The organism is Salinicola endophyticus (genome assembly GCF_003206575.1).
Classification (GTDB): Bacteria; Pseudomonadota; Gammaproteobacteria; order Pseudomonadales; family Halomonadaceae; genus Salinicola; species Salinicola endophyticus.
In genome coordinates, this window is record NZ_PZJO01000006.1 from 1 (window position 1) to 99,750 (window position 99,750).

The 99,750-nt window shown below is 65.2% G+C and carries 95 protein-coding genes; 61 read left to right on the forward strand and 34 right to left on the reverse strand.

Annotated elements, in window-relative coordinates; translation table 11 throughout:
* The 5 genes from DOM66_RS13530 to DOM66_RS13550 form a co-directional block, all read right to left on the reverse strand.
* Positions 1-963 (reverse strand): methyl-accepting chemotaxis protein (locus tag DOM66_RS13530; RefSeq protein ID WP_157959049.1); only part of this gene is annotated, 963 nt, incomplete at its 3' end.
* A 383-nt stretch (positions 964-1,346) separates the two neighbouring features.
* Positions 1,347-2,972 carry a methyl-accepting chemotaxis protein gene (locus DOM66_RS13535; protein WP_110690555.1) on the reverse strand — a complete coding sequence of 542 codons (1,626 nt, stop codon included), beginning with the start codon at positions 2,970-2,972 and terminating at the stop codon, positions 1,347-1,349.
* Between the two features lie 368 nt (positions 2,973-3,340).
* A complete protein-coding gene (locus DOM66_RS13540; RefSeq protein WP_110690556.1) occupies positions 3,341-4,426 on the reverse strand; it encodes a nucleoid-associated protein in 1,086 nt (361 codons plus the stop codon).
* A gap of 71 nt (positions 4,427-4,497) precedes the next feature.
* Positions 4,498-5,259, reverse strand: coding sequence for an ABC transporter permease (locus DOM66_RS13545; RefSeq protein ID WP_110674962.1), 762 nt, complete (start codon positions 5,257-5,259; stop codon positions 4,498-4,500).
* Entirely contained in the window at positions 5,256-6,257 is a 1,002-nt protein-coding gene (locus DOM66_RS13550) for an ABC transporter ATP-binding protein (protein WP_110675304.1), read from the reverse strand. The genes DOM66_RS13545 and DOM66_RS13550 overlap by 4 nt, the downstream gene beginning before the upstream one ends.
* Positions 6,258-6,495: 238 nt before the next feature.
* Between DOM66_RS13550 and DOM66_RS13555 the strand changes: the two genes are divergently transcribed.
* Complete coding sequence (locus DOM66_RS13555; protein WP_223161986.1) at positions 6,496-7,110, forward strand: BPSL1445 family SYLF domain-containing lipoprotein; 615 nt, start codon at positions 6,496-6,498, stop codon at positions 7,108-7,110.
* Between the two features lie 94 nt (positions 7,111-7,204).
* Here DOM66_RS13555 and DOM66_RS13560 read toward each other — a convergent pair whose 3' ends face one another.
* Positions 7,205-7,933, reverse strand: coding sequence for a YebC/PmpR family DNA-binding transcriptional regulator (locus DOM66_RS13560; protein ID WP_110674961.1), 729 nt, complete (start codon positions 7,931-7,933; stop codon positions 7,205-7,207).
* A gap of 230 nt (positions 7,934-8,163) precedes the next feature.
* On the opposite strand from DOM66_RS13560, the gene dbpA reads away from it, so the two are divergent.
* The 3 genes from dbpA to DOM66_RS13575 all read left to right on the forward strand — a co-directional run bounded on the left by dbpA (position 8,164) and on the right by DOM66_RS13575 (position 11,630).
* Entirely contained in the window at positions 8,164-9,579 is a 1,416-nt protein-coding gene (dbpA, locus tag DOM66_RS13565; RefSeq protein WP_245392441.1) for an ATP-dependent RNA helicase DbpA, read from the forward strand.
* 28 nt (positions 9,580-9,607) lie between these two features.
* On the forward strand, positions 9,608-10,465 hold the full coding sequence (locus DOM66_RS13570) for a PA4780 family RIO1-like protein kinase (RefSeq protein WP_110690558.1): 858 nt from the start codon (positions 9,608-9,610) through the stop codon (positions 10,463-10,465).
* Positions 10,466-10,622: 157 nt separating this feature from the next.
* Complete coding sequence (locus DOM66_RS13575; protein WP_110690559.1) at positions 10,623-11,630, forward strand: zinc-dependent alcohol dehydrogenase family protein; 1,008 nt, start codon at positions 10,623-10,625, stop codon at positions 11,628-11,630.
* 120 nt (positions 11,631-11,750) lie between these two features.
* Here the strand turns inward: DOM66_RS13575 and DOM66_RS13580 are convergent, their stop codons facing one another.
* On the reverse strand, positions 11,751-12,593 hold the full coding sequence (locus DOM66_RS13580; RefSeq protein ID WP_245392442.1) for a transporter substrate-binding domain-containing protein: 843 nt from the start codon (positions 12,591-12,593) through the stop codon (positions 11,751-11,753).
* A 509-nt stretch (positions 12,594-13,102) separates the two neighbouring features.
* Between DOM66_RS13580 and DOM66_RS13585 the strand changes: the two genes are divergently transcribed.
* The 3 genes from DOM66_RS13585 to DOM66_RS13595 all read left to right on the forward strand — a co-directional run bounded on the left by DOM66_RS13585 (position 13,103) and on the right by DOM66_RS13595 (position 15,355).
* Positions 13,103-13,720, forward strand: a complete 618-nt coding sequence (locus tag DOM66_RS13585; protein WP_342588201.1) for a DinB family protein — start codon at positions 13,103-13,105, stop codon at positions 13,718-13,720.
* Positions 13,721-13,814: 94 nt separating this feature from the next.
* Positions 13,815-14,717, forward strand: a complete 903-nt coding sequence (locus tag DOM66_RS13590) for a mechanosensitive ion channel family protein (RefSeq protein ID WP_110690560.1) — start codon at positions 13,815-13,817, stop codon at positions 14,715-14,717.
* A gap of 152 nt (positions 14,718-14,869) precedes the next feature.
* Entirely contained in the window at positions 14,870-15,355 is a 486-nt protein-coding gene (locus DOM66_RS13595; RefSeq protein WP_110690561.1) for a GNAT family N-acetyltransferase, read from the forward strand.
* Between the two features lie 363 nt (positions 15,356-15,718).
* Here the strand turns inward: DOM66_RS13595 and DOM66_RS13600 are convergent, their stop codons facing one another.
* Positions 15,719-16,162, reverse strand: a complete 444-nt coding sequence (locus tag DOM66_RS13600) for a MarR family winged helix-turn-helix transcriptional regulator (RefSeq protein ID WP_110674954.1) — start codon at positions 16,160-16,162, stop codon at positions 15,719-15,721.
* A 99-nt stretch (positions 16,163-16,261) separates the two neighbouring features.
* On the opposite strand from DOM66_RS13600, the gene DOM66_RS13605 reads away from it, so the two are divergent.
* Positions 16,262-16,717, forward strand: coding sequence for a hypothetical protein (locus DOM66_RS13605; protein ID WP_110674953.1), 456 nt, complete (start codon positions 16,262-16,264; stop codon positions 16,715-16,717).
* On the opposite strand, the gene DOM66_RS13610 is transcribed toward DOM66_RS13605, so the two are convergent.
* Positions 16,714-17,613, reverse strand: a complete 900-nt coding sequence (locus DOM66_RS13610; protein ID WP_110674952.1) for a LysR family transcriptional regulator — start codon at positions 17,611-17,613, stop codon at positions 16,714-16,716. The two genes, DOM66_RS13605 and DOM66_RS13610, sit on opposite strands and share 4 nt — an antisense overlap.
* Positions 17,614-17,714: 101 nt before the next feature.
* Here DOM66_RS13610 and DOM66_RS13615 point away from each other — a divergent pair, with 101 nt between their 5' ends.
* The 13 genes from DOM66_RS13615 (at position 17,715) to DOM66_RS13670 (ending at position 30,824) form a co-directional block, all read left to right on the forward strand.
* Entirely contained in the window at positions 17,715-19,295 is a 1,581-nt protein-coding gene (locus DOM66_RS13615; protein ID WP_110690562.1) for an NADH-quinone oxidoreductase subunit L, read from the forward strand.
* A complete protein-coding gene (locus DOM66_RS13620; RefSeq protein ID WP_110690563.1) occupies positions 19,292-21,805 on the forward strand; it encodes a YbcC family protein in 2,514 nt (837 codons plus the stop codon). The genes DOM66_RS13615 and DOM66_RS13620 overlap by 4 nt, the downstream gene beginning before the upstream one ends.
* A 663-nt stretch (positions 21,806-22,468) precedes the next feature.
* Positions 22,469-23,083 (forward strand): dual OB domain-containing protein, encoded by a 615-nt coding sequence (locus DOM66_RS13625; RefSeq protein ID WP_110690564.1) that lies wholly within the window; start codon positions 22,469-22,471, stop codon positions 23,081-23,083.
* An 11-nt stretch (positions 23,084-23,094) separates the two neighbouring features.
* The gene (locus DOM66_RS13630; protein ID WP_110690565.1) at positions 23,095-23,535 is read left to right on the forward strand and encodes a DUF488 domain-containing protein; all 441 of its coding nucleotides are present in this window, start codon (positions 23,095-23,097) and stop codon (positions 23,533-23,535) included.
* Positions 23,535-24,140 carry a DUF4326 domain-containing protein gene (locus tag DOM66_RS13635; RefSeq protein ID WP_110690566.1) on the forward strand — a complete coding sequence of 202 codons (606 nt, stop codon included), beginning with the start codon at positions 23,535-23,537 and terminating at the stop codon, positions 24,138-24,140. Before DOM66_RS13630 ends, DOM66_RS13635 begins: the two co-directional genes overlap by 1 nt.
* 425 nt (positions 24,141-24,565) lie before the next feature.
* Positions 24,566-25,036, forward strand: a complete 471-nt coding sequence (locus tag DOM66_RS19810; protein WP_223161988.1) for a toll/interleukin-1 receptor domain-containing protein — start codon at positions 24,566-24,568, stop codon at positions 25,034-25,036.
* A 658-nt stretch (positions 25,037-25,694) separates the two neighbouring features.
* Positions 25,695-26,171, forward strand: coding sequence for an HIT family protein (locus DOM66_RS13645; RefSeq protein WP_110690567.1), 477 nt, complete (start codon positions 25,695-25,697; stop codon positions 26,169-26,171).
* Positions 26,172-26,656: 485 nt separating this feature from the next.
* Positions 26,657-27,379, forward strand: coding sequence for a hypothetical protein (locus tag DOM66_RS19605; RefSeq protein ID WP_157959050.1), 723 nt, complete (start codon positions 26,657-26,659; stop codon positions 27,377-27,379).
* Between the two features lie 34 nt (positions 27,380-27,413).
* Positions 27,414-27,965, forward strand: a complete 552-nt coding sequence (locus DOM66_RS13650; protein WP_110690568.1) for a hypothetical protein — start codon at positions 27,414-27,416, stop codon at positions 27,963-27,965.
* Between the two features lie 181 nt (positions 27,966-28,146).
* On the forward strand, positions 28,147-28,623 hold the full coding sequence (locus DOM66_RS13655; protein ID WP_110690569.1) for an HIT family protein: 477 nt from the start codon (positions 28,147-28,149) through the stop codon (positions 28,621-28,623).
* Positions 28,624-28,714: 91 nt separating this feature from the next.
* Positions 28,715-29,338 carry a LemA family protein gene (locus DOM66_RS13660; RefSeq protein ID WP_110674948.1) on the forward strand — a complete coding sequence of 208 codons (624 nt, stop codon included), beginning with the start codon at positions 28,715-28,717 and terminating at the stop codon, positions 29,336-29,338.
* 52 nt (positions 29,339-29,390) lie between these two features.
* Positions 29,391-30,170: a TPM domain-containing protein gene (locus DOM66_RS13665; RefSeq protein WP_110690570.1), complete on the forward strand. Its 780-nt coding sequence runs from the start codon at positions 29,391-29,393 to the stop codon at positions 30,168-30,170.
* 18 nt (positions 30,171-30,188) lie between these two features.
* Entirely contained in the window at positions 30,189-30,824 is a 636-nt protein-coding gene (locus DOM66_RS13670) for a TPM domain-containing protein (RefSeq protein WP_110690571.1), read from the forward strand.
* A 133-nt stretch (positions 30,825-30,957) separates the two neighbouring features.
* Here the strand turns inward: DOM66_RS13670 and DOM66_RS13675 are convergent, their stop codons facing one another.
* Entirely contained in the window at positions 30,958-32,376 is a 1,419-nt protein-coding gene (locus DOM66_RS13675) for a DEAD/DEAH box helicase (protein ID WP_110674945.1), read from the reverse strand.
* 300 nt (positions 32,377-32,676) lie between these two features.
* Here DOM66_RS13675 and DOM66_RS13680 point away from each other — a divergent pair, with 300 nt between their 5' ends.
* The 3 genes from DOM66_RS13680 to DOM66_RS13690 all read left to right on the forward strand — a co-directional run bounded on the left by DOM66_RS13680 (position 32,677) and on the right by DOM66_RS13690 (position 34,850).
* Complete coding sequence (locus tag DOM66_RS13680) at positions 32,677-33,831, forward strand: glycerophosphodiester phosphodiesterase (RefSeq protein WP_110690572.1); 1,155 nt, start codon at positions 32,677-32,679, stop codon at positions 33,829-33,831.
* A 107-nt stretch (positions 33,832-33,938) separates the two neighbouring features.
* Positions 33,939-34,229 (forward strand): cupin domain-containing protein, encoded by a 291-nt coding sequence (locus DOM66_RS13685; RefSeq protein WP_110674943.1) that lies wholly within the window; start codon positions 33,939-33,941, stop codon positions 34,227-34,229.
* 135 nt (positions 34,230-34,364) lie between these two features.
* The gene (locus tag DOM66_RS13690) at positions 34,365-34,850 is read left to right on the forward strand and encodes an HXXEE domain-containing protein (protein ID WP_157959051.1); all 486 of its coding nucleotides are present in this window, start codon (positions 34,365-34,367) and stop codon (positions 34,848-34,850) included.
* A gap of 19 nt (positions 34,851-34,869) precedes the next feature.
* Here the strand turns inward: DOM66_RS13690 and DOM66_RS13695 are convergent, their stop codons facing one another.
* Positions 34,870-35,787 carry a LysR family transcriptional regulator gene (locus tag DOM66_RS13695; RefSeq protein WP_110674941.1) on the reverse strand — a complete coding sequence of 306 codons (918 nt, stop codon included), beginning with the start codon at positions 35,785-35,787 and terminating at the stop codon, positions 34,870-34,872.
* Positions 35,788-36,051: 264 nt separating this feature from the next.
* Between DOM66_RS13695 and DOM66_RS13700 the strand changes: the two genes are divergently transcribed.
* The 7 genes from DOM66_RS13700 to DOM66_RS13730 all read left to right on the forward strand — a co-directional run bounded on the left by DOM66_RS13700 (position 36,052) and on the right by DOM66_RS13730 (position 44,302).
* Positions 36,052-37,572: an ABC transporter substrate-binding protein gene (locus DOM66_RS13700; protein WP_110674940.1), complete on the forward strand. Its 1,521-nt coding sequence runs from the start codon at positions 36,052-36,054 to the stop codon at positions 37,570-37,572.
* Between the two features lie 141 nt (positions 37,573-37,713).
* Complete coding sequence (locus tag DOM66_RS13705) at positions 37,714-38,631, forward strand: ABC transporter permease (RefSeq protein WP_106419615.1); 918 nt, start codon at positions 37,714-37,716, stop codon at positions 38,629-38,631.
* 10 nt (positions 38,632-38,641) lie between these two features.
* The gene (locus tag DOM66_RS13710; protein ID WP_110674939.1) at positions 38,642-39,589 is read left to right on the forward strand and encodes an ABC transporter permease; all 948 of its coding nucleotides are present in this window, start codon (positions 38,642-38,644) and stop codon (positions 39,587-39,589) included.
* Positions 39,589-40,611: an ABC transporter ATP-binding protein gene (locus DOM66_RS13715; RefSeq protein WP_245392443.1), complete on the forward strand. Its 1,023-nt coding sequence runs from the start codon at positions 39,589-39,591 to the stop codon at positions 40,609-40,611. The genes DOM66_RS13710 and DOM66_RS13715 overlap by 1 nt, the downstream gene beginning before the upstream one ends.
* Positions 40,608-41,642 (forward strand): ABC transporter ATP-binding protein, encoded by a 1,035-nt coding sequence (locus tag DOM66_RS13720; RefSeq protein WP_110690575.1) that lies wholly within the window; start codon positions 40,608-40,610, stop codon positions 41,640-41,642. Before DOM66_RS13715 ends, DOM66_RS13720 begins: the two co-directional genes overlap by 4 nt.
* Before the next feature lie 54 nt (positions 41,643-41,696).
* Positions 41,697-43,121, forward strand: coding sequence for a M20 family metallopeptidase (locus DOM66_RS13725; protein ID WP_110690576.1), 1,425 nt, complete (start codon positions 41,697-41,699; stop codon positions 43,119-43,121).
* Positions 43,118-44,302, forward strand: coding sequence for a M20 family metallopeptidase (locus DOM66_RS13730; RefSeq protein ID WP_245392444.1), 1,185 nt, complete (start codon positions 43,118-43,120; stop codon positions 44,300-44,302). Before DOM66_RS13725 ends, DOM66_RS13730 begins: the two co-directional genes overlap by 4 nt.
* 33 nt (positions 44,303-44,335) lie before the next feature.
* Here the strand turns inward: DOM66_RS13730 and pip are convergent, their stop codons facing one another.
* Positions 44,336-45,292: a prolyl aminopeptidase gene (gene pip, locus DOM66_RS13735; RefSeq protein ID WP_110690577.1), complete on the reverse strand. Its 957-nt coding sequence runs from the start codon at positions 45,290-45,292 to the stop codon at positions 44,336-44,338.
* Between the two features lie 268 nt (positions 45,293-45,560).
* Here pip and DOM66_RS13740 point away from each other — a divergent pair, with 268 nt between their 5' ends.
* Positions 45,561-45,938, forward strand: coding sequence for a diacylglycerol kinase (locus DOM66_RS13740; protein WP_110674935.1), 378 nt, complete (start codon positions 45,561-45,563; stop codon positions 45,936-45,938).
* 26 nt (positions 45,939-45,964) lie between these two features.
* On the opposite strand, the gene DOM66_RS13745 is transcribed toward DOM66_RS13740, so the two are convergent.
* Both DOM66_RS13745 and DOM66_RS13750 read right to left on the reverse strand, forming a co-directional pair.
* Complete coding sequence (locus DOM66_RS13745; protein ID WP_110690578.1) at positions 45,965-46,549, reverse strand: nucleotidyltransferase family protein; 585 nt, start codon at positions 46,547-46,549, stop codon at positions 45,965-45,967.
* Complete coding sequence (locus DOM66_RS13750) at positions 46,539-47,510, reverse strand: XdhC family protein (protein ID WP_110690579.1); 972 nt, start codon at positions 47,508-47,510, stop codon at positions 46,539-46,541. Before DOM66_RS13750 ends, DOM66_RS13745 begins: the two co-directional genes overlap by 11 nt.
* A 443-nt stretch (positions 47,511-47,953) precedes the next feature.
* Here DOM66_RS13750 and DOM66_RS13755 point away from each other — a divergent pair, with 443 nt between their 5' ends.
* On the forward strand, positions 47,954-48,430 hold the full coding sequence (locus DOM66_RS13755; protein ID WP_110674932.1) for a MarR family winged helix-turn-helix transcriptional regulator: 477 nt from the start codon (positions 47,954-47,956) through the stop codon (positions 48,428-48,430).
* Between the two features lie 34 nt (positions 48,431-48,464).
* Here DOM66_RS13755 and DOM66_RS13760 read toward each other — a convergent pair whose 3' ends face one another.
* Together DOM66_RS13760 and nadC are read right to left on the reverse strand one after the other, a co-directional pair.
* Positions 48,465-49,640: an SIR2 family protein gene (locus DOM66_RS13760; RefSeq protein WP_110674931.1), complete on the reverse strand. Its 1,176-nt coding sequence runs from the start codon at positions 49,638-49,640 to the stop codon at positions 48,465-48,467.
* 153 nt (positions 49,641-49,793) lie between these two features.
* Positions 49,794-50,678, reverse strand: a complete 885-nt coding sequence (gene nadC, locus DOM66_RS13765; RefSeq protein ID WP_110674930.1) for a carboxylating nicotinate-nucleotide diphosphorylase — start codon at positions 50,676-50,678, stop codon at positions 49,794-49,796.
* Between the two features lie 129 nt (positions 50,679-50,807).
* On the opposite strand from nadC, the gene DOM66_RS13770 reads away from it, so the two are divergent.
* Both DOM66_RS13770 and DOM66_RS13775 read left to right on the forward strand, forming a co-directional pair.
* Complete coding sequence (locus DOM66_RS13770) at positions 50,808-50,996, forward strand: hypothetical protein (protein ID WP_110674929.1); 189 nt, start codon at positions 50,808-50,810, stop codon at positions 50,994-50,996.
* Positions 50,997-50,998: 2 nt separating this feature from the next.
* Positions 50,999-52,471 carry a sodium:solute symporter family protein gene (locus DOM66_RS13775; protein ID WP_110674928.1) on the forward strand — a complete coding sequence of 491 codons (1,473 nt, stop codon included), beginning with the start codon at positions 50,999-51,001 and terminating at the stop codon, positions 52,469-52,471.
* Here the strand turns inward: DOM66_RS13775 and DOM66_RS13780 are convergent.
* Entirely contained in the window at positions 52,466-53,683 is a 1,218-nt protein-coding gene (locus tag DOM66_RS13780; RefSeq protein ID WP_245392445.1) for an MFS transporter, read from the reverse strand. The two genes, DOM66_RS13775 and DOM66_RS13780, sit on opposite strands and share 6 nt — an antisense overlap.
* A 327-nt stretch (positions 53,684-54,010) precedes the next feature.
* On the opposite strand from DOM66_RS13780, the gene DOM66_RS13785 reads away from it, so the two are divergent.
* The gene (locus DOM66_RS13785) at positions 54,011-55,384 is read left to right on the forward strand and encodes a carbohydrate porin (RefSeq protein ID WP_198651744.1); all 1,374 of its coding nucleotides are present in this window, start codon (positions 54,011-54,013) and stop codon (positions 55,382-55,384) included.
* A 193-nt stretch (positions 55,385-55,577) separates the two neighbouring features.
* Here the strand turns inward: DOM66_RS13785 and DOM66_RS13790 are convergent, their stop codons facing one another.
* Positions 55,578-56,546, reverse strand: a complete 969-nt coding sequence (locus DOM66_RS13790; RefSeq protein WP_110674927.1) for a GlxA family transcriptional regulator — start codon at positions 56,544-56,546, stop codon at positions 55,578-55,580.
* A gap of 294 nt (positions 56,547-56,840) precedes the next feature.
* Positions 56,841-59,027 (reverse strand): catalase/peroxidase HPI, encoded by a 2,187-nt coding sequence (katG, locus tag DOM66_RS13795; RefSeq protein WP_110674926.1) that lies wholly within the window; start codon positions 59,025-59,027, stop codon positions 56,841-56,843.
* A 242-nt stretch (positions 59,028-59,269) separates the two neighbouring features.
* On the opposite strand from katG, the gene glnE reads away from it, so the two are divergent.
* From glnE to DOM66_RS13810, 3 genes are all read left to right on the forward strand, one after another.
* Positions 59,270-62,257, forward strand: coding sequence for a bifunctional [glutamate--ammonia ligase]-adenylyl-L-tyrosine phosphorylase/[glutamate--ammonia-ligase] adenylyltransferase (gene glnE / locus DOM66_RS13800; protein WP_110690580.1), 2,988 nt, complete (start codon positions 59,270-59,272; stop codon positions 62,255-62,257).
* 104 nt (positions 62,258-62,361) lie between these two features.
* Entirely contained in the window at positions 62,362-62,979 is a 618-nt protein-coding gene (locus DOM66_RS13805; RefSeq protein WP_157958806.1) for a YrbL family protein, read from the forward strand.
* A gap of 21 nt (positions 62,980-63,000) precedes the next feature.
* Entirely contained in the window at positions 63,001-63,447 is a 447-nt protein-coding gene (locus DOM66_RS13810) for an acetyltransferase (RefSeq protein ID WP_110690581.1), read from the forward strand.
* 117 nt (positions 63,448-63,564) lie between these two features.
* Here the strand turns inward: DOM66_RS13810 and trhO are convergent, their stop codons facing one another.
* The 6 genes from trhO to DOM66_RS13840 all read right to left on the reverse strand — a co-directional run bounded on the left by trhO (position 63,565) and on the right by DOM66_RS13840 (position 67,394).
* Positions 63,565-64,506 (reverse strand): oxygen-dependent tRNA uridine(34) hydroxylase TrhO, encoded by a 942-nt coding sequence (trhO, locus tag DOM66_RS13815; RefSeq protein WP_110690582.1) that lies wholly within the window; start codon positions 64,504-64,506, stop codon positions 63,565-63,567.
* Positions 64,507-64,642: 136 nt separating this feature from the next.
* The gene (locus DOM66_RS13820; protein ID WP_110690583.1) at positions 64,643-64,981 is read right to left on the reverse strand and encodes a cupin domain-containing protein; all 339 of its coding nucleotides are present in this window, start codon (positions 64,979-64,981) and stop codon (positions 64,643-64,645) included.
* Positions 64,968-65,618: an FMN-binding negative transcriptional regulator gene (locus DOM66_RS13825; RefSeq protein ID WP_110690584.1), complete on the reverse strand. Its 651-nt coding sequence runs from the start codon at positions 65,616-65,618 to the stop codon at positions 64,968-64,970. The genes DOM66_RS13820 and DOM66_RS13825 overlap by 14 nt, the downstream gene beginning before the upstream one ends.
* A gap of 2 nt (positions 65,619-65,620) precedes the next feature.
* Positions 65,621-66,379, reverse strand: coding sequence for a GNAT family N-acetyltransferase (locus DOM66_RS13830; RefSeq protein WP_110690585.1), 759 nt, complete (start codon positions 66,377-66,379; stop codon positions 65,621-65,623).
* Positions 66,380-66,393: 14 nt separating this feature from the next.
* Positions 66,394-66,861: a rhodanese-like domain-containing protein gene (locus DOM66_RS13835; RefSeq protein ID WP_110690586.1), complete on the reverse strand. Its 468-nt coding sequence runs from the start codon at positions 66,859-66,861 to the stop codon at positions 66,394-66,396.
* A 62-nt stretch (positions 66,862-66,923) separates the two neighbouring features.
* A complete protein-coding gene (locus tag DOM66_RS13840) occupies positions 66,924-67,394 on the reverse strand; it encodes a GNAT family N-acetyltransferase (RefSeq protein ID WP_110690587.1) in 471 nt (156 codons plus the stop codon).
* Positions 67,395-67,482: 88 nt separating this feature from the next.
* Between DOM66_RS13840 and pdxR the strand changes: the two genes are divergently transcribed.
* Positions 67,483-69,015 carry a MocR-like pyridoxine biosynthesis transcription factor PdxR gene (pdxR, locus tag DOM66_RS13845; protein ID WP_110690588.1) on the forward strand — a complete coding sequence of 511 codons (1,533 nt, stop codon included), beginning with the start codon at positions 67,483-67,485 and terminating at the stop codon, positions 69,013-69,015.
* Positions 69,016-69,047: 32 nt separating this feature from the next.
* On the opposite strand, the gene DOM66_RS13850 is transcribed toward pdxR, so the two are convergent.
* Entirely contained in the window at positions 69,048-70,481 is a 1,434-nt protein-coding gene (locus tag DOM66_RS13850; RefSeq protein ID WP_110690589.1) for a mechanosensitive ion channel family protein, read from the reverse strand.
* A 170-nt stretch (positions 70,482-70,651) separates the two neighbouring features.
* A complete protein-coding gene (locus DOM66_RS13855; RefSeq protein ID WP_110690719.1) occupies positions 70,652-71,158 on the reverse strand; it encodes a YchJ family protein in 507 nt (168 codons plus the stop codon).
* Positions 71,159-71,453: 295 nt separating this feature from the next.
* Between DOM66_RS13855 and DOM66_RS13860 the strand changes: the two genes are divergently transcribed.
* The gene (locus tag DOM66_RS13860; RefSeq protein ID WP_035474140.1) at positions 71,454-72,167 is read left to right on the forward strand and encodes a DUF3581 family protein; all 714 of its coding nucleotides are present in this window, start codon (positions 71,454-71,456) and stop codon (positions 72,165-72,167) included.
* Between the two features lie 143 nt (positions 72,168-72,310).
* Positions 72,311-73,207 (forward strand): ion transporter, encoded by an 897-nt coding sequence (locus DOM66_RS13865; RefSeq protein ID WP_110690590.1) that lies wholly within the window; start codon positions 72,311-72,313, stop codon positions 73,205-73,207.
* A gap of 228 nt (positions 73,208-73,435) precedes the next feature.
* Here the strand turns inward: DOM66_RS13865 and DOM66_RS13870 are convergent, their stop codons facing one another.
* Entirely contained in the window at positions 73,436-74,467 is a 1,032-nt protein-coding gene (locus tag DOM66_RS13870; protein WP_110690591.1) for a histone deacetylase family protein, read from the reverse strand.
* A gap of 280 nt (positions 74,468-74,747) precedes the next feature.
* On the opposite strand from DOM66_RS13870, the gene DOM66_RS13875 reads away from it, so the two are divergent.
* Together DOM66_RS13875 and DOM66_RS13880 are read left to right on the forward strand one after the other, a co-directional pair.
* The gene (locus tag DOM66_RS13875; protein ID WP_110674912.1) at positions 74,748-75,089 is read left to right on the forward strand and encodes a zinc ribbon domain-containing protein YjdM; all 342 of its coding nucleotides are present in this window, start codon (positions 74,748-74,750) and stop codon (positions 75,087-75,089) included.
* A gap of 124 nt (positions 75,090-75,213) precedes the next feature.
* Positions 75,214-75,705 (forward strand): GNAT family N-acetyltransferase, encoded by a 492-nt coding sequence (locus DOM66_RS13880; RefSeq protein WP_110690592.1) that lies wholly within the window; start codon positions 75,214-75,216, stop codon positions 75,703-75,705.
* A gap of 106 nt (positions 75,706-75,811) precedes the next feature.
* On the opposite strand, the gene DOM66_RS13885 is transcribed toward DOM66_RS13880, so the two are convergent.
* The 3 genes from DOM66_RS13885 to DOM66_RS13895 form a co-directional block, all read right to left on the reverse strand.
* Complete coding sequence (locus tag DOM66_RS13885) at positions 75,812-76,900, reverse strand: sugar ABC transporter substrate-binding protein (RefSeq protein ID WP_245392446.1); 1,089 nt, start codon at positions 76,898-76,900, stop codon at positions 75,812-75,814.
* Positions 76,901-77,223: 323 nt separating this feature from the next.
* Positions 77,224-77,577 (reverse strand): hypothetical protein, encoded by a 354-nt coding sequence (locus DOM66_RS13890; RefSeq protein WP_110690594.1) that lies wholly within the window; start codon positions 77,575-77,577, stop codon positions 77,224-77,226.
* Positions 77,574-78,047, reverse strand: coding sequence for a hypothetical protein (locus tag DOM66_RS13895; protein ID WP_110690595.1), 474 nt, complete (start codon positions 78,045-78,047; stop codon positions 77,574-77,576). The genes DOM66_RS13890 and DOM66_RS13895 overlap by 4 nt, the downstream gene beginning before the upstream one ends.
* A 183-nt stretch (positions 78,048-78,230) precedes the next feature.
* On the opposite strand from DOM66_RS13895, the gene DOM66_RS13900 reads away from it, so the two are divergent.
* From DOM66_RS13900 to tal, 17 genes are all read left to right on the forward strand, one after another.
* The gene (locus tag DOM66_RS13900) at positions 78,231-78,599 is read left to right on the forward strand and encodes a PepSY domain-containing protein (RefSeq protein ID WP_110674908.1); all 369 of its coding nucleotides are present in this window, start codon (positions 78,231-78,233) and stop codon (positions 78,597-78,599) included.
* Positions 78,600-78,634: 35 nt separating this feature from the next.
* Complete coding sequence (locus DOM66_RS13905; RefSeq protein WP_110674907.1) at positions 78,635-79,306, forward strand: winged helix-turn-helix domain-containing protein; 672 nt, start codon at positions 78,635-78,637, stop codon at positions 79,304-79,306.
* The gene (locus DOM66_RS13910; protein ID WP_245392447.1) at positions 79,303-80,706 is read left to right on the forward strand and encodes a sensor histidine kinase; all 1,404 of its coding nucleotides are present in this window, start codon (positions 79,303-79,305) and stop codon (positions 80,704-80,706) included. The genes DOM66_RS13905 and DOM66_RS13910 overlap by 4 nt, the downstream gene beginning before the upstream one ends.
* 93 nt (positions 80,707-80,799) lie before the next feature.
* The gene (locus DOM66_RS13915) at positions 80,800-81,747 is read left to right on the forward strand and encodes a sugar-binding transcriptional regulator (RefSeq protein WP_110690596.1); all 948 of its coding nucleotides are present in this window, start codon (positions 80,800-80,802) and stop codon (positions 81,745-81,747) included.
* A 258-nt stretch (positions 81,748-82,005) separates the two neighbouring features.
* Complete coding sequence (locus DOM66_RS13920; protein ID WP_110674905.1) at positions 82,006-83,319, forward strand: ABC transporter substrate-binding protein; 1,314 nt, start codon at positions 82,006-82,008, stop codon at positions 83,317-83,319.
* A 195-nt stretch (positions 83,320-83,514) separates the two neighbouring features.
* Positions 83,515-84,366 carry a carbohydrate ABC transporter permease gene (locus DOM66_RS13925; protein ID WP_188115188.1) on the forward strand — a complete coding sequence of 284 codons (852 nt, stop codon included), beginning with the start codon at positions 83,515-83,517 and terminating at the stop codon, positions 84,364-84,366.
* Positions 84,367-84,379: 13 nt separating this feature from the next.
* Positions 84,380-85,201: a carbohydrate ABC transporter permease gene (locus DOM66_RS13930; RefSeq protein ID WP_110674903.1), complete on the forward strand. Its 822-nt coding sequence runs from the start codon at positions 84,380-84,382 to the stop codon at positions 85,199-85,201.
* Positions 85,202-85,211: 10 nt separating this feature from the next.
* Positions 85,212-86,357: an ABC transporter ATP-binding protein gene (locus tag DOM66_RS13935; RefSeq protein WP_110690598.1), complete on the forward strand. Its 1,146-nt coding sequence runs from the start codon at positions 85,212-85,214 to the stop codon at positions 86,355-86,357.
* Between the two features lie 10 nt (positions 86,358-86,367).
* Positions 86,368-87,042 (forward strand): HAD family hydrolase, encoded by a 675-nt coding sequence (locus DOM66_RS13940; RefSeq protein WP_110690599.1) that lies wholly within the window; start codon positions 86,368-86,370, stop codon positions 87,040-87,042.
* A gap of 131 nt (positions 87,043-87,173) precedes the next feature.
* Entirely contained in the window at positions 87,174-87,956 is a 783-nt protein-coding gene (locus tag DOM66_RS13945; RefSeq protein ID WP_110674900.1) for an L-iditol 2-dehydrogenase, read from the forward strand.
* A 1-nt stretch (position 87,957) separates the two neighbouring features.
* Positions 87,958-88,926, forward strand: coding sequence for a sugar kinase (locus tag DOM66_RS13950; RefSeq protein WP_110674899.1), 969 nt, complete (start codon positions 87,958-87,960; stop codon positions 88,924-88,926).
* Positions 88,923-90,230, forward strand: a complete 1,308-nt coding sequence (locus DOM66_RS13955; RefSeq protein WP_110690600.1) for a D-tagatose-bisphosphate aldolase, class II, non-catalytic subunit — start codon at positions 88,923-88,925, stop codon at positions 90,228-90,230. The genes DOM66_RS13950 and DOM66_RS13955 overlap by 4 nt, the downstream gene beginning before the upstream one ends.
* A gap of 10 nt (positions 90,231-90,240) precedes the next feature.
* Positions 90,241-90,990 (forward strand): GolD/DthD family dehydrogenase, encoded by a 750-nt coding sequence (locus DOM66_RS13960; protein ID WP_106419656.1) that lies wholly within the window; start codon positions 90,241-90,243, stop codon positions 90,988-90,990.
* Positions 90,991-91,107: 117 nt separating this feature from the next.
* The gene (locus DOM66_RS13965) at positions 91,108-91,881 is read left to right on the forward strand and encodes a nucleoside triphosphate hydrolase (protein WP_342588202.1); all 774 of its coding nucleotides are present in this window, start codon (positions 91,108-91,110) and stop codon (positions 91,879-91,881) included.
* A 120-nt stretch (positions 91,882-92,001) separates the two neighbouring features.
* On the forward strand, positions 92,002-93,477 hold the full coding sequence (locus DOM66_RS13970) for a mannitol dehydrogenase family protein (protein ID WP_110690601.1): 1,476 nt from the start codon (positions 92,002-92,004) through the stop codon (positions 93,475-93,477).
* Between the two features lie 64 nt (positions 93,478-93,541).
* Positions 93,542-95,032, forward strand: a complete 1,491-nt coding sequence (gene xylB, locus DOM66_RS13975; RefSeq protein ID WP_110674895.1) for a xylulokinase — start codon at positions 93,542-93,544, stop codon at positions 95,030-95,032.
* A 301-nt stretch (positions 95,033-95,333) separates the two neighbouring features.
* Positions 95,334-96,290, forward strand: coding sequence for a transaldolase (gene tal, locus DOM66_RS13980; RefSeq protein ID WP_110674894.1), 957 nt, complete (start codon positions 95,334-95,336; stop codon positions 96,288-96,290).
* An 86-nt stretch (positions 96,291-96,376) separates the two neighbouring features.
* On the opposite strand, the gene DOM66_RS13985 is transcribed toward tal, so the two are convergent.
* The 3 genes from DOM66_RS13985 to DOM66_RS13995 are packed head-to-tail and all read right to left on the reverse strand — an operon-like array spanning position 96,377 to position 99,470.
* A complete protein-coding gene (locus DOM66_RS13985; protein ID WP_245392448.1) occupies positions 96,377-97,459 on the reverse strand; it encodes a hydroxyacid dehydrogenase in 1,083 nt (360 codons plus the stop codon).
* Positions 97,456-98,745: an alpha-hydroxy acid oxidase gene (locus DOM66_RS13990; protein ID WP_110690603.1), complete on the reverse strand. Its 1,290-nt coding sequence runs from the start codon at positions 98,743-98,745 to the stop codon at positions 97,456-97,458. Before DOM66_RS13990 ends, DOM66_RS13985 begins: the two co-directional genes overlap by 4 nt.
* Before the next feature lie 35 nt (positions 98,746-98,780).
* Positions 98,781-99,470 (reverse strand): 4-carboxy-4-hydroxy-2-oxoadipate aldolase/oxaloacetate decarboxylase, encoded by a 690-nt coding sequence (locus tag DOM66_RS13995; protein WP_110690604.1) that lies wholly within the window; start codon positions 99,468-99,470, stop codon positions 98,781-98,783.
* Positions 99,471-99,750: the final 280 nt, after the last annotated feature.

The window sequence follows — 99,750 nt, forward strand, 5'->3', positions numbered from 1 at the left end:
GCCCTGCTTGGCCTGCGTGCTCACCTCACTGGCGAGGGTGTCGGCTTGGCCGGCGTTGTCGGCGTTCTGGCTGACGGTATTGGTGATCTGCTCCAGCGCCGAGGCGGTCTCCTGCAGGCTGGCGGCCTGCTCCTGGGTGCGCTGACTCAGGTTCTCGTTGCTCGCCACCAGCTCCCCGGAGATCGACTCCACGGTGCGGGCGTTTTGCGTCACCTCGCGAATCACCCCGGAGAGCTTGTCGCGCATGGCGGCCATGGCATCCAGCATACGTCCGAACTCGTCGCGATAGCGGTTGCTCAGGCGTACGCCCAGGTTGCCCTCGGCGAGCGCCGTGGAGAAATCGGTGGCCTCCTGGAGCGGGCGCAGGATGCCCCGGGCCAACCACCAACCGATGGCAATCGCGACCAGCAGTGCGGCCAGCATGACGCCGATGACGATCATTAGACCGCGCTGATAGTCCACCATGCTCTGCTGATAGTTGGCCAGCATGACCGATCGCGTGGAGCGGTAGAGGGCGGTGATGGTGTCGTAGAGATCGGCGAAGTCTTGCCGCATCTCGCTCTCATCGACCTGGCCGCTATCCAGCAAATTGCGCAGGGTGTGCAACTGCTCGATGAAGGTTTCCGCCTGCTGACGCTGGTCATCGCCGGTGATCAAGTCGGGATAGTAGCTCTCCCAAGCGCTATTGGCCCGCTGGCGGTTGTACTCTACCTCGCTACGCTGCGCTTCGGTGAGTTCCCCGTTACCAGCCAGCGCAAAGATCGTGCGGTTGTCGCTGACGGTGGCTCTGAGCGTGGTGAGCCGGATCATCGCCTGAACGTTCACCTCGACGATGGAGCGCATCGCCTCCTGGGTCTGACGATTACTCAAGACGCTCTGCACGCCGATGGCGACCAGCAACAAGATGATCAATCCCAGCCCCAGACACAGGCGGGCCTTGACGCTATATAGCGCGCTTTTCATATTCGTTTCCCCATCTGGGTAGCTCGGTAGGCAGGCAGGTCGCGGCAGGGAGTTGCCGCGCAGAAGAGTTATCGACCATGTTGAATTTTTATTTATCTAAAATTTCATTGGGGCGATTGGTATTGTTAAAACAATTTATTTTTTAGCTACACATGATTGAGTGGTGTCTAAATAATGTTTTTAATTAAAGTGCTGGTTATCAATAGGATGGCATTCAGAATATGCTGACTGTGGAGACACCGCTTGCTGATGGCGCCAAGGAGGTGAGTGAAGAAAAGCAAGAACAGGCAGTGATGAGGGGAAGGGAATGGGGTGAGGAGGAGAGAGCAGAGGCCCGAGTATCGCCCGGTTGTCGGGCGATACTCGGCTGGAGCCGGCTGGCGTTAGAAGCTGCTCCACTCCTCCACGTCCTGGGAAGTGTGACGCGGTTGCGGTTGATGCTGGGATTGACGTGGCTTGACCGTCGGCGAGAGGAGGGGGGCCCGGCTATGGCGCGGTGACGCTTCACCGTTGGCATAGCCGCGGAAGAAGCTGATCTCCTGGGCCAGCATCTCGGCCTGGTTCTGCAGGTTGCCGGTGACAGTGGTCGACTCCTCGACCAGGGTCGCGTTCTGCTGGGTGACGCTATCCATCTCGCCCACCGCCAGGTTGATCTGCTGGATGCCGGTGGACTGTTCGCGGCTGGCGACGGCGATCTCGGAAACCAGGTCGGTGACCTTCTCGACGTTGGTGACGATCTGCGCCAGGGTCTCGCCGGAGCGATTGACCAGTTCGGAGCCACGCGCCACGCGCTGGGCACTTTCGGAGACCAACTGCTTGATCTCGCCGGCGGCATCGGCACTGCGGCTGGCCAGCTGGCGCACTTCCTGAGCGACCACGGCGAAGCCGCGGCCCTGTTCACCGGCACGTGCGGCCTCCACCGAGGCGTTGAGCGCGAGCAGGTTGGTCTGGAAGGCGATCTCGTCGATCATGCCGATGATGCTGGAGATCTGCTGGCTGGAGGCGTCGATCTCGCGCATCGCGCCGATCGCCTCGTCGACCACTTCGCCGCCCTGCTTGGCCTGGCTGCTCACCTCGCTGGCGAGGGTGTCGGCCTGGCCGGCGTTGTCGGCGTTCTGGCTGACGGTATTGGTGATCTGCTCCAGCGCCGAGGCGGTCTCCTGCAGGCTGGCGGCCTGCTCCTGGGTGCGCTGGCTCAAGTTCTCGTTACTCGCGGCCAGTTCGGCGGAGATCGACTCCACGGTGCGTGCGTTGTTCGCAACTTCGCTGATGACGCCGGTGAGCTTGTCGCGCATGGCGGCCATGGCGTCCAGCATGCGTCCGAACTCGTCACGGTAGCGGGCGTCGAGACGCACGCCCAGATCGCCCTCGGCCAGGGCGGTGGAGAAGTCGGTGGCCTCCTTGAGCGGGCGCAGGATGCCGCGGGCCAGCCACACGCCTAGGGCGATGGCCAGCAGCAGACTCACGCCGATGGCCCCGAAGACCACGTAAAGGCTGGTGCGGTAATCCGCCACGCTTTTCTCATACTCCGCCAGCGTGGTCTCACGCGCCAGCCGGTAGAGCTCGGTCACGGTCTTGTAGATCTGGGTGTAGGTGGCGTCGATTTCGGCTTCTTCGGCGCCGCTGTCGACCAGTTGGCGCAGCTTGGTCAAGGTATCGAGATAGGTGCGCGATAGCTGCTGCTCGACCTCAGTGGTGGCGAGCTCGGGGTAGTAGTGGCCCCACGCTTCGTCGGCGCGCTGACGATTCTCGGCGATCATCTGGCTCTGTGTCGGGGTCGGCGTGGCGCCGCCGACCTTGGCGAAGATAGTGCGATTGTCGGCGATCGCGGCCCTGACCGAAGCGAGCGTGATCATCGTCTGGGTGTTGTCTTCGACGATGCTCTGCATGGCTTGATGGGTCTGGCGATTGCTGAGAACGCCTTGCACGCCGATCGCGATCAGCAGCAGGATAATCAACCCCAAGCCCAGGCATAGCCGGGCCTTGACGCTATGTAGCGCACTTCTCATATTCGTTCCCCCGAATGGATACGCCTCTGGTTATGCCCTTGAATAGGCGGCACGCGGCATGGACCTGCTGCGTCGAGGTTTATATCGGCGGAATTTAATTCTAATTTAAGACAAGTTTAATTAAGTAGTTTGCGAACTATTGCGCGCCTCGATGCGCAAGGACGCGCGAAGAGAGGCGATGACGATCGAGAGATCAGGCACCGTGACAGGCGGTTTGCAGGCGCGGTTGTCAGATAAGGGCATGGCGCAGAGGGGCGGTGTGCGGTGCAGGCGCGTATCAGGCGGTGGGGATGCCCGCAGCCCCCCACGAAGGCGGGCTGCGGGGCAGGCTTGGGTGGCCTGGTCTGATCTCGAAGGGCGAATGGATACTACTGACCGCGCTGCTTGATCTGATCCTTCAACTGCCCCGGGATCTGCTTGATGATAAGGCGCTCGCGCTCTTCGTCATACTCGATGCTGTTGCCCAGCAGGTGCGAGTCGAAACTGATCGAGACGCCGGTGGCACGGCCGGTGAAGCGCTTGAACTGCTGCAGGGTACGCTTGTCCGGCGGAATCTCGGCGGCCAGCCCGTAATCCTGGTTGCGGATGTAGTCGTAGAACGCCTTGGGCTGGTTTTCGTCGACCAGCTCGGAGAGTTCGTCCAGGGTGATCGGTTCGCCGCGCTTGGCCTGGGCGTTGGCGTAGTCGATCAGGGTGGAGGTCTTCTCGCGGCTGGCCTCTTCGTTGAGATCTTCGTGCTCGACGTAGTCGCTGAAGGCCTTGAGCAGGGTGCGGGTCTCGGCGCTGGCATCGACCCCTTCGCGGCAGCCGAGCCACTCACGAAAGGCTTCGCCGGTCTTCTTGCTGCCGCGATCCTGCACGTGGGCGATGTACTGGCGCGACTCGCCGCGCTGCCATTGGGTCAGGTCGATCCGTGCCGCCAGCATCAGCTGGCCGAGGTTGAGCTGGTCGACCTCGACGACCTGGCCGGCGGCATCGAAGCCATAACCGCGGCGCTGGTGCAGCAGCGCCAGGGTCAGAAACTCGGTCTCGCCCTGGCGATTGTGCACGCACCATAGCTGGCCGCCGACGGAGAGCTGGGCGTCGACCAGCACCAATAGGTCCTGCGCGGCCTGGGTGGTGAAGTCGGTGAAGTTCAGCTCGCCACGACGATAGCGTGTCAGCGAGGCGGCGAAACGCGAGGGCGCTGGCGCGGCGACCTGGGTGTCGGCGGCGAAGGGTACGACCTCGCTCTCATCGTCGGCGTCCGTTGCGGCCTGCGTGTCCGCTTCCTCTCCTGGCTGTTCCACAAAGTGCCCCCACGCCTTGGGCTTGGCGTGAAAGCTCTGGTTGAACGCGGCCAGCAGCGACTCCGCGGCCTCGCTGGCGGCCAGCGCCTCGCCGGCGGTGAGCGTCGCGGGGCTGTCGTCGCCGTGCTTGTCGATGCGATGGGCACAGGCTTGAAGTATCGGCATGGGGACCTCGGCGCGGTGCGTGACTCTTGGGGGCCGCCGTGGCAGCCCCGTGACTCGGGTGGCTCAGGCGATCACGGACGCAGGCGGTAGCCGGTGCGGAAGATCCAGTTGACCACCGCCAGGCTGACGCCGAGGAACACGAATACCATGACCAGGCTCGCGACCACGCTGACGTCGCTGATGCCGTAGAAGCTCCAGCGGAAGCCGCTGACCAGGTAGACCACCGGGTTGGCCAGGGTGACCGCCTGCCACACGCTGGGCAGCATGTCGATCGAGTAGAAGCTGCCGCCGAGGAAGGTCAGCGGGGTGATGATCAGCAGCGGCACCAGCTGCAGCTTCTCGAAGCTGTCCGCCCAGATGCCGATGATGAAGCCGAGCAGGCTGAAGGTGATCGCGGTGAGCACCAGAAACAGCAGCATCATGAACGGGTGCAGGATGTGCAGATCGACGAAGAAGTTCGCCGTGCCCAGGATCACCAGCCCCAGCACCGCCGACTTCGAGGCGGCAGCGCCGACATAGCCGAGCACGATCTCGAAGTACGAGATCGGCGCCGACATCACCTCGTAGATGGTGCCGGTGAACTTGGGGAAGAAGATCCCGAAGGACGCGTTGGAGACGCTCTGGGTCAACAGCATCAACATGATCAGCCCGGGCACGATGAAGGCCCCGTAGCTGACCCCTTCGACCTCCTGGATGCGCGACCCGATCGCGGCGCCGAAGACGACGAAGTAGAGCGAGGTGGAGATGACCGGCGATACCAGGCTCTGCAGCAGGGTACGACCGGCCCGGGCCATCTCGAAACAGTAGATGGCGCGTACGGCTTGAAGGTTCATTGGCGCTCTCTGACCAGTTTGACGAAGATCTCTTCCAGTGAGCTCTGCTTGGTATGCAGATCCTTGAAGCGAATGCCGGCGGCTTCGATGTCGTTGAGCAGGGTGCTGATCGGCACCTGCCCCTGGGCGTTCGGGTCACTGGCATCGTAGGTGTAGACCAGCACGCTGCCCCCTTCATCCAGCGCCAGCGGGTAGTGCGAAAGCGCCGGCGGCACGCTCGCCAGCGGCTGCTGTAACTGCAGGGTGAGCTGCTTGCTGCCGAGCTGACGCATCAGCGCCTGTTTTTCCCGCACCAGCACGATCTCGCCACCATTGATGACACCGATACGATCCGCCATCTCCTCGGCTTCTTCGATGTAGTGGGTGGTGAGAATGATGGTGACGCCGCTGGCGCGTAGCTCCCGTACCACCTCCCACATGTCGCGGCGCAGCGCCACGTCGACCCCGGCGGTGGGCTCATCGAGGAACAGGATCTCGGGTTCGTGGGCCAGCGCCTTGGCGATCAGCACACGGCGCTTCATGCCGCCGGAGAGCGTGATCAGCTTGTTCTTGCGCTTGTCCCAGAGTGACAGCGACTTCAGCACCCGTTCGATATGGGCGTCATCGGGCTTGCGCCCGAACAGGCCGCGGCTGAAGCGCACCGTGTTCCACACGGTCTCGAAGGCGTCGCTGGTCAGCTCCTGCGGAACCAGGCCGATCTTGGCGCGGGCGGCGCGGTAGGCGCTGACGTTGTCGTGGCCATCCACCAGCACCTGGCCGGCGCTGGCGTTGACCAGGCCGCAGATGATGCTGATCAGGGTGGTCTTGCCGGCGCCGTTGGGGCCGAGCAGGGCGAAGATCTCGCCACGTCGGATCTCGAGATCGACCTGCTTGAGCGCTTCGAAACCGGAGTCGTAGCGCTTGGAGAGACCGATGATCTCGATCACCGGCGCGGGCTCGGCGGCAGGCGCGCTGCTGGCCGTCGCCGGGGATGACACTGTGGCTGTGGGGTGACTCATGAGTGGCAACATCGTGGCGTGAAAGGTGACCATTGTAGGCGAAAACACGTCTCGACTGGACCCGCATCCGCCAGTCGCTAGGCAGGCACAGACAGGCGCAATGTGCCGCGGTCGTCTATAACGACACTGTCATACACGGAAATTTCATAGACCGCTGACGCGCCGGCGCCCTTACCGGTGCGGCCCGCTCGTTACCCACGCGCGGGCCGCTGGCGTCATCAAGCCAGGAGGCTCATCCATGCCACGCTCCATGCCACGTTTCATGTCCCTCTCGACGATCACCAGCCGCACCAGCGTGCTGCTGCTCGCCGCCATGCTGGGCACCACGCTGCTCTCGGCGTGTACCACCACCTCGCCGCAGGATCGCGAGAGTCAGCGCGCCGAGCGCCGTCAGCTCGATCAGGACGTAGCCAATACCCTCGACCGGCTCTATCGCGTGGCGCCGCAGTCGCGGTCGCTGGTGGATCAGGCCAAGGGCGTGCTGGTGTTCCCCGGGGTGCTCGGTGCCAGCTTCATCGTCGGCGCCAGCCATGGCGAGGGCGAACTGCTCGTGGACGGCACCAAGGCCGGTTATTACACCACCACCAGCGGCTCGATCGGCTTCCAGGCCGGGGCTCAGTCACAGGCGGTGGTCTATCTGCTGATGACCGACAAGGCGCTCAACCGCGTGCGCAGCAACAACGACTGGTCAGTGGGTGCCAGCGCCGGCGTCGCGGTGGCGGATATCGGCGCCAACGGCCAGATCACCAACAACACTGCCAATCAGGAGGTGATCGCGTTCGTCATGAACAATCAGGGCCTCCAGGGCGGCGTCTCGCTCAACGGCGCAAAGATCTCCAAAGAACGCCCGTGATGCGCTGAGCCGGCGCCATGTCCCACGCCCTTCGGTTCGCCGGAGGGGGTTGGGCATGGCGCCGGCTCAGTCAGGCCTGGGCGAAACGCTCGGGTCAGGCTTGCTCGGGCAGCTCGGCGTTGTGGTAGACGTTCTGGACGTCGTCGAGATCGTTGAGCATGTCGATGAATTTCTCGAACTGGGCGACGTCGTCGCCTTCCAGCGGCGTGGTCGTCTGCGGCAGGAACTGGATTTCGTCGGCCTCGAAGTCGATCTCGCCGAAGGCGTCGAGCAGCGCCTGTTTGGCCTTGGCATACTCGGTATGCGGGGCGAACACGGTGATACGGCCGTCTTCGCTCTCGATATCGGTGACATCGACATCGGCTTCCATCAGCGCTTCGAGCACCGCTTCTTCGTCATCGCCGGCAAAGGCGAAGATCGCGCAGTGATCGAACATGTGGCTGACCGTGCCCTGGGTGCCGATCTTGGCCTTGTTCTTGGTGAAGCAGCCGCGCACGTCACCGTAGGTCCGGTTGGGGTTGTCGGTCAGGCAGTCGACGATGACCATGCAGTTGCCCGGGCCGAAACCTTCGTAGCGGGCGGTGGAGAAGTCCTCGCCGCCGGCCCCGGAGGCCTTGTCCAGCGCCTTCTCGATAACGTGAGAGGGCACCTGGTCCTTCTTGGCCTTCTCGATCAGGCCGCGCAGGGTCAGGTTGCCGTGGGGGTCGGTACCGCCCGACTTGGCGCAGACGTAAATCTCGCGGCCATACTTGCTGTACACCTTGGTCTTGGCGGCGGCCGTCTTGGCCATGGATTCCTTGCGGTTCTGGAAGGCCCTTCCCATCAGTCACACCTATCAGGTTGTCTACGATCAGGTTGTCTACGACGGCCGCGATTTTACTCAACCTGGCGGGGATGTTGCAGGTTTATTTACGCTTTCGTGCCAGTGACGCTGCGGGATGCCGACGCGTGGCGGCGGGCTCTGGTATCCTGCCGCCCTCCGACGACCGCCACTGCGCGGCGCCACGCGCGGCGGGAAAGCCGCGATCCGCCCTCTGTACAGGAATCCCGCTCGTGTCCGACACCGCGACCTCGACCGACTTCAGCGCACTGGCGCTGACCCCGGCGCTCAAGCACAACCTGGACTCGCTGGGCTATCACACCATGACCCCGATCCAGGCGCTGGCGCTGCCAGCGATCCTCGCCGGACGCGACGTGATCGGCCAGGGGCGCACCGGCTCCGGCAAGACCGCCGCCTTCGGCCTCGGCCTGCTCCAGGCGCTCGATATCACGCGCTTCGAGGTGCAGGCGCTGGTGCTCTGCCCGACCCGTGAGCTGGCCGACCAGGTCGCCGAAGAGCTGCGCCGGCTGGCGCGACAGCTCGCCAACGTCAAGATCCTGACGCTGTGCGGCGGGACACCGATGGGCCCGCAGCTGAACTCGTTGGCCCACGGCGCCCATGTGGTGGTCGGCACCCCCGGCCGGCTCGAGGCGCATCTGCGCAAGGGCGCGCTCGATCTGGATGCGCTGCGCGTGTTGGTGCTCGACGAGGCCGACCGCATGCTCGACATGGGCTTCCAGGAGACGCTGGAGGCGATCGTCGCCGCCACGCCGAGATCGCGGCAGACGCTGCTGTTCAGCGCCACCTATGCCGATGCCGTACGCCCGGTCGCCGAGCGCCTGCTGCGCGATCCGGTCAGCCTGAGCGTGCCCGAGACGCACGGCCAGGAGAGTATCCATCAGCACTTCCACCGCATCGCCGACGAGACCGCGCGGCTGCCGGCGCTGATGCGCCTGCTGCACCACTACCGGCCCAGTTCCAGTATCGTCTTCTGCAATACCCGCCAGGAGACCGAGACGGTGGCCCAGGCGCTGGCACAGGCGGGGTTCAGCGCCGAGGCGCTGCACGGCGAGCGCGATCAGCGTGAGCGTGACCGCCTGCTGATCCGCTTCGCCCAGGGCAGCCTGTCGATTCTGGTCGCCACCGATGTGGCGGCTCGGGGTCTGGATATCGAAGCCCTCGATGCGGTGTTCAACTATCAGCTCGCGCGGGAACTCGAATCCCACGTGCACCGGGTCGGGCGTACCGGCCGCGCCGGCGAACAGGGCACCGCCTGCACCCTGGTGAGCGAGCGCGAGACGCATCGTCTGGAGCGGCTGGCGGCGCTGCTCGCCGAGCCGCCCGAGTTCGAGCCGCTACCCAAGGGCGGCGACGAAACGCCGTTTCAGCCGGCCATGGCGACCCTCGAGATCGATGCCGGCAAGCAGCAGAAGATCCGCCCCGGCGATATTCTCGGCGCCCTGACCCGCGGCGGCGATGACGAGGGCATCGACGCCGGCCGGGTCGGCAAGATCAAGGTGACGGATCGCGTCGCCTTCGTGGCGGTGGAGCGTGAGCTCGCGCGTCGGGCCCTGGCGGTATTGAACGCCGGCAAGTTGAAAGGGCGGCGCTGTCGTGCTCGTCTGGTGGTCGATGCTGATGGTCGATAACTGTGGAAAGCGCTGAGAGCGAGGCCGCATGAAGATACCCAAACGATTGCAGCCGCTGGTGGAGGATGGCCTGATCGACGAGGTCGTCAGCCAGCTCATGAGCGGTAAGGAGGCACAGGTGTTCGTCGTGCGCTGTGGCGACGAACTGCGCTGTGCCAAGGTCTTCAAGGAGGCCAAGAGCCGCAGCTTCAAGCAGGCGGTGACCTATCAAGAGGGGCGCAAGGTGCGCAACAGCCGCCGCGCCCGGGCGATGTCCAAGAAGACCCGCTACGGCCAGCGCGAGCAAGAGTCGGCGTGGCTCAATGCCGAGGTCGAGGCGCTCTACCGTCTGGCCGCCGCCGGGGTGCGGGTGCCCACGCCCCACGGTTTCGTCGACGGCGTGCTGCTGATGGAACGCATTGCCGATGCCGACGGCGATGTCGCCCCGCGGCTGGATGATGTCGAACTCACCCCTGAGCAGGCGCTCGACTACCACCAGCGCCTGATCGGCGAGGTGGTGCGCATGCTCTGCGCCGGGCTGGTCCATGGCGATCTGTCGGAATTCAATATCCTGGTCGGTGCCGAAGGGCCGGTGATCATCGATCTGCCCCAGGCGGTGGATGCCGCCGGCAACAACAACGCGCCCTGGATGCTGGTGCGCGACGTCGACAACCTGCGCCACTATTTCGGCCGCTTCGCCCCTGAGCTGCTCGCGACCGACTACGCCAAGGAGATCTGGGCCGCCTATGAAGCCGGCGAGCTGCACCCGGAGAGCGTGCTGACGGGGCGCTTCACGCCGGATGCCTCGCGGGTCGATGTCAGCGACGTGATGCGTGTGATCGACGCCGCCCGCGAGGAGGCCGCCGAGCGCGATGCCCGCCAGCAGGAAGACGCCGACGACTGGTGAGGCGGGGGCGGGGTGAGGTGTCTACACTGGGGGCACATCGTCTCGGATGGTTCATCGTCGGTGGTGCCTGGCTGGCGGCGCTTCGCCGTTGGTCTTGGCGCCAGGACGTTCATCGATGTCCACTCCCAGACGCCAACCAAACCAGGAGGCTGACTTCATGCAGGTCGTTCATCTGACCGCGCCCGGCGGGCTCGACAAGCTCTCACTCGGCACCACTGACGCCCCCAGCGCCCCCGGGCCGGGCGAGATTCGTGTGCGCATTCACGCCAGCTCGCTCAACTTCCATGACTACATTGTCGCCAGCGGCGTCTCGCCGACCGAGGATGGGCGTATCCCCATGTCCGACGGTGCCGGGGTGGTCGAGGCGGTCGGCGAGGGTGTCGACGAGTTCGCCGTCGGCGATCATGTGGTCTCGACTTTCTTCCCTCAATGGCTGGAAGGGCCGGCGCGGGTCGGCGACTTCAAGACCGTGCCCGGTGATGGCATCGATGGCTACGCCCGCGAGCAGGTGGTACGCCCCGCCCACTACTTCACCTTGGCTCCGGCCGGCTACAGCCACGCCGAAGCCGCCACGCTGACCACCGCCGGGCTTACCGCCTGGCGTGCACTGGTGGTCGACGGCGGCCTCAAGCCGGGAGACAGCGTGCTCACCCTGGGCAGCGGCGGTGTGTCGATCTTCGCCCTGCAACTGGCCAAGGCGATGGGGGCGCAGGTGATCGCGACCTCCTCGTCGGATGCCAAGCTCGAACGGCTGCGTGAGCTGGGCGCCGATCACACCATCAACTACCGCGACGAGCCCGAGTGGGGCAAGCGGGTCCAGGCGCTCACCGACGGGCGCGGTGTCGACCACGTGATCGAGGTCGGCGGCCCCGGCACGCTGCCGCAGTCGATCGATGCCGTGGCGATCGCTGGCCATATCGCGCTGATCGGCGTGCTCACCGGGGTTGGCGGCGAGGTGCCCACCGCCAAGCTGATGGCCAAGCAGGCCAAGCTGCAGGGGCTGATCGTCGGCAGCCGGCGGGATCAGATCGAGATGATCCGCGCCCTCGAGGTCACCGGTCTCAAGCCGATCATCGACCGCAGCTTCGGCCTCGGCGAGATTGCGGATGCCTTCCGCTATCAGGAGTCGGGCAAGCACTTTGGCAAGATTTGCCTCGAATTCTGAGCACCACTCCCAAGTTCATGCCACTGCCAAACGACAACGCCGCCGGAGAGCTCTCCGGCGGCGTTGTCGTTCAGGCCCCTGCGCGCTGGCATGGGCCTGAACGCAGGGGCGCTGTTGATCTCACTTGCGCGAGGGCGGGCGCAGGTCGTAATCGAAGTACTGGTGCATCAGCTCGACGAAGGTGCCATCGGCGTAGACGCTATCCAGCGCCTGGTCGAAGGCCGCGGCCAGGGCCTTGTCCCGCGGGCGCACGGCGATGGCATTACCGCGGCCGAAGATCGACTCCGGTTGATCGATGCGCGGGCCCACCTGCACGTACTGGCTGTCCGGCTTGCCGAGTTCCAGCGCGTCCAGCGCCACCGGATAGTTGAGGAAGGCCAGATCGAGCCGTTGGGCTTCCAGGTCCAGGGCCACATCCGCTGCAGTGGCGTAGCGCTGGATATGGAGCTTGTCGGCATAGCGTTCGGTGATGTAGCTATCCTGGGTGGTTCCGCGCTGGACGCCGACGCTCAGCCCCTTCAGCGAGGCGGGGTCGTCGAGATCGATCGTCTCGCCGCGGCGCGCCACCCATACCTTGGGCGACATCGCATAGGGGCGGGTAAATCGCACCTGGCGCTCCCGCGCCGGGGTGATGCGCATCGACGACATGATGGCGTCGTACTTGCGCGCGAGCAGGCCAGGGATGATGCCATCCCAGCCCTGGACCACCCACTCGCAGTCGAGCTTGGCACGCTGGCACAGGATGTTGCCGAGATCGATCTCGAAGCCCTCTAGTTCACCGGCGGCGTTGCGATACTCGAACGGCGGATAGGGTACATCGACGGCGATGCGCACGTGCTGCCCGGCTTCGGTCTGGGTGTCGGCGCTGGCGAGGGGGGCGGTGAATAGTTGCGCGCCGAACAGAGCCACGGCGGAGAACGCAAGACAAGCCAGCTCGCGAGGGGCGGAGAAACGTGGTGTCACGGAGAGATCCTTGAAGTTGTGAGGTTGTTATCGGTGCTGAACGATTGTTGTTGGTGCGGGCGGCATGCGCCCCACCCGGACAGCGTGCCGCATGCGGCACGCGATGGGAAGGCGGACACTGCCTCGGGCGTATTCCGCGAATCCGCGAGCAACGCCGCCACCTGTCGGATGGCCAAACCCGGTACGAGATCGACCTGAAAAGTCGCACGCCTTTCGAGTCGGTATTCGAATATCACGTAAATACAACACGTTGTCCATGGGGCAGGTGTGGCACGCAAAACGTGTGAAGAGGGGCGCGGGGTGTACATTCACATCAAGAAAGATGGCCGGTGGGGGGCTCCCGCTTGGGTTGGCGTTGTTCTTGACGTGACGGTTGGTTACTGTCGGGCAACGGCCGTACTCAAGAGGGCGCTACGACCGTGATTCACGCGCAAGGGACTACTGCATGGATGGCAGCCGGCCATCACTGCATGCACAGGTAGGGGCGGTAGCGTCGCAGGATGCCTTGCTTGAGCTTTGACCCCGCGGGCTTCGGGTCTTCCGGTGCGCTCATGTCTGACGGTTCTATTCGAGAAGACGCTGTGATGACACTGAAAGATCATTTTGGGTTGCTGGCTTCCTACAATCAGTGGATGAACGCGAAGGTTTATGAGGCTGCGGGCCTTCTCTCTGCCACCGATTTAGCCAGGGATCGAGGGGCCTTTTTCGGCTCCCTTCTGAAAACGCTGAATCATCTCCTCGTTGCTGACACCATCTGGCTCAAGCGGTTTGCTGAACATCCCGCCTGCTCGATCTCGTTACGCGAGGTGATTGATCTGCCACAGCCGACCGGTCTGGATCAGATGGTCTTTGACGACCTCGATCGGCTGGCCGAGCGCCGAGTTTGGTTGGACCAGAAGATCATCGGTTGGATAGCCGGCTTGTCTGGCGATGATCTGGAACTCATTCTCACTTATCGCAATAGCAAAGGGATGACTTTCCACAAGCGGTATTCGAGCCTGGTTCTTCATTTTTTCAATCATCAAACCCACCATCGCGGCCAGGCATCTACCTTGTTGTCACAGGCCGGCAAGGAGGTGGGTGTCACTGATCTGCTGGCGCTGATTCCGGATGAAAATCATGTCTGATCAGCCGCCGCTGCCGGTCAATGTTTTCATGGCTGCACGGCCTCGAGATTGCCGCAAGGCCGTGCATTATTTTTTGGTCGCTAGGGTCTCTTAGATGAAGTCAATATTCGACAGTGTGCCTTCGGACTTTCGGCTTTTAGCGATACTGGTGACCATCATCAGTATTGCGGCTCTGGTGAACTGGGCGGTAATTGCGATCATCAATCGACTGGAATCATCCATGTTGGCCACCGCCTCTGTCGACAAGACCGCACTCAATTTCGCCAAGCGTCTCATCTCTGTCGTGATCTATGGCGTCGGCATTGGCGCATGCCTGACACGCATCCCCGAACTCGATATCGTGGGGCATTCACTGCTGACGGGTGCCGGTATTCTCACGCTGGTCGGTGGTCTGGCATCGCAGCAAGTGCTTGGGAATATTGTCAGCGGTTTCATGATCGTCTTCTTCCGCCCGTTCCGGATCGGTGATCGCATCACCGTCTCTGGCAATTACACCGGAACCGTCGAAGACATCACGCTACGAGAAACCATTCTCCGAGATGCCGAGAATAATCGAATCATTATTCCGAATTCACAGATCAGCAGTGAAGTGGTGGTCAATGCCAACCATACCGACAATAAAATCTGCAAGATCATCGAGGTGGGCGTCGGCTACTCATCGGACCTGGAGCAGGCAATGGAGATGATGCAAGACGAAATCGTCAAGCATCCGCTGATCATTGACCAGCGCACAGCAGAGCAGATACGAGATAACACCCCGATCGTCCCGGTGCGAGTCACGGCGCTCGGTGACTCTTCCATCACGCTCAGAGCCTGGGCCTGGGCAGATAGCCCTGCAAACGGCTTCGTGTTGCAGTGCGACAGCTACGCCAATGTAAAACGCCGCTTCGATGAGGCCGGCATTGAGATTCCCTTCCCCCAGCGAACGATCTCGTTTGCCGGTGGTTTGCGAGTCTACCCGCCTGCCGAAGACGTAAATGAAAAGAAGGCTCGCTAAGCCGGATATGACGACGTCTTGCAACAGCGGGAAGACAGAGATAGGTACCCATGCTATCGGGTGTGGTCAGTCTGGCCGAGACAGTCAGAAATTTTCCGAGTACTGGTCTCCACGCGTCGTGGTGCCAACAATGATATCGCTAGGAGTGTATCGTGTTTGAGGTGGTGAGAGCTGTTTTTCCTGATGACCTGCAGGATGTGCTTGATCTCTACCGTGAGTATGTGAACAGCACCTCCGTCGATCTTTCTTTTCAGGGTAATGACCAGGAGTTTAGCCGACTGCCTGAAAAGTATGGCGGCGACGAATCAAAGATTTTTCTGCTGAAAAAAGATGGCGAACCGGTCGGGTGTGCGGCATTTCGGAAGCTGAGTGATACCACCTGCGAAATGAAGCGAGTGTATATCCGTCCAAACGCCCGCGGGAGTCATCAGGGGGCTCATCTGATTGACAGGGTTTTGCAAGAGGCCGTGATTAGTGGATACAAGAAGATATGTTTGGATGTTCTGCCAGAGTTCAAGGCGGCCCTGAAGCTATACCGTTCATATGGGTTCGTTGAGCATCCTCCCGTCACGCACAATCCCGTTCCAGGCACACACTTCCTGGGCTTGAATTTAGAAGACTATAAACAGAGGCTGTAGAGTCTCTGCAGTGCCTTGGATGATGTATCAGTTTCTCACGGAGCGCGTATCAATCTCTCACAAGAGTGTGACGAGAAAAAGATAAGTAGGAACGGATGGTCAAGAGGGCTTTTAACATCAATGCCATAGCTAACGGTGAGGAGGTGGGTGAGTAAGCCAGACACTCCTGCATCCATCATCACTGCCAATCTTGCCTATCGTGACAAGCCCCGAGTCAGACCACTGACTCGGGGCTTTTTGGTTTTCGTGGCGTGGTGTTCCTCTAGTTGCCGCGCCATATCGGCTTTCGGCCGGTTGGGATTCTCGATCGCTGGCGCGATCCTGATGTGGGCCTACGCCATCTGGGGGGCATCTAAAGCTTCGTCAGCGGTCAATCGCGCCGGAGATGCGCTCGAGCACAGACAGTGTTGTCTCGAGTTCCGCCTGGGTGATGCCTGCAGAGCATGTCTTGGCCCAGCCCGACTGCTTGTCGTACAGCTTTGAATAGACCGTTTTCCCGAGGTCCGAGAGGCTGATCAGTTTTGCGCGTTTATGCCCCGGATTGTCTTGGAATAACAGAAGGTTATCCTTTTGCATGGCGTCCACGAGCCGCTGTACGGCTTGTCTTGTCAGCCCCATGCTGCCGGCGATCTGCGGCACGGTTTGTGGTTCACCCGCCAAGGAAAGGGCTCCCAGGATCTTCCATCGGGCACTGGTGATGCCATATTCCGACCCCATACGGTCGCCCTCACTGACGAGGAGCCCGCCCAGCTTGAAGACTTCGAGAACAATCTCGGTGAACACCGGGCCTTTCTGAGCGTCGCTCATCGGCGATTCCTCTGGCGAATTGACAACATGTTGACAACCTCGGTTGTCGCTCGCATGATGACAACATGTTACCAACTTGCCCCGCCGGAGGAAACCAGAATGCTCATGCTCCATCGACTGGCAGCCACCCTCGCCATCTTGTGCATTGCCACGTTCTTCTCGTCGACGATTCTCGTCGAGCTGTTCGGTACGTCAGCATCCATCGCGACCGTCAAAAGCCTCATCGTGTGGCCAGGCTTGTGGGTGCTGGTGCCCTCCATTGCCTTGACCGGCGGTAGCGGTTTTGCCTTGGCGAAATCCAGAAGTGGGAAGCTCGTACGACGCAAGAAGATGAGAATGCCCTTTATTGCCATCAATGGCTTATTGGTGCTCATTCCCTGCGCCGTGTTCCTGGATCGCTGGGCATCCGCAGGCGCGTTCGATACGGCTTTCTACCTGGTGCAAGGCGCTGAATTGCTGGCCGGTGCGACCAATCTCGTCTTGATGGGCATGAACATGCGAGACGGTTTCAAGATGAGCGGTAGGTTTAGACGTTCAACGTTGGCGAACCGTTAGGCCATATCCCCCAGTGGCCCGGCCAGCAGCTCCGAGACCACTCCCGGCATGAACTCCCGCGGCAGGGTGATGGCGTAGAAGTTCTCGAAGACGTTGGGGAGCTGCTCCAGGCGCGTCAGGCGCCCCTGCTGCAGCTCGTCCTTGACCACCACCTCCGGCAGCACGCTCAGCGCACCGCTATCACGGGCCAGAAGACGCAGCATGGCCATGTCGTCGGCTTCGGCGAGAATCGTCGGCCGGTACTGGTAGAGACTGCAGTGGCCGTCGAAGGCGCGGCGAATCTCGTGGTGCTCACCGGGCAGCACCCAGCGGCTGTGTTCGAAGCCGTTAGGGAAGGGCTTGCCGGGGGAGGCGCCGGGGGGGCCGATGATCGAGAGCGGCTGGCGTGCCAGTAGCTGGCTCTGCCAGGCGGCGGCCTGCGAATGAGACGACGGCAGTTGGGTGTTGGTGAGCACTATGTCGAGTTCGTGGCGGGCCAGGCCATCGAGCAGATCAGCCATGCCGCGGGCGTGCAGGCTGAAGTGCACCCGCTGTGTCGGCTGGTGGAGCAGGGGGGCGACGAAGCTCTCGATGAAGTTACGCGACATGGTGGAGAGAGTGCCGATGCGCAGGCGCTGATACTCGGGCTCGATACCGCGGCCAATCAGCGACTCCAGCTCCTCGCCCTTGGTGAAGATCACCTCGGCATAGTTGAACACCCGGCGGCCCGCCTCGGTCAGCACCAGGGCGCGGTTGCGGCGCTCGAACAGCGGCTTGTCCATCCGTTCTTCCAGCTTGCGGATCTGCGCCGAGAGCGCGCTCTGGGAGAGGTGCAGCGAGTCCGCCACCTGGGTCAGCTTGCCTTCCCGGGCCACGCGCCAGAAGTAGTAGAGGTGATGATAGTTGAGGCGGCTCATTTTCGTTCTCTTTTATAGAGCAATTCATCAATTAATATCTATTTTAATTAAAAAACGGCTCGCCGGATACTGCACGCTCCCTGGATCAGCGGAGCCTACTCATGCACGGCAACGAGCCATTTTTCACCCTTCTGTTCACCCTGGTGCCGCTCATCCTGGCGCTGGGGGCCGTGGTCAGCGCTCGCGGCGCCACCGCGCGGGCCTGGCGCATCGGCCAGGTCACCACCAGCGCCAGTGTGATGCTGGCAGCCGCGCTACTGGCGCTGGGGCTGGTACATGGCCTGCCAGCGCTGGCCGGCTGGTGGCAGAGCGGCGTGCTGCAACTGAGCATGCTGGCGCTGGCCAACTTCATCGCCTTCGTGGTGGTGCGCTACAGCGCGACCTATCTGCAGGGCGAGCCACGCCAGCGGCGCTTCGTCGCGCTCGTTCAGGCGCTCTTCGCCGCGGTCAGCGTGGCGGTGCTCAGCGATTATCTGCCGCTGTTCCTGCTCGCCTGGCTGGGCATCAGCCTGGCCATGCACCAGCTGCTGATGTTCTACCCCGATCGCCCCCGCGCGGCCCTGGCGGCGCACAAGAAGTTCCTCTTCGCCCGCGCCGCCGAGCTCTGCGCCGTGGCTGCCTTTGTCATCCTCTACCTGGAGCACGATAGCGCGCGGATCAGCGTCATCACCGCCGCCTATGCCGTGCCCGGCCATGCCCTGAGCCTCGCCGACCAGGCCGCGGCCTGCCTGATCGGGCTGGCGGCGCTGATCAAGTGCGCCCAGCTACCGCTGCACGGCTGGCTGATCCAGGTGGTCGAGGCGCCGACCCCGGTGTCGGCGACGCTGCACGGCGGGGTGATCAACCTCGGTGGCTACCTGCTGCTGCTGTTCTCGCCGCTGCTGCTGCAGTCGGCCCCGGCCCAGGCGCTGGTGCTGGCGGTGGCTGGCGTCAGCAGCGTGTTGGCGGCACTGGTGATGATGACCCGCGTCAGCGTCAAGGTGCGCCTGGCCTGGTCGACCAGCGCCCAGATGGGTCTGATGCTGGTCGAGATCGCCCTCGGGCTGACCGAACTGGCGCTACTGCACCTGCTCGCCCACTCCTGCTACAAGGCCTACGCCTTCCTCAGTTCCGGCGAGGCGGTGGCCGAGGATCTGCTGCGCCGCCAGGCCCCCGCCCGCAGCCCCTCTCCGGGCCAGTGGCTCGCGGCCTTCCTGATCAGCGCCGCGCTGGTGAGCGGCGTGGTGGTGCTGGCGCGCAGCCTCAGTACATCGCCTGCCTTCGCCGCCTATAGCCCCTGGGTGCTGGTCACCCTGGCTCTGACCGTGATGCTGGCTGAGCGCCGCAGCGAACGCAGTGCGGACGCCCTCGGCAGCTTCCTCGGCCTGGCCGTGCTGGTGGTGCTCGCCTATGTCGGCCTCAAGACGCTGTTCGTCACGCTGCTCCCCGCCACCGGGCACAGTGTCTCGCCCTGGGCAGACCTGTGGGTGAGCGTGCTGTTCGTGCTGCTCTTCGCCGGTTACTGGCTGCAGCGCCATGGGCTGCACTACCGCGCCTCGCAGACGCTCAACCGCTACTGCTACGCCGGCTTCTACCTCGACGAATGGGTCACCCGTAACACCCTCAAGCTCTGGCCCCACGCGCTGCCCGGCCGGATTCAGGCCAAGCAGCATCACACCGTCTCTCGCGGGAGTTTCCAATGATGAGTCTCGATACCTCTCGAACCGCACGGCTGGCCGACGCGAGCGACGCCACGCCGCTCACCGAGCCCCAGATCGCGGCGCTGGATCGCGCCTGCGCGCGCATCGCCCCGAGCTGGCCGCTGGATCGGCTGATCGCGGTGAGCCCCTACTGGACCCAGCGCGGTGAAGATGCCGCCACGGTCTCGGCGCGCCTCTCGGCGCTGGGCAATGTCCACGGCCTGATGCCGCCGAGCCACTATCTGGCGGCCTGGCAGCGCGGCGAGATCACCGAGGCGCACCTGAGTGAGGCCGCCGCACGGCTCGACTACCACGGCGCCTACCGCAATCTACTGGCGGTGGTCGACGAGCTCAGCCGCTTGCCCCACTGGCACAACATCAGTGATCTGATCGATGCCCGTCGTGACCGTCAGCACCAGATGGCTTGGCGCGACGAGATCACCCATCAGATCAGCCAGTTCTGCGCCGCCTACTATCAGGCGGACGGGCCGCTCAACGCCGAGCGCTTGAAGGCGCCCAGCGACATGCGGCTCTATCAGCACTGGCGCGAGATGACCCTCAAGGATCGCGGCATCGCCATCCTGATGGGCGAACCGCGGCTGCGGCGCTACTTCCAGACTCTGCCGGAGAGCGAAGAGGGGCTGTTCCAGGCCGCCATCGCCGAGCTGGATGTGGCCACCGGCCAGCTCGAGAGCTACGCCCAGGCACTACTGCTCGATATCAACGGCTGGGCCAGTTGGGTCGCCTATCAGGATTGGCAGCAGGGGCTGGGTGCGTCCCCCCGTGAGGGGCAAGAGGGGACTCAGCACGAGGGCCAGTTCGCGGGCCCGCCGTCGGATATGCGCAGCCTGCTGGCGATACGCCTGGCCTGGGAGCTGGTGCTGTGGCGCTATACCCGGGCGGAACAGCCGGAGCAGGCCGAGCGCCTGAATCGGTTATGGCACGCGGAACTGGTGGCACTGCCATCGCGGATCGAGCACCACCAGCGCGCGCAGCAACCACTGTGGGTGTGGCAGCTCGCCAGCGAGCTGGCCTATCAGCAGCCGCTGCATCATGCGCTGCGGCAGGCCGCGGGGATCGCCTCCGAACAGGCGCAGACGCCGCGGCTGCAGGCGGTGTTCTGTATCGATGTGCGCTCGGAACCGATGCGCCGATCACTGGAGCGCCAGAGCCCGGCGATCCAGACCCTGGGCTTTGCCGGCTTCTTCGGCCTGCCGCTGGCGCACCAGCAGGGTGGCACCGCGCTGGCCCAGCCGCACCTGCCGGGGCTGCTGGCGCCCCAGGTAATGCTCAAGAGCGAACCGAACACGGGGACGACACACACCGCGCAACGGCTGAACTGGCAGGCGCGCCTGCAGGAGTGGAGCCGCACGGCGAGTGCCAGCTTCACCGCGGTGGAGGCGGGCGGGCTGCTCTATGCCGGCAAGCTGCTGCGCCGCTCGCTGGAGGCCAAGGCCCGGCGCCAGCCACTCGCCATGGATACGCTGAGCTGGCACTGGCGCGGCAGCGGCGAGTCTCTGAGCCTGGCCGACAAGGCCGCGCTCGCCCGCAGCGTGCTGGTGGGCATGGGGCTGACCGAGCACATCGCCTCTCGGGTACTGCTGGTGGGGCATGGCAGCCACAGCAGCAACAATCCGCACGCTGCGGGGCTCGAGTGTGGCGCCTGCGGCGGCCAGTCCGGGGAAGTCTCGGTACGCGCCCTGGCGCGGCTGCTCAACGACTCCGCGTTGCGCGAGGCGCTGGCCGAAGACGGGCTGGTCATCCCCCAGGAAACGCGCTTCGTACCGGCGCTGCACCACACCATCACCGACCGCCTCGAACTGCTGGAGGCCGAGACGGACGCCCAGGTGCTGGGTGAAGAGATGCGCACCTGGCTCCAGCGGGCCGGCGAGCAGGCCCGGCGCGAGCGCGCCCCGCAGCTCGGCCTCGCGGCCGATACGCCCGAACTCGAGCAGACCCTGGACCGCCGTGGCGCCGACTGGTCGCAGACCCGCCCGGAGTGGGGGCTGGCCAACAACGCCAGCTTCATCGCCGCCCCGCGGCGCTGCACCGCGCTGCTCGATCTCGCCGGGCGCAGCTTCCTGCACGACTACGACTGGCGCACGGATAGCGACTTCGCGCGGCTGGAAGCGATCATGACCGCACCGCTGGTGGTCGCCCACTGGATCAACATGCAATACAACGCCTCGGTCACCGATAACCGCAAGTTCGGCAGTGGCAACAAGGTGCTGCACAACGTGGTCGGCGGGCATATCGGGGTGTTCGAAGGCAACGGCGGCGATTTACGTATCGGTCTGCCGCTGCAATCGCTGCATGACGGCGAGCGCTGGCGCCACGAACCGCTGCGCCTGAGCGCCTACCTCGCCGCGCCCCCGGAGGCTATCGCCGAGATCGTCGCGCGCCATGAGGCGCTGACCTCGCTGACGCACAACGGCTGGCTGCATCTATTCGCGCTGGATGACCAGAGCGGCGAAGTGCTCGCTTACCGTGGCGGGCAGTGGTTCAGTAGCTAACGGTAAGATTTGCCTAGCAAACCCGCTTCATCAGAAAAAGCCCCGGGCCAGACCACTGGCTCGGGGCTTTTCTCTTTTTGGGGCGTTTCCACCGCGCTGGCATCCGCTTGCGTGGTGGAGTTCCCGGGGGCTGAATCCCAGAGCGGCAAACTATGTATCTATTGCGACACACAACGTTTTGCATCTGTCATGGTGAGTGAATAATCTTGTTGTTCAAGATCTCTTGCGTGGCTAGGTGGAATTGTCTCTTAGCTGAATGCTAGCACTACTGCATGGATGGCAAGCCAGCATCACCCATGCCCCGGTAGGGGCGGTAGCGTGGCCAGGCATTAGGTTCTCTCGGAACGCGGGCTGTAGCGCTTTACCCGCATGATGGCCTACACACGATCCATCGGCCTGGGAGGTCTGCTCTGCGCATCCATACGTTGATGCCCGCGTTGCTGTGTTTCTATACAGCTTCATTGGCTCTGACAAGATGCGCAAGCGCGCGAATTCGGCATAGGTAGCCGAGCTGTTGTGAGAAACCAGTTTTATCAATGGGTTAGGTAAAAAATGGTGTGCTCAATAATTTTGTTGAGCGTGCTAGCGCGTTCAATGCAATAAACGAGCCTGCCGTGTAATCACTGTTAGGCGTTACGTCGCAGCTCACATTTGGAGGAGATTATGAACAACGTTGAAATAGTGATTCTGGCAAATTCCGTGAAACATCATCAGCACTGTGTTGCTGGAAAATGCACTGCTACTGGCCAGTGGGTGCGGCCGGTCTCGGATGCAAATGGTGCGGAATTGAGTCACGCGCAAGCTCAGTGCCAGAACCCACATGGAACTTTCAATGTGAAGCCTTTACAGAAAGTACTTATGGGCTTTTCTACTCATGTTCCCTTGGCGCACCAGCCAGAAAATTATGTAATAGACGGATCTATGTGGCGGCAAAATTATAGGATCTCAGACGGAGAATTAAACCAGTACCTGGATCAACCTGGCGATATATGGGGTCATGCAGATCGAGTGCCTCACGCGCTTATTTTATCAGGACAGATTGTAGTTGGACAATCCTTGTATCTAATAGCTGTCGACAATTTGAATTTATACAGAAATCAGCATGACCGACGAAGAGCATCGTTTTCATATCGCGGCACTGGCTATGATCTCGCTGTTACGGACCCTAACTTTGACAGAATCACTCAAAATAATGAGGAAGTTAAAGGGATTCTATGTGTGAGCCTTGGCGAAGAGTACCAAGGCGACTGCTTTAAGCTCGTTGCGACTGTATTTTAGCAGGAAGAGCTATGAAAATTTATACGATTGGATTTACACAAAAGAATGCGGAAAAGTTCTTTGAATTTCTCAAGGTGTCGCAAGTTAAGACCTTGATTGATGTCCGTCTCAATAATCTTTCTCAATTGTCTGGGTTTGCAAAAAGGGATGACCTGAAGTTTTTTTTGAAAGAACTTTGTGGTGCTGATTATGTGCATTTGCCAGAGTTGGCACCTACAAAAGATATTCTTAACGCATATAAGAAGGGTGATATGCCATGGGGGCGATATGAGGATAAATTCCTTAATCTAATGGCACAGAGAAATATTGAGAAATCAATCACCCCATCGCTCCTAGACCATGGGTGTTTGCTGTGCTCCGAACACGAACCGCATTTTTGTCACAGGCGGCTAGTCGTGGAGTATTTAAACGAACACGCTGAATTGGACCTCAAGGTTAAACATTTATACTGATGAAAAAAGTCCTAGTTCTTTATCCGAAGCTTTTCAATTGCTACCAAAAGTTTCATAGGAAAGTTGAAAAAATACTCTCTGCCTCAGATGCGGTTGAGTTAATTTATCCATCGGATGATAATGATTTTATCCGGCGCATTTCTGATGAGAGCCAGAAAGTTGGTTCGACTCAGCGATCTGAGAATTGGAGTGTGAGCAACATAACCCACGCAATTGTTTTCGACGACGGTGAAGAGTTTCCAGAAGAAGTTAAGCTGCTTAAAGAAAATTCTGTTCCTCTTCGTTTGATAAATATAGCTATTACTCGGGTAATTAATATTAAGCGTGAGCCAGAGTATAAGGGGATAAAAAGCACGCCTGAGTACGAGTACATTGGGCGGGGATCGTATTGGGGCAACCCTTATTCAATGTATGAAGATGGTGAAGATAGAGAAGAGGTCATTAGAAAGTACAAGTACGATTTTGATTTTGAAAAATTTCCAAATAAGGAGAAAAAAGAGGTTTACAAGCTTGCTGGGAAACGTTTGGGGTGTTTCTGTAAGCCAGATTCGTGTCACGGAGATGTGTTGGCAGACTTTTTGAATTCATGGGATGACGGTAAGTGATCTCTTAAGAAAGCGCTGCTGTCGGAAAATTTTCGATGCGCTCAAAGTTTGCCACGGAGCGCGGCTTCAGACATCAGGAGAGTTGCGTGAAGCATCCTAGATTCAAAGGTATTGGCACTTTATATGCTGAAATAGAAAAGTGTGAAAAAGATTTGCTGAACAAGGAAAATGAGTTTAAAAGGATGTTTCAGAAGCTAAGTTTCGCAGACCCATCATTGGATGATGTCAATAGGCTTAGGTAGCAGCTGAGGGCTAAAGAGAAACAGGTTGTAAAAGCCAGGAGGCAGGTTGAACAAAAACAACATCAGAAATCTCGCAAGGTCAATGAACGACAAAGGACTAAGTTTGGAGGCCAAGCTAAGAAAAAAGAGCGGCTCGCTCTAAATCGAGCAATTAACAAAGAAATTCATGATCAGGAAAATATTTTGTCCCAGTTAAAAGGTTTGAGAATTGAGTTTTCCCCTGATAAAGAAGAAACAAAATCCGGAGTTGAGTTATTTATTTCCCATGCATCTGAAGATAAAGCAAATTTTGTTAAGCCACCTGCCGATGAGCTAATTGACTTGGGGGTATCTGTTTGGTATGACGAGTATACATTGCGCATTGGTGATAGTTTGCGCCGCTCAATTGATCAAGGCCTAGCTGAATCTAAGTATGGTCTAATTGTCCTATCTAAAGCCTTTTTCGAGAAAAGCTGGACTCAATATGAGCTGAATGGTCTGGTGATAAGAGAGATGGAAGGTGGTAAGGTTATATTACCCATTTGGCACAATATAACTAAGGATGAAATCATGAGGTTAAGCCCATCTTTAGTCGATAAAGTGGCGTTGAACTCAACGATGTTTGCTGTTCGAGAAATAGCTGGAAAAGTAGCTGATGCTGTGAAAAATACCTAGCAAAGTGTTCCAGTTGATCTCGTGTTTCATGAATTTTGGTTTTCAAAGTTGGCGCCAGCACTCGGCAGCTGAACTTTGTGTTAAGTCATTATTACGGATGATCGTGCATTTTAGAGCCTTGAAATATTCCTGCAGAAGATCCCGGGCACCTTTTCTCCGCTCAGTCACGGATGCTCGTTAGACGGTCAATGGTGGGTTAAGTTTACTATCGATATTGATAATCCGTATTCTTGGAAAGTCGTCCAAGAGTTGGGTCGTATATTGAATTGCTTGTCATTGAATGAGCGTCTCCCTACGGTATTTAAACCTGTTTCGCCGCCGCCTTACTTGAATGGTGGTCCAAGAGATTTTTTATCTTGGGTAATTGAGTGCTCAGACAAAGATTTCAAACCCGGTGCTATTGCCAAATGGCTCGAAGGGCGCATGCCACAACCTGTTGATGATACAACGCAGTGGGAACTGGACGAGTAGTGAAACCTAACTAGTGGTTCAAACCGTTCGCTTCGCTCGCTGGGACGCGCTAAAGCCTGTTCCTTAACCAAACTTTATGATTTCGCGCTTGGCCACCGGGCGTCTGCTCCCAAGGCGCCATGGTCTATCTTGTCCCTCATTGCCAGAGATCGGTGCGTTCACCCCGAGATGAAAGGACCAAACCCTTATGAGCTGTCTCTTTTGTGACATGGTGGCCGGGCGCGCGCCCTGTCATCGAATTTGGGAGGATGAGCGGCATCTCGCTTTTCTCTCCATCTTCCCCAATACCCGTGGTTTCAGCGTGGTGATCCCCAAGGCGCATCACGGTAGCTATGCCTTCGAGCAGGAAGACACGGTGCTGCGTGAGCTGATCGTGGCGACCAAGCAGGTGGCCAGGCGGCTGGATCGGGCGCTGGATGGCGTGGCTCGCTGCGGCATGTTCTTCGAGGGTTACGGCGTCGATCATCTCCACGCCAAGCTATTCCCCATGCACGGTACCGGCGCCGATGCGGGCTTCCAGCCGATCGAATCGCGGGTGGACAAATATTTCGAGCACTACGAAGGATATCTCTCCTCTCACGACTACCGGCGAGCTGACGATGCCGAGTTGGCCCGGCTCGCGGCGTTTATTCGCGAGGTCGACGCAGAGGGCCAATATGAATGAGTCGGCGAGATGTACAGCGCCCGCTGCCGCGGGTACGGTAGGCTTCCTACGAAAACTGTCTGCGCTCGGCAATACGGCGTTAAAAGTCGGTTCAGAGTGCTCATTTACACCCCGTAAACTCCGCCTCTTCTCCAATTTTTGCCTTAGCTACGCGCCCCGGTCTGGCCTTCGCTCGCTGACTTCTCGTGCAGACCCGTGTGGTGCGCACGCATGATGGCCTTCACACGATCTATCAGCTTGGGTGGTCTGCTCTGCGCATCCATACGTTGATGCCTGAGTTTTTGTATTTGTATACAGTGTCATTGGATCTGGCACGATGCGCAAGCATGCGAATTCGGCATAGGTAGCCGAGCTGTTGTGAGAAACCAGTTTTATCAATGGGTTAGGTAAAAATGGTGTGCTCGATAATATTGTTGAGCGTGCTAGCGCGTTCAAGTCACTAAGCGAGCGCGCTGTATAATCACTGTTAGCGACAACGGAGAATCATGAGTAATCTCGCTATTGTTTATCTGCACTTGGATTTTGACTTGTCTTACGATGACTTCGAGGCTACTCGTGAATATCTGATAAATGTTACGGGTCAATACTCATCAGTAATTTATCGGCAGAACTCTAATGTTCGGGTCGAGCTGCGAGATGGTAGCGTAAAAGCCTGGATTCTGGTCGCGGGATCTATATATTTGGCAATAGGCCAGTACGGGTCGTTTCGTTCAGGTGTTGATCAGGTAATAAAAGACGCTAAATCTGTAAAAGAGTTTATAACCGATACTCTAGTGAAAGATGGTGTGGATGAGAGCAGAGTTATTGAAGCAAAGCGGAAACGTTGCTTGCCAGATAAAATTCGACGGCTGTTCCTACGAATCGATCGATTTGAGGAGCGTATTGCTAATATGTCGCCGGCAGAAAAAGCTCGAGAGGCTGAGCTTATCACAAGAGTAGCTGAAGGAATTAGCTACGAATTAGACTATCAAGAAGATCTTGATCAGTTTCTCTCGTGTCTTGACGATCGCTTTAAACCAGCACCGGAAAGTCTAAAGCTAAAATATCATACTGCGATTAGAAAGGAAGGAGATTTCATGGGTCGACTGGTTGCTCCCTATAAAGCTAATGAGTTATTGATTGAGCCACCTCGAGGCTTTGAATCATCGAGCGCTAAAAAAGCGTTGCAGTTGACGTCTGCTCCGCTAGCGCTACGCAATCGCAACTGAACGCAAGCGTTATATTCAATAAGGGTCCGGGACGTTGGAATGGAATGCCGTCTTTCAGCTGGTAACAGCATCATTGGCGTCAATTGGCGTCGGCGGAGCTCTTGTTTTCGCTATGGCATCTTGGCTCGGCAAGGTCTGGGCCAGCCGCATTCTAGAAAGAGAAAGAACCGCTCTTGGCTCCGAGCTAGAAAAGACCAAGCGCGAGCTCGATGTCGTTAAGGAAACTACGCTGCGGTTCCAGAACGATAAAATCCTCACATATCGAGCAGTTGTCGATGTTGTTTCAAAAGTTCTAGCTTCCTTCGATTCTATCGAGCAGGGAAGGCTTTGCGCGGACGAGGCAGCATCCCGTTTCGATGAGTTCAACGAGCAAAGAATTCGAGTATATGGCTACTTGGCGATGCTGGCTCCTCAGCAAGTCATGGATGCTCAAGATCGGCTCATGGATCATCTGCTGTGCGTATCTCAGGGTGATGAGCCGTATGAATGGAGCAATGTTCGAAATCTCGCGATCGATCTATTGAACGAGATTCGGCGTGATATTGGCATCGATAAATCCCCAATTCAGTACAACGGGCAACTTTGAATATAACAATTCGTTCAAGTCGTTCGCCGCGCTTACTCGGACGCCCAGCACCCCGCGCCTTTTTGCGCATGGCTACGCCATGTTTGCGCAAACGACGCCCCATGCTGGCCACCGCTTCGCTCAGCGTTAGGTCTCCGCCAGAGATCGGTACGTTCGAGCTGAGATGAAAGGACCCACCCTTATGGGCTGTCTCTTTTGTGACATGGTGGCCGGGCGCGCGCCCTGTCATCGAATTTGGGAGGATGAGCGGCATCTCGCTTTTCTCTCCATCTTCCCCAATACCCGTGGCTTCAGCGTGGTGATCCCCAAGGCGCATCACGGTAGCTATGCCTTCGAACAGGAAGACGCGGTGCTGCGTGAGCTGATCGTGGCGACCAAGCAGGTGGCCAGGCGGCTGGATCGAGCACTGGCGGGCGTGGCCCGCTGCGGCATGTTCTTCGAGGGTTACGGCGTCGACCATCTCCACGCCAAGCTGTTTCCCATGCACGGTACCGGCGCCGATGCGGGCTTCCAGCCGATCGAATCGCGGGTGGACAAATATTTCGAGCGCTACGAAGGGTATCTCTCCTCTCACGACTACCAGCGTGCCGACGATGCCGAGCTGGCCCGGCTTGCGGCGTTTATTCGTGAGGCTGACAGCGACACTCAAGGGGAGTGAGTCGGGGAGATGTACAGCGCCGGCTGCCGCGGGTACGGTAGGGCCTCCTTATCCTTGATCCTTTCCTGTCCTGTCTGCGAGAGCGTATCTCATGTCCCATCCTGCTGATCCCCGTCGCTTTGCCGTGGCCTACTCGTGGCGCTGGCTGGCGCTTTTGTGTCTGGTGCTGGCCCTGTCGGGCTGTGGCGTCAATAACATCCCGACCCTGGACGAGAAGGTGAAGTCGGCCTGGGCCCAGGTGGAGAATCAGTATCAGCGCCGGGCGGATCTGATCCCCAATCTGGTCGAGACGGTGAAGGGCTACGCCCAGCAGGAGAAGGAGACGCTGACCGCGGTAACCGAGGCGCGCGCCAAGGCGACCTCGATCCAGGTCGATGCCGATACCCTCAACGACCCGCAGACGCTCAAGCGCTTCGAGCAGGCCCAGAGCCAGCTGACCGGCGCGCTGAGCCGATTGATGGCGGTCTCCGAGCGCTATCCGGATCTCAAGTCCAACCAGAACTTCCTGGCCCTGCAGTCGCAGCTGGAAGGGACCGAGAATCGCATCGCCGTGGCGCGACGCGACTTCATCCAGGCGGTGCAGGCCTACAACACCGAGATTCGAACCTTCCCGGGCAAGATCTGGCACAGCCTGCTCTACAGCGACATGCCGATCCGCGAGACCTTCGAGGCCACCAGCCCGAACGCCGACCAGGCACCCCAGGTCAAGTTCTGAGGTGCCAGTGGACCTTCGAGCCCGCCTTTCTTACTGCCACAGGAGTGCGCCCATGCGACACGCGATCTCGCTGACACTCGCCGTCTGGCTGGCGCTGTTCGCCGCGGTCGCGGTGGCAGCGCCGGATTTTCCCGAACTCACCGGGCGCGTGGTGGACAACGCCAAGCTGCTCGATGCCGGTACCACCAGCCAGCTCGACGCGATGCTGAAGGCGCATGAAGAGGCCACCGGCGAGCAGGTGGTGGTGGTCACGCTGACCGATCTGCAGGGCGAGACCATCGAGCAGTACGGCTATCAGCTGGGGCGCCACTGGGGCATCGGCCAGAAGGGTGAGGACAACGGCGCGCTGCTGATCGTGGCGATGGCCGAGCGCAAGGCGCGGATCGAGGTTGGCTACGGGCTCGAGGGCCGGCTGACCGATGCCGAGTCCTCGCGGATCATCAACCAGGTGCTGCTGCCGGCGTTCAAGCAGGGCCAGTTCGCCGCCGGCATCGTCGACGCCAGCCGGGCGATCATCCAGACTCTGGGCGGCGACCCGGGGGCCCGCGCCAGCACACCCAAACCCCAGCGTGACGAATCGCACCACCTGGGCGGCGCCGGGCTCTGGTTCGGGCTGCTGTTCTTCATCGTTATGCTGATCGTGCGTGGCGGTGGTGGGGGTGGCGGCGGAAGTCGCCGGCGGCGTCGGCGCGGCGCCATGGGCGGCGTGCTGCTGGGCGGCGGTCTGGGTGGTGGCTTCGGCGGTGGCGGCTTTGGCGGCGGCGGCGGCGGCGGTGGCTTCAGTGGTGGTGGTGGCGGATTCGGGGGCGGTGGCGCCTCCGGTGGCTGGTAACGAGCGAGGCGATGGCAGATGACGCTACTCAACGAACGTGAGCGGCAGCAGGTAGGCGAGGCGATCACCCGCATCGAACGCGATACCGACGCCGAGATCGTCACCGTGCTGGCGCGCCAGGCGGATGACTACACCTATATTCCGCTGCTGTGGGCCGGGCTGGCGGCGCTGCTGGTGCCGGGGGCCGTGGCGGTGGTAGCCAGCTGGCTGGGGCTGATCGCCGGTTTCGGCGCCTGGTCCCTGCTGCTGGTGCAGTGGGTGCTGTTCAGCCTGCTGGCGGTGGCGTTTCGCTGGCCGCCGCTGCTGACCCGGCTGATCCCGCGCCGGGTACGCTTCTGGCGCGCGGCCAATCTGGCCCGGCGGCAGTTTCTGGAGCAGAACCTGCACCGTACCGAGGCCGGGACCGGCATGCTGATCTTCGTCTCGGAGGCGGAGCGCTACGTGGAGATCCTGGTCGATCATGGCATCTCTCAACGCCTCGACGACAGCGAGTGGGGGCAGATCGTCGAACGCTTCACCGCACAGGTGCAGGGTGGGCGCACACTCGCGGGCTTCCTCGACTGCATCGAGGCCTGCGGCGAGCGTCTCAAGGTCCACCTGCCGGCGACCCATGAGCGCAACGAGTTGCCCAACCGGCTGATCATGCTGGAGTGAGCGGTCGAGCTGCCGCTATCGGGCTCTCGCGATCCGCTCATCCATACTGTCATACCTCCATACCGGGCCTGAAACGCAGACGCCACCGCAAGTGCGGTGGCGTCTGTGGTATAGCGCGTCTAGCGGGGTGGGCTCAGCGGTTGCCGCTGGCCGCGCCGCCGTTGCCGCCGGTGCGACTACGGCCGCCCCGCGAGCGGCGACGCCGCGGCGCCGTCGACTCGTTGCCACGGTTTTCACTGCTACGGTTGTCGTTGCTGCGGTTATCGTTGCCGCGCGGTTCGCCGTTCTGGCGCTGGCTGTTCGCACTGCGCTGACCGCCACCGCTGCGCTGCGGCCCTGAGCCGTTACGGCCACCACCCTGGCGACGCGGCGGACGCGGTGCGCGACCTTCGTTCTCGTCGACCTTGGGGCCGCCGCCCGGTGTCGGCTCGAAGCCGTTCACCGTCTGGCTCTCCAGACGCTGGCTGATCAGCCGCTCGATGCCGGCCAGCTCTTTCTTCTCGTCCAGGCTCACCAGCGAGACCGCCTGGCCGCTGGCCCCGGCGCGCCCGGTACGGCCGATACGGTGGACATAATCCTCCGGCACGTTGGGCAGCTCGAAGTTGACCACCTGCGGCAGCTGGTCGATATCCAGGCCGCGGGCGGCGATATCGGTCGCGACCAGAGCGCGGACATCACCATTCTTGAAGTCGGCCAGCGCCTTGGTGCGCGCGTTCTGGCTCTTGTTGCCGTGGATCGCCGCGGCCTCGATGCCCTGACCTTCGAGATACTTGGTCAGGCGGTTGGCGCCATGCTTGGTGCGGGTGAAGACCAGCACCTGCTGCCACTGGTGGGTCTCGATCAGGTGCGACAGCAGCGCCGGCTTGCGGCTCTTGTCGACCGGATGCACCCACTGGGTCACCGTGGCCGCCGCGGTGTTGCGCGGGGTCACCGAGACCTCTACCGGGTCGTTGACGATGCCCTTGGCCAGGTTGCGGATCTCCTGGGAGAAGGTGGCCGAGAACAGCAGGTTCTGGCGCTGCGCCGGCAGCACCTTGAGAATACGGCGGATGTCGTGGATGAAGCCCATGTCGAGCATGCGGTCGGCTTCGTCGAGCACCAGCACCTCGAGTGCTTCGAACGACACCGCTTTCTGCTGGTGCAGGTCGAGCAGACGCCCGGGGGTGGCCACCAGGATATCCACGCCGGACTTCAGCTTGGCGATCTGCGGGTTGATCTTGACCCCGCCGAAGACCACGGCGCTGGTCAGCGGCAGGTGCTTGCCGTAGGTCGCGACGCTTTCGCCGACCTGGGCCGCCAGTTCGCGGGTCGGGGTCAGGATCAGCGCACGCACCGGGCGGCCGTTGGGGCGCTGGGCTTCGGAAAGACGCTGCAGAATCGGCAGGGTGAAGCCGGCGGTCTTGCCGGTGCCGGTCTGCGCTGCCGCCATCACGTCGCGCCCGTCGAGTACGGCAGGGATGGCCTGGGCCTGGATCGGCGAGGGGGTGTCGTAGCCTTCTTCGGCCACGGCTTTCAGCAACGGGGCACTCAGGCCCAGTGAATCAAAAGACATTCGGTAATCTCTAGGTCGCGGCGGATGGCGTAGCGAAGCGGCTACGCGCTGCCGGGGAAAAGCCAGTGCTGGCAGGTGCGCCGTTGAGGCGCCGATCAGATGGGTCGTCAGAGTTATCCGCTTCGCGTGACGACGGCCAGACAGGTCATGGCGATGGCCGGCAGCTTAACGTATGTCTGCGTCCACCGCTATCCCGGTCACGCTTCGCCGCCCCTGCTGTCGTGGTGACGGGCTACACTAGAGTGCCTGTCGGACGCGCACTGCGCGTTGCGGAAAGGAATCAAACAAGGAGAACAGGATATGTCGATTCGCTGGAAATCCGCCCTGGCCCTGGGTGCGCTGGGCCTGAGCCTGGGGGCGAGCGTGGCGCCTCTCGCCATGGCCCAATCCGCTACGCCGGGGGCGACGCTGTGCACCAAGATTCCGGTGCCCTGCAACGCGGTGATCGCGCATCGTGGCGCTTCCTATCAGGCCCCCGAGTCGACCCGGCCGGCCTATCTGCTGGCCCGCGATCTGGGCGCCGACTATCTCGAACTCGACCTGCAGCGCACCCGCGATGGCAAGCTGGTCGCCTTCCACGACAACACCCTGGGACGTAACACCAACGTCGCCGAGGTCTTCCCCGAGCGTGCCGATGCGCCAATCTCCGCCTTCACCCTGGCCGAACTCAAGCAGCTCGATGCCGGCAGTTGGTTCAATGCGCACTACCCCGAGCGGGCCCGCGACGCCTACGCCGGGCTCGAGATCCTGACCCTCGACGAGGTGATCGATATCGCCGAGGGGGGCGCCAATCATCCCGGGCTCTACATCGAGACCAAGGTGCCGGAGCAGTTCCCCGGGATCGAGCGCGATCTGCGTGACAAGCTCACGGCGCGGGGCTGGCTGGGCGAGGGCGCTGGCGCCTGGGCTCCGGCCAGCGGCGAGGCGGTCAAGGTCGCCGACGGCAAGGGCCGGGTGGTGCTGCAGACCTTCTCCAAGGCCAGTCTCGCGGCGCTGGAGGAGACCATGCCCCAGGTACCGCGGGTACTGCTGCTGTGGCTGGGTGAGGGCGGTATCGACGCGGCGCCGAGCGAGCCCCAGGGCGAGCACGAGAGCGATGCCGACTACTACGCGCGCCAGCAGGTCGCCTCGCCGGCGGCCTATCAGGCGTGGCTCGATGTGGCCAAGGCGCATGGCGCCATCGGCGTCGGGCCCTCCACCGTGCAGCACGATCACGACGGGCCCTTCAGCAGCCAGTTCAGCTACATGGAGCTGGCGGCGCCGTGGATGGTGAGCCTGGCGCATGACGACGGCCTGCTGGTCCACGTCTACACCGTCGACGAGCCGGCGGATTTCGCCCGCTATCGTGACAACGGCGTCGACGGTTTCTTCACCAACCGCCCCGCAGCGCTGCTCGAGTTTCTCGGTCGCCCGGTGGGGGATCAGGGTGCCATCCTGACCCGCGAAGGCTTCTAGGATTCATAACCCCCAGGCGCTATCCGGGTAGGATGGCGCTGAGTCTTTCCACTTGATTCCCGGGCGCAGGGCTGCGCCCGGGCACTTTTTTCCATGAGGTTCGTCATATGTCCACCGACCGCCCCCAGGCCCAGCCCAGCGTCCAGATCGACAACGCCCGCGTGCGTGTCACCGAGTGGCGCTTCGCCCCCGGCGCCGAGACCGGCTGGCACGTGCATGACTGCGACTACGTGGTGGTGCCGCAGTGCACCGGCAAGCTCGATCTCGAGACCCTGGACGGCCACACCTTCTCGACGCTGGAGAGTGGGGTCTCCTACTACCGCGAGCGCGGCGTCGAACACAACGTGATCAACCCCAACGACGAGGAGTTCGTGTTCGTCGAGATCGAACTCAAGTAGCTGACAGGGTCGGGATCAAGAACAAGGGGGCGGGCCGGTGACCTTCGGCGTGGCGGCAATGATGTGGCTCGAGCCGTCCGCTGAGTACCTTCACGCAGGCTGGTGGGAACGTCTGCTGTCATGGGAATCGAGCGCATGTCCTTACTGTATTGGGCGCCGCTGGGCGTCGCCCTTTGTCATCTGATCGAAGAGTTCGCTTGGCCAGGCGGTTTTCGCCAGTGGTATGCCTGGTATCGGCCCGATATCGCCGCCAGCCTGACCCCGGGTTTTCTACTCCGAATCAACGTGATCATGATTCTGGTGGCGGTCTGGGTCGGTTACACCGGGCCGGCTTCCGCCGGTGCCATCATCTCTGGGTGGCTCGTGTTGATGTCGATTCTCGCCAACAACGCGCTGTTCCACCTGGTCGCCACGTTTCGCGGGAAGCGATATTCACCCGGTGTAGTTACCGGATGCCTGCTCTATCTGCCGCTGTTCGTCGTGGGCGTCATCCATTTCTGGATGACGCAGAGTGTGTCACTGACGGCCATGGTGCTGTCAGTGGCGCTCGGCAGCCTGTATCAGGCATGGTCGTTGCACACTCATAAACGGCGCAGCCGCGCGCATGGCATGAGCGGCTGACATATTGCGCCACGCCGCTTCAGGCGGGGGCGGCCATCGCCTGCTTGAGGTGCGCCACGAAGGCTGCCGTGGCCGCTGGCAGGGTGCGGTTGGTCAGAGTCTGTACCTCGATATGGCGGGCATCCATGCCGGCGTCGACGATGGGGATCGCCACCAGTCGCTGCTGCGCCAGCCGCTGGCGGATGGAGAGCTCTCCGGCGAGTGCGATGCCGCCGCCGAAGATGGCGCAGTTGAGCATCGACTCTATGTAGTTGCTGGTGAATACCGAGGTGAAAATCAGATTCTGCTGGCCGCAGCAGATATCGAACAGCTGGCGCAGGGTGGTCTCCGGTGGGGGCAGCAGCATGGCGTGGGGCTGCAGCTGGGCCAGCTTGAGATGCCGCCTTCCTGCGAGCGGATGCGCCGGAGACATCAGCGCCAGGATTGGTGAGCGCTGGCGATGCTCGACACGTACGTCGGGCTGCGGTGCCAGGCTGAAGGTGAGCCCGATATCGACCTCGCCCTCGCGCACCTGGCGGGTCACCTCGGCCGGTGACGCCACGTTGAGCCGGAACAGAATGCCGGCGTAGTCGTGGCGGAATTCGGCGATCGCCTTGGGCAGAAAATCGACCGCGAACCCCTCCGAACTGGCCAGCCGCACGGTGCCGCGCTGCAGCCCCCGCAAGCCCTGGATCTCGCCCACCACTCGCTCGCTCTCCAACTGCTGGCGCCGTGCATGCAGCGCCAGCAGCTCACCTGCCGCGCTGGGAATCATGCCGCGGGCGCGGCGCTCGAACAGCTGGGTGTCGAGCTCGGTCTCGAGCCGGGCGATCTGACGGCTGATCGCGGAGGCGGCGACGTTGAGATGCGCCGATGCCTCACTGATGGAGCCCCACTTGATCACCGCCAGGAAGTAGCGCAGGGCGGTCTCCTGCAACGCGCGATGGGAGCTGGCCATAGTGTGTTGCCCTGTTTTTATTAAGGTTTGCCGATACGGCAAGGATGCCATCGAAACATGATACTTGTGGCATGTTTTTCCCTTCGATAGCTTGATTTTCAGGCTCCCTCTCGAACGGGGGCGCGCGCCGGCGCCGCTGGCTCATCACCCGACGGCAACCCATCACGGCATTCAAGACGGCGGCATCAATAACGACAAACTCCACGACAATCGCATCAAAAACGACAGCATCAACGACGACATCTACAACAAGACGAGGTCGATATGCGCTCCACCACCGTGCTCCAACGCGTGCTGGTCGGCACCACCCTGTGCTGCCTCTCGCTGCCCGCTCTGGCCGGCAAGGCCAACGACACCCTGGTCTACGCCTCCGATACCGAGCCGGAGAACGTCAGCCCCTACCACAACAACGTGCGTGAAGGGGTGATCCTCTCCCACCTGGCCTGGGATACCCTGATCTACCGCGATCCGCAGACCAATCAGTATCAGCCGCAGCTGGCCACCGAGTGGCACTGGGTCGATCCCACCACCCTGGACATGACCCTGCGCCAGGGGGTGACCTTTCAGAACGGTGAGCCGTTCGATGCCGACGACGTGGTGTTCACCTTCAACTACGTGGTCTCGCCCGACTCCAAGGTGGTCACGCGCCAGAACGTCGACTGGATCGAGAGCGTCGAGAAGCGTGGCGACTTCCAGGTGCGCTTCCATCTCAAGCAGCCGTTCCCGGCGGCGCTGGAGTATCTCTCCGGGCCGACGCCGGTCTATCCCGACGAGTACTTCCAGAAGGTCGGCCTGGCGGAGTTCAGTCGCCATCCGATCGGTACCGGCCCCTATCGCATCACCGAGGTGAAACCGGGGGAGGGCGTCAAACTCACGCGTAACCCGGACTACTTCGCCGACAGCCCGCTGGGCCAGCCGCAGATCGGCAACATCGAGTTCAAGGTGATCCCCGATCAGGACTCCCGCGTGGCCCAGCTGATGACCGGGCAGGTCGACTGGATCTGGCGCGTGCCCGCGGATCAGGCCGAGCAGATGCAGGGCATGCCCGGCATCACCGTGGCCAGCGGCGAAACCATGCGGGTCGGTTATCTCTCCTTCGATGCCGCCCGGCGCGAAGCCTCGCCGCTGAGCAAGGTCAAGGTGCGCCAGGCGATCAACTACGCCATCAACCGCCAGGGCATGGCCGACAATCTGGTGCGCGGCGGTAGCCGGCCGCTCTACGCGCCGTGCTTCCCGGCCCAGTTCGGCTGCGAGACCCAGGACGTGGTCAAGTACGACTACGATCCGGACAAGGCGCGCGCGCTGCTCGCCGACGCCGGCTACCCGGACGGCTTCGAGATCGATCTCTACGCCTACCGCGAGCGCGACTACGCCGAGGCGATGATCGGCGACCTGCGCAACGTGGGCATCCGCGCCAATCTGCGCTTCATGACCTCGGCGGCGCTGCTCGATCAGCAGCGCAGTGGCAACACCGACATGTCGTTCAAGACCTGGGGCTCCTACTCGGTCAACGACGCCTCGGCCTTCACCAGCGTCTACTTCGGCGGCGGTGCCGACGATCTGTGGCAGGACCCGCAGGTCGAGGCGTGGCTCAAGACCGCCGATACCTCGGTCGACCCCGAGGTGCGCCGCGAGAACTATCGTCAGGCGCTGGCACGGATCTCCGAGCAGGCCTACTGGGCGCCGCTGTTCTCCTACTCGACCTACTACGCCTACACCTCGGATCTCAACTTCACCCCCTATCCGGACGAGCTGCCGCGCTTCGTCGAGGCGAGCTGGAAGTGATCCGGCTGTCGTGAGGCCGCGCCCCGGTCAGCGCCGGGGCGTTTGAGAGCCGTCGCGACGCGCTGGGTGACGATTGGGGGGCGCAAGGGTCGACGCGAGCGTCGACAGGCGTCAGGAGAGACGGGGAGAGGCGTTTAGCTTATGGGCACATTCATCGTGCGCCGCCTGCTGGTGGCGCTGGGGGTGGCACTGACCATCTCGGTGGTCAGCTTCATGCTGCTGCATCTGTCGGGGGATCTGGCGACTTCGATCGCCGGGCCGGAGGCGACCGCCGAACAGGTCGCGCAGATCCGCGTCGAGTATGGGCTCGACCGGCCGATCGTGAGCCAGTATCTCGACTGGCTGGGCGGGGCGCTGCAGTTCGATTTCGGGCGCTCCTACTACTACCAGAGCACGGTGATCGACCTGATCGTCGAGCGCATGCCGATCACCCTGACCCTGGGCGGCCTGGCGCTGGGGCTGGCGGTGTGCATCTCGATTCCGCTTGGGGTGGTCGCCGCGCTCAAGCGCGACAGCTGGGTCGACCGCCTGGCGCTGCTGTTCGCGGTGGTGGGGCAGGCGATGCCGAGCTTCTGGTTTGGCCTGACCCTGATCGTGGTCTTCGCGGTCACGCTCAAGTGGCTACCGGCGGCGGGCAGCGGGGGGCTGGAGCACTTCATCCTGCCGGCGATCGCGCTCGGCTACTACGCCACCCCGGCGATGATGCGCCTGACCCGCACCGGCATGCTCGAGGTGCTGGAGTCGGACTATATCCGCACCGCCCGTGCCAAGGGGCTCTCGACCACCTCGGTGATCTTCAAGCACGCCCTGCGCAACGCCATCATCCCGGTGGTGGCGCTGGCCGCGGTGGAGCTCGGCTTCATGCTCGGCGGCTCGGTGGTGATCGAGTCGGTGTTCTCCCTCGGTGGGCTGGGGCAGCTTGCCTGGGACGCCATCTCGCGCAACGACTATCCGGTGGTGCAGGCGGTGGTGCTGATCATTGCGCTGTTCTACATCGTGCTGACGCTGCTGGCGGATGTCGCCAACGCGGCGCTCGATCCGCGCATCCGTACCCGCTGAGGAGCTCGCCATGACCGTTTCGACTTCGACGACGTCTCGCCCCTCGCGGGCCCCCGCCGCCGGTGGCCGTGCCCGCGCCCTGGGCGAGCTGCCGCTGCCACGACCGGCCTGGTCGAGGGTGACCCGCAAGATGTTCGGCCACCGTGGCCTGGCGATCGGCCTGGTCTGCGTCGGGCTGGCGGTGCTGGTGGCGCTGTTCGCGCCGCTGCTGGCGCCCCACGACCCGTACTTCCAGGACATTTCCAACCGCATGGTGCCACCGGTATGGCACGACAAGGGCAGCTGGACCCACGTGCTGGGCACCGACAAGCTGGGGCGCGACTATCTCAGCCGACTGATCTACGGCACCCGCATCTCGCTCACCATCGGGCTGGTGGCCGCACTAATCTCGGGGGTGATCGGCACCACCCTGGGGGTGCTCGCCGGCTACTTCGGTGGCCGTGTCGACGCCTTCATCAGCTACATCATCACCACCCGGCTGGCGATGCCGGTGGTGCTGGTGGCGCTGGCGCTGGCCTCGCTCACCGGCGGCTCGCTGACCACCGTGATCGTACTGCTGGGGCTACTGCTGTGGGACCGCTTCGCGGTGGTCTCGCGCTCGGTGACCCAGCAACTGCGCGATGCCGAGTACGTCTATGCCGCGCGCACCCTGGGCTGTTCGCTGCCCTACATCCTGGTGCGCGAAATCCTGCCCAACATCGCCGGGGCGCTGATCGTGGTGATCACCCTGGAGATGGCCCACGCCATCCTGCTCGAAGCGACGCTGTCGTTTCTGGGCATGGGCGTGCAGCCGCCGCTGCCCTCCTGGGGGCTGATGGTCGCCGAGGGCAAGGCCTACATGTTCTTTCAGCCGTGGGTGATCGCGATTCCCGGCGTGGCGCTGTTCGTGCTGGTGCTGGCGATCAACCTGCTGGGTGACGGATTGCGCGACCTCAACGCACCGGGAGGGCGTAACTGATGCCACTGCTCGATGTTCAGGACCTGCGGGTCGATCTGCCGGTGGAAGCCGGCACCCTGCACGCCGTACGCGGTATCGACTTAAGCGTCGAGCGCGGCGAGATGCTGTGCCTGGTGGGGGAGTCCGGCTGCGGCAAGTCGATGACCTCGCTGGCGCTGATGGGGCTGCTGCCAAGGCGTGCCCAGCTCAGCGCCGGGCGCCTCGACTTCGCCGGCGAGTCGCTGACGGCGCTCTCCGAGCGGCGGCGCGGCCAGTTGCGCGGGCGTCGCATGGCGATGATCTTCCAGGAGCCGATGACGGCGCTCAACCCGGCTTACACGCTGGGTAACCAGCTGTGCGAGGCGTTCCTGCGCCACCGTCTGGGCAACCGCCGCCAGGCCCGCGAACGCGCCATCGAACTGCTCGAACGGGTCGGCATCAGCGCCGCCGCCGAGCGTCTGGCGCAGTACCCGCACCAGCTCTCCGGCGGTCTGCGCCAGCGCGTGATGATCGCCATGGCGCTGATGTGCGACCCCGATCTGATCATTGCCGACGAGCCCACCACGGCGCTCGACGTGACCATCCAGGCGCAGATCCTGCGGCTGCTGCGCGATCTGCAGCAGGAGATGGGTACCGCGGTGATCTTCATCACCCACGATCTCGGCGTGGTGGCGCGGATCGCCGATCGCGTGGCGGTGATGTACGCCGGCGAGGTGATCGAGACCGCGCCCACCCAGGCGCTCTATGCCAACCCCAGCCACCCCTATACCCGCGGGCTGTTGAGCTGCATCCCGGCGCCCGGGAAGACGCCACCCGGCAGTCGCCTGCAGGCGATCCCCGGGGTGGTGCCGAGCCTGGTCGGCGAGGTCGAGGGCTGCGCCTACCGCAACCGCTGCCCGCTGGTGCGCGAGGGGGAGGTCGACGCCGCGCGCTGTGAGCGCACGCCCGAGTTGCGCCGCCTCACCGGCGACCACCAGGCGCGCTGCCATTACGCTGAACACCGCGCGGCCACGCGCGTTGCCCAACCGGAGATGAGCCCATGAACGCGCTATCGTCCGCCGGCGCGCTGGCCGATCTGGCTGGCGCCGGCCCTGACACCGATACCGACATCGATACCATGCCAGCGCTCGAGCTGTGCGCACTCTCCAAGCGTTTCACCCTGGGTGGCGGGCTGTTCAAGCGCGGCCGCGCGCTGCAGGCGGTGAGCGAGGTCTCGCTGGCGATCCCGCGTGGCCAGGTGATGGGGCTGGTCGGCGAGTCCGGCTGCGGCAAGAGCACCCTGGCCAAGATGCTGCTGGGGCTGACCACGCCCAGCGCCGGTGAGGTGCGCGTCGACGGCCGCCCGCTGGGGGACGCCGGGCAGAAGGCGCTGGCGCGGCATATCCAGCCGATCTTCCAGGACCCCTACTCGTCGCTCAATCCGCGCAAGCGGGTGGCCGCGATCGTCGAGCTGCCGCTGCGCGTGCATGGCATAGGCACCCCGCGCGAGCGTGCCCGGCGGGTTGCCGAGACGCTCGACCTGGTGGGCCTGCCCAAGCGGGCCGCCGAACAGTTCCCGGGGCAGCTCTCCGGGGGCCAGCGTCAGCGCGTGGCGATCGCCCGGGCGCTGATCATGCGTCCTGACATCGTGATCTGCGACGAGCCCACCTCGGCGCTGGATGTGTCGGTGCAGGCGCAGATTCTCAATCTGCTGCTCGATCTCAAGCAGGAGTTCGGGCTGACCTATCTGTTCATCAGCCACGATCTGGCGGTGGTCGAGCATTTGGTCGACCGGGTGGCGGTGATGTATCTGGGGCGGATCGTCGAGGAGGGCAGTCGCGAGCAGATCTTCGCCGCCCCGCGCCACCCCTACACCCAGGCGCTGCTGGCCTCGGCACTGACGCCGGAGCCCGGGCTGGGGGTGCCGGACATCGGCCTGGGCGACGTCATGCCCGACCCCAGCAACCCGCCCAGCGGCTGTGCCTTTCATCCGCGCTGCCCCAAGGCCCAGGCGCTGTGCCGCGAGACTCGTCCGGCGCTCGTCACCGACACTGCCGGCGCAACTCGCGTCGCCTGTCACTTCGCCTCGGCCTGAGCGGGGCGCAGCAGGGCAGTCGAGGCTCTTTTTTATTCAATGCGAGGACACTGAATGTCACGTCAACAAGCGCTCGCCAGCGTCTACAAGGGATTCGACGAGGGCGAGTTTCGCCGCCAGCTGGCGGCCCGGGTCGCGGTGCGCAGCGACAGCCAGAGCGGCGACGGTAATGCCGAACTCGAGCGCTATCTGACCGAGTGCATCATCCCCGATCTCGAGCGGCTCGGCTTCACCTGGGAGATCGTCGCCAACCCGGAGCCGGGCTATGGCCCACTGCTGCTGGCCGAGCGTCACGAAGCCGATGCGGCCCTGTGCGTACTCACCTATGGCCACGGTGACGTGGTGCGCGGCTATGACGCCCAGTGGCGCGAGGGGCTGTCGCCGTGGCAGGTGACGGTGGAGGGGGAGCGTTGGTACGGCCGTGGCACCGCCGACAACAAGGGCCAGCACAGCGTCAACCTGGCTGCGCTGGCGGCGGTCATCGAAGCGCGTGGCGGGCGCCTGGGCTACACCGTCAAGCTGGTGCTGGAGATGGGTGAAGAGACCGGCTCGCCTGGTCTCAAGGCGATCTGCGAGGCCTACCGGGAACGCCTGGCGGCGGACCTGTTCATCGCCTCCGACGGCCCGCGGCTGGCGGCGGACGCGCCGACCCTGTTCCTCGGCTCCCGCGGCTCGTTCAACTTCGATCTGCGCCTGCATGCCCGCGACGGGGCCCACCACTCGGGCAACTGGGGCGGGGTACTGGCCAATCCCGCCACGCGCCTGGCCAACGCCTGGGCCTCGCTGGTCGATGCCGATGGCCGGATTCTGGTCGCGGGACTGCGCCCGCCGGCCATCCCCGCCGCGGTGAAGCAGGCGCTGGCGGCGCTGGAAGTCGGCACCACCCCAGGCGACCCGGCGCTGGCCGAGGGCTGGGGCGAGCCGGGGCTGACCCCCGCCGAGCGCCTGTTCGCCTGGAACACCCTGGAGCTCCTGGCGTTCAAGGCCGGCAACCCCGAGGCCCCGGCCAACGCCATCCCCGGCGAAGCCTACGCCCACGCCCAGCTGCGCTACGTGGTCGGCAGCGATCAGGAGAATTTCCTGCGGCATCTGCGCCTGCATCTGGATGCCTGCGGTTTCGATGACGTCGAGGTGAGCGCCGCGCGGGTGTCGCAGATGCGTGCGACCCGGCTCGACCCGGACGACCCCTGGGTCGGCTGGGCGCTGGATTCGATCCACGCCTCCAGCGGCAAGACCCCGACGCTGCTGCCCAATCTGGGCGGCTCGCTGCCCAACGATGTCTTCGCCGAGACACTTGAGCTGCCCACCCTGTGGGTGCCGCACTCCTACCCGGCGTGTTCGCAGCACGCCCCCGACGAGCACGCCCTGGCCAGCATCCTGCGTGAGGGGCTGGGCATCATGGCCGGGCTGTGGTGGGATCTGGGCGAACAGGGCGCGAGCGTGCATGCCGCGCGCACGGCCGCCAGGAGAAATGCATGAGCGAGATGACCCACGACACCCGCCTGGCGCTTGCCGAAGACTGGCTGGCGGCGCAGCGCGCGGCGATGGAGACCTGCCTGGAGACGCTGGTCAACATCGACTCCAACAGCTACGACAAGGCCGGCACCGATGCCGTCGCCGACGCCATTGCCGGCTGGTGCGAGGCCGATGGCATCGCGTTCGAACGCACGCCACGTGAGAATGCCGGGGACATTCTCGAAGCGCGCCTGCCGGCTGCCACCGATGGCGCCGGCGGCCACGTGCTGCTGATGGGGCACCGCGACACCGTCTTCCCGCGTGGCACGGTGGCGGAGCGCGGCTACACCCGGCAGGGCGATCTCGCCTATGGCCCCGGGGTCGCCGACATGAAGGCGGGCCTGGTGCTCAATCTCTTCGTGCTGCGGGCGCTGAAGCGTGCCGGCGGGCTGCCGTTCGCGGTGCATGCGCTGTTCACCGCCGACGAGGAGATCGGCTCGCTGGACGGCACGGCGTTCATCCGCGCTGCCGCCGAGGGCGCACGGGCGGTGTTCAACGCCGAACCCGGGCGGATCAGCGGCAACGTGGTGACCGCGCGCAAGGGCGGTGCCGCCTTCCGCATCGAAGTGAGCGGGCGCGCCGCCCATTCGGGGGTGAGCCACCAGGATGGCGCCAGCGCGATCGAGGCGCTGGCGCGCAAGATCGTCAAGCTGCATGCGCTGACCGACTACGCCAGCGGCGTGACCACCAACGTCGGTGTGATCGAGGGTGGCGTGTCGCGCAACACCGTGGCGCCGGCGGCGAGTGCGCAGCTCGACACCCGCTTCGTCGACAACGCTCAGCGCGAGGCGCTGTTCCAGGCCATCGCGGCGATCGTCGCCGAGGAGGAGGTCCCCGGTACTCGGGCCACGCTCACCCAGACCTCTGGCTTCCTGCCGCTGGAGCCGGAGATGAGCGCGGCGCTGTTCGCACGCTACCAGGTCCAGGCGGCACGGCTGGGCTTCGCCGTCGAGGGCGAGTTCACCGGCGGCTGCTCGGATGCCGGCACCACCGCCAGCCTGGGCGTACCCACGCTGTGTGGCACCGGGCCGGTCGGAGCCAAGATGCATACCGACGAGGAGTACTGCCGGCTGGAGACCTGCGTGCCCCGGGCCCAGGCGGTGGCGGCGACGATTCTCGATCTGGCCGCCGAGGTCGAGCGCTGAGCGCGTTTCACGGTCGCACCTCGTGGCCTCGGCTCAGGGGCGCTCGGCGAATCGATCGGTCGCCCGCACCAGCGCGGCCATGATCTCCGGTTCGCTGAAGGCGTGACCTGCCGCCTCGATGATCTCCAGGCTGGCGTCCGGCCACGCCTTGGCCAGCTCCCAGGCGTTCTGGAGCGGACAGATCATGTCGTAGCGGCCGTGGACGATCACCCCGGGAATGCCCGCCAGCCGGTCGGCCTGGGCCAGTAGCTGACCGTCGTACTCGAAGAAGCCCTGGTTGATGAAGTAGTGGTTCTCGATCCGGGCAAAGGCCAGGGCGAAGTGGTCGGCGGCATGGGACGCGCTGGCGTCGATGGGCACCAGTCTCGAGGTCTCGCCCTCCCACACGCTCCAGCGTCGGGCGGCTTCGAGCTGGCGTTCGACATCGTCGCCCATCAGCCGTGTGTGGAAGGCGCGAATGACATCGTCACGCTGCGCCTCGGGCAGGATCTCCACCAGCCGCTCCCACTTCTCGGGGAACATGTGGCGTGTCCCGTGCTTGTAGAACCAGTCCAGCTCCTGCTGGCGCAGGGTGCAGATGCCGCGCAGCACCAGCTCACTGACGCGAGCCGGATGCCGCTCGGCGTAGGCGAGCGCCAGCGTCGACCCCCACGAGCCTCCGAAGACCTGCCAGCGCTCGGCCCCGATCATCTCGCGCAGTCGCTCCATGTCCTCGATCAGATGCCAGGTGGTGTTGTTGTCGAGGCTGGCATGCGGCGTCGAACGGCCACAGCCGCGCTGGTCGAACAGCAGGATGTCGTAGCGCGCGGGGTCGAACAGCTGGCGGTGGATCGGATGGCAGCCGCTGCCCGGGCCGCCGTGGAGGAACACCACCGGCTTGCCGTTCGGGTTGCCGCAACGCTCCCAATAGACCTGGTGGCCGTCACCGGTATCCAGGTGGCCGCTGGCGTAGGGTGCGAGTGCCGGATAGAGCGGGTGGGGTGCGGACATGAGGGATCCTGTTGGCAGAGTGACGCGGTAGTGTCTCGGTATCGTGGTATGCGTGTCATGCCAGCATAAGGGGCGGGCGGACCCAGGGGCCAGAGATCAGAGGCCAGAGACCAGAGACCCCGTGATAGACGCCCGGTGCCGACGTCATACGGCTCTGCTACCATCGTCGACACTTTTCTCGACGGCCGACTCCGCTGCACCGGAGCGCGTCGACGCTCACTTCGTTCTCGATCGAGGGCGGTCGTCGTGGCGACCGCGACAGGTTCCGATGAAATCAAGTTCGCGCAAGACCGGCTTTCGCCACCTGATCCACTCCACCGGTTACTCGCTCAAGGGGCTGGTCGCCGCCTTTCGGAATGAGACCGCCTTCCGCCAGGAGCTGGCGCTGTGTGCGGTCCTGGTGCCGTTCGCCTGGTGGATCGGCAAGGACCCGGTGGAGTGGCTGGTGCTGGTGGGCAGCTGTGTGTTCGTGTTGATCGTCGAGCTGCTCAACAGCGCCGTGGAGACGGTGGTCGACCGTATCGGTCCGGAGCACCACGAGCTTTCCGGGCGGGCCAAGGATATCGGCTCCGCCGCGGTGATGCTGGCGCTGGGCATGGCCGCCACCACCTGGGGTCTGCTGGCGTGGGACAAGTTCGCCGGCTGACGCACGCGGTACTGTTCAGATTTCGCCTAGCCGGGCAGATCCTGGGGCCGGTCGACGTCGCGGCGAACGCCGGGGTCGTCCAGCTCGACCGTCTGCACCGCGTGCTGGCGCCGGGCGAGCACGGCGCGCGCACCTTCGCCGGTCTTTAGCTGGGCCAGCTCCGGCCACCAGTGGCGGCCGAAGATCACCGGATGCCCGCGCTGACCGGCGTAGCAGGGCACCACGATCGCCGTGGCGCTGGCCCGGGCGTTCAACTGCGCACAGCTCGCCGCGCTCAGCCATGGCATGTCGCCGAGGATCACCGCCGCAGCGGTGGCGTCGGGCTCGCCTGTCAGCAACTGACGAAAGGCGTCGCCCAGGCTGGCCCCCAGCCCATGGGCGGCCGCGGGGGCGCTCAGCACCGGCGTGTTCGGCGCCAGGCCCAGCGCGGCGGGCGTTTCGTCCGGGCGCAGCACCACGTAGTGGCGCGGATAGGCCGCGGCCGTTGCAGCCAGGGTGGTGGCGAGCAGGGTGCGGCCGTCGGCCAGCGGCTGGCGGCGCTTGTCACTGCCGAAGCGGCGACCGACCCCGGCCGCCATGATCAGTGCCGCCAGCGTCGGCTCAGAGCGCATCGCGCGCCTTGCCCCGGCGCACCCGCAGCACGTCGGCGACCACCGAGAGGGCGATCTCGGCCGGGGTCTTGCTGTCCAGGTCGAGACCGATCGGCATGTGCAGCCGGGCGATGTCGGCGGCATCGAGCCCGCCGGAGCGGGCCAGACGCTCGGCGCGCTTGTGCGAGGTGCGCTTCGATCCCATGACGCCGATATAGAACGCCGGGGTGCGTACCGCTTCGATCATCGCCAGATCGTCGATCCGCGGATCGTGGGTCAGCGCCACCACCGCGGTGGCGGCGTGGCAGGCGCCGCTGGCGATGAACAACGAGGGCAGTACCGCCTGCACCTCGACCCCGGGAACGGCGAAGTCGCGCCGCGCCTCCTCACGGGGATCGCATACGATCACCTCGAACCCCAGGGCCTGGGCGAACTCGGCGCAGAAGCGCGAGACCGGCGAGATGCCGGCGATGATCAGGCGTAGCGCCGGGCCCAGGCGCAGGCGCAGCTCGTCGCCCTCGCGCGCTACCCGCGGGCCGTTCTCGTCGGCGGTGGTGAAGCGCCGCCGGCCGCTCGGCAGATCGATCACCCGCACCAGCGAGCGCTGGCCGAGCAGGGTCGCGTGCATCACTTCCAACTGGGTCAGGCTCTCGGCATCCGCCGGCAGCCGCTCCACCAGCACGTCGAGCATGCCGCCGCAGGGCAGACTCACCTGGGGTGACTCGTCGGCGCCCTCGCCGTAGCGCACGATCTCCAGCGTGTCGGTGAACTCGCCGGCGGCCACCCGGGCGAGGAAGTCCTCTTCGACGCAGCCGCCGGAGAGCGACCCGACATGGCTGCCGTCGGCCCTGGCCACCAGCAGCGAGCCGGGCTCCCGCGGCGAGGAGCCGAAGGTCGTCAGCACGCTGCAGAGCCATACCGTTTCGCCGGCGTTGGCCCAGCGCAGGGCAGTGTCGAGCACTTGTAGATCGAGGTGTTGCATGCGTTGGGGAATCCTTTCCTGCACTGGCGTCGACGGTGTGATCGACGCCTCCTTGAGACGCGGCGCGGGGCCTGGTCACCGCCGGGGTGGACAGGGCAACGCGCGGCGTGTTGTGGTGCCTAGCTTACACAATAGCCGTGGCGTGGGGGGCGGATGACACGCGCCGCGCACGTGGACTTTTCCTACAAAGCTCAGGCTGATGGCTTACAGAAATAGGTGTAAAAACCTTTTATGATTTCATCGTAGCTAAACACGTATTCGATAATCATCCTGGCGTCGCGGTCAGGCGTCGGTTCATGTCGGCGACCTCGCGGCAGCCAGCGCCAAGGATGGGCGCCAACGTGACAGGCAGCCGGGCCGGGCCCTCGCGGGAGGCTTGGCGGTTGTCGTCTGCGGCCAGACGCGCCCGCCGCGACGATCGGGGAATCGGGGAGCCAGAGGCCATGCTGCATCACCATTCGGCGACCAGAGGGATTGCCACAGACGAGGCCCACGGTGCCCAGGGGGAGATCGACTTCTGCGAACAGGTCGGTCATCTGCTGCGGCGGGCCTATCAGCGCCACACCGCGATTTTTCAGCGCGAGAGCTGTGACGAGCAGCTGACGCCGATCCAGTTCGTGACCCTGAGCAAGCTCGCCGAGCGCGGCCCCAGTGCGCTGAGCGAGCTGGTGCGTGTCACCGGGATCGACCCGGCGACGATCCGTGGTGTGATCAAGCGGCTCAAGGGGCGTGACTGGGTGACGCTGACCTCGGACCCGCGCGACCAGCGCAAGGTGATCGTCGAGCTCACCGGCGCCGGGCGCGAGCTGCTGGCGGCGATGACCCCGCGCGCGCTCAAGGTCTCCGAGGAGACCATGGGCAGCCTCAATCCCGCCGAGCGGGTGGCGCTGATGCATCTGCTGGTCAAGATCAACGCCTGAGTCCTGTCTTTCTGACTGACGCGTGTCGCAACCGTCAGGTGTTCGGCGGCGCTCGAGTGCCGCCGGTGACCTGGGCGCAGAAATCCTCGAAGCGGCCGCTGTAGTAGTGCTCACGCGGCCAGCCGATGCGTGGCAGGTAGAAGAACATCTCCTCCAGCCGCGACTTGATGGTGGCGTGGTTCTTGGTGTCGATGACGAAGACATGCTTGCCGCGGGCGTCGTGGGGGCTTTCCGCCAGCTGGCGCAGGATGAAGCGCACCAGCGAATCCTCCTGCGGCATGCTGTAACCCACCACCACCAGCACGTCGGTCTCGCGCAGTAGCCTCACCGCCTTGGGGAACACCTGGTGGAAGTAGGGTTCGTCGTAGTCCTGCACCTGGGAGGGCAGGATCAGCAGCGGCGGCTCCTGGCGAATCTCGGCGTCGCTGCGCTGGCGATACTCGAAGTCGAATCCCTCCAGGGTGGGCAGGATCTCGAACCCCCCGTTGATCTTGATCACGTTGCGGTCGACCGTGCGCGGCAGGTGCTCCCAGATGGTGCCGCCGCAGATGCGCTGCGGCGTGACCCCGCGATAGAGACGGCCGAAGACCGGCGCCTGCTGGCGGTAGACGCGCTCGAGAATGGTCTCGATGGTGAAGTCGTAGTTGGTGGTGAGGAAGTGGTAGAGCGGCCAGGCGTCGCCCAGCCCGGCGCGGTCGGCGCGATCCTCCAGCGCGGCGAAGAAGTCGGTTATCGCGCGCTGTTCGGGGCTGACTCCGGTGGCGCTGAAGCGCAGCGTGGCGTCGTCGACGTTGTGGATGTCGCAGGCGGCGGTGAAGCGGCGCATCACCAGGGTACGCAGCTCATGGATGCTCAGGCGCAGGTTCTGGTCATCGAAGTAGCGATTGCGGATATCGGGGTAGCGCACCTGCATGTCGAGCACGTAGCGCAGATTCTTGAAGCGCTCGAAGTCGAGATGGCGATAGTCCTCCCAGCCGATCACGTGCATCACGTGCTGCAGGTTGGGGAAGTCGCGGATATCGTCGAGATCGATGGCGAACAGCTCGCCGTCGGTGGGTGAACGCCGATCCCACGCCTTGGAGAAGCCGGCGCCGCACCAGAAGGTCACCACCGGCGGCTTGCGCGGGCCGTTGGCGTCCGCCAGCAGCTCGTCCATCAGCCGGCCGAAGGCCGCCACGGTGTCGGCGTTGTTGATGCCGGTGCTCGCCATGCACGCCTTCCTCCTGTCTGCTCGTGCGGGTCCTGTCTACTGAAGGTAGTGCCCTCTGGCCACGCGAGTGCTCTTCACCCTCTCGGGTCCCGTCTGACTGCGCGAGTCCTTTCCAACCAAGCGCGGGCCAACCGTGCGCGGGTGGCCGCCGGGTCACCCTGCGGGTGCGGTGTCTTCGTCGAGGCCGATATCCACCGCCGGCGCCGACTGCGTCAGCCTTCCCACGGAGATGAAGTCGACGCCGCTTTCGGCAATCTCGCGAATGGTCTCCAGGCGCACGCCGCCGGAGGCCTCGAGCAGGGCGCGTCCGGCGACCTCGCTCACCGCCTGGCGCATCTCGGCCGGCGGCATGTTGTCGAGCATGATCACGTCGGCCCCGGCGTCCAGCGCCTGGGTGACCTGGTCGAGGCGGTCGCACTCGACCTCGATGCGGGTCAGGACTGGCAACTGCGCGCGGGCGCGGGCCACCGCGGCGGCGATACTGCCGCACACCGCGATATGGTTGTCCTTGAGCATCACCCCGCTATCCAGCCCCAGACGATGGTTGCGGCCACCGCCGCAGGCGACCGCGTGCTTCTCCAGCATGCGCAGCCCCGGGGTGGTCTTGCGCGTGTCGACCAGTTGGGCGCCGGTGCCGCTGATCCGCTCGACATAGCGCGCGGTCAGGGTGGCGATCCCGGCCAGATGCTGGATCAGATTGAGCGCGGTGCGCTCCACCGTCAGAATGCTGCGTGCCGGCCCGGCCACGTGCATCAGGGGCGCGCCGGCGTCGACGCGCTCGCCGTCGGCGGCCGCCAGGGTGACCGCGATGCGCGGGTCGTAGCAGGTGAAGGCGCGGGCGGCGGCGGTGACGCCGGCCAGGCGCATCGGTTCGCGCGCGCGCATGACGAAGCGGCCGCTGGCGTCGGCGTCGATCATCAGCGTCGCGGTCAGGTCCAGGTGGCCGATATCCTCCGTCAGAAAGGCGCGCAGCTGGGTCTCCAGGCGCAGGGGGTCGAGTTGCCAGCCGAGGGGCTGGTCGGCCCGCGTCGTGGTCATGCGGTAGTCTCCTTGGGCAGATGCGGCATATCACAAGCTGTCGCCAAGGGTAGCGCACTCGGGGCGGGGGTTTCCGGGTAATATCACGCTTGATTCACTCGACAGACACAATGACAACGAGGAGGCGCGATGCGCGCACGGGGCTGGAAATGGGTGGTCTGGGGATTGGTACTGGCTTGCTACGTGGTGCCCTATGGGCTGCTCAGCGGGGTGCAGGCGTGGTACGGCAGCTTTCTCTTCTGGGTCCTGGTGGGGGTGGCGGTGATCGTCTGCAACGTGATGATGACCCGCGATTTTCATGACGGCCCGGAGGCGTGAGCATGAGCCTGCAACTGATCTGGACGGCGGTGGCGGTCTATCTGATCGCGGGGCTGGCGATCGCCTGGCTGTCGCGCAGCGCCGCCACCAATGGCAGCGGCGTCGATATGAGCGGCTACTTCCTCGGCAACCGTCGCATGAACGGCTTCGTTTCGGCGCTCAGCTACAGCGCCACTACCTATAGCGCCTTCATGATGGTGGGGCTGGCGGGGCTGACCTACGCCGGTGGCGTGGGCGCCTTCGGCTTCGAGATCGTCTACTTTGCCGGGGTCTCGCTGGTGGCGATCTTCGGCCCGCGCTTCTGGGCGGTGGGCAAGCGCTTCGGCTATGTCACCCCCAGCGAGATGCTCGGTCACCGCTACGCCGATCGCCGGGTGGCCGTGGTCACCGCGGTGGCCAGCTGCCTGTTCCTGATTCCGTATGCCGCGGTACAGCTCGCCGGGGTCGGCTATCTGCTGGCGGGCATCAGCGGTGGGGCGATCCCGTTCACCACCGGCGTGGTGGTGGCGACGCTGCTGGCGATCCTTTTCTCCTATATCGCCGGCATTCGCTCGGTGATGTGGACCGACTCGCTGCAGGCGCTGTTCATGATCGTCGCTTCCACCCTGGTGGCCCTGCTGGTGGTGCACTCCCTGGGCGGCTTCGCCACGCTGTTCGACACCCTGGCGGCGCAGCACCCGGCGGCGCTGACGGTTCCGGGGCCGGGGCTGTTCAGCCTGACCACCTTCCTCGGGCTGACCATTCCGTGGTTCTTCTTCAGCCTCTCCAACCCGCAGGTGAGCCAACGGCTGTTCATGCCCGCCTCGCTCAAGTCGATGCGTCAGATGCTGATCGGCTTTCTGGTGTTCGGCTTCATCTACACCCTGGTCTCGGTGCTGTGGGGCTTCTCCGCACTGGTCGCCTTCCCCGACCTGAGCCAGTCGGATCTGGCCACGCCGACGCTGCTGGCCTCCAGCCATGTGCCACCGCTGCTCGGGGTGGTGGTGATGGTGGGCATTCTGGCGGCGGCGGTGTCGACCATCGACTCGATCATGCTGACGCTCTCCTCGATGCTCTCGCGGGATGTCTACGCCAACCTCGCCGAGGGCGCCAGCGAGGCGCGCCAGCTGCGTGTCGGCAAGTGGGTGCTGCCGCTCATCGCGGTACTGGCGTTTCTCTTCGCCGAGCTGCAGCTGAGCCTGATCGCGGTGCTGTCGGTGGCCGCTTCCACCGGCCTGGTAGTGATCGTGCCGGCGATCATCGGCGCCTTCTACTGGCGGCGCGGTACCGCCGCTGGGGCGCTGGCCAGCATCCTGATCGGCGGGCTGGCGGTGATCGCGCTCTACCTCAGCGGGGCCAAGCCGCTGGGGCTGCCGCCGGGGATCTGGGCACTGCCGCTGGCGAGTGCGCTGTTCATCGGGGTGAGCCTGCTGAGTCGCGCGCCTAGCGAGCGCGCGCAGGCGTTCCTGGCCGCGGCGAATGGTACGCGCTCATGAGTCGCTGTGGCGTACCCGCGCCGCACGGAGGGCGATCACCAGCAGCAGCAAGACCGCCGGCAGCAGCCACAGGTTGAGCCGCTGCCAGCCGAGCCAGGCATTCAGCGGGCCCGCGGCCAGCGCCGAGAGGCTTGTCAGGGCGAATACCGCGCAGTCGTTGATGGCCTGGACCCGTGGCGCCTCGCCGGCGCGGTAGTGGGTGGTGAGCCAGGCGCTGGCGGGCAGGAAGGTGAAGTTCCAGCCCAGGCCCAGCAGCCCCAGGCCGAGTGTGAAGGCCCACACCGCCGGGGTCAGCCAGGCACACAGCAGACTGGCGAACAGGCACAGCGCGCCGATGGCGATCATCAGCGCATGGCCCAGGCGCCGGGTCAGGCGGCCGGTGATGAACGAGGGCGCGAACATCGCCAGCATATGCCACTGGATGACCCCGGCGACGGCGCCGAAATCGTGCCCGGCGTGGCTCATCGCCAGCGGCGTCGCGGTCATCGCCAGGTTCATCACCGCATAGCCCAGGGCGGCGCAGGCGATCGCCGCAGGCAGCAGCGGCTGGCGCAGCAGCTGGCCCACTGGCCGTGGCGGCGGCAGCGGTTTGGCCCGTGCCGTCACTGGTGCGAAGCGCAGCGTCGCCAGTAGCCCCAGCGCCGCGAGATAGAGCCCCCCGAGACCGAGAAAACTGCCCAGAAAGGGTGTCGCCAGGGCGTCCCGCAGGTGTTCGGCCAGCCAGGGCCCGGCCAGCGCCGCCACCACGCCCCCCGCCATGACCCAACTGAGAGCACTGTCGCGCAACGGCTCGGGGGCCGCTTCGAGCGCCGCGAAACGATAGAGCATGCCGACGCCGATACTCATGCCGATGGCGAAGGTACCTAGATTGAACAGGCCGAAGTGCGCCTGTACCAGCGCCAGCAGACAGGCGGCGATGCCCGCCAGCCCGACCAGATTGCCGAGTACGAAAGTGCGCTTGCGTCCCAGACGCGCGGTCAGCCAGCCGGCGGGCAGTGTGGCAGCGGTCAGCCCGAGCAGTTGCAGCGCCACCGGCAGGGTGCTCCAGTCGGCGCTGGGTGACAGGCGCGCCCCGATCAGGGGCGAGGTAGCGATCAGCAGCACGTTGCCGCTGATCAGCAGCGCCTGACACAGGGTCAGCCCCCACACGGTGGGCGGCAGACGCGGATGACGAGCAGAGGGGGGAGAAGAGAAGCGGGAGGTGGGTCGCATAAGTGTCTCCTGACGCGCGGGCTCTACTGCTAGTCTTCGATACCCGCGCTGGGTCCACAATGACCCCCGTACCACCAAAAACGACCGCGCCTCTCCCCGGACAGAATGCCCACGCTCGCCAGCGGCGATACGGCCTGGGACATGCCTTCGTGACCATTCCTCTGAGATTGTTCGGCGGCGCTGATTCGGCGCTACGGCTACTCGGCCGGTTTATTTGATCGGTGTATTCGGCCGGTTTATTCGACTACAAGGGTATTTCCGTTGCCTATTCCTAGGACTATGATAAATCGCTTATCGATAACACGCTAATCAACGACAGGGCGAATCATGGACGGAGCAATGGGCGGCATCAGGGGCACGGCCGGCGGCGAAGCGATGAGGGTGCCGTTCGCCAGGGAGAGACTGCAAGCCGGTGGGCGGCGCTGGCGGCTGCCGCTGGCGGCAGTGGCGCTGATGGCGGGGGCACCGGCGGCCCAGGCCTACTCGGCCTTCGCCGCGGACTCGCCGCATATGTTCGGTGACTGGGGCGGCCAGCGCACGGCGCTGGAAGCGGCTGGGGTCAGCTTCGACTTCGACTATGTGGGCGAGGCGGCGACCATTCTCGATGGCGGCTACCGTGACAGCCATGTCACCAAGTACGCCGATCAGTTCGCGCTGGGCGCGCATCTCGATCTCGAGCGCCTGCTGAGTATCCCCGATGCCGAGTTCCAGGTGACCCTCACCAACCGCAACGGCCATAGCGTCAACGATCGCCTGAGCGATCCCGGCGCCACGGTGGGCGGCTCCAGCGTGCAGGAGGTCCAGGGGCGCGGCCCGGTCACGCGCCTGACCCAGCTGTGGTATCGCCAGCGCTTCTTCGACGATGCGCTCTCGATCAAGCTGGGGCGCATCCCCTTCGGCGACGATTTCGCCACCATCGATAGCCATTTCCAGAACCTGGCCTTCGGCGGTGCCCAGCCCGGTAACTGGGGCAACGACATCTACAACTGGCCGATCTCCCAGTGGGCGGCGGTGGTCCGCGCCAATCTTGCCGCCGACTGGTACGTCCAGGCCGGCGTGTTCAATCTCAACGACAGCAACCTCGACAACGGCCACGGCCTGGACCTGCACCACAGCGGCACTCAGGGGACGATGTACCCCATCGAGCTGGGCTTTACGCCCACGGTCGACGGCATGGCCGGCAGCTACAAGCTCGGCTTCTATACCCACGACGTCGACAATCGCGCCTATGGCGATGGCCCCGCGACGCGTACCAGCGATACCAACAACGGGCTCTACTACGTGGCCCAGCAGCGGGTGACGACCCGCGGCGGCGACGCCAAGCGCGGCCTGACGCTGTTCAGCATGGGCAACGTCAACCATGGCGACACCGCGGGGATCGATCGCTATCTCTCGGTCGGCGCGACCTACCAGGGGCCGTTCGATGCCCGCCCCCAGGACGACGCCGGGATCGGGCTGGCGTATCTGCATGTCAACGACGACGTCAACGACTACATCGACTACTACAACGCGACCCCCGCCGGCTCGCTCACGCCGCTGCCGCGCCAGGGCCACGAGTACGACGCCGAGCTCTACTACAGCGTCAATCTGACCGGCTATCTGAGCCTGCGGCCCAACCTGCAGTATGTGGTTTCGCCCTCGGCGGTGGATTCGGTCGATAACGCTTGGGTGTTGGGGACCACGGTTCAGGTCAGCTTCTAGGCACTGCATGAAAAGTACTGCGCTCGCCCATGCGGCGTTAAAAATCGGCTGGATCGCCAGCCCGGTCAAAAATGCTCATTTACACTCCGTAAACTGGAGCGCCAGCCCGGTCCGTTTTCGCCGATTTTTGCCTTGCCTGGCCTTCGCTCGTCGGCTTTTCACACGGCACCTCGGCTGTTACGTGAACTGCCTTTTACGAGGCCTGGCTGCGCTCACCGGGGCCGAAGCGGGCGCGATAGAGGCTCGGCGGTAGGCCGTAGTGGCGCTGGAACAGCCGCCGGAGCTGCTCGCCGCCGCCCAGCCGGCAGTGCTCGGCGATACGCGGCAGCGGTGCCGCGCTCTCGGCCAGCAGGCGCCGCGCCTCCTCCAGCCGCAGGCGGGTGAGGAAGTCCCCTGGGGTCATCCCCAACTGGCGCCGGAACAGGCGCTGGAAGTGGCGCGGGGTCACCGCCATGCGCGCGGCCAGCGTCTCGGTGTCCCACGCCGCCAGCGGGTCGCCGAGTACCACATCGACGACCTGGCGCAGGCGCCCGTGGCTGTCGAGCTGACAGCGCAGGCCTTCGCTGAACTGGGCCTGATCGCCGGGTCGGTGCAGGAACATCACCAGCTCCCGCGCCACCTGGCCGGCCAGCGCCTCGCCCTGGTCAGCGGCGACCAGGGCGAGGGCCAGGTCGATCCCCGCGGTGATGCCGGCACTGGTGTGGATACCGCCGCTGCAGAGATAGAGTGCCTCGGCACGTACCTGAATGGTGGGGAACTCGGCGGCCAGCCGCGCAGCATGGCGCCAGTGGGTGGTGGCCTGGCGCCCGTCGAGCAACCCCGCCCGGGCCAGGGCGAAGGCGCCGGTGCAGATCGAGCCGACCCTCGGGGTGCGCGCGGCGCGGGCGGCCAGCGTATCCAGCGTGGTGGGGCTCAGTCGATGCACGCCATGTCCACCGGCGATCAGCAGCGTGTCGCCAGCGGGGGTGGCGTCGAGGGCGTGGGTCGCGATCAGCGTCATGCCGCCGTTGGTGACCACGGGCCCGGGCTCGTCGGCGAGCAGGCGCAGCCGATAGCGCGGCTCGCCGGCAGCCTCGTTGGCGCTGGCGAACACCTGCCATGGGCCGCTGGCATCCAGTAGCTGGCAGTCGGGATAGATGAACAGATCGAGCGTATGGGTCATCGACGGCTCCCGGCGGTGAATGCCCAGTCTCCTTTGTCGCCGCGATGTCGGCAATGACGAATGGCCCACCGAAAGCGACACCCGATGTGAGCGACACTCTGTGTTCTCACCGGCTTCCGAGATGATGGCTCGAAGCGTAACCGCCTGGGATGGCGGGCATAACGAACCGCCGGGAGCGGTTTTCAACGTCGCGCAGCGACGGCCCGGAGGGTGTCCGCCAGGGATGGCGGGCACAAAAAAAGCCGCCGGGGCTTAGCCGGCGGCAAAGTACGCAGGAACAGTTATGAGCAGCGGTCAGGCGAGGTCGAAGCGGTCCAGGTTCATCACCTTGGTCCAGGCGGCGGCGAAGTCGTGGACGAACTTCTCCTGGGCATCTTCGCTGGCGTAGACCTCGGCCAGCGCCCGCAGCACCGAGTGCGAGCCGAAGATCAGATCGTTGCGGGTGGCGGTGTAGGTCAGGCTACCGTCGCTGCGCGAGTGGCCCTCGAACAGCTCGGCCTCGGCATCGACTGCCGTCCACTCCGTGCCCATGTCGAGCAGGTTGACGAAGAAGTCATTGCTGAGCACACCGGGGCGCTGGGTGAACACGCCGTGGTCGGCGCCGTCGTGGTTGGTGCCGAGCACCCGCAGGCCGCCGATCAGCACGGTCAGCTCCGGTGCGGTCAGGGTCAACTGCTGGGCCTTGTCGATCAGCAGCGTCTCGGTGGGCACGTTGAGCTTGCCGCGCTTGTAGTTGCGGAAACCATCGGCCAGCGGCTCCATCACGCTGAAGGCGTGGATGTCGGTCTGCGCCTGGCTGGCATCGACCCGGCCCGGGGCGAACGGCAGGCTGAGCGAGATACCGGCCGCCTTGGCCGCCTGCTCGACGCCGACATTACCGGCCAGCACGATCACGTCGGCCAGCGAGGCCTTGCCGGAGGCTGCCTGGATCGCCTGCAGCTTGGGCAGAACGCCGGCGGCAATGCGATTGACCGCCCAATCCTTCTGCGGGGCCAGAGCCAGGCGTGCGCCGTTGGCGCCGCCGCGCTTGTCACCACCGCGGAAGGTCGAGGCCGCGGCCCAGGCGGTGCCGACCAGCTCGGCCACCGACAGCCCGGCGTCGGCGATCTGCTGCTTGAGCGCGTCGATGTCCGCAGCGGTCGGCTGGTGACTCGGGGCCGGCAGCGGGTCCTGCCAGACCAGCTCTTCCTGCGGGACTTCCGGGCCGAGATAGCGCGCCTTGGGCCCCATGTCGCGGTGGGTCAGCTTGAACCAGGCGCGGGCGAAGGCGTCGGCGAACGCCTGCGGATCTTCGAGGAAGCGCCGGGAGATCTTCTCGAACTCGGGGTCGAAGCGCAGCGTCAGATCCGTGGTGAGCATGGTCGGCTTGCGTTTCTTGGCCGGGTCGAACGGGTCCGGGATCGACGCCTCGGCATCCTTGGCTTCCCACTGGATCGCACCGGCGGGACTGCGGGTCTGCTCCCATTCGTAGTTGAACAGGTTCTCGAAGAAGTAGTGGCTCCAGCGCGTCGGCGTCTGGGTCCAGACCACCTCGATCCCGGAGGTGGTGGCGTCGGCACCCACACCGCTACCGTGGGCGTTGTGCCAGCCGAAGCCCTGGGACTCCAGCGGTGCGGCTTCCGGATCGGCGCCGATGGCCTCGGAGGGGCCGGCACCGTGGGTCTTGCCGAGGGTATGGCCGCCGGCGATCAGGGCCACGATCTCCTCGTCGTCCATCGCCATGTTGCCGAAGGTGGCGCGAATCGCCGGCGCCGCCGAGAGCGGATCGCCGCTGGCGTTGGGGCCTTCGGGGTTGACGTAGATCAGCCCCATCTCGGTGGCGGCAAGGGGGTTGTTGGCCAGGGTCGCCGGATCGCGATGGGTCAGCCACGCCTTCTCGTCACCCCAGTTGACGTCGAGATCGGGTTCCCACACGTCCTCGCGGCCGCCGGCGAAGCCGAAGGTCCGAAATCCGGAGGACTCCAGCGCCACGTTGCCGGCGAGCACGATGAGATCGGCCCAGGAGATGTGCTGGCCATACTTGCGCTTGACCGGCCACAGCAGGCGACGCGCCTTGTCGAGGCTGACGTTGTCGGGCCAGCTGTTGAGCGGGGCGAAGCGCTGCTGGCCGCGTCCGGCGCCGCCGCGGCCGTCGACCAGACGATAGGTGCCGGCGCTGTGCCACGCCATGCGGATGAAAAGGCCGATATAGGAGCCCCAGTCCGCCGGCCACCAGGCCTGGGATTCGGTCAGGGTCTTCTCGATATCGGCCTTGAGCGCGGCGTAGTCGAGCTTGGCGAACGCCTCGCGGTAATCGAAATCGCCATCCAGCGGGTTGGAGCGCTCGGAGTGCTGGTTGAGCAGGTCGACGCGCAGCTGGTTCGGCCACCAGTCACGGTTGCTGGTGCCGCCACCGGCCGCCTGGGTGGTACCGCCGCCGTCGCTGACGGTGGTCCCGGACTGGCCGGAAAACGGACACTTGGATTCGGCTTGTTGTGACATCGCTTCTCTCACCTCTCTGGTCTTGTCGGTCGCGCTATCGCTGCCCGGCGTGGTCGTCGCCGCCGCTGTGCCTCGGCTCGGGCTGACGTCGAGATTACGATGGCTAATTCGATAACAGAAATTAAATACTGAAACGGTGTCGATAACCTTTGCCTATGGGAAATGGCCTGACGCGTCTCCGATTGGGCTGGGCGCCGGCTGCGGTTATGCTGGGCGGGCCCGCTTTCCACCGGAGTTTCGTCATGTCCCTGCCCGCCGACTGGTTCCCCTCTCAGCCGATCCCGGAAGCGCTGAGCGCTGCCCATGCCCAGGTGCTGAGTGCGCTGGAGGCTGCCTATGCGCAGGGTGATGCGGCCTGCCGCGAGGCCTGGCTGGGCCTCGACGAGGACCAGCGGCGCACGCTGGTACGCACCTGCCTGCTCTCCGAGTTCTTCCGCGAGGGGCTGTGCGCGCATCCCGAACGCCTGGTCGAGTGGCTGGACAGCGGCGAGCTCGAAGCGCCGCTGTCGCCAGCGGCACTGATGCAGACGCTCGCCACGCAGTTGGCGGCTGCGGCGGACGAGAACGCGCTGCACGCCGCGCTGCGCCGGTTCCGCCAGGCGCGCATGCTGGCGATCGTATGGCGTGACCTCGCCGGGGCCGAGATGTGGCAGACCGCGCAGGCGGTCTCGCATCTGGCCGAAACCTGTCTGGAAGGAGCGCTCAAGTGGCTCGAGCAGCACTACGCGGCACGTTGGGGTACCCCACAGGCGTGCGCCGACGGCACCCCGCAGCGGCTGGTGGTGCTGGGCATGGGCAAGCTCGGCGCCGGTGAACTCAATCTCTCCTCGGACATCGATCTGATCTTCGCCTTTCCCGAGAAGGGCACCACCCAGGGCGGTGAGCGCGCCTACGATCACCAGCAGTACTTCACCAAGCTGGGGCAGAAGCTGATCGCGGCACTCGACGTGATCACCGCCGACGGTTTCGCCTTCCGGGTCGACATGCGCCTGCGTCCGCTGGGCGACGGCGGGCCGCTGGTCGGCAGTTTCAATACGCTCACCGCCTACTATCAGGATCAGGGGCGCGAGTGGGAGCGCTACGCCATGCTCAAGGCGCGCCCGGTCGCCGGCGACCGCGAGGCGGGGCAGGCGCTGCTGGCGTCGCTGTCACCGTTCATCTATCGCAAGTATCTCGACTTCGGGGCGATCGAGTCGCTGCGCGAGATGAAGGCGATGATCCACCGTGAGGTGAAGCGGCTGGGACGCGACGACAACATCAAGCTGGGCCGCGGCGGTATTCGCGAGGTGGAGTTCGTGGTCCAGGCGTTCCAGCTGATCCGCGGCGGCCGCGATACCGAACTGCAGGTGACCTCGCTGCGCCTGGCCTTGACGCGGCTGGTCGAGCTGGAGCTGCTGCCGCCGGCGGTGGTCGACGAGCTGCGCGACGACTACGTCTTCCTGCGCGATCTGGAACATGCGCTGCAGGCGCGCCACGACCGCCAGACCCAGCAGCTGCCGGAAGACGCCGAAGCGTGTGCGGCGCTGGCCATGGCCATGAACCTGGCCGATTGGACGGCGCTGCGGGCCGCGCTCGACGCCTGCCGTGAGCGTGTGCGGGGCCACTTCGACGCGGTGGTGGCTGACCCTCAGGAGGAGCCGGACGCCGACGAGGAGATGCCGGATCAGGCGCAACTCGAGCGCTGGAGCCAGCTCTGGCGCCACGAGCTGGACGAGTCCCAGGCCCAGCAGATGTTGGAGGCGGCCGGTTTCACGCTGCCTGATGCCTGGCGCCGGCTCAAGGCATTCCGCGACTCGCGCGGAGTGCAGGCGATGCAGCGGATCGGCTTCGAGCGCCTCGAAGCGGTGATGCCGCTGCTGCTCGAGGCTCTGGCCGAGAGCGCCACCCCGACCACCGCGCTGGAGCGCGTACTGCCGCTGATCGAAGGGGTGCTGCGGCGCACCGCCTATCTCTCGCTGCTGCGCGAAAATCCCCAGGTGCTGCCGGGGCTGATCCGGCTGTGTGCCGCCAGCCCGTGGATCGCCGAGCAGCTGGCGCGCCACCCGATTCTGCTCGACGAGCTGCTGACGCCGGACACCCTCTACTCGCCTGCCGACAAGGCGCGCCTGGCCGACGAACTGCGTCAGACCCTGGCGCGGATTCCCGAAGAGGACGAGGAGAGCTGGCTCGACGCCCTGCGTGTGTTCAAGCAGACCCAGGTGCTGCGGGTCGCCGCCTCGGACATCGCCGGGGCACGGGTGCTGATGAAGGTCAGTGACTATCTCACTGCGATTGCCGAAGTGATCCTCGACAGCGTGCTGCAGCGCGCCTGGCGCTCGCTCACCGCGCGCTACGGGGAGCCGCGCCCGCGGGAGGGGGCGGAGAAGGCCGAATTCCTGATCGTCGGCTACGGCAAGCTCGGCGGCATCGAGCTGGGCTACGGCTCGGATCTGGATCTGGTGTTCCTCTACGACGCCGCGCCCCAGGGCGCCACGGATGGCGCCAAGCCGATCGACAACGTGGTCTTCTTCACCCGGCTCGGCCAGCGCATCATCCATCTGCTCACGGCGACCACCCCCAGCGGCACGCTCTACGAAGTCGACATGCGTCTGCGGCCCTCGGGCAATGCCGGGCTGCTGGTCTCCTCGCTCGACGCCTTCGCCGACTACCAGCGGCGCGAGGCCTGGACCTGGGAGCACCAGGCGCTGGTGCGGGCGCGGCCGGTGGCCGGGGATGCGGCGCTGGCATCGGCCTTCGAGGGGATACGTCGTGAGGTGCTGGGGCGCGAGCGCGACCTCGCCGAGCTGCGTCGGGCGGTGGCCGAGATGCGCGCCAAGATGCGCCAGCACCTGGGCAGCGCAGCGGGGGAGGCCGACACCTTCAACCTCAAGCAGGACGCCGGCGGTCTGGTCGATATCGAGTTTCTGAACCAGTACGCGGTGCTGGCCTGGTCCAGTGCCACCCCGGCGCTGCTGGAGGTCACCGACAACATGCGCCTGCTGGACGCCCTGGCACAGAGTGAGCGCCTGCCCGAGCAAGAGGTGCGTGAGCTGCAGGCGGCCTACCTGGCCTACCGTGACGCCAGCCATCGTGCCGCCCTGGCCAAGACCGGCAGCGACGTACCGGCGGCCGATTTCGGCACCGAGCGGGCCCGAGTCCAGGCGGCATGGGCGGCATGGATCGAGACGGAGGGCGCTGCGGAGGGGGGATACCGCGCCGCGAGTGAGGCGCCTGGCGGAGCAGGGCGATAGCAGGCTAAGTTTTTTTGCCGACCTTTAAGGAAAACAGCGTTTGATTAAGATATGATTAAATGCTGATGATACCTGTTACTGCCCTGCGCCCTGGAGCGACCCCCATGGTTTCTCTCTCCCTCACCCCTGAACTTGCCCACGGCAACGACCGGGCGGTCTATCGGCACCCCGCCGAGGCCGGACGCTGCATCAAGGTACCGCGCTTCCCCGACCGCGGCAGCCACCAGAACGAGCGCGAGAAGAGCTACTTCGAGGGGCTCAAGCGGCGCGGCGTACACGACTGGCGCTACGTGCCGGAGTACTTCGGCACGGTCACCACCGATCTCGGCGAGGGGCTGGTCTTCGGTCTGGTCACCGATGCCGATGGCTCGCTGTCGCTCAATATTCGCCAGTTCCAGCAGCGTGGCGATGCCGACTGGTTGTCGACCCAGGCCTTCGTCGACGAGCTCGAGCGGCTCTACCGCTATCTGCGCGACAACTGGATCGTGCCCTCGGACATCAACGATCGTAACGTGGTGTGCCAGCGGCGCGCCGACGGCAGTATCCGGCTGTGGCTGATCGACGGTGTCTCCAACCCCGATTTCATGCCCCTGGCCAATGTCTGGCCGTGGTTCGCGCGGCAGAAGATAGACCGCCGCATGCAGCGCTTCTATCGCCGGCTGCATGAGTACGGCTTCATTTCCCGGGCGCAGCGGGATTCGCTGTTGGCGAGCCTATCCTAGGCTTTGTGCGAGCCTATAGTCATGTCGACGATATCTTTGAGGAGCGCGACTGTCGCTGATTATCCGCGCCTTATCGAGGTGTGGGAGGCGTCGGTACGCACAACCCATGACTTTCTGGCCGAGCAAGATTTGCAGGCGTTGAAACCGCTGATTTTCAATCAGTATCTTGACGCGGTGTGCTTGACGCTAGCCTGCAGTGAGCAAGGCGACATCACCGGCTTTTCGGGCGTGGCTGACGACAATATCGAGATGTTGTTCATCGCGCCCGACTACCGGGGGCAAGGCATCGGGACGCGGTTACTGAGACAGGCGATCGATCAGCAGGGCGCGACGAGCGTCGATGTCAATGAGCAGAACCACGCGGCGCTGAGCTTTTATCGAGCTCGAGGCTTCGGCATAGGCGGCCGCTCGCCGTTGGATGGTCAGGGCAAGCCCTATCCGCTACTGCATCTGCAATTGAACGCCTGATTCAGCGGTCGGGAAATCTCAGCCAAAGCAGCCGACAGGCTCGAGGATTCGGCATCGGGCACCCGATAAAACGCCCTCCGCATGGAGGGCGTTTTGCGTTCCGGTGTTCGGAGCGGCTCAGCTCGGCTGGCGCGGATCACGGCCGATAGGGTGCGGCTCGTTGCGCGCCTTGGCCAGCTCGATCTGGCGCTGACGCTCGCGCGCGCCGGCACGGGTCTTCTCGGGCAGCGAATCCCAGCAGTGCGGACAGCTGATCCCCGGGACGTAATGCTCGGATTCCTGATCCTCGGCGGAGATCGGCATGCGGCAGGCGTGGCACTGGGCGTACTCGCCCTCGCTCAGGTCGTGGCGCACCGTGACCCGGTTGTCGAACACGAAGCAGTCGCCGCGCCAGCGCGTCTGCGCTTCCGGCACCTTCTCCAGATAGTTGAGAATCCCGCCCCTGAGGTGGAAGACCTCCTCGAAGCCCTCGCCCAGCATGAAGCTCGACGCCTTCTCGCAGCGGATGCCGCCAGTGCAGAACATCGCTACCTTCTTGTGCCGGCTGGGATCGTAGTGCTGGCGCACATAGTCGGGAAACTCACGAAACGACTTGGTCTGCGGGTCCACCGCGCCCTCGAAGCTGCCGATCGCCACTTCGTAGTCGTTGCGGGTATCGATCACCAGCACCTCGGGATCGTCGATCAGATCGTTCCAGGCTTCCGGTTCGACATAGGTGCCGACACATGCATTGGGATCGACGCCATCCACCCCCAGGGTGACGATCTCGCGCTTGAGCTTGACCTTGGTGCGGTAGAAGGGCTGCGTGTCGCAGTAGGACTCCTTGTGCTCGAGCGCCGCCAGGCGTGGGTCGCGCTTGAGCCAGGCGAGCAATGCATCGATCCCCGCGCGGCTGCCGGAGACGGTGCCGTTGATGCCTTCGGCGGCGAGCAGCAGGGTGCCCCTGACGTCGAGACGCTGCATTTCGGCGAGCAGCGGTTCGCGCAGGGCTTCGAAGTCGTCGAGCGTGACGAAGCGATACAACGCCGCGACCACGATCGGTCGATCGGTAGAGGACATGCGATAACTCCTGGTAGTCGCCCACGTAAAGGGCGGACCGGGTCGTGAAGGGGTGGCGCGGATGGCAGGCCAGCGCGACACCGGAATGAACGCCGCGCATTTTACGCCGCTGATCGGTGAGGTCCAGCGGTGCGGCTCACTCGGGGCCGAAGAACAGCACCCAGGTCGAGAAGTCGGCGGAGAAGGTGTCGAAGCGATGCGGCATGCCCTTGGGCACGAAGAGCACGTCGCCGACGCTCGCTGCCAGCCGCTCGCCATCACGGTTCAGCACGGCGCTGCCACTGGCGATCAGATAGAGCTCGTCGCGCGCATGGGGTGTCTGGGTGTCGATATCGCGGGGAGAGAACAGCTCCAGGACCAATTCGTGGCGGGCGAAGACCTCCACGAACGGGCGCTCCGCCGCGGCCAGCCGGGCGGCGATCTCGGCCCAGGGTAGGTGGGGCGGTTGCTTCGGACTCCGATCAGTGGCGTTCATCGCTCTCCTCCATGCCACTCAGGCAGCGTGCCGTGGCCTCGTCGAGGCCACGCTCTTCGACCAGGCCGCGCTGAATCGCCGCGCGCTCGGCATCGGGTTTGTGTTGGCTCGCCTTGCGCTGGCCTTCGAGCCGCTCGATGCGCAGCTCGATCCCGACGATGCCGCGACACATGCCGTCGATATAGGCCGCCGGCGCATCGTCGATCGACCAGGGGTGGGCGCGATCTCTTTCGAAGTGGTTGGTCAAGGCGGCCACGGTGTTGCGCAGCCAGCTCGCGTCGTCGATCAGGCGTAGCGTGCCGTGGGCGTGGACGACCTGATAGTTCCAGGTCGGCACCACGCGGCCGTGCTCTTGCTTGGCCGGATACCAGCTCGGTGTGATGTAGGCCTGGGGGCCGTGGAAGATCGCCAGCGCCGGGCGGGGCGTGGCGCCGGCGAGCAGCGGGTTGGCTCGCGCGATGTGGCCACGCAGCACGCCTAGAGGCGCGCCCTCGCACTCGGGCTCCCGCAGCAGCGGCAGATGGTCGGCCAGCCAGCCATCGGCATCCTGGGTGATCAGGGTGGCGAAGGGGGCGTGCGCCATGGCCTGTGCCAGGGCGTCGCCGTCTTCGAGCCGAAAGGGGGCAGGGCGATGCATGCTCAGGCCCCCGCGGATGTGTCAGGCAGCGGGCGGTGGGTCGCCAGTGGCTGACGCTGGGCCCCCGCGGCGGTGAAGTTGTCCGGGTCGAGCCACTGCCGGTGCGCGGCGTGAAGCGCGGGCCATTCATGATCGACCACCGAGAACCAGGCGGTATCGCGGTTACGCCCCTGAACCACCCGGTGCTGGCGGAAGATCCCCTCGAAGCGAAAGCCGAGCCGCTCGGCTGCCCGGCGCGAGGGGGTATTGAGGGCGTCGCACTTCCACTCGAGGCGCCGATAGCCCAGGGCGAAGGCATGCGCCATCAGCAGCATCAGTGCTTCGCTGGAGAGCCGGCTGCGGGCCATGCGCGGCGAGAAGTTGAGATGGCCGATCTCGATCCGGCCGTCGTCGGGCACGATGTTGAGATAGGTGGCCATGCCCACGGCCTGGCCATCCTGGGGATCGATGATCGCGTAGCACCAGGGATCCTGGCCCGCACTCATCGTCCGCAGCCAGCCCTGACAGCCGGTCTCGTCGGCGAACGGGCGGCCGCCGAGATAGGTCCAGCGCGCTTCGCCCTCGCGGTCATCGGCGAGCGCCGGATCGGGATGGCGCCACGCCTGCCACAGCGACGCCGCGTGTTGCTGCGCGTCGAGCGGCTCGAGCCGGCAGTAGCGCCCCGTCAGCACGGCGTGGTCGGGGCGGCGCGCAGGTTGCCAGGCGGCCACCGGTAGACCGATCGGCTGGCCGTGGCGGTTCTCGGTGCAGGAGGGCGACATTGTGGGGACTCTCCTCAGCAGCCGCAGGCAGCGAGCTTGGCGGCGGCCAGGGAGCCGGGCTCTGGGCCGCTGGCGATGGGGTGCCCGTCGCGCTGCCAGAAGTCCAGGCCGCCCAGCAGCTCCTTGACCGTGAAGCCCGCCGTGGCCAGCTTCAGCGTGCCCCAGGTCGAGCCGTTGCAGCCGATCCCATCGCAGTAGCAGACGTAGACCCGATCCCGCGCCAGCGCTGCCAGGCTCGTGTCGCTCATCTCGACGTGCGGCAGGCTGATGGCCCCGGGGATGTGCCCGGCCAGGTAGTGCGACCGCGAGCGGGTATCGATCACCACCAGCGTCTCGATGGCGTTGGCGAGATCCTGGGCCAGATCCCAGGCATCGGTGTGCAGGCCGAGCTTGTCGCGCATGGCCGCAGCGGAGATCGCGGGCTCCGGGGGCGGGACTTCCAGCACCCGGGAGGTCGCTGGGGGCGTCGTGATGTCGTTCATGGCCGTGTCTCTCCGTCGGCAGGGTATCCGGTGTTCAGCAGTTGGTATGCGACAGTCCGTATTCAACAGTCCGTATTCAACAAATAAGTGAAGAACGCCTCGTCCCGCTGCCAGCCGAGGTCGTGGTAGCGCGACTGCGCGGTGTGGTTCTCGACCTGGGTCCGCAGCATCAGCTGGGTCACGCCATGGTCACGGGCAAGCTGGCGTGCCGCGCGCAGCAGATCGCTGCCCATCCCCTGGCCGCGCGCCTCAGGGTCGACGAACAGGTCGTTGAGTATCCAGCGGATCGCCAGGCTGGTGGTCGAAGGCACCGGGAACAGCTGCACGAAGCCGCGGGCGCGGCCATGGGTATCGCGCGCCAGCAGCAAATGGGCGTCGCCCTTGGCGAAGCGCTGGGCGAGAAAGGCGCGGGCGCCCTCCAGGTCGCCGGGCTGGCGATAGAAGCGTCGGTAGGCGTCGACCAGGGGCGTCAGCTCGGGGATCTCCGCGGCGGTGGCGAGATCAATCGAGGTCGAGAAGGCGAACGTTGGCATGCTGCGGCTCCGGGCAGTGACTTGAACGGAGTGTGGCGGCATAGTGGTTCCTTGGTAAGAGCCAGTTATGCCCAGAGTGAGGGAACCAATGTCCGCATCCCAGGCGCATCAGCTGTGGATCATCGAAGCGCTCGGCTTGAAGCTCGCCGGGTCTGCGCCTCACACCGATTCACCCGTCGCGGCACAAGGCGTGTCGTCGCTCTCCTCGCCCACCCTGGGCCAGCGGCTCTACTCGGCGCTGCGCGAGGCGATCCAGGACGGCGCGCTGGCGCCGGGCAGTCAGTTGCCGGCCTCGCGGCGGCTGGCGGCGGCGTTGGGGGTCGGGCGCAATACGGTGCTGGGGGCGGTGGAGCGTCTCGTGGCCGAGGGCTTTCTACAGGCGCAACCGGGCTCGGGGGTGTTCGTCGCCGAGTGGCAGTCACCGCCGCCGTTGCCCGCTTGCCGCGAGGTCGAGGCGCCGCCGCCACTCTCCGCCCGCGGCACCCGCATTCTCGATTTCGACCGCACCCTGAGTGGCCGCCATAGCGCTTTCGCGCCCGGTGTCCCGGCGCTGGACCGTTTCCCGCGGGAGCGCTGGCAGCGGCTGCTGCGGCGGCACCAGCAGCGCGCGCCGACGGCGTGGTTCGACTATCAGAGCCAGGGCGGGGTGAGCGCGCTGCGCGATGCGCTGTGCGACTACCTGCGGCTGTCGCGCTCGGTGCGCTGCCACCCCGGGCAGATCCTGATCACCCAGGGCGCCCAGCAGGGGTTCGAGCTGGTGGCCAGGCTGCTGGCGGATGTCGGCGATACGCTGTGGATGGAGGAGCCCGGCTATGGCGGGGCGCAATCCTGCTTCGTCTCGGCCGGGCTCGCGCTAGAACCGGTGCCGGTCGACGCCGAGGGGATGAACGTGGCGGCGCTGCCGGCGCAGACCCCCGCGCCGCGACTGATCTACGTGACACCGTCGCACCAGTACCCCTGCGGGGTGACGCTGCCGCTGGCCCGGCGCATGGCGCTGCTGGCACTGGCTCGGCGCCACCGGGCCTGGATCATCGAAGACGACTATGACAGCGAGTTCCGCTACGCCAGTGCGCCGATCGCTTCGCTGCAGGGGCTGATCGAGGCGTCACCGGTGATCTATGTGGGCACCTTCAGCAAGGTGCTCTATCCGGGCATGCGGCTGGGCTATCTGGTGCTGCCGGAGGCGCTGGTCGAGCCGTTCCGGCGCGCCAACGCGCGGCTGCACCGGGAAGGGCAGTACCTGGTACAGGCGGCACTGGCCGACTTCATCCACGAAGGGCACTTCGCGCGCCATGTGGCGCAGATGCGTGAATGCTATCGGCACCGCCAGGCCGCGCTGCGCGAAGCGTTGGCGCCGGCGGTGGCACGCGGCCTGGTGCTGTCGGCGGGGCAGGCGGGCATGCATCTGGTGGCGCGGCTCGACACCCTCGCCGAGGAGCGCGCCCTGGTCGAGCAGGCCGCGGCGGCAGACATTCTGCTCTCGCCGCTGTCGCACTATTATCTGCGACCGCCCGTCGAGGCGGGGCTGGTACTCGGCTACGCCGGGGCGACGCCGGCCGAGATCGCGCGGGCGGGTGGGTGGTTGGCCCAGCGCTGGTTGGCCCTGCGCGGGGAGGCCTGACGCCCCGGCTGCGATGAGGTGCCAACGCCGATTCAGGCGTCGGCGTCGGCGTCGGCGTCGCCGGCGTCATCCTCGCTCGGGCCCGGGCGGGCACGGGCACCCTTGGCGGAGGTGTCGCGACGCTTCTCGTAATCCTGCGCCTCCTTGCCCGGCGTCTCGTCGCTCCGTGTCTCCTTGCCTGTCGCGCGGCCTCTTGTCGTGCCAGACGACGCACGCTCGCCGTGGCGTGCATCATCCGTCTGGCCCCGTTCACTTTCAGGCTGACGGTCAGGCTGACGGTCACTCTCATGCTCTTGCTCTGTCGCCGACGCCGCGTCGGCGTCGGCGTCGCGGCGTATGCCGACGCCCTCGGGCAGATAGAGCCGGGAGGCGGGCAGGGCCAGCTCGGCGCCGCGCGCCTCGATGATGTCACGCACCTTGAGCAGGATCTCCTGCTTGATCTCGTGGAAGCGCTGCCAGTCGGTCTCGCGGGTGAAGGCGTAGAGCATGATCTCCAGCGCGTACTGGCCGAAGGTGGTGAAGTTGACCGTGATCAGCTCGTTCTGGTCGATTTCGTCGTGGTGCTTGAGCAGCTGGCGGATATCGCCGGTGATCGCCTCGATGGCGCCGGCATCCTGATAGCGCAGACCTACGGTCTCCCACAGCCTGCGGTTGACCATGCGCGTGGGGGTCTCCACCGAAATCTGGCTGAACCAAGCGTTGGGCACGTAGAGCGGCGGCCCGGCGAATGTGCGAATGGTGGTCAGACGCCAGCCGATGTCCTCGACCATGCCTTCGATCTCGCGGTCGGGGGAGCGAATCCAGTCGCCGACCACGAACGGCTTGTCCAGGTGAACCACCATGCCGCCGAAGAAGTTGGCCATGACGTCGCGGGCAGCGAAGCCGATCACCAGGCCGCCGAAGCCGCCCATGGCGAGGATGCTCGACATCGACACGCCCAGAATCTGCAGCCCGATCAGGATCAGGGTGACGATCAGTACCGCGCCGACGATCTTGGTCAGCGCCGACGCCGAGGTCTGGTCGACCGGCCGCGCGCGGCAGTTGACCGGCGGGAACACCAGGCGTTGCTCGAGCCGCCGGATCAGGCGGATGCCGCTCCAGGCCAGCAGCAGCAGGGTGATCAGGGCGCCGCTCTTGAACAGGAAACCGGTGAGCTCGGTCACCCCGAGGTGCGAACCGATCACCCCGGCGCTGATCATCAGCGCGCTGATCCAGATCCACCAGCGCAGTGGCAGTCGCAGGGCGTGCAGGAAAGGATCGTCCCAGCGCCGCGGCGAGCGCACCAGGCGCTGCTCCAGCCGGCCGAGCACGAAGTAGAGCACCAGGTCGATGACCGCGGCGAGGATCACGATGGCGGCCGGCAGCAGGATCCATCCGGGCAGGCCGAGCCAGTCGCCCAGCCGCTGCTGCAGGTGCGCCAGGGTCTGTGTCGAGAGCGTCTGTGTCGCGTCGTCCAGAGTCTTCATCTGCCTGCTGTATCTGCCATCGTGTCTGCCGGCCAGGGCCTCATGGGGCCAGGGCGGGGCGGCGTCGGGTAACGAGTAAGCAGCCTAGTCGCGCCTTGGCCCGCCTGCCAGCTCGCCATCTGCCGCTGGCAGGGTCGCTGACCGGGCCGTTGGTATGGTCGCGCCTGGGCTCAGGGGTGGCAGCAGCGCTTGGCCTTCTTGCCGCTGCCGCAGGGGCAGGGGGCGTTGCGCTGGGGGCTTGCGCTGGCGGGTGCAGGGTCGATCTCACCGTCCAGATAGCGCCAGCGCCCCTGGCGGCGGCGGAAGCGCGAGCGCTCGTGAAGCATGGCCTGCTTGGCACCCGGTGCCGGATTCAGCGGACGGTAGTACGCCTTGAACGTCACCGTGCCCTGACTGCCGCGGGCGCTGCTCTCGATGATCTCCAGGCCCAGCCAGTCGCAGTCGCGCTGGTCGAGCAGCTCGGGGGTCAGCGCCTTGTCACGGGTATCCGGGTCCCAGGTGTGATACAGGTGGTATCCCAGGTTGCCGAGTGCAAAGGCTGAGTAACGCGAACGCATCAGTGCCTCGGGCGTGGCCGGCAGGGTCTCACCGAGATGATGCGGCTGGCAGCAGTCGGCGTAGTTGCGGCCGCTGCCACAGGGGCAGGGCGACGTCGCGGGCGGCGTGGTCTGGGACATGGCGGCATCCTGGCGGGTTCGATGGGCGAATCGGGGGCCTGTCGAGACGCTGAGCGTCAGAGGTGCCGGGCCCTCGAGGCGCATGCTGCAGGCCTCCGACAACTTCATTCGCTGCGCCGCCTCCTGCTGCGGAAACGACACGATGTCGCGGTCGCGATGGGAATCTCGACGGACCCTGAGCTATTATTTGTCGCAAAACGTTAATGCGGCGCTGAACTTGGAGATGGCTTGTGGTAAAAAGCGCGTCTTGATCAATGCTCCGGAGCCAGTCACTCGACTTGCAGGTCGATTGCCCATGTTTCTCGACGAGTTTCATTCTACCGACGCCGGCCACTTTTGCATCTCTGCGGAGCAGGCCAGCCGGTTCGCCCGCGAAATCGCCGGCGATTACAATCCGATCCACGACCCCTGTGCGCGGCGCTTCTGCGTGCCCGGCGATCTGCTGTTCGCACTGGTGCTGTCGCACTACGGGCTGTCGCAGCGGATGACCTTCCACTTCTGTGGCATGGTCGGCGACCGCGTGCCGCTGCACTTCGTCGAGGATGGTGCCGGCACGGTGAGCGTCGAGGACGCCGCCGGCAAGCAGTACCTGCGCGTCGAGCGCGAGGGCTGGACGCTGCGCGACCCGGCCACGGTGGAGACGTTTACCCGGCGTTACGTGGCGTTTTCCGGGCGCAACTTCCCGCACTATCTGAAGCCGCTGCTCGAAGACAAGGGGGTCATGTTCAACCCCCAGCGTCCGCTGGTGATCTACGACAGCATGGGCTTCAGCCTCGAAGATCACGACCCCTGCGATCTCGATCTCGAATTCGCCGGGGCCGAGCTCGACGTCAAGGGCAAGCGCGGCGAGGCACTGCTGGAGTTTCGCATGCGCTGCCAGGGGCGCGCGGTGGGTACCGGCTCCAAGAAGCTGGTGATCAGCGGCTTGCAAGCCTACGACGCGGAGAAGATGGAGACCTTCGTCACCAACTTCACCCAGCTCAAGGCCGCCAACCCCTGCTCTGCCTGACGGGTGGGGCCTGCCTGATCTAGGCCGCGTGGCACTGGTCGAGTGAGGCGGCTCGGGCGGTGCAGCGCTGTCCCGAGCCTGTCGACGTCGGCTGACGCGTGCGCGGCACCGACATCCTCGTCGTCATCGTCTGCGGATGGCCCATGAAACAGCATGTCTCTCCCTTTCAGCTCTTCGTGCTGGCAATCTCGTTCTACGTACTCGCGGCGCTGTTCGCGAGCGCCTTCCTGCACCTGCCACCGGAGATCGAGCGGCTGATCGGCTACCTCGACTATCTGGTCTGCGTGGTCTTCTTCATCGATTTCTGTCTGCGCTTCTACCGCGCGCCGAGCAAGTGGCGCTACATGCGCTGGGGCTGGCTCGATCTGCTCTCGTGTATCCCTGCCGGCTGGTTCCAGGCGGCGCGGCTGGCGCGTGTGGTGCAGGTGCTGCGGGTGCTGCGCGCGCTGCGTTCGATGGAGCTGATCTGGCAGCTGCTGTTTCGCAACCGCGCCGAAGGTGTGCTTGCCTCCGTCGCCACGGCGACCGTGCTGCTGGTGGTGGTGAGTGCGGTGACGGTGCTGCTGGTCGAGGCCCCCGATCCGCACAGTCCGATCAATACGGCCGAGGATGCGCTGTGGTGGGCGATCGTTACGGTGACCACCGTGGGCTACGGCGACTACTACCCGGTGACCACCCTAGGGAGGATCGTCGCTGTCCTGCTGATGGTCTGTGGCGTGGGTCTGTTCGGGAGTTTCGCGGCCTATGTCAGCTCGCTGTTCGTCGAGGATCAGGGGGAGTCAGAGTCGCGCCAGCACAAGGCCAACCGGCGCATGATGCGCCACATGATCGAACAGGTCAGTGAGCTGCAGACGGAGATCGAGGCGCTGCGCGCCGAGCTGCGCACGCATCGCCAGGAGCTGGAGACGCATCATGTACCTGTCGAGGCGGCCAGAGAGAGTGCCGGTCCAGCGCACGACGCTCAATCAGCGCAAGATGTTCAATCAGCGCAAGATACACCGTCAGGGGAGGATGCGTTCCCGGGGCCGAAACGGCGATGATGTTGGGAGGCGGGCGTTGTGTTGCGTGTGAAATATAAGGGTGCTAATCTATTCCCTATCGAATGAAGCACTGATTGCACATTCCTTGGTAGTCGTCGTTCGAGTCGCGTCTGAGACGCATCTCCTAGGTAACACCCCGCCTCGCCCGCGCATCCCCCCTCTTGCGCGGGCTTTTTTTGGTCTGAAGGGTGCCCGCCAGTCTTGAATGGAGCACTTCGGGGCGGCGTATCAGCCGGCGTCGAAGCCGCTCAGCACATTGACCACATTGACCCCGATCTCCTCCACGGCATAGCCACCTTCGAGCAGGAACACCGTAGGCAGGCCGGTGCGCTTGAGCAGGCCGCCGTAGTCGCTGAAGTCATCGCTTTCGAGGGTGAACGAGCTGATCGGATCCTGGGCGAAGGTATCGACCCCCAGGGAGACGATCAGCAACTCGGCGCCGAACGTCTGGATACGCGCCAGGGCGTCCTCCAGCGCCTGGCGCCAGCGCGGGTAGCCGGTGCCCGGCGGCAGCGGGTAGTTGAGGGTGAAGCCGGCGCCGCGGCCGCTGCCGGTCTCGTCGGCATAGCCCAGGTAGTAGGGGAACTCCAGCGCCGGATCGCCATGGATCGAGGCGAACAGCACGTCGTCGCGGGTGTAGAAGATCTCCTGGGTGCCGTTGCCGTGGTGGAAGTCGACATCGAGGATGGCGACCCGCGCGACACCGCGGTCACGGGCGTGCTGGGCAGCGATCGCTGCATTGTTGAAGAAGCAGTAGCCGCCGAACTGATCGCGGGCGGCGTGGTGGCCGGGGGGGCGGCACAGTCCGAAGGCGCCGCCGCCGTGGGCGAGCACCTGGTCGGTGGCGGCCAGCGCGATATCCTTGCTCGCCAGCGCGGCACGGAAGGTGCCGGCGCAGACCGAGGTTTCCGCCGCCAGGGCGTAGTAGCCGAGACGCCCCTCGAGATTGTCGGGAATACGGTCGCCGCGCAGGGTGCGCGCCGGCCAGATGCTGGGGATCGGCTCTCCGCCGTGGCCTTCGGCCTGCCAGTTGTCCCACAGGTTCTCCAGGAACTCGACATAATCGGCGTCATGGATCTCGAGCACACCCGCCAGCCCGCGGCGTTCCGGGTCGCGCACCTCGCCAAGGGCCGCGGCGCGAATCCGAGCGAGAATGATCTCCACCCGTTCGGGGCACTCGAACGGGGTCACCAACTGGCCGCCGTGGAGTTCGCTGCGGGGATGGCGGAGCTGGGTGTCGGCGGTATGGAAGGTCAGCATGGGGGCTCCTGTGGACGGATGACGACGCGGCAGATGCCAAAAAAGGGTGCCGGTCGCGGGCGAGCGGCGTGCCCAGCATAACCTGTGTGGGCTCGGGCGTGCGGGGCGCTGAGGTCACGTCGGCCGCGCGACAAAGCGTCGCTGCCAGCCGCCAGGCGCTGGGCAGGGGCGTGTGAGGGGATTACAATCGCGCCCCCAATCGTCAGACAGCACCCGGCGTACACCTGCTGGCTCCCTAGCCCGGTGTCGTGGGGTCGTCGCCATCGCCATGGATCTTGATATGAGTGAGTTGCCCCCCTGCCCGCAGTGCGCCTCGACCTACACTTACGCCGACATGAACCTCTATGTCTGCCCCGAGTGTGGTCACGAATGGTCCGGCGAAGCCGAGGCGGAGAGCGCCGGCGATACCCCCGCGATCGTGGATGCCAATGGTACGCCGCTGGCCGATGGCGACAGCGTCACCGTGATCAAGGACCTCAAGGTCAAGGGTTCCTCGCTGGTGGTGAAAGTGGGGACCAAGGTCAAGAGTATTCGCCTGGTCGACGGCGACCACGACATCGACTGCAAGATCGATGGCATCGGTGCCATGAAGCTCAAGTCGGAATTCGTCAAGAAGGCGTGAGACGAGGCCAGTCGCTGCCGCTCGCCGTGATAGGCTGGATACGAAAACGGCCTACGCTCGCGGACTTTCCGTACCAACCCTAGGGTTGGGGGCGTCGCACCGCTAACGTCTTCAGGAATCTCAGATGCCCTCGTCACTGCCCGTGCTGCGCCGCCTGCGCCCCGACTCCCCCCATCTCGAGACGCTGGCGCGCTGGACCTACACCGCCTGGGGGGCGCGCTACCCGGAGGAGAGCTGGCCGCAGTGGCGTGATGACATGCGGCGACAGTGCGGGGAGCAGGGCGTGCCCTCGGTGTTCGTCGCGCTCGCCGAGGAGGCGGGGCGTGAGATCCCGGTGGGCACCGCCAGCCTCACCGCCAGCGATCTGGATACGCGCCCCGAGCTGACGCCGTGGCTGGCGTCGGTGTTCGTGCCGTCGGCGTGGCGCGGACGGGGGATTGCCTCAGCGCTGGTCGAGCGCGTGGCCGAGGAAGCGCGCGCGGCGGGCTGCTCCGGCTGCTATCTCTATACCCCCGACCAGCAGGCGCTTTATGCTCGCCTGGGCTGGCAGACTCAGGAAGAACTCGACTACCGCGGTGAGCGGGTCACCCTGATGTGGCGTGGTTGGTCTGCGTGAGCGCAGCGACGCCCTGGTGACAGGCCGCCGCTGCGCTGCCCGATCATGGTAGGGGGTAGGAGATGGCGCGCATCTCAGCGGTGGCGCATCCTGTCTTGCGATGGCTTCAGCCCCAGCAGCGCTTCAGACCTTCTTCCGTACTGATGGACTCGACGCCCTCGACCGGTTGGTCGGTGACCAGGTTGACTCCGGTATTGGTGAAGTCCAGGCCCGGGCTGTTCTGAGGTTTCTCGCCGGTTTCCACGTAGGTCTTGACCGCCTCGATACCTTTCGACGCCATCAGTAGCGGGTACTGCTGCGACGTGGCGCCGATGATGCCTTCCTGAACGTTCTTCACCCCCGGGCAGCCGCCATCGATGGAGACGATAGTCGCCTGATCCTGCAATCCCACCGACTTGAGTGCCTGATAGGCGCCGGCCGCTGCGGGTTCGTTGATGGTGTAGACCAGGTTGATGTTCGGCTCCTTCTGCAACAGGTTTTCCATCGCCGTGCGTCCGCGATCTTCGGCACCGTAGCTCAGGTCGTGGCCGACGATGCGCGGATCGTCCTCGTCACCCCAACGGTTGGGGTCCTTGATATCGATGCCGAAGCCCTGCATGAACCCCTGATCGCGCTGTACGCCCACGGAGGGTTGACTGACCGCCAGATCCAGGAATGCGATATGCGCTTGCTCATCGCCCATGTGCTGCTTGGCCCACTCGCCGATCAGCTTGCCGGCCTCGAAGTTGTCGGTGGCGAAGGTCGCATCGGCGGCGCTGGCCGGCTGCAGCTTGGTATCGAGGGCGACGATCATCAGGCCGGCCTGACGCGCTCTCTGGATGGCGGGTAGGATCGCCTTGGTGTCCGACGGGGTGATCAAGATGCCGTCGACGCCATCGGCGATGCAGGTTTCGATGGCGTCGACTTGTTCCTGGTTGTCACCGTCGTACTTGCCGGCATAGGTTTTCAGCGCCACCCCCAGTTCATTCGCCTTCTGTTCGGCCCCCTTCTTCATGGTCACGAAATAGGGGTTGGTATCGGTCTTGGTGATCAGACACGCGCTGACATCCTTGGCAAAGGCGGGCGAAGCGAGGAGTGCGGCACCCATCGCGCCACAGTACGCCAGAGATTGGATCCAGATTTTTTTCATTGAGAACACCTGCGTCGCGATCGAGTTGGGTTGCACCATCCCGGAATTGCCGCTCTGGCATGCCACGCGGCTTGATACGCTACGGGATGTTATCGATTTGGCTGGCAGTGTGACTTTTTGTAAATAGCGCAAAAGTCTAGTACTTGCAGGTATGAAAGATGTCGCACGTCACGCTGCTCGCGCTCGTCGTGGTCCGGGGCGTGTCGTGTGGAGGTCTTGTGTGGGGGGGTAGTAAGGGGGATACGGCAGGCTTGCTGGCTGACGGGGCAGGGGAGGGAGTGGCACAGCCCATGGCCGGCCGCGGGAGGTGGCGCGACCGCGCCAACGCCGTGAGACTCGTGACGTCGGCGCGGTCGGGGCGGAAGGTGGGGGCTACGGCAAGGGTCGCCTCAGCGCTCGGAGCGCACCTCGTACTCGCCCTCCAGCACACGCTGGCTGCGGGGCTCGCCGCCGGGCTCGGTGTGGTCGGCGCTGCCGCCGGCGTACTGGGCGCGGGAAGCGCGCACCTGCTCGGCGCGTTTTTTCATGCGGTGGCGCAGGAAAGGCAGCATGGCCCAGCCGACGATCAGGAAGAATAGCCCCAGCAGGGTGCCGACGAACAGCATGATCCCGAAGAGCAGCCAGGTGAAGAGCATCCTCAGGCCGCTCGCGCCCTGGCCGGGGCGTGTCTTGTCGACCCGCTCGCGCCACTGCTGCGCGGCGCGCCAGGCGGCTTTTTGCTGCTGTTGGCGATGATCTGTCATCGGGTCTCTCCGGTGGCGTTCAGTGCGTCGCGGCGCAGGTCGAGATCGAGGTCGTGACGATTGGCGTCGTAGCCTTCGATCTCGACGTGCCCATTACTATCGACCTCGAGTTCGTCGAAGCGTTGCATCCCGCGGGCCTGGGCCAGGCTCAGCGCCTGACGCAGCTGGTCGCCGGTGAGGCTCCAGTCGGGCACGTTGGAACGGCGCTGACTCTCGCGGGTCAGGCTGGCATCGTCGAGCTGCATCGAGATATCCAGCTCCCAGCCATCGTTGCGCCAGCCCTCGACTTCCAGCACATTGTCTTCGCGGTCGATGTCGAGTTTTTCGTAGCGGCTGAAACCGTACTGTTCGGCCTTGCCGAGCAGCCCATCGAGTTCAGCGTAGGAAAGGGTGCCATCGTTGGCCATGGCGCCGGTACTCAGGCCGCAACCCATGGCGACAGCGGGCAACATCCAGAGACGATATTTCATGGCAGTTCTCCCTGTCTATCTGGCAGCGGGCGCCGCGCAGCGAACGCCCTGTACTCTCGTTATACGCCGGGCGACCTTGCCCGGGACTGACAGTGCCGTTCATCTGCGGTTCATCGCCTCAGGTCCACGCCGGCGCGGCTGGCGTTCATTCTTGGTTCATCGCCGATGGGGCAGACTGCGGGCATGAAAATGCGCAACGTTATCGCTCTCCTGATCATCCTGCCGTGCCTGGCCAGCGGCGCGCTGGTGCCCGTGTCGGCGGCGGATGACGATGCCGATACGGCGAACCAGGACTGGCACGATCTCCACAAGGAGGTCAAGGCCGGCCATCTGGTGCCGATGACCACGATCATGGACTGGCTCGAGGCGCGTTTCGAGGGGCAGATCCTCGAAGTCGAGCTGGAGCAGGACCATGGCCACGGCAGCATCGAGTACGAGGTGGAGATGATCGGCCCCCAGGGCCAGGTGGTGGAGTTCGAGTTCGATGCCACGACCGGCGAGCTACTCAGCATCGAAGGCGTTAATATCGAGGCCATGAAGAAGACGCCGTGAGCCAGTGAAGGGAGTCGTGGGATGGGAGTCGATGTATGAAGGTACTGCTGGTCGAGGATGACGCGGCGCTCGCCGACGCGCTGGTGTCGGCGCTGGAGGAGGCCGGTCTGTTGATGGAGTCGACCACCACCGGCAGCGAGGCCGACTATCTGGTGCGTACCGAACGCTACGATGCGCTGATTCTCGATCTCGGTTTGCCGGACGGTGATGGCACCCGCTGGCTGTCGCAGTGGCGCGAGGATGAGATCGACCTCCCGGTGCTGGTACTGACCGCCCGCGAGCGCTGGTCGGACAAGGCCGCGGGCTTCTCCGCCGGCGCCGACGACTACGTGGTCAAACCGTTCGAGACCGCCGAGATCCTGTTCCGCCTGCGCGCCCTGGTGCGGCGCAGCCACGGCCACTCGCATCCGGTGCTAAGGGTCGGTGAGCTGACCCTGGATACCCATACCGGCAGCGTCACCCTGGCCGGGCGGCCGATCACCCTGACCGCCCAGGAGTCGCGCCTGCTCTCCTACCTGATGCACGCCTCGCCGCGCATCGTCAGCCGCGCCGAACTCTCCGAACACGTCTACAACCGCGACCACGAGCCTGACTCCAACGTCATCGACGTGCAGATCAGCCGTCTGCGGCGCAAGTTCGGCCGCGCGCGGATCGAGACGCTGCGCGGTCAGGGCTACCGGCTGGTCGACCTCGAGGCCGAGGCTTGAGCGCCAGCCGGCTCTCGCGTCTGATTCGGAGCAAGCACCGGCTGCGCTGCGCGCCCCTCGGCACCCGCTTGCTGCTGGCGTCACTGGTGCTGGTGGTGGTGCTGCTGCCGCTGGCCGGTTTCGGCCTCACCTACAACTTCCGCGAGTCGGCCACGGCATCCTTCGACAGCCGCCTGGAGTCCCAGCTCAATGCACTGCTGGCGGGCATTCAGGTCTATGGGATGGGCCAGCATCTGCGGCTCAATCGCTCGCTGGGGGATGCGCGCTTCGAGCGGGTCTACTCCGGCTGGTACTGGCAGGTGACCGACGAGGGGGATCTGACCCTCACCTCGCGCTCGCTGTGGGATCAGCGCCTGCCCACTCCCAAGCCGGAGAATGGCGTCAACGTGTTCGCCATCACCGGCCCGCGCGACGAGCCTCTGCGCATGATCGAGCGTGATATCCGCGTGCCCGGCCACCCCAAGGTGATCCGTGTCGCCCTGGCCGGCTCCACCCGCGAACTCGACCGGGAAGTGGGGCGCTTCGAGCGCCTGTTGATCATCTCGCTGGCCACCTTTGCCGTGCTGCTGCTGGCCGGATTGGCGCTGCAGATGCGCTGGGGCCTGGCGCCACTGCGGCGCATGTCGGCCAACCTGCGCGCGGTGGAGGAGGGCGAGGCCGAGCGGCTGGACACCCAGCTACCCGTCGAGCTCGAAGAGCTGGCGCTGGCGATGAACAGCGTGCTCGAGCGCGACCGCCGCCTGATCGAGCGTGGCCGCGCCGCCGCGGGCAATCTGGCGCATGCGTTGAAGACCCCGGTGAGCGTGCTCAAGACCCTGGCCGAGCGCTTCCCCGCCGAGCAGCGCCAGCCGATCAACACCGAGCTTTCGCGGATCGACGACGCCGTGCGTCACCATCTGGCGCGCGCCTCCGCCGCCGGCGGGCTGGCCTTCGCCGGGCGGGTCACCATCGCTGAAGCGGTGGCGCCGGTGGTGCAGGGGCTGTCGCGCCTCGCCGAGCGCCGCGGCGTCAGCTTCGAGGCGCAGATCGATCCCACCGCGACGGCGCGCATCGACCCCCAGGACCTGCAGGAGCTGGTCGGCAATCTGCTCGAGAACGCGCTGCGCTGGGCCGAGGCGCGGGTCAGCCTGGTGGTGCGCCAGGTCGAGCACGGCGTGCGCCTGCGGGTCGAGGACGACGGCCCCGGGATGACCCGGGCGCAGAGCGAATCGGCATTGGCGCGTGGGGTGCGACTCGACACCAGTGCCGCCGGCTCGGGGCTGGGTCTGGCGATCGTCGAGGATCTGATGGCGCTCTACGGCGGCGAGCTGACCCTGGATCGCGCCCCCCTGGGCGGCCTCGCCGCCGATGTCTGGCTGCCGGCATCGCCGGTCTCGGCGCAGCTGGAGAAGTCCGACTGAGCGGGCGCCACGGGTATCGCATTTGCCACCGGTAAGGCGAGGTTGAGATGATCCCTTGCGACGCACCCGGCTCGGGCACAGGTAAGACATAGAATGGACAAACACGAACTGAAGCGTGAACAGGCGGCCCGTGCGGCGTGGCTCTCCTACGTCGGCGGGCGCACCCAGGACGAGATCGCCACCCAGCTGGGGGTGTCGCGTCCCGGCGTGCAGCGGCTGCTGGCGCTGGCCCGGGAGGAGGGGTTGGTCAAGATCCGCATCGACCATCCGATCTCCGGCTGCATGGCGATGGGCGATGCCATTCGCGCGCGCTTCGATCTGGCCTTCTGCGATGTGGTGCCCAGCGGCCCCGATGCGATCGGCGGCAACGCCGCTTTCCTCGCCCCCTCCGGGGCGGAGCGCCTGGCCGGGCTGCTCGAACGCCAGGAGCCGCTGACGCTGTGCCTCGGCACCGGGCGCTCGGTGCGCGCCGCGGTGGAAGCGCTGGGGGTGATGGCACGCCCGCAGCACCGCATCGTTTCTCTGGTGGGCAACGTCGCGCGTGATGGCTCCTCCAACCGCTACGATGGGGTGATGATGCTGGCCGACAAGGTCGGCGCCAGTCGCTTTCTGCTGCCGGCCCCGGTGGTCGCTGCCTCGGTCGAGGAGAAGTCGGTGCTGCTGGCGCAGCCGCTGGTGCAGGCGGTGTTTTCGGTGGCCCGTCAGGCTCAGGCCGGGGTGATCGGGATCGGTCGTATCGACCCGCAGGCGACGCTGTTCCAGGACCACTTCATCAGCCGGGGCGAACTCGAGGAACTACTCGAGGCGGGGGCCGTGGGCGAGCTGCTGGGCTGGCCGATGAACCTGGCCGGCGAGCTGATCGACTGCCCGCTGACCCGGCGCATCACCAGTCTGCCGCTGGCCGAGCTCGGCGCCCAGCCGCTGATCGGCCTGGCTGGTGGCCGCGACAAGGGCCCGGCGATCCTGAGCGCTCTGCGTGGCGGCTGGCTCAAGGGGCTGGTGACCGATGAGGCGGCGGCGCGTTATCTGCTCGAGGCCTGACCTCGGTACCGTCAACGTCCACTACCGCTATCCTCAAGCCTGTGCTCGACGAGGCTATAGACCATGGTCGATAGCCCCGATCTGGCGCGTGCGCTTGATTTAGATCCATTGAAATCAATGAGTTGTGAGCGTTCCTTGGCGTCTTTGGCCAAAGTCTAAGGGCCAGGGGTTTGCTTTTCGCGGCAGGCGAAATGATCATTTGACTACGCTGTGAGTAGATTGATCAAAACAACGCCAGTCCTCGCTGAAGGAGCCCCCATGCGCCCGATCTCCCTGATACCCGCCGCCGGTGTCGCGCTGCTGACCTCGCTGGCCGCCCACGCCGAGACCATCACGGTGGCGACGGTCAACAACAACGACATGATCATCATGCAGGGGCTGACCGACGAGTTCGAGAAGGCCCACCCCGATATCAAGCTCGACTGGGTGGTGCTGGAAGAGAACGTGCTGCGTCAGCGCCTGACCACCGATATCGCCACCAACGGCGGCCAGTTCGACGTCATGACCATCGGCACCTACGAGGTGCCGATCTGGGCCCGGCAGGGCTGGCTGACCGCGCTCGACGATCTGCCCAAGGATTACGACGAGGGCGACCTGCTCAAGCCGATCCGCGATGGCCTGAGCCAGAAGGGCAAGCTCTATGCGCTGCCGTTCTACGGCGAAAGCTCGATGATGTACTACCGCAAGGATCTGTTCGACAAGGCCGGCATCCAGATGACCGAGCAGCCGACCTGGAAAGAGGTGCGCGGCTGGGCCGACAAGCTCAACGACCCGGACAACGGCGTCTACGGCATCTGCCTGCGCGGCAAGCCGGGCTGGGGTGAGAACATGGCGTTCCTCTCCACCCTGGTGAACACCTACGGCGGGCGCTGGTTCGACGAGAAGTGGCACCCGGAGATCGACTCGCCGGCGTGGAAGGAAGCGGTCTCCTTCTATGTCGACATGATGAAGAAAGATGGCCCCCCGGGTGCCACCTCCAATGGTTTCAACGAGAACCAGGCGCTGTTCTCCAGCGGCAAGTGCGGCATCTGGGTCGACGCCACCTCGGCGGCGGGGCGCATCTTCGACCCCAGCGAGTCCAAGGTCGCCGACGAGCTCGGCTTCGCTCCGGCGCCGATCGCCAAGACACCCAAGGGCTCGCACTGGCTGTGGTCCTGGGCCCTGGCCATCCCTGAGTCGTCGCAGTCCAAGGACGCCGCCAAGACCTTCATCACCTGGGCGACCTCCAAGGGTTATGTCGACCTGGTCGGCGAGAAGAAGGGCTGGACCAGCGTCCCCCCGGGCACCCGCAAGTCGACCTATGACAATCCCAAGTATCAGCAGGCCGCACCCTTCGCCGACTTCGTGCTCAAGGCGATCGAGAGTGCCGATCCCACCGACCCGAGCATCAAGCCGGTGCCCTACACCGGGGTGCAGTACGCCGATATCCCCGAGTTCCAGGCCATCGGCACCCAGGTCGGCCAGATGATCGCCGCCGCCCTGGCCGGGCAGCAGACGGTCGACCAGGCGCTGAGCGCCGCCCAGCGCTCCGCCGATCGCACCATGCGTCAGGCCGGCTACTACAAGGATTGATCGTGAAGGGGGCGGCTCCGAACGGTGAGAATCCGCTCGGAGTGACGCCCCCGGGCCCACCGCGACAGCTCTCTCGGCATCGTGGTGACCCCGACACCAGGGCGCGGCCGGTTCTCGCTCGGCTGCGCTTCCCTCCCACGCTTACCGATGGGCCTAGCCATGCGTCATAGAGCTTCCGGTCGCACCGTAGGCGGAATGCGTTCGTTCCTGCTGCAGGCGCCCGCTGTCTCCCTGCTGCTGTTGTGGATGCTGGTACCGCTGTGCATGACGCTGTGGTTCTCGTTCCAGCGTTACAATCTGCTCAACCCGTTCATCTCCGGCTTCGCCGGGGTCGACAACTACACCTACCTGCTCACCGATCCGGCGTTGTGGACGGCGATGGGCAATACCCTGCTGCTGGTCGGCTGGGTGCTGGCGATCACCGTGGTCGGCGGCACGCTGCTGGCGGTGCTGTTCCAGCAGGAGTTCTTCGGTCGTGGCATCGCCCGTCTGCTGGTGATCGCGCCGTTCTTCGTCATGCCCACGGTCAGTGCGCTGATCTGGAAGAACATGATGATGCACCCGGTCAACGGGGTGCTGGCGTGGCTGTTCAATCTGTTCGGCTTCCAGGCGGTGGACTGGTTCTCGTCGCTGCCGCTGACCTCGATCATCCTCATCGTGTCGTGGGAGTGGCTGCCGTTCGCGCTGCTGATCCTGCTCACCGCGATCCAGTCCCTCGACGACGATCAGGTCGAGGCGGCGCGCATGGATGGTGCCGGGCCCATCGCGATCTTCTGGTTCATCACCCTGCCGCACCTGAAGCGGGCGATCAGCGTGGTGATCATGATCGAGATGATCTTCCTGCTCACGATCTTCGCTGAGATTTTCGTCACCACCTCCGGCGGTCCGGGGCTGGCGTCGACCAATCTGGCGTACCTGATCTACATCCGCGCGCTGCTCGACTTCGATGTCGGCGGGGCGTCCGCCGGCGGCGTGATCGCCATCGTTCTGGCCAACATCGTGGCGATCTTCCTGATCCGCACCGTGGCCCGGCATCTCGAGACCTGAGGCGAGGTAGCGCATGCACTCTTCCATCACCAAGAAACTGGCGATCACGCTGCTGGCCTGGGCCATTGCGCTGGTCGTGTTCTTCCCGATCTTCTGGATGATTCTCACCGGCTTCAAGACCGAGGGCGAAGCGGTGGCGACACCGCCAAGCCTGTTCTTCGAGCCCACCCTGAGCGGCTACCACGAGGTCATGGCGCGGGCCGACTACGTCAAGTTCGCCATCAACAGCGTGGTGGTGTCGCTCGGCTCGACCCTGCTGGCGCTGCTGATTGCGGTGCCGGCGGCCTACTCGATGGCGTTCCTGCCCACGCCGCGCACCCGCGGCACGCTGCTGTGGATGCTCTCGACCAAGATGCTGCCGCCGGTGGGCGTGCTGATGCCGGTCTATCTGCTGTTCCGCGATATGGGGCTGCTCGACAGCCTGAGCGGGTTGATCGTGATCTACATGCTGATGAACCTGCCGATCGTGGTGTGGATGCTCTACACCTTCTTCAAGGATGTGCCCAAGGACATCCTCGAGGCGGGGCGCATGGATGGTGCCGGCACCCTGCAGGAGGTGCTCTACCTGCTGGTGCCGCTGACCCTGCCGGGGATCGCCTCCACCGGCCTGCTGTCGGTGATCCTGAGCTGGAACGAGGCGTTCTGGAGTCTCAACCTGACCACCTCCAGCGCGGCCCCGCTGACCGCCTTCATCGCTTCGTTCTCGAGCCCCGAAGGGCTGTTCTGGGCCAAGCTCTCCGCCGCCTCGACGATGGCCATCGCGCCGATTCTGATCCTGGGCTGGATGACCCAGAAACAGATGGTTCGCGGTCTGACCTTCGGCGCCGTCAAATAAGGAATTCACCATGGCAACGCTCGAACTCAACAATATCGTCAAGGACTTCGCCGGCACGCAGGTCATCAAGGGCGTCGACCTGGAGGTCAAGGATCGCGAGTTCGTGGTCTTCGTCGGCCCCTCCGGTTGTGGCAAGTCGACCCTGTTGCGGATGATCGCCGGGCTGGAGAGCGTCTCCAGCGGCGACATCCTGATCGATGGCCAGCGCATGAACGAGGTCGGCCCGGCCGAGCGCGGGCTGTCGATGGTGTTCCAGAGCTATGCGCTCTACCCGCACATGACCGTCGAGGACAACATGGGCTTCAGCCTGCGCCTGGCCAAGGTGCCCAAGGCCGAGCGGCGCGAGAAGGTGCTCGAGGCGGCGCGCATCCTGCAGCTCGAGAACCTGCTCGAGCGCAAGCCCAAGGCGCTCTCCGGCGGCCAGCGCCAGCGCGTGGCGATCGGCCGCGCGATCGTGCGCAACCCCAGCATCTTCCTGTTCGACGAGCCGCTGTCGAACCTCGACGCCGCCCTGCGGGTGCAGATGCGCATCGAGCTGGCGCGCCTGCACGAAGAGCTCGACGCCACCATGATCTATGTCACCCACGATCAGATCGAGGCCATGACCATGGCCGACAAGATCGTGGTGCTGCAGGGCGGCATCGTCGAGCAGGTGGGGTCGCCGATGGAGCTCTACCACCATCCGCGCAACCGCTTCGTCGCCGGCTTCATCGGTTCGCCGAAGATGAACTTCATCGATGTCGAGGTGCGCGAGGCCCGTGGCGAGGGCGTCTCGGTGCGCCTGCCCGGCGGCGGCGAGTACTCGGTGCCGGTGGACGGCAGCGGTTGCCAGGCCGGCGATACCCTGAGCCTGGGCATCCGGCCGGAGCATCTGACCCTCGACGACAACGGCCCGCTGGAGGGCGACATCACGGTGATCGAACGCCTCGGCGGGGTCACCTCGCTCTACGTGCAGTGCCACGGTGAGGAGTGGATCCTGGTCACCGACGGTGAGGTCTCCCACCGCGTGCGCGATAACGTGCGCTTCGGCTTCGCCCCCGCCCGCGCGCACTTGTTCGCGGAAGATGGCCTGGCTTTGACCCACCTCGAACGCCATCCCCTGGTCGATGTCGAGCGGCGTCAGAACCGCGCCTCGACCGCTGCCGATGCGTCCTGAGGAGCGTGGCATGGAGTTACTGATTTTCGATTGCGATGGCGTGCTGGTCGACAGCGAGACCATCGCCGAAGGCGTGCTGCACGACCAGCTCGCGGCGTGGTTGCCGGACCTGGCCGCCGAGCGGGAGCTGGGCGGTGCGCTGGGCATGACCACGGCGGCGATCCTTGCCCATCTCGAAGGGCTCAGTGTGCACCAGCTACCGCCGGATGCGCTGCTCAGCATCGATGCGGCCATCGAACGCAGGCTGGCCGTCGAACTCAAGGCCATCGCCGGCATCAGCGAGGCGATCGACGCCCTCGATCTGCCGCTGGCGATCGTCTCCAACAGCCGCCGCGCGCGGGTGCTCGCCTCGCTCTCCCACACCGGACTCAATACGCGGCTGGGGACGGCGCCGCTGTTCACCGCCGAGCAGGTGGCGCGGCCCAAGCCGGCGCCGGATGTCTATCTGCTGGCGGCGGAAACGCTGGAGACCGCGCCGGCCGACTGCCTGGTGGTGGAGGACAGCGTCTCCGGCACCCGCGCCGCCTGTGCCGCCGGGATGACGGTGATCGGCTTCACCGGCGCCAGCCATATCGCCGCCGGGCACGCCGGGCGGCTGCGCGAGGCCGGGGCCTGGGTGACGCTCGATCATATGGCCGGGCTCGGCGAGCTGGTTGCCCGCTGGCGGCGCTGGCGCGCCGCCTGAGCAGGACATCCACGACCGCTTCATCGAAGTCCGTCTATCAAGGATTTGGGTATCAAGGACCTGGCTATCAAAGACTTAGCTATGAAAGATCTGGCTATCAACGACTGCGTGATCAACACAGGAACATGGCGATGAAACTCGACAGGCGTACGGCAGTAGTGACCGGCGGGGCCCGCGGTATCGGACTGGCGATCGTCAGCCGCTATCTGGAGGAGGGCGCGCGGGTGGCGATCGCCGATATCGATCTCGCCGCCGCCGAGCAGGCCGCAGAGGCACTGGCCGCGCGTCACGGCGATGCGGTGATGGCGGTACGGCTGGATATCTGCAGCAGCGAATCGCGCACGGCGATGATCGAGGCGGTCCAGGCCCGTCTGGGGCCGATCGACATCCTGGTCAACAACGCCGCGGTGTTCGACATGGCGCCGGTGCTCGAGGTCAGCGAAGCGAGCTACGACAAGCAGTTCGCGGTCAACGTCAAGGGCACCTTCTTCACCCTGCAGGCGGTGGCGGCGCACATGGTCGCCCGCGGCGAGGGCGGCAAGATCATCAATATGGCGTCCCAGGCCGGGCGCCGCGGCGAGGCCCTGGTGAGCATGTACTGCGCCACCAAGGCCGCAGTGATCAGCCTGACCCAGTCCTGCGGGCTCGACCTGATCCAGCACGGCATCAACGTCAATGGCATCGCCCCCGGGGTGGTCGACACGCCGATGTGGGACGAGGTCGATGCGCTGTTCGCGCGCTACGAGGGGCGCCCGCCGGGAGAGAAGAAGCGCCTGGTCGGCGAGGCGGTGCCCTACGGTCGCATGGGGCGCCCGGAGGATCACGTGGGGGCGGCGCTGTTCCTGGCCAGCGCCGATAGCGACTACGTGGTGGCGCAGACCCTCAATGTCGACGGCGGCAACTGGATGAGCTGATATGTCTGACGCCCAACCCACCTTTGACATCGTCACCGCCGGGGAGCTGCTCGCCGAGTTCGTCGCCGAGCGTCGCGGCCAGCGCTTCACCGAGGCGGGGCGCTTTCTCGGCCCCTTTCCCAGCGGGGCACCGGCGATCTTCGCCTCCCAGGCGGCGCGCATGGGTGCGCGTGTCGCCTACGTCGGCTGCGTCGGTGAGGATGGCTTCGGCGAGCTGATCCGTGAGCGCCTGACCGCCGACGGCATCGATATCGGTGCGGTCGCCTGCGACCCCGAGCGGCCCACCGGCACCGCCTTCGTACGCTACCGCGACGACGGCGAGCGCGACTTCGTGTTCAACCTGGCGCACAGCGCCGCGGCGCGGCTGGCGCTCGACGAGGCCGGGCTCGCCCGGCTCGCCGATACCCGCTATCTGCACGTGATGGGCTCCTCGCTCACCTCGCCGGCGGCAATCGCGCTGATCGATGCCCTGGTTGCGCGGGTCCAGGCCCGCGGCGGGCAGGTCAGCTTCGACCCCAATATCCGCCCGGAGCTGATGCGTGATCCGGCCAGCCGCGATGCGGTTCTGCGTCGGGTCGATGACTGCGACATCTTCCTGCCCAGCGAGGCCGACATTGCCTGGCTGGGGGAGGGCGAGGCGGAAGCCGACACCGTGGCCCGGCTGCTGGCGACCAAGCGCCTGTCGCTGCTGGTGCTCAAGCGCGCCGAGCGCGGCAGCGAAGCCTTCGGTGCCGGCGAGCACCAGCGCGTGGGCGCCTTCAAAGTGACCGAGCGCGACCCCACCGGCGCCGGAGACTGCTTCGGCGGCGCGCTGATCGCCGCGCTCGCCGGGGGTGAGACGCTCGCCCGCGCCTTGACCCTGGCCAGCGCCGCCGGTGCCCACGCGGTGACCCGGATCGGCCCCATGGAGGGAGCCAGTGACCGCATCACCCTCGACGCCCTGATCGCATCCCCTGGAGATTTCACATGAGTGGCCATCTGCTCGACGACATCGTCGCCGCCAACCGCGCCGGGCGGCCCAGCGGCATCTACTCGGTCTGCTCGGCGCATCCGCTGGTGCTCGAGGCGGCCTTCGACCGCGCACTCGCCGATGGCTCGCCGCTGCTGATCGAGGCGACCTGCAACCAGGTCAATCAGGAGGGCGGCTATACCGGCCAGACCCCCGACGACTTTCGCCTGCGGGTGGTGGAGATCGCCAACCGGTGCGGGTTCGACCCGGCACGCCTGATCCTGGGGGGCGACCACCTGGGCCCGTCGCCGTGGCAGCATCTGCCCGCCGCCGAGGCGATGGCGCGCGCCGAGACCCTGGTTGCTGCTTACGCGGCGGCGGGCTTCACCAAGCTGCACCTGGACGCCAGCATGGGCTGCGCCGACGACCCGGCCGCGCTCGATGACGCCGAGATCGCGGCGCGCGCGGCCAGGCTGTGTCACGCCGCCGAGGCCGCCGCCGGTGAACGCCGCGGCGAGCTGCGCTATGTGATCGGGACCGAGGTGCCCACCCCCGGCGGTGCCCATGAGCGGCTCGAGGGCGTGGCGGTCACCACCGTTGACGATCTCGAGCGTACCCTCACGGTCCACGCCAAGCGCTTCGCCGACGAGGGGCTCGACGACGCCTGGCGCCGGGTGCGCGGCGTGGTGGTGCAGCCCGGGGTGGAGTTCGGCCACGCCGAGGTGGTCGATTTCGATGCGGCAGGCGCCCAGGCGCTGAGTCAGGCGATCCTCGACTGGCCGGATCTGGTGTTCGAGGCACACTCCACCGACTACCAGACCCCGGAGGCCTACCGCGCCCTGGTCGCGGGGCACTTTGCCATTCTCAAGGTCGGCCCCGCGCTGACCTTCGCCCTGCGCGAGGCGCTGTTCGCGCTGGCCGCGATCGCCGCCGAGACCCCGGGTGTCGAGGCGCCGGATCTGGACGCCGCGGTCGAACGGGCCATGCTCGAAGACCCGCGCTACTGGCGTGCCTACTACCCCGGTGACCCTGCCGAGCAGCGTTTCGCCCGGCGCTATAGCCTGAGCGATCGCATCCGCTACTACTGGGGCGTGCCCGCGGTCGCAGCCACGCTCGAGGCGCTGTTCACGACGCTGGAGGCGCGCCCGCTGCCGCTGCCGCTGATCAGCCAGTATCTGCCCGATGCGCATCGGGCGGTCCGCGCCGGCCAGCTCGCCCCCGAGCCGCGCGCGCTGGTGCGCTGGCATATCGAGGGCGTGCTCGACGCCTACGCCCGGGCTTGCCAGGACACGGCCGCCGATGCCCCCGAGCGCGTTTCACTGTGAGGATGACGCCATGACCCAGGTGCAGTTCGACTTCAGCGCCAGCGTGGTGATGATCACCGGCGCGGCCAACGGTATCGGGCGCGAGCTGGCCCAGCGCTTCGCCGCCGCCGGCGCCAGTCTGGTGCTCGTCGACAAGAGCGCCGAGGTCGAGGCCGTGGCCTCGGGGCTGGCAGGGGAGCCCCTGGCCGCGGTGCTCGACATTACCGACGAGGCCGGCGTCGAGGCGCTGGTCGAACGCGCCGTGGCGCACTTCGGGCGTCTCGACGTGCTGGTCAACAACGCGGGTATCGGCCCGCTGGCGGCGGCAGAAGCGATGGAGACCGCGCTGTGGGACGCGACCCAGGCGGTCAACCTGCGCGGGGTCTTCTTCGGCTGCCGCGCGGTGGGGCGGCAGATGCTGGCGGCGGGCTACGGGCGCATCGTCAACCTCGCCTCCCAGGCCGCCAGCGTCGGGCTCGAGGGGCATCTCGCCTACTGCACCAGCAAGTCCGGCGTGCTGGGGCTGACCCGCACCCTGGCGCTGGAGTGGGGGCCGCGCGGCATCACCGTCAATGCGGTGTCGCCGACCGTGGTCGACACCGAGCTGGGGCGCTACGGCTGGGCCGGTGAGAAGGGCGAGCGGATGAAGGCGCTGATCCCGACCCGGCGCTTCGCCACGCCGGCCGAGATTGCCCATGGGGTGATGTTCCTGGCCTCCAGAGAGGCGGCGATGATCAACGGTGCCGATCTGCGCATCGACGGCGGCTACACCGCGTGCTGATACCTCGCGCCCTGATGCGGCGCCTGCGGATTCAGCCCCTGCAGCGTCATCGCCTGTCGGTACTTTGCCTGTCGGTACTTTGCCTGCTGAGGCATCGCCTAATGAGAGGAGAGACGCATGTCGAGCGCACCTGATGCCACTTGTCCGGGGCTGCCCATGTCGCCATCGCTCGAGGTGATGGCCGAGCGCGTGCTGGCGGCTTCCCGCGCCGAAAGGCGCACCCTGGTCGCCATGGCCGGGCCTCCGGCGGCGGGCAAGTCGACCCTCGCGGAGGCGCTGTGTGCGCGTATCGATGCGCTGCGCCCGGGCTATGTCGCGCTGGTGCCGATGGATGGCTACCACTTCGACAACGCGGTCCTGATTCCCCAGGGCAAGCTGGCGCTCAAGGGCGCGCCGGAGACGTTCGATGTCGCCGGGCTGAGCCACGATCTCGCCAGGCTGCGCCGTGATGATGCCGCGGTGGCGGTACCGCTGTTCGATCGCCCGCTCGATCTCGCCCGGGCCGGTGCGCGGCTGATCCAGCCCAGCCATCGGCTGGTGCTGGTCGAAGGCAACTATCTGCTGCTCGACCGCGCGCCCTGGCGTGCGCTGCGCCCGTTCTTCGACCTCACGCTGTTCATCGATGTGCCCGATGCGGTGCTCGTCGAGCGGCTGTTGCAGCGCTGGTATGACCTCGGCCAGGACGCGGCGGGGGCGGCCACACGCACCCACGACAAGGACATGCTCAACGCCCAGCTGATCAAGACCCAATCGGTGGCGCCGGACTGGCACTGGCGCTTTCTAGCCGGAACGTCGGACGTTCCCGCGACCTCGGGTTCGTCCGCTATCACAGGTTCGTCCGCTATCACGGATTCATCCGGACATCTGGATTCACCCGGCACCTCGGAGTGATCCCGTGCCGCCGATTCACCCTGACCCCGCGCCGCGCGGGTCACGCGCACGCTCAAGCCCCTGCGCCGCCGGGCGCGCGGCAACACGGATACCGGCCATGGCCGGCTCAAGGAGGCCCCGATGACCGCACTCAACCAAGCCAATCTGACGCAGCTCGATGCCGCCGTCGCGACCCCGAGCTATTCGCGTGATCGAATCACGCCGGGGATCGTCCACTTCGGCGTTGGCGGCTTTCACCGCGCCCACCAGGCGATGTATCTGGACACCCTGATGAATCGCGGCGACGCCCTCGACTGGGGCATCGTCGGGGTCGGCGTGATGCCGGGCGACAAGCGCATGCAGGAGGCGCTGGCGGCCCAGGATCACCTCTATACGCTGGTGGTCAAACATCCCGACGGCGAGTACCAGCCGCGGGTGATCGGCTCGATCATCGACTATCTCTATGCCCCGGACGATATCGACGCGGTACTCGAGACCCTGGCCGATCCGCGCATCCGCATCGTGTCGCTGACGGTCACCGAGGGCGGCTACAACTTCCACCATGTCACCGGTGAGTTCGATCTCGACAACGCCGATGTGCAGCATGACCTGTCATCACCGCAGGCGCCGCGGACCACCTTCGGCATCGTCATCGAGGCGCTGGCGCGGCGCCGGGCACGCGACATCCCGCCGTTCACGCTGATGTCCTGCGACAACATCCAGGGCAACGGCGAGGTCGCGCACAAGATGTTCGTCGCCTATGCCCGCGCCCGCGACCCCGAGCTCGGCGCCTGGGTCGAGGCCGAGGTGCGCTTTCCCAATTCGATGGTCGACCGCATCACACCGGTCACCACCGCCGCCGACATCGACGAGATCGCCGAGCGCTTCGGCCTCGAGGATCGCTGGCCGGTGGTGTGCGAGCCCTTCACCCAGTGGGTGCTGGAGGATCACTTCAGCCTTGGCCGGCCGGCCTTCGAGACGGTCGAGGTGCAGGTGGTCGAGGACGTCATTCCCTATGAATTGATGAAGCTGCGCCTGCTCAACGCCAGCCATCAGGCGCTGACCTACTTCGGCTATCTGGCAGGCTACCGCTACGCCCACGAGGTGTGTCAGGATCGAACCTTCGTCGATTTTCTGCTCGCCTACATGGACCACGAGGCAACGCCGACGCTCTCACCGGTGCCGGGGGTCGACCTCGACGCCTACAAGCACACCCTGATCGCGCGTTTCGCCAATCCGGAGATCAAGGACACCCTGGCGCGGCTCTGTGCGGAGAGTTCGGATCGCATCCCCAAGTGGCTGGTACCGGTGATCCGTGAGCGGCTGGCCCAGGATGGCGACGTCCGTCTCAGCGCCGCGGTGGTCGCCAGCTGGGCGCGCTATGCCGAAGGGGTCGACGAGCAGGGCGAGCCGATCGAGGTGGTCGACCGGCTCAAGGCGTCGCTGATGGCGATCGCCCAGCGCAACCGCGACGAGCCCACGGCGTTCATCGAAAACCGCCAGCTGTTCGGCGACCTGGCCGACGACGAGCGCTTTCGCGCGGCTTACCTCGACGCATTGGAGCGGTTGCATCGCGACGGCGCCCGCGCCTGCGTCGAGCATCTGATCGGCGCCTGATGTCGGCACTCCGGCATTCTGGGCGTGACACGCGATATCCGAGACCAGAGACAAGGAAACCAGCATGTACATCGGCGTGGATTGCGGCACTCAGAGCACCAAGGTGGTGCTGGTCGACGGTGCGGACGGGCGGATCATCGGTGAAGCATCGCGGCCTCACGCGCTGGATCAGGGCGACAACGGGCGCCGTGAGCAGCGAGTCGAGAGCTGGACCGAGGCCTTTCGTGGTGCCCTCGACGAAGCCCTGGCGCAGGCCGGGGTCGATGGCCGTGCGGTACGTGCGATCGGCATCTCCGGCCAGCAGCACGGTATGGTGGCGCTGGATGCCGAGGGCGTGGCGGTGCATCCGGCCAAGCTGTGGAACGATACCGAGACCGCGGCCTGGAACGCGGATCTGATCGAACGGCTCGGCGGCGAGGCGGGCTGTCTCGACAAGCTGGGTCTGGTGCTGCAGACCGGCTATACCGCCTCCAAGATCGCCTGGCTGCGGGAGACCCATCCCGAGGCCTATGCGCGCATCGCCACGCTGCTCTTGCCGCATGACTATCTCAACTTCTGGCTCACCGGCGAGCGCGTGGCCGAGGCCGGAGATGCCTCCGGCACCGGCTACTTCGACACCCGCACCCGCCAGTGGCGCCACGACGTGTTCGCCGCCATCGCCCCGGAGCTCGACCCTGCGCAGGTGCTGCCGCGGCTGATCGACTCCCGCGAGGCGGCCGGCACGGTGCGCCCCGAGCTCGCCCGCGAACTGGGCCTGGGCGACGACGTGCTGGTCGCCAGCGGCGGCGGCGACAACATGATGGGCGCGATCGGCACCGGCAACATCGTGCCCGGCCGGGTGACCATCAGTCTCGGCACCTCGGGCACCATCGCCGTCCATTCGCCGGAGCCGGTGGTGCCCGACAACGCCATGGTGGCCAACTTCTGCGCCAGCCACGCCGGCTGGCTGCCGCTGATCTGCACCATGAACGTGACCTCCGCCACCACCACTATGCGGGAGCTGGTGGGGCTCGACATCGCCGGCTTCAATCGTGCGGTGGAGAGTGCGGAGCCGGGTGCCGGCGGTGTCACCCTGCTGCCGTTCTTCAGCGGCGAACGGGTGCCGGCGCTGCCCCAGGCCCACGCCAGCCTGCACGGCCTCACCAGCCTCAACACGCACCCCGCCAACCTGTGCCGCGCGGCGGTGGAGAGCGCCACCTTCGGCCTGCGCTACGGGCTTGAACTGCTGGGGCCGCTGGCCGATCAAGCGACTCAGGTGCGTCTGGTCGGCGGCGGCGCCAAGAGCGCGGTATGGCGCCAGATCGTCGCTGACGTGCTGGATGTCGAGGTGGTGTGTCCGGTGGTGACCGAGGCCGCCGCCTTCGGCGGTGCGATCCAGGCGCGCTGGTGCGATCGGCGCCAGGGTGAGGTCGATCTCGCGGTGCTGTGCCAGGACTGGGTGGCGCTGGACGAGAGCACGCTGACGCGGCCACGCCCCGAGGTGGTGGCGCGCTATCACACGATCTATCGCCACTATCGCGAGACTCTGGCGGCGCAGTACGCGGTCGCAGACTGATAGGGTGTTTACAAAATGTCTGCGCTCGGCAATACGGCGTTGAAATCGACCTCGTACGCGAGCCCGGTCAAAATACTCATTTACCCCTTGTAAACTGGAGCGCCAGCCCGGTCCTTTTTTCGGCCGATTTCGCCTTAGCTACGCGCCCCGGTCTGGCCTTCGCTCGCCGAATTTGTAAACACCCTCTGAGCCTGCCGGATCGAGGCGTGATCGCCCGGCGAGCCCGGCGGATCAGTGTTATCCTTTAGGGATTGGGATTGCGAAGGGGTGCAATCCACACATCAAGACGATGGAGCGATTCATGACACAGCAGCTCGACTCTCTCAAACAGCTTTCCATGGTCGTGGCCGACACCGGCGATCTCGACGCCATTCGGCGCTATCAGCCGCATGACGCCACGACCAATCCGTCTTTGATTCTCAAGGCCTTCGATCTCGACGGCTACCAGGACCTGATCGACGAAACCCTGGCTGCGGTGAAGTCCGAGGTCTCCGACCCCGATGCGCGCATCGAAGAGGCGGTCGACCGGCTGTCGGTGGCGATGGGCACCGAGATCACCAAGATCGTACCGGGGCGCGTCTCCACCGAAGTCGCGGCCAAGCTCTCCTTCGATGAGGCGGCCAGCATCGAGAAGGCGCACCACCTGATCTCGCTCTACGAGAAGCAGGGGGTCTCCAAGGATCGCGTGCTGATCAAGCTCGCCTCTACCTGGGAAGGCATCCGCGCCGCCGAGAAGCTCGAGAAGGAGGGCATCAACTGCAACCTGACGCTGCTCTTCTCGGATGCCCAGGCGCGCGCCTGCTTCGAGGCCGGGGTGTTCTTGATCTCGCCCTTCGTGGGGCGCGTCACCGACTGGTACAAGAAGGCCACCGGCACCGAGTCCTATGCGCCGGACGAAGATCCGGGGGTCAAGTTCGTGCGCGGGGTGTGCGACTACGCCAGCCGCTACGGCTACCAGACCGTGGTGATGGGCGCCAGCTTCCGCAACACCGACCAGATCCTGGCACTGGCAGGCTGCAACCGCCTGACCATTTCGCCGGCACTGCTGGAAGAGCTCTCCTCCACCGAGGGCGAGGTGACGCGCAAGATCAGCGACCAGAGCGACAGCGCCGAGCATCCGGGCCGGATCGGCGAAGCCCAGTTCCGCTGGGAGCACAACGAAGACGCCATGGCGACCGAGAAGCTCGCCGAAGGCATTCGTAACTTCGCCGCCGACCAGAAGAAGCTCGAAGGGCTGCTGGCCAAGCGCCTCGGCTGATACGCTCTCCCGCCTTCGATACCCAAGACACCCGGCCCTGCGCCGGGTGTTTTGCTATCCAGGTCGATACCGGGTCTCGTTCACGTTCATGCGCCCAGCAGGCGCTGAAAGCGCTCGGCATAGCGCGGCCAGGCCTCGGGGTTGAGCAGGCGCGGCGACACCTGGCCATCCAGGGTCGCGAGCAGCTGATCCGCCGCCCAGGTGGCGATGTTGCGCCGTGCCTCATGGGTGACGCCGGCGGTGTGGTAGGTCGCCATGACGTTGGACATCTGCAATAGCGGGTGCTCCTGCGGCGGTGGCTCGACATCCCACACGTCGATGCCGGCGCCGGCCAGGTGCCCGCTCTGCAGGGCTGCCGTCAACGCCGCTTCCGAATGGATGCCGCCGCGGGCGGTGGTGATGAACAGCGCCCCCGGCTTCATCGCGGCGAAGGCCTGTGCGTCGAAGAGATCGAGCGTGTCGGCCTGGCGCGGGCAGTGCAGCGAGACGATGTCCGCCTCGCCCAGCAGCACCGGCAGTGTCACCGGGCGCGCGCCGCGTTGGCCAATCGTCTCGGCGTCGAGCAGCGGATCGTGGGCGATCACGTGCATGCCGAAGGCGCGTGCCAGCTCGGCGACGCGACGCCCGATATGACCGATTCCCACCAGCCCCAGGGTCTTGCCGTGGAGCTCACGACCCATCAGATCCTCGCGCGAGAAGTCGCCCCCGCGCCGCAGGCGATGATCGCTCTCGGCGAGACGCTTGTTGAGCCCGAGCATCAGCCCGAGCGTGTGCTCGGCGACCGAGCGTGCGTTGGCCCCCGCCTGGTTCATGACCAGTACGCCGGCCCGGGTGCAGGCCTCGACTTCCACGGTGTCGTAGCCGGAGCCGGAGGTCGAGACACAGAGCAGATCGGGCATGTGGGCCAGCAGCCGTTCGTCGGCGAACCAGCGGGCGGGGGTTTCATCCTTGGCCGAGGAGATCTGGTAGGCGTGGGCCTGCTGCAGGGTCGCGGCGTGATCTTCCGGGGCGCTGGTCACCGGGAGCGTGGTCAGGTGGATATCCGGGCGGTCGTCGTAGCGCTGCTGCATCGAGACGTCGTACCACACGTCGAGCCGGAAGACCGACTTGTGGCCTGGGTGTCCATGTGTCGCGTGCGTGAGCGGCGTGAGGGCAGGGTGCTGGGTCAAGGCTCGTTCCTCTGTGGCTGGCGATAAGGCGTGTGATGGGTGGGGTGATCGCATGTGGCCGGATCGATGGGCTGTGCCAGGCCTCGTTCGCCCAGTGCAGTCAGCGCGACCAGGTGATCCTTGTGCAGCTGATCCAGCCGGGTGATGCCCAGCAGAGCCATGTCGCGCCGGATCTCGGCCGCCATGAGATCGATGGCGTGGGTCACGCCCGGAGCCCCCCCCACGGCGGCGGCGTAGGCGAAAGGACGGCCGATGAACACGAAGCGTGCCCCCAGCGCCAGGGCCTTGAGCACATCGGTGCCGCGCCGGAAGCCGCTGTCGATCATGACCGGCAGGTCACCGACCGCGGCGATGATGCCCGGCAGCGCGCGCAGCGGTGAGAGGGCGCCATCCAGTTGACGCCCGCCGTGGTTGGAGACGATCAGGGCATCCACCCCGAGCGCCTTGGCCCGGGCAGCATCCGCCGGATGCAGCACGCTCTTGAGCACCAAGCGGCCCGGCCAGTGCTGACGGATGAACGCCAGATCGTCCCAGTTCAGGTGGCCACGGTCGGAGATGTCGCGATTGACGCGGGGTGAGAAGATCGGCGCGCCGCGCGAGGCGTAGTTGTTCTCGAAGTGGGGCATGCCGTGCCGCGCCAGCGTGCGCAGGAAGGTGCCGAACAGCCATCCGGGATGCGAGAGCCCGTCCCAGGCGAGCCCGAGCGAGGGCTTCAGCGGTGAGGAGAAGCCGGCCCGACGGCGGTTGTCCGGATTGGTGGCCACCGGCGTATCCAGGGTGATCACCAGCGTGGTGAACCCCGCCGCCTGGACCCGTGATACCAGCGCCTGGATGCCCTCCCGGCCGGCGGGGAGATAGGCCTGGAACCAGGTCGACTCACCGCTGCCGCCGAGCGTTTCCATGCGGATCAGCGACGAGCCGCTCATGATCATGGGGATACCCGCGGCCCGCGCCGCCTCGGCCAGCACCACATCGGCCCGGTAGGCCCATAGCGCCCCCAGCCCCATCGGTGCGATACCGAAGGGCGATGCCATCGGCATGCCCAGTAGTGTCGTCGTCTGATCGACCCGGGAAACGTCCACCAGCACCCGGGGCACGAAGCCGTAGTCGTCGAAGGCGTCACGGTTGGCCTGGAACGAGTGCCCGTCTTCCGCCGCGCCGGCGATATAGGCAAAGATCGCGCGCGGCAGGTAGCGCCGGGCGGCCGCCTCGAAGTCGTGCAGGTTGTACAGCGGCGCCAGCCGTCTCTTGACCCAAGCGTGACGGGCGCGCGCTGAGATCGACATCGAGCTCTCCTGGGCGTCGGTGGTCACGACCGGCCTCACTGCAAGCCGAGACGTGCGAGGGTGTCGCGCAGGTCGAGTAGATCGAGGGTACTGGCGCCCCGTTCCAGCTCGCGGCGAAATGCCTGCTCCTTGTCTTCGCGGGCCTGGGCGGCGGTGATGACCTCATCGAGCGCCTCGGCGGCCACCACCACCACGCCGTCGCGATCGCCGACCACGACGTCACCGGGGCGAATCGAAACGCCGCCGCAGACGATGGTGTCTTTGACCTTGCCCGACTGCTGCTTGTGCGTGCCCTTGATCGAGAGACCGCGGCAGAACACCGGAAACCGGGACTCGATGATGGTATCGGCGTCGCGCACCATGCCGTCGATGATCAGGCCACGGATGCCCGCCAGGCTGGCGGCGAGGGTCAGGATGTCTCCCCAGGGGCCGCCTTCGGTGAAGCCCTTGGCGTCGACCACCAGCACGTCGCCGGGTTGTGCCTTGGAGATGGCGTAGTGGATCAACAGGTTGTCGCCGGGGGAGCAGTCGACGGTCAGCGCTCTGCCGGCCAGTCTCAGGGTGGGATCGAGCGGCTTGATGCCGTGGTCCATGGCACCGCGCTGGCCCTGGGCTTCGTGGAGCGTCGCGCTACCCAGCGTTTGCAGCGTCTCTAACGTGGCTTGCGAAGGCATATCGTTGTCTCTCTGTGCGAGTGAAAGGCGTCTGTTGCACCGCGTCGTCATGGGCGTGGTGCCGACGGCGTGACTCTCCCTTTGTTAGTACAATAAAAAAACAATAATGTTTTTCTGTCCATCCGATAAAGCGCTTTTTCGAATGAGACAAAAGTATTAAATCTAGTTTATTTCATAAAAAATAAAGAGTTAAAGTCATTTTTGAGTGCTGTTGCCAGCGCGGTCGAATCGGCGCTTGAGCCGGGGAGTCCGCTATGGTTCGATGATTTTGTTTTTATGAAAGAACAATAAGAGGCGGGCAATTTTTCCCGCTCTGCGCCAGCACCGCTCG

Excerpts from the sequence above, each read along its gene's own strand:
- DOM66_RS13755 (WP_110674932.1), top strand. The coding sequence starts at position 47,954 with ATGCTGCATCACCATTCGGCGACCAGAGGGATTGCCACAGACGAGGCC.
- DOM66_RS13890 (WP_110690594.1), bottom strand. The coding sequence starts at position 77,577 with ATGACAGATCATCGCCAACAGCAGCAAAAAGCCGCCTGGCGCGCCGCG.
- pip (WP_110690577.1), bottom strand. The coding sequence starts at position 45,292 with ATGTCCGCACCCCACCCGCTCTATCCGGCACTCGCACCCTACGCCAGC.
- DOM66_RS13665 (WP_110690570.1), top strand. The coding sequence starts at position 29,391 with ATGCGACACGCGATCTCGCTGACACTCGCCGTCTGGCTGGCGCTGTTC.
- DOM66_RS13625 (WP_110690564.1), top strand. The coding sequence starts at position 22,469 with ATGAACAACGTTGAAATAGTGATTCTGGCAAATTCCGTGAAACATCAT.
- DOM66_RS13605 (WP_110674953.1), top strand. The coding sequence starts at position 16,262 with ATGCTCATGCTCCATCGACTGGCAGCCACCCTCGCCATCTTGTGCATT.
- DOM66_RS13545 (WP_110674962.1), bottom strand. The coding sequence starts at position 5,259 with ATGAACCTTCAAGCCGTACGCGCCATCTACTGTTTCGAGATGGCCCGG.
- DOM66_RS13600 (WP_110674954.1), bottom strand. The coding sequence starts at position 16,162 with ATGAGCGACGCTCAGAAAGGCCCGGTGTTCACCGAGATTGTTCTCGAA.
- DOM66_RS13620 (WP_110690563.1), top strand. The coding sequence starts at position 19,292 with ATGATGAGTCTCGATACCTCTCGAACCGCACGGCTGGCCGACGCGAGC.
- DOM66_RS13745 (WP_110690578.1), bottom strand. The coding sequence starts at position 46,549 with ATGCGCTCTGAGCCGACGCTGGCGGCACTGATCATGGCGGCCGGGGTC.
- DOM66_RS13780 (WP_245392445.1), bottom strand. The coding sequence starts at position 53,683 with ATGCGACCCACCTCCCGCTTCTCTTCTCCCCCCTCTGCTCGTCATCCG.
- DOM66_RS13680 (WP_110690572.1), top strand. The coding sequence starts at position 32,677 with ATGTCGATTCGCTGGAAATCCGCCCTGGCCCTGGGTGCGCTGGGCCTG.
- DOM66_RS13805 (WP_157958806.1), top strand. The coding sequence starts at position 62,362 with ATGGTTTCTCTCTCCCTCACCCCTGAACTTGCCCACGGCAACGACCGG.
- DOM66_RS13870 (WP_110690591.1), bottom strand. The coding sequence starts at position 74,467 with ATGCTGACCTTCCATACCGCCGACACCCAGCTCCGCCATCCCCGCAGC.
- DOM66_RS13930 (WP_110674903.1), top strand. The coding sequence starts at position 84,380 with ATGCACTCTTCCATCACCAAGAAACTGGCGATCACGCTGCTGGCCTGG.
- tal (WP_110674894.1), top strand. The coding sequence starts at position 95,334 with ATGACACAGCAGCTCGACTCTCTCAAACAGCTTTCCATGGTCGTGGCC.
- DOM66_RS13670 (WP_110690571.1), top strand. The coding sequence starts at position 30,189 with ATGACGCTACTCAACGAACGTGAGCGGCAGCAGGTAGGCGAGGCGATC.
- DOM66_RS13610 (WP_110674952.1), bottom strand. The coding sequence starts at position 17,613 with ATGAGCCGCCTCAACTATCATCACCTCTACTACTTCTGGCGCGTGGCC.
- DOM66_RS13695 (WP_110674941.1), bottom strand. The coding sequence starts at position 35,787 with ATGGCCAGCTCCCATCGCGCGTTGCAGGAGACCGCCCTGCGCTACTTC.
- DOM66_RS13550 (WP_110675304.1), bottom strand. The coding sequence starts at position 6,257 with ATGAGTCACCCCACAGCCACAGTGTCATCCCCGGCGACGGCCAGCAGC.
- DOM66_RS13895 (WP_110690595.1), bottom strand. The coding sequence starts at position 78,047 with ATGAAATATCGTCTCTGGATGTTGCCCGCTGTCGCCATGGGTTGCGGC.
- DOM66_RS13810 (WP_110690581.1), top strand. The coding sequence starts at position 63,001 with ATGTCGACGATATCTTTGAGGAGCGCGACTGTCGCTGATTATCCGCGC.
- DOM66_RS13775 (WP_110674928.1), top strand. The coding sequence starts at position 50,999 with ATGAGCCTGCAACTGATCTGGACGGCGGTGGCGGTCTATCTGATCGCG.
- DOM66_RS13590 (WP_110690560.1), top strand. The coding sequence starts at position 13,815 with ATGAAGTCAATATTCGACAGTGTGCCTTCGGACTTTCGGCTTTTAGCG.
- DOM66_RS13840 (WP_110690587.1), bottom strand. The coding sequence starts at position 67,394 with ATGCCAACGTTCGCCTTCTCGACCTCGATTGATCTCGCCACCGCCGCG.
- DOM66_RS13970 (WP_110690601.1), top strand. The coding sequence starts at position 92,002 with ATGACCGCACTCAACCAAGCCAATCTGACGCAGCTCGATGCCGCCGTC.
- DOM66_RS13865 (WP_110690590.1), top strand. The coding sequence starts at position 72,311 with ATGAAACAGCATGTCTCTCCCTTTCAGCTCTTCGTGCTGGCAATCTCG.
- DOM66_RS13535 (WP_110690555.1), bottom strand. The coding sequence starts at position 2,972 with ATGAGAAGTGCGCTACATAGCGTCAAGGCCCGGCTATGCCTGGGCTTG.
- DOM66_RS13635 (WP_110690566.1), top strand. The coding sequence starts at position 23,535 with ATGAAAAAAGTCCTAGTTCTTTATCCGAAGCTTTTCAATTGCTACCAA.
- DOM66_RS13860 (WP_035474140.1), top strand. The coding sequence starts at position 71,454 with ATGTTTCTCGACGAGTTTCATTCTACCGACGCCGGCCACTTTTGCATC.
- DOM66_RS13925 (WP_188115188.1), top strand. The coding sequence starts at position 83,515 with ATGCGTTCGTTCCTGCTGCAGGCGCCCGCTGTCTCCCTGCTGCTGTTG.
- DOM66_RS13875 (WP_110674912.1), top strand. The coding sequence starts at position 74,748 with ATGAGTGAGTTGCCCCCCTGCCCGCAGTGCGCCTCGACCTACACTTAC.
- DOM66_RS13955 (WP_110690600.1), top strand. The coding sequence starts at position 88,923 with ATGAGTGGCCATCTGCTCGACGACATCGTCGCCGCCAACCGCGCCGGG.
- DOM66_RS13655 (WP_110690569.1), top strand. The coding sequence starts at position 28,147 with ATGGGCTGTCTCTTTTGTGACATGGTGGCCGGGCGCGCGCCCTGTCAT.
- DOM66_RS13935 (WP_110690598.1), top strand. The coding sequence starts at position 85,212 with ATGGCAACGCTCGAACTCAACAATATCGTCAAGGACTTCGCCGGCACG.
- DOM66_RS13720 (WP_110690575.1), top strand. The coding sequence starts at position 40,608 with ATGAACGCGCTATCGTCCGCCGGCGCGCTGGCCGATCTGGCTGGCGCC.
- DOM66_RS13950 (WP_110674899.1), top strand. The coding sequence starts at position 87,958 with ATGTCTGACGCCCAACCCACCTTTGACATCGTCACCGCCGGGGAGCTG.
- DOM66_RS13880 (WP_110690592.1), top strand. The coding sequence starts at position 75,214 with ATGCCCTCGTCACTGCCCGTGCTGCGCCGCCTGCGCCCCGACTCCCCC.
- DOM66_RS13940 (WP_110690599.1), top strand. The coding sequence starts at position 86,368 with ATGGAGTTACTGATTTTCGATTGCGATGGCGTGCTGGTCGACAGCGAG.
- DOM66_RS13835 (WP_110690586.1), bottom strand. The coding sequence starts at position 66,861 with ATGAACGACATCACGACGCCCCCAGCGACCTCCCGGGTGCTGGAAGTC.
- DOM66_RS13560 (WP_110674961.1), bottom strand. The coding sequence starts at position 7,933 with ATGGGAAGGGCCTTCCAGAACCGCAAGGAATCCATGGCCAAGACGGCC.
- DOM66_RS19605 (WP_157959050.1), top strand. The coding sequence starts at position 26,657 with ATGAGTAATCTCGCTATTGTTTATCTGCACTTGGATTTTGACTTGTCT.
- DOM66_RS13965 (WP_342588202.1), top strand. The coding sequence starts at position 91,108 with ATGTCGAGCGCACCTGATGCCACTTGTCCGGGGCTGCCCATGTCGCCA.
- DOM66_RS13555 (WP_223161986.1), top strand. The coding sequence starts at position 6,496 with ATGCCACGCTCCATGCCACGTTTCATGTCCCTCTCGACGATCACCAGC.
- DOM66_RS13945 (WP_110674900.1), top strand. The coding sequence starts at position 87,174 with ATGAAACTCGACAGGCGTACGGCAGTAGTGACCGGCGGGGCCCGCGGT.
- DOM66_RS13825 (WP_110690584.1), bottom strand. The coding sequence starts at position 65,618 with ATGCATCGCCCTGCCCCCTTTCGGCTCGAAGACGGCGACGCCCTGGCA.
- DOM66_RS13785 (WP_198651744.1), top strand. The coding sequence starts at position 54,011 with ATGGACGGAGCAATGGGCGGCATCAGGGGCACGGCCGGCGGCGAAGCG.
- DOM66_RS13725 (WP_110690576.1), top strand. The coding sequence starts at position 41,697 with ATGTCACGTCAACAAGCGCTCGCCAGCGTCTACAAGGGATTCGACGAG.
- DOM66_RS13915 (WP_110690596.1), top strand. The coding sequence starts at position 80,800 with ATGGACAAACACGAACTGAAGCGTGAACAGGCGGCCCGTGCGGCGTGG.
- DOM66_RS13705 (WP_106419615.1), top strand. The coding sequence starts at position 37,714 with ATGGGCACATTCATCGTGCGCCGCCTGCTGGTGGCGCTGGGGGTGGCA.
- DOM66_RS13575 (WP_110690559.1), top strand. The coding sequence starts at position 10,623 with ATGCAGGTCGTTCATCTGACCGCGCCCGGCGGGCTCGACAAGCTCTCA.
- xylB (WP_110674895.1), top strand. The coding sequence starts at position 93,542 with ATGTACATCGGCGTGGATTGCGGCACTCAGAGCACCAAGGTGGTGCTG.
- DOM66_RS13675 (WP_110674945.1), bottom strand. The coding sequence starts at position 32,376 with ATGTCTTTTGATTCACTGGGCCTGAGTGCCCCGTTGCTGAAAGCCGTG.
- DOM66_RS13740 (WP_110674935.1), top strand. The coding sequence starts at position 45,561 with ATGAAATCAAGTTCGCGCAAGACCGGCTTTCGCCACCTGATCCACTCC.
- DOM66_RS13715 (WP_245392443.1), top strand. The coding sequence starts at position 39,589 with ATGCCACTGCTCGATGTTCAGGACCTGCGGGTCGATCTGCCGGTGGAA.
- DOM66_RS13710 (WP_110674939.1), top strand. The coding sequence starts at position 38,642 with ATGACCGTTTCGACTTCGACGACGTCTCGCCCCTCGCGGGCCCCCGCC.
- DOM66_RS13660 (WP_110674948.1), top strand. The coding sequence starts at position 28,715 with ATGTCCCATCCTGCTGATCCCCGTCGCTTTGCCGTGGCCTACTCGTGG.
- DOM66_RS13855 (WP_110690719.1), bottom strand. The coding sequence starts at position 71,158 with ATGTCCCAGACCACGCCGCCCGCGACGTCGCCCTGCCCCTGTGGCAGC.
- DOM66_RS13730 (WP_245392444.1), top strand. The coding sequence starts at position 43,118 with ATGAGCGAGATGACCCACGACACCCGCCTGGCGCTTGCCGAAGACTGG.
- glnE (WP_110690580.1), top strand. The coding sequence starts at position 59,270 with ATGTCCCTGCCCGCCGACTGGTTCCCCTCTCAGCCGATCCCGGAAGCG.
- DOM66_RS13960 (WP_106419656.1), top strand. The coding sequence starts at position 90,241 with ATGACCCAGGTGCAGTTCGACTTCAGCGCCAGCGTGGTGATGATCACC.
- DOM66_RS13820 (WP_110690583.1), bottom strand. The coding sequence starts at position 64,981 with ATGAACGCCACTGATCGGAGTCCGAAGCAACCGCCCCACCTACCCTGG.
- katG (WP_110674926.1), bottom strand. The coding sequence starts at position 59,027 with ATGTCACAACAAGCCGAATCCAAGTGTCCGTTTTCCGGCCAGTCCGGG.
- nadC (WP_110674930.1), bottom strand. The coding sequence starts at position 50,678 with ATGACCACGACGCGGGCCGACCAGCCCCTCGGCTGGCAACTCGACCCC.
- DOM66_RS13790 (WP_110674927.1), bottom strand. The coding sequence starts at position 56,546 with ATGACCCATACGCTCGATCTGTTCATCTATCCCGACTGCCAGCTACTG.
- DOM66_RS13770 (WP_110674929.1), top strand. The coding sequence starts at position 50,808 with ATGCGCGCACGGGGCTGGAAATGGGTGGTCTGGGGATTGGTACTGGCT.
- DOM66_RS13630 (WP_110690565.1), top strand. The coding sequence starts at position 23,095 with ATGAAAATTTATACGATTGGATTTACACAAAAGAATGCGGAAAAGTTC.
- DOM66_RS13900 (WP_110674908.1), top strand. The coding sequence starts at position 78,231 with ATGAAAATGCGCAACGTTATCGCTCTCCTGATCATCCTGCCGTGCCTG.
- DOM66_RS13995 (WP_110690604.1), bottom strand. The coding sequence starts at position 99,470 with ATGACGACGCGGTGCAACAGACGCCTTTCACTCGCACAGAGAGACAAC.
- DOM66_RS13760 (WP_110674931.1), bottom strand. The coding sequence starts at position 49,640 with ATGGCGAGCACCGGCATCAACAACGCCGACACCGTGGCGGCCTTCGGC.
- DOM66_RS13570 (WP_110690558.1), top strand. The coding sequence starts at position 9,608 with ATGAAGATACCCAAACGATTGCAGCCGCTGGTGGAGGATGGCCTGATC.
- DOM66_RS13920 (WP_110674905.1), top strand. The coding sequence starts at position 82,006 with ATGCGCCCGATCTCCCTGATACCCGCCGCCGGTGTCGCGCTGCTGACC.
- trhO (WP_110690582.1), bottom strand. The coding sequence starts at position 64,506 with ATGTCCTCTACCGATCGACCGATCGTGGTCGCGGCGTTGTATCGCTTC.
- DOM66_RS13830 (WP_110690585.1), bottom strand. The coding sequence starts at position 66,379 with ATGTCGCCCTCCTGCACCGAGAACCGCCACGGCCAGCCGATCGGTCTA.
- DOM66_RS13615 (WP_110690562.1), top strand. The coding sequence starts at position 17,715 with ATGCACGGCAACGAGCCATTTTTCACCCTTCTGTTCACCCTGGTGCCG.
- DOM66_RS13700 (WP_110674940.1), top strand. The coding sequence starts at position 36,052 with ATGCGCTCCACCACCGTGCTCCAACGCGTGCTGGTCGGCACCACCCTG.
- pdxR (WP_110690588.1), top strand. The coding sequence starts at position 67,483 with ATGTCCGCATCCCAGGCGCATCAGCTGTGGATCATCGAAGCGCTCGGC.
- DOM66_RS13540 (WP_110690556.1), bottom strand. The coding sequence starts at position 4,426 with ATGCCGATACTTCAAGCCTGTGCCCATCGCATCGACAAGCACGGCGAC.
- DOM66_RS13850 (WP_110690589.1), bottom strand. The coding sequence starts at position 70,481 with ATGAAGACTCTGGACGACGCGACACAGACGCTCTCGACACAGACCCTG.
- DOM66_RS13750 (WP_110690579.1), bottom strand. The coding sequence starts at position 47,510 with ATGCAACACCTCGATCTACAAGTGCTCGACACTGCCCTGCGCTGGGCC.
- DOM66_RS13645 (WP_110690567.1), top strand. The coding sequence starts at position 25,695 with ATGAGCTGTCTCTTTTGTGACATGGTGGCCGGGCGCGCGCCCTGTCAT.
- DOM66_RS13685 (WP_110674943.1), top strand. The coding sequence starts at position 33,939 with ATGTCCACCGACCGCCCCCAGGCCCAGCCCAGCGTCCAGATCGACAAC.
- DOM66_RS13905 (WP_110674907.1), top strand. The coding sequence starts at position 78,635 with ATGAAGGTACTGCTGGTCGAGGATGACGCGGCGCTCGCCGACGCGCTG.
- DOM66_RS13990 (WP_110690603.1), bottom strand. The coding sequence starts at position 98,745 with ATGTCGATCTCAGCGCGCGCCCGTCACGCTTGGGTCAAGAGACGGCTG.
- DOM66_RS13690 (WP_157959051.1), top strand. The coding sequence starts at position 34,365 with ATGTCCTTACTGTATTGGGCGCCGCTGGGCGTCGCCCTTTGTCATCTG.